This window comes from Cupriavidus sp. 21MJTG02-4 (assembly GCF_057798975.1).
Map to the genome: position 1 here is coordinate 285,319 of NZ_JBYOJP010000006.1, position 110,458 is coordinate 395,776.

The window sequence follows — 110,458 nt, forward strand, 5'->3', positions numbered from 1 at the left end:
CCGAGCTTGTTTGCGATTTGATGGTGCGGGGTGCAGGGAGAAAGACATGATTCGAGTCAAGTTCCTGGGGCCTTCTGCCTCCGACTGGGCGGCGGTGCTCGAGCGATGTCAACACGATTGCTACCATCTTCCTGGCTGGATGCGGGCCGCAGAATTTGGTGACAGTGGCAAGGCGCGTGCGATTTACGCGACCGACGGCGAGCAAGAACTTCTCGTGCCGATCATCCGCAGGCACGTGGACACAGAATGCTGGGACGCGGTATCGCCTTACGGATATGGCGGGCCAATCGTCAGCCACGGCGTTCCCCGCGGTTTCATCGACGCGGCATTGAGCGCCATTGTCGAGCGGCTGCGCGAGACCGGGTGCGTCTCATGGTTCATTCGATTACATCCGCTGCTGAATTCTGACTGGCAAAGCTCTGTCGGGGAGGTTGTGGAGCAAGGCATGACGGTGTCCGTCGACCTGACCAAGAGCGAGGCGCAGCACTGGAGCGAGACCCGTCGCAGTCATCGACAGAACATTGTCCAGGCGGTTGAGGCCGGCGTCACCGTTCGTATCGACCGGGATGTCGACGCGCTGCCGACCTTCGTCCGTCTCTACAACCAGACGATGCGCCGCCTGGACGCTGCACCGAGCTATTGTTTTGACGAGCGCTATTACGAGGTATTGGTGGCGGAGGCCGGTGCCAACCTGAGGCTCTTCCTGGCGGAGGAGGCGGGGGAGATCATCGGCGCCACCCTGTTCTCGGTGGCATGGGGAGCAGGCATCATGCAAGCCCATCTCTTCGGGATGGATCAGCACTATCTGCACCGCCATCCGTGCAAGGTCATTATCCAGGCGGCGCGCAACTGGGGGCGCGAGCGAGGCTTGAGGCGCCTTCACCTGGGCGGGGGCGTTGGAGGATCGCGCTCCGATTCGCTGTTCAACTTCAAGAAGGGCTTTTCTCCGGACACTCATGTTTTCCGCACCCAGCGCGTGATTGTCGATCCGCGACGATACGTGGCGCTTTGCGATGGCGATGCGTCGACCCTGGCCGATGTGAGCGGGTATTTCCCTGCATACCGACGGCATATCGCCACCGCGGCAGGCGGTGTCGCAGACGACCTCCGCGCGGCCGAAACTTGTTCCCCCCGCTAGTCAGGTAGCGGTTCCGCGAAGCCGTGCCTTATCGGTGAACCCGGAGTCGTCGTCGCCACATTCACGCAGCAGCCGGCGGAAATGGCCGAGCGTTCGCCAGGCCATCGCGGCGCCCTGGAAGCCGTCCGTGCGTACACGCCTGTACAGGATCTCGCCCCACGCCATGGGCAGGAAGGCCAGCGCCGTCAGCGGGCGATGCTGCAGGCGCCGGTAACCCCGAAACATTGCATAGAATCGCGAGGCATCGTCGAGCAGGGCTTCGTCGGGAGTCTGGGCCGCGGCGCGATGACGATGGATCCGGTTCACCGCACTAGGCACCAATTCAATCCGATGCCCCCGCGCATGGACCGCATGATCGACCAGCTCCACCGTGTCATAGCCACACGAGAGCTGTTCATTGAAGCGCCCCCGCTCGAACAGCCGTCGCGGGAACACCGCGCAATGGAGCAGCACCGACCGCGGCCGTTCGCCACATCGGTACTCAGGCGACGGATAGCCGAGGAATGAAGCCTTGCAGGGCCTGCAGCAGCGACCGTCCCGCATCTCCATGCCGGTCAGGATCAACGGCGCTACCGCTTCTCCAACCTGCGCGCGGTGGATATAGTCATCGGCGATCCGCTCCGCCATCTGCTGCAGGAAGGTCTCGCCCAGCAGCGTCGTGTCGTCGATGAACAGCACGTGCGAGCCGGTCGCGACGCGCACGAGCCGGTTGCGGTTTGCCGCAGGCGTGCGCCTTGGCCCTTCGAGATACGGGATCGCGGGATACTCCTCGCGCATCATCTGCCGCGTGTCGTAGTTGCTGCTGTCGTCAGACACCAGGATCTCGTGCGGCGGCATGGTCGATGCGAGGACCGAGCGCAAGGTTTGGCGCAGGCCGTCCGGATTGTCGCGCGTGCAGATGCACACGGAAAACGTGGGCAGGAAAGTGCTGGCAGGCATGGCTGACCCCTTCAATCCCCGGCTTGGCCCGGGGCGGCGCCGGCCCGCTTGTCTCGCGGGTCTCGGCGTCGGTGCTGGCGTTCAGAGCGTCGGGCTCGCGGCCTCGTAGACGGCCGCTTCGCTGTGGCGCGCGATCACGGGGCGCATGCTGCTGTCCCGCGTCACGCGCTCGTCGCCGCTCACCCATTCGAGCGTGGCGCCACGCTGCAAGGCGGCGTAGACCGCTTCGCCCTTGTTGCGAACCTTGAGGCGCTGGTAGAGCGTGCAGGCATGGCTCTTCACCGTGGCCACGGAGATGTTCAGCATGCGGCTGACGGTCTTGATCGGATAGCCGCGCGCCAGCAGCACCAGCACCTCGTACTGGCGCGGCGTGATCTTGAGCATCTCGGCTTCGTCGTAGCTCGGCTCGGCCTCGGCCAGCGGTTCTTCGGCCGGGCGCGCGCTGCCCGACAACGGCAGGCCGGGCTTGAGTCCGGTGAGGTCGCGCACGGCAACGCTGCTGCGCATGCCGCTGCGCGGCGCGCTGGCGCACGTGGCCAGTGAAAGCTGTTCGGGCAACGCCGTGGCCGGCAGCGGCGTGGCGGACGCCAGCGATTGCGCGACCGGCAGGGCCGGGCGCGATGCCGATGGCAGGGTACCGGTCTCGGCGCTGAACAGCAGGCCTTGCACGGCGGAAACCGCAAGCCGGATGGCGGCCTCGATGACCGCCAGCGATGCCGATTTGGGCAGGCACCCGCAGACACCGCGCGCGCTTTCGGCGTCGGGCATGTGCAGTGGCAACTGATCGGCGAGGATCAGGATGCGCTGGGGCGAAAGGAGTTCGCGAGCGACCTGCAGTTGCGCCCATCCGCTGCGGATGTCGGTGGGCATGCCGAAGACCAGCAGGTCTGCGTTGTGGGGCACATGGTCGTGTCTTCCGAGCTCGTCAGGCGCGAGCGCCGCAACGTGACCCGAATCCTGGATGTTCTCGAGCATCTGCAGCAGCCCGAGACGGAGCAAGGGATGCTCCTCGATCAGCAAGGCGTTCATTTGTTTCACTCCCCGTTACTCGGGAGGGAATGCGGGCGCTTTGCGTATGGGAGACATGGCGCGGCAAGCGGGCGCGCGCTGCGTTCCGCTGACTGCCTTGACCCCCGTGTTTCCATGTCCGGCCTGTTCCCTTTTCTGCTCGGAACTTGTCGGCGGCTGGAAGATGACCCGAACCCAAACCCGAAAATTACTCACTCCTAAATCGGCTTAAAACCATCTTATGGGGTGGTGGTATGGATTGCAAGCGGCGCTAATTGGCGCGGGGTGAAGGCGTAATGAAGCGAGCTTCATAATACCCGCCGAAAATCCCCCCAAATGGTGGGGCCATGTTGTGAGAGCGCCATGCCGGCGCCCGCGCGCAAGCGTATCAGATCTGAGACATCGCTTTGCCGGATGGTTACAGGCCTGCAACAGATTGGATTATTCGAAGGCCTGCCGTGCCTGATATATAACCCCTTCGGGGGGATAAAAGAAAATCAAGGGTTATTTAGTGACGCAATTATGAGACGACCCGAATTACCCGTGTTTACCCATCTCTGCGTCGTTTGGTGCGCATGCCTGCGCACGCGATCTAGTGCTTCTGGATGAGAGCGGACTGCCACCTCGGGATGAGGCCGGAGCAGCGTGCGGCGCAGCCGCTCCGTGGCCTTGCCACCAACCTGTCGCGCCAGGTCGGGCGGCCAGGCTGGGGCCGCCGGCGCGTCCTCAACGCGACCAGTAGCCGGGGCGCATGACCCAGCCGTGCGGGCCTTGCACCCAGCGGTCCGGCACGTAGCGTTGGCCGGGTCGTTGCGCCTGCCAGTAGCCGCCGCGCCAGTCGTAGTGTCCGCCGCGGGACACCCAGTGGCCTGGCACCCAGGCCTGGCCGGGGCGTGCCGGAGGGCGGGCTTCGTAGCGCGGCGCGGGCGGCGGATGGCCATAGGCGCGGAAGCCGTCATGGGCTTGCGCGGGGCTGAGCAGGCCGAAGGTGCCTCCGGCGGCGAGGACGGCTGCGGCGAGAAGGATCTGGCGTTTCATCGTGGTTCTCCTGGTATCGGGTGGACGGACCGGGCGGCAGGGATCAGTAGCGGTCGTGGTAGTAGTGGTAGCGGGGCGGCGGGCCGCCGCGCGGCGGTACCACGATGCAGGCGGAAAGCAGGGCTGCGGTGGTGGACAGCAGCACGGCCAGGCAGAGGGCGCGTTTCATGGGGGGCTCCGGATCGTTCGCGTTGAACACGGCTTCAATGTAGCGACGCGGCCCCGCGCCGGGTGCTTGCACTTGTAAGTCTGTCTCACATGACGCATGCGTGGCGCGGCGGCCAGGGCCGCTCGGTGGCATCGCCTGCAAAGCCTTGTGGCACAAGGTCCTGGCGCAAGCCTGCAGGCGCCGCCCGAGTGCCTGCCGTGTCGGGGCAAGGGGTAATGTGGCGTTACATCGGAAATAAATCTTGCAAAGGATTCGGCGTGCGCGGCCTCGCGGCATGGCCGGCGCGCTGCCCGGGCGGCAGCGCAGTCTTACGCAGAATCGGGTACGCCCGCGCGTTTGCGCTGCCATCCGGCACCGGGCCCGATCGGGCCGATGTCAGCGCGGTCATCGAGCGGGCGATGGCGCGCCGAGCGGAAAGCTGAAGCGCGCGATCGGATTCGGGAAGGCCGGCTACGCCGGTTGGGGAGCGGCGCCGGCCATGGACCGGGCGTAGCGCGCCGGGTCCAGGCGCATGGTGAGTGCCGCCACGAACGCCACGCAGCCAAGGTGGTACCACCACCCGGTCACGAAATCGCCGGTGTGCGAATGCAGGGCCGCGGTGATCCACGGCGCCAGCGAGGCCAGCAGGAAGCCGCCACCCTGCATCAGCGCGCTCAGCGCGCCAGCGCCGTCGGGGTCGGGCAGGTGGTCAAGGGCGACCACCAGGTACAGGGCGAAGCAACCGCCCAATCCCGCACCGCCGATGGCAGCCCAGGCATAGGGCGACCATTCGGGCCACAGCGCCAGGCCGGAAAATCCCACGGCCTGCATGGCCAGGGCCGCGGCCATCCACAAGCGGCGGTCCTGCCGGCTGGCGGCGAGCGTGGGCAGCAGCAGCGCGGCGGCGGCCTGGGCCACCGCCATCACGGCCACCAGGCTGCCGCTGCGCGCCACGCTCCAGCCATGCTGCTGGTAGAACGGCGCCAGCCACGCCACGAGCGAGGCATAGCCGCCGTTCATCGCGCCGAAGCAGGCCATCAGCATCCATGTGCGGCGGCGGCGCAGCAACTGGCTGGCCGGCCGGTGCGCGGCGCGGGCAGCGGATGCGGCTGCCCCTGGGGCCGGCAGGGCCCGCCAGGCCAGGACAAATGCCGCCACGGTGGGCAGCGCCCACCAGGCCAGGCCTTGCTGCCACGCGCCGGACAGGTCCGAGATCAGCGGGGCAAGCTGCGCGCCCAGCGCGCCACCGCCCATCAGCGCGGCCGAATACAAACCCATGACCGGGGCCACGCGCCGCGGGAATTCCTGCTTGATGATGCCCGGGAAGGCGGCCTGCACCACGGCCACGCCAAGCCCGCACAGGGCCGCGGTGGCCACCAGGATCGCGCCATCGGTCGCGAGCGCGCGCAGCGCCGATCCCAGGCACAGCATGGCCAGCGCGGCCAGCACCGCGCGGCGTGCGCCAAGCCGCTGGCGGATGGCCGGCGCGGCAAACGCCCCGGCACCCATCAGCAGCATGGGCAGCAGCGTCAGCCACGCCATGCCTTCGTAATCCAGCCCGGTGCCGGCGCGAATGGCCGCGGCCAGCGGCCCGACAGCCGTCAGGAACGGCCGCAGGTTCAGGCCGATCGCCACGACCGTGGCCAGGATCAGCCAGCGCGGCGGTGCGCGGTGCGAGACGTCGAACGACATGTCTTCAGGCGCGCGGCGCACGCGAGCCGTAGAGCTGCACGGCGGCGATGTCCACCGGCACCCGCTGCAACGGCAGCGGCGGCGGCACCAGGGGCAGGCGCAGCGCCTGGTAGGCGGCTTCGCTGGACAGGCCGTAGGGCGCGGCGTCGTTGTTGTCGAAGGCGTAATAGACCGCCTGCACGCCGGCCATGGTCATCGCGGCCAGGCACATCGGGCACGGATGTCCGCTGGCATAGACCACGCTGCCGCGCAGGTCGGGCCGGCCGAGCTTGCGGGCGGCGGCGCGCAGCGCTTCCATCTCGGCATGCGTGGTCGGGTCGTGGCTGTGGACGATGTCGTTGACGCCGGTCGCCACGACTTCGCCGTCGATCGCCAGCAGCGCGCCGAAGGGACGGCCGCCGCGGTTGCGGTTGATCAGCGCGAGGTCGACGGCCTCGCGCATGAGTTGTTCGTGGGTTGCCATAGCGTAGGTAAAGTAAGCGCCGGCTCACTGTACGTGCCGTCAACGCGGCCTGCGGGGAGGGGGCGCAAATGGGGGAGAGCCGCCAATCTACGCCGTGGCTTGGCAATTGGGAAATTAAATGATGAAATCCCCGGCAGTGGAAAACCCAATACCTGACTGCCGTGCATGACGCCCGCCTCGATCCCGCGCTGTTGCAGAGCTTTGTCGCCGTGGCCGAGAGCGGAAGCTTCACGCGCGCGGCGCAGCGCGTTCACCTGACCCAGTCGACCGTCAGCCAGCAGGTGCGCAGGCTGGAGGAGCAGCTGGGCTGCCCGCTGCTGGACCGGGGTGGCCGCTATGTCACGACCACGCCCGAAGGCGAGCGCCTGCTGGGCTACGCGCGACGCCTGCAGCAGCTGATGGCCGAAGCCGTGGAGCAGGTGCGACAGACGTCAGGCCAGGGCGAGATCCGGCTGGGGGTGCCGGAGGATTTCGCGGCGCAGCCGCTGACGGCGACGCTGGCGGGGTTTGCGGATACCTGGCCGGGGATCCGGCTGGAGGTCACCAGCGGTCTCAGCCACGATCTCTGGCAGCGCTTTCAGGACGGCGAACTGGACCTGGCACTGGTCAAGCAGCGCGTGGGCCATGCCGCCGGCATGGCTTGCTGGCCCGAGCCGCTGGCGTGGATCGACAGCCGCACGCGACCGGCCGTGGCGCGCGACCCGGTGCCGCTGGTGGCATTCCCGAGCGGCGGCCTCTACCGGGGCGAGATGACGCACGCGCTCGACGCCAGCGGGCGGCGCTGGCGCATCGGCTTCGTCAGCGCCAGCCTGGCCAGCATCAGCGCTGCCGTGGCCGACGGGCTGGGCATCAGCCTGCTGCCGCGCCGGCTCGCAGCGGCGCCGCATCGGCTGCTCGACGATCAGCCGTGGCTCGGCGCCGTGCCGGCCATCGAACTGACGCTGCACGCCCAGCCGGAGCCCTCCGCCGCCGCGCGCGACATGATGGAGCGGCTGGTCGCGCTGTGCGACCAGGCCATGGGCGCGAGCGCGGCGCCGCTCAGCTGAAGAACTCGCGGAAGTATCCGGTGCAGGTGCCGGTCTGGCGGAAGGTGTAAGGCAGTTCGACCATGGCGGCGGCGTCGAGCGAACCGAACGGGATGTCCGGCTCGTTGTCCGGGCGGGCGATGTCTTGTTCCTTGCTGTCAGGGTGCGGCGAAGTCATGTCAGGCTCACTGGTGGCGATGAGTTTGGCGGGGTTGCCGCCTGACCCACATCCTAGCGGGCTTGCCCTCGGCGATCAGCCTGCCGCAGTGCAACACACTGTTTCCGTGTTGCGTCCAATGCGCGGCAGCCATGGCAGCGGGGCGCGACGCCGGGGACAGACTATAGTGGCTTAGGGGTTCGGTCCTGCCCCATGTGTCGAATTCGCCGACCACGCCGACACGCCCATATGCCGACAGCCGGCCACCCTGCAGGAGCGCGCCATGCCATTGCCGCCGTGCTTTGCCGACCGACGTGAGGCCGGCCTGTACCTTGGGCGCCGCCTGGCCGAACTCGGTGTGGGCCAGCCGCGCGACGGCGTGCCCGCGCTGGTGCTGGCGCTGCCGCGCGGCGGCGTGCCGGTGGCGTTCGAGGCCGCGCGCGCCATCGGCGCGCGGCTGGACGTGCTGCTGGTGCGCAAGATCGGCGCGCCGGGCTATCCCGAACTGGCGCTCGGCGCCGTCGTGGAGGGCGATGCCGGACGGGATCCGCATACCGTCGTCAATGACGATCCGTGGGTGCGGCGCACGGTCGAAAGCGGGACCTTCGCCGCCGAACGGGGGCGACAGATCGACGAGATCGTGCGGCGCCAGCAGCGCTACCGTAACGGCGCGCCGCTGCCGCGCCTGGCGGGGCGCACGTTGATCGTGGTCGACGATGGCGTGGCGACCGGCGCCACCATGCGCGCCGCGCTCGAGGGCCTGCGCATGGCAGGCGCCGCGCAAGTGATCGCTGCCGTGCCGGTGGGGGCCGCGGAAGGGCTGGCCAGCCTGGAAGCCGCCGCCGACCAGGTGATCTGCCTGAACACGCCGGCCAACTTCGGTTCGGTGGGCGCGTTCTACCTCGACTTCACCCAGACCAGCGACGAAGAAGCCCTGGCGCTGCTGAGAGAGGCAGCCAACTGGCCGCCGCAGGGCCCGGCGCAGGGCCCGACATAGGCGCCGGGCCGGTCGTCAGGCGCGCGCCAGCCTGGCCTGCAGATGCGGGATCAGCCCGCCCGCACTCAGGATCTCGCGCAGGAATGCCGGCACCGGTTCGCAGGCGACGGTGGTGCCGTCGTCCATCTGCAGCACCGCGTTCTCCAGGTCGACCCGGGCCGGCGCGCCATCCGCCAGCCGGCTGGTGTCCGGGCAGACCAGTACCGGCAGGCCGAGATTGATGGCATTGCGGTAGAACAGGCCGCCAAACGATGGCGCCACCACGGCTTGCACGCCCAGCTGGCGCAGCGCCTGCGGCGCCTGCTCGCGCGACGAGCCGATGCCGAAGTTGGCGCCCGCTACCACCACGTCGCCGGCGCGTACCTGGCCGGGGAACTCCGGACGCAGGCTTTCGAGGCAATGCGAGGCCAGGACCTCCGGCGCGGCCTTCATCCATACCGCCGGGGCCATGGCGTCGGTATCGATGTCGTCGCCAAAGCGCCAGATGCGTCCGGCGCGCGCGGGGAGGGAAGGCTTCATGCGGAAAACGGGGTTCAGAGCAGGGTACGGGGATCGGTGATGCGCCCCGTCACGGCGCTGGCCGCCACCGTCAGCGGCGAGGCCAGCCAGACGGCGCTGCCGGCATCGCCCATGCGCCCGGAAAAATTGCGCGCGGTCGAGGCAATGGCGCGGCTGCCGGCGGGAAAGCGCGCGGCGCCATAGCCGGCACAGGCACCGCAGGCATTGGGCAGCAGTTCGGCGCCCGCTTCGGCCAGGATGGCGAGGATGCCCTCGCGTTCCGCCTGCTGCTGGTCGCGCACCGAGGCGGGCGCCACTTGCAGGCTGACGCCGGGCGCGACACGCCGGCCCCGCAGCACCTGCGCCGCCATGCGCAGGTCGTCCAGCTTGGCGCCGGTGCAGGCGCCAAGGTAGGCAATCTGCACGGCTTCGCCGGCCGCCTGCTCCACTGGCGCGCTGTTGGCCGGCGAATGGGGCGCGGCCACCTGCGGCACCAGGGCGCCGGCATCGAAGACATGGGTGGCCAACAGCGGCGCGCCGGCATCGGTGCGCCACCAGGCCAGGTCGATCCCGGCCAGCGTCGACGCCGGCACGCCCGCCGCCGACAGCCAATCCAGCGTGGTGGCGTCGGGCGCGACCAGGCCGGTCTGCGCGCCAAGCTCGGCGCTCATATTGGCCAGCGTCATGCGTTCCTGCATGGAAAGGGCCGCCACCGCGCTGCCGGCGTACTCGACGGCTTCATAGCGGCCGCCGCCCAAGCCCAGGCGCGCGCACAGGAACAGCATCATGTCCTTGGCGCAGACGCCAGGCGCCAGCGCGCCGTTCCATTGCAGCCGGATGGTCTGCGGCACGCGCAGCCAGATTTCGCCGGTGGCCAGCACGCCGGCCATCTCGGTGGCGCCCACGCCGAACATGTAGGCGCCGAACGCGCCGCCGGTCGGGCTGTGGCTGTCGCCGCCGACGATCAGCCGGCCGGGCAGCACATGGCCGTGCTCGGGCAGCACCACGTGGCAGATGCCCTCGCCGTCGATCAGGTGCGCGCCGCTGCGGCGTGTCCAGTCGCGGGTGAAGTGCAGGATCGCTTCGGCCGAGGGGTCGCCGGCCGGCACGAAATGGTCGGTCACGACCACGTAGCGCGAGGGGTCCCACACGGTGGCGCCCAGCGTCTCCAGCAGCGGCGCGACACGGCGCGGCCCGCTGGAATCGTGCGACATCGCCAGGTCGACCCGGCACATCGCCAGCGCACCCGGCTCGACATGCGCCTGCCCCGCCGCGCGTGCCACCAGCTTCTGGGCCAGCGTTGCCGGACGGGCGGGCGCCGAGGCTGCGGCCAGGTTCATTCCGAGGTGGCCCCCGAGTACTTCACCACGGCGGCCCAGCGCTTCACGTCCTGCTTCACGAACGCGGCGAACGATTCCGGCGTGGTGCCGAGCGGCTGCGCGCCGTCCGCTTCCAGGCGCTTGCGTACCGCCGGCGCCTCCAGGCCCTTGTGGGCCGCCTGGTAAAGGGCCTGGGTCACGTCTGCCGGCAACCCGGCCGGTCCGAACAGGCCGAACCAGGCGCTGGATTCAAAGCCCTTGACGGCGGCGCCGATCGGCGCGGCACCCGGGAACTGCGGCAGCGGCGCGGGGCTGGTCACGCCCAGTACCTTGAGCTTGCCCGCGCGCACGTGCGGCAGGACATTGAGCGTGCTCGCGAACATCAGGTCGCACTGCCCGGCGAGCAGGTCCGTGATGGCCGGCGCGGTGCCCTTGTACGGAATGTTCACGATGTACGTATGGGTCATCATCTTGAACATGTCGCCGGCCAGGTGCACCGACGAACCGACCGAGCCGATGGCGAAGTTCAGCTTGCCGGGCTGTGCGCGCGCCAGCTGGATCAGTTCGGGGACGTTGTTGGCGGGCAGCTTTGGATTCGCCACCAGCACGCTGGGCACCGTCGCCACCAGCGTGATCGGCGTGAAGTCCTGCAGCGGATCGAACGGCAGCTTCTTGTAGAGCGTCGCGTTGATGGTATGGCTGGTGAAGCTCATCAGCAGCGTGGACCCGTCGGGCGCGCTCTTGGCGACCAGGTCCGCGGCGATGTTGCCGCCCGCGCCGGGGCGGTTCTCGACCACCACCGGCTGGCCCAGTTGCTGCGACATTTCCTGCGCGATGCTGCGCGCCAGCGTGTCCGTGGTGCCGCCGGCCGGGGCCCCGACCAGGATGCGGATGGCCTTGCCGCCGGCGATCTGCGCATCCGCCGCCATCGGGACCGCGCACAGCGCCAGCACGCAGGCGCCTGCGGCGGCACGAAGCCGGGTGGCGAGTGAACGTCTGGGGATAGACGTGCGCGGACGGAACGACGGCATGACGGCTGCTCCTTGCGAAAAGTGACAAAGTGATCACGAATGCGCATTATCGCCCGGGACCGCACTCGCGTGGGGCGGTCCCGATGGCGTGGCAGGGCGTTGAGGTGCCTGCCGTGGCCTGGCGCGCGGTGTCAGTCGCGCAGGCCGGGGCGGGTTTCGTTTTCCACCCAGACGTTGGTGCTGTCCTCACCGGCCGGCGACAGTTCCATGCGGTACTCGTAGCGATCCGGCCGGTACTGGCCCAGCAGGAACTGGACCGGACGGCCATCGGCGTCCTTGACCACGCGGCGGACCGCCAGCAAGGCGCCGCCGACCGGCACCTCGAGCAGCGGGGCGACCACCACGTCGGCGAGCCGCGCCGACAGGACCTGGCTGGCGCGGCCAAGCCGCACGCCGCTGCTTTCGAGCAGGCGCAGCACCGGCTGCTCCTCGAGCGCCTTGCGCGTGAGCGGTCGGCCCAGTTCGGCGGGCAGGTAGACCGTGATATGCGAGAGCGGCCGGTTGCGGTAGTGCCGCACGCGAATGATCTTCACCACCGGATCGCCCGGCGAGAGGTCGAGCGCCTCGGCCACTTCCGGCGTGGCGTGGACCTCGTCTATCGAGATCACCTTCACCGCCGTCTTCTGGCCCATGTCGATGATGTTGTCGAGCAGGCTGGCGCTGCGCTCCTCGGTCGTCGAGACCGGCCTGACCGGATGCGGGTTGACGAAGGTGCCCAGCCCGCGGTGCCGGCGCACCAGTCCTTCCTGGACCAGCCGGTCGAACACCCGCCGCATGGTCACGCGCGACGCGTGGAACTGTTTGGCCAGGTCAATTTCGCCCGGCAGCGGTCCCTGGCCGAAGCGGCCTTCGACAATCTGCTGGCGCAGTACCACGTAAATCTGGTGATACAAGGGGACGACGGCTTCGCTCATGGTTTCGCTTGCGGAGACATGACAAGTCTGTAATGCCTCTAATGTACTGTAGATCAGACATAAGTCCTAGATGGACTATGCAATGAGTGCGTTTCGGCACCGTGGCGGCGGCGAATCTGTTGCAACGGTGCACCTGAGGCGCGAACGCCGCATTCCGGCGGCGTGCGGACGCACGCAATGTCTTGCCCGAGCCGCTGCCACAGGGCTTTGCGGCATGCGATCCCAAGGCGATTTCCGCAGAGTGCGACGCCCCGGAACGCCTGCCGGGCTGTGCATCGCCGGGCACCCTGTTTCAGTGCCGATACGCACCCAGGCGCACCGGCCATTCCCGAGTGGTTCTGGTAAGCCACTGAAAACAATAGGTTTCTGCCCCGGGTCGAAAAACCGCCTAGCAGGCAGGCGGGAGTCGGTGTCACATCGGTGTGACATGTCGCTTGCGATGCACTGCGGCGAAGGTGGGAGAGGATTGCCAATGGCCCCGGAAAGTTCCCCGGATCGGGCTGGCAAGCCCTTGTCCTGCAAGGGATTGTCCATTCGCGTTTAGGAGCTGGCACCGATTATGCGCAAGGGGAGTCTGGTTTGGCACTGTGCCGGACCGAACCTCCAGCCATCACTCGGGATGGGTGTTGCGCGGAGGCTGAGCCGCTGTGTGAAATTCTCCTGGGAGCTTCATATGAAAAAGACTTTACTGGCGTCGGCGATTGCCTTGGCATTCGGTTTTGGCAGTCAAGCGATGGCGAACCCGACAACGAATGCGGGCGATAGTGGCACAAGCAATGCACAGACCGCGACTGCCAACTCGACTCAGGGCGGCGGCGGTGCACAGGCGAATGAAAATTCACGTGCCTTGAACGTGAATGTCAGCGGCAACACCTCCACTTCCAACAGGACGTCGAACAGGACTTCAAACAGAACCGTCAACCGCGCCGATCAGGATATGAGCGGCTATGGCAATGCAGCCGCCGCCAACGGCAGCACGGCCCAGGCCAATTTCTCGAATTCATTCAACCATAGCAAGGCGCTGGCCATCAGCAAGCTGAACGGATACGTTTCCAATAACTCGTTCGCCGGAGTGGGTAACCAGGCCTGGAACACTGGCACTACCAGTGCTGGCGCGGGTGGAGCCGGCGGTGCTGGCACGGGCGGAGCCGCTACTGGCGGTACTGGTGGACACGGTACTGGCGGAAACGGCGGAAACGGTGGTAATGGCGGCAATGGCGGCAACGGCGGCTTGAATGGCAGTGCCACCGCCGGAAACGTGACAAATGGTAGCGCTACAGCGGGCACCGGTGGTACCGGCGGAGGCGCGGGCGGTTCGGGTGGTGGCGGTGGCAGTGCTACTTCGCATGGCGGTAACACGTTCAGCGCGGCGGGTAGCCGCGGTGGCAGCGGTGGTGAAGGCGAAAGCCGTGCCGGCGGTGCCCTGAGCGCGTCGCTCGGTGCCGGTGGCCGTGGCGGCAGCGCCTTGGGCGCGAGCGGCGGCTTTGGTGGTTTGGCAGGTTCGGCTGGCGGCAGCACGGCTGCGACCAGTGGCGCTGGTGCTGGCAGCTCCGCCGGCGCGGGTGCCGGCGGCGGAGCGGGCTCGCCCACTGCTAACGGTTCTGGCGGTACCGCAAGTGGCACTGGCGGCGCTGGTGGTGCCGGTACTTCGTCGGCAAGCGCAACCGGCGGCGGAGCCGGTGCAACGGGTGGTGCAGGCGGTGCAGGCGGCGCGGCAACGGCTAGCGGCACGGGCGGCGCTTCCACCAGCAATGCTGGTGCTGGCGGCGCGCAAGCGAGCATTGCCGGCAATGGTGGCGCAGGCGGTACGGCTACCAATGGCAGCGCTTCGAGCACGGCCTCCAACGGCAGCGGCGGCGCCGGTGCTGCTGGCGCTGCTGGCGCTGTTGGCGCGACCGGCGGTGTCGGCAATGGCGGCGCTGGTGCTGGCGGCACGGGCGGTACCGGCAACGGTGCGGTCGGTGGCGTCGGCGGTGCGGGCGGCTATATCTCCGTCAGTGCCGGTTCGTTCCAGATGCAAAACGTCATGACCAGCGTTGGCCAGACCGCTGCCGGCATCATGATCGCCGCGCAGAACAATGGCGCCGGATCGATGATTCAACATAGCGTCAACGTGCAGGCGAACATGAACGTCGGCAAGTGAGGCGCGCACGGCGCGGTCCGGCCAGTAGCAGTCATGGCCGGCCGGACGGTGCCGTCGCAAAGCTTCACGCGGCCGGGCGCGGCATCTCACGGGGCGCGGTTCGCCCCGGCGTGATGCCGTTCTCCTGGCCTGTCAGCCTGTGAGTATCGCCACGGGCCGCCGGATGGGGCGGAACGTGGCGAGCAACGAGGAGACGCACCATGCGACCGGTTCGCACCGCAGTCACCCTTCTGGGGACGGCATTCCTGGCTTGGCCCTTCGTGCAAGCCAAGGCGGATCCCATGGCGGACCCTGCGTCCGCGGCAGCGCAGGTCAGCGCGGCCAGCGAAATTGGCATCGGCACGCAAGCCGCTGCAAAGACCGACCTGAACACAGGGGCCCAGCGCAATCCGTTTGGCCCGAAGATCGTGGCCGTGGCAAGCGACAAGCTTGATGGCGTGCGTGGCGGCGCGGAACTGGTCGTCAACGACATGCGGCTGCACGGCACGGTGGCGGACAATACGACCAACAACTCGGTATCCGGCAACAATATCGTGACCGACGGCGCGTTCGCCAATGCGGCGGGCATACCGACGGCAATCCAGAACACCGGCAACAGCGTGCTGATCCAGAACGCGACCATCATCAACGTTCAGTTCAAGTGATGAAGATGCTTCGACGGGGGTGGCTGGGGGTTCTGTCGTTCGCGCTGGCTTTGGGGCACACCGCGCCGGCGCTCGCGGACCGGGTGGCAATCTACGGGCCCGTCGGCGAGTACTACAGCGTGCCGGTGACGAGCCTGCGCGAAGCCCGCTTCAAGACCACGGTCCGGCAGCAATACGACTTCAGCTGCGGCTCGGCCGCCGTGGCGACCCTGCTGACCTTCCAGTACGGCGAGCCCGTGACCGAGGAACTGGCCTTCGCCAACATGTACCTCAACGGCGACCAGGCAAAGATCCGCCATGAAGGATTTTCCCTGCTGGACATGAAGCGCTTCCTGGAGTCGCGCGGCTATCAGGCCGACGGCTATGAATTGCCCCTGTCCAAGCTGGAGGAGACGCAGATCCCCGCGATCGTGCTGATCTCCGAAGGGGGCTACCACCACTTCGTGGTGGTCAAGGGGGTCAGGGGAGACCGCGTGCTGATCGGCGATCCCGCGCGCGGCACGCGCTCCATTTCGCGCGAGCATTTCGAGAGCGTCTGGGAAGGCCAGCTGCTCTTCGTGATCCATAACCGTACCGATCGTGCGCGGTTCAATCTTGCGGCCGACTGGCGCGTTGCGCCAATGGGCCCCTATTGGATGGGAGTCAACCGGGACAGCTTGTTCTTCACCGTCATGCCTTCGCATGGCGCCAGCGATTTCTGAGGAACACATCATGCTCGAGACGTCCGCTTCATTTCCTGGCCTGGCCGGCAGCCGATGCGGCACGGCGGGGCAGGCCACCGTCCTGTTGCTGCTCGGGGCGGGCATGGCCTATGCTGGTTCCGTGCGCGCGGCCGATGCATCGCCGCCGGACCCGCTCGATGCCGGGGCGGTCCCGGCGCAGGCGGCGCTGGCGCGCGGCGACCGCGCCGATGACATGCCGCCGGACAGTCCTGTCGCCGCCGCGCGTGGCGACATGACCGGCTGGAAGCCGGTCGCGCAGGAACGGCTCGAAGACACGCGGGGCGGGTTCGATGCGGGCGGACTGCAGGTTTCGTTCGGTATCGAACGCGCGGTGTACATCAACGGTGCGCTGGTCGTGGCGACCAGTCTTAATATCCCGGATGTTGGGAGGATCACAACGGAACAGGCTTCTCGCCTGGCCTCGACCCTGGGGCCGTCGATCGTCAGTGCGACCCAGGGGGCTGCCCCCGGTCCGGCGACCGGCGTGTCGGTCGCGGCCGGCAGCAATGGCGGTGCAGGCAGCGCGGCCAGTGCGAGCGCGGCGGGCGGTGCCGGCGCGGCAGGCGCCAGCACTGCCTCGGCCGCCGGGGCAACCTCGGTCGCGACCGCTGCCGCCGGCGCGGGTGGCATGCCGGTGACGACGGTCAACACCGGAGCCGCCCAGGTTGTCACCAATGGCGCCCTGACCGTCATCCAGAATGGCCCGGGCAATCTTGCGAACGTCGGCGCGCTCGCGGGCTCGCCGGCAACGGTGATCCAGAACTCGCTGAACAACCAGAGCATACAGAGCGTCATGACAATCGACGCCGGCGTGAATACATTGCAGGCATTCCGATCACAGCTGGCCAACACAGCGCTGAACAGCGCGCTGATGCGGGCCGCGAGCATGAGGTAGTCGTAGCGAAGGCATCGCGCAGTGCAGGCAGCGGACTCCTGCCTAATCAGTCCGCCGTCCGGGGGAGGATAGACGTCATGAAGAAGCGGTCGATGCAGGGCATCCGCAACGCAGGATGCTCGACGTTGCTATTGGTCGGAGGGCTGGCACAGGCCCAGACCTTGCCGGATGCCGGCGCACCGCCCGCACCGGGCATCGAAGCCTTGCAGTACCAGTTGACCGAGCAACAGAGTCAGCTGGAGGCCATGAAGCGCGCGCTGGCCGAGCAGGAAGCGGTCATCAGGGAGCTTCGCAGTGTGATCGGCAACGATGTCCTCGCCAGGAAACGCGGGGGCGCGGGGCCGGGCGTGGCACCGGCGGACTATGCGACCAATGCCGCGGCCGCGGCCGCGGCCGCGAGTGCCACGCAGGGTGTGGCGCCCAATGTCGTCAACGCGCCCCAGCAGGTCACGGGCCAGCAGCAGGCCGTTGCGCCACCGCAGCAAGGTCAGCCCCAGCAGGGCGAATCGGCGGACCCGCAGACCATGGCCGGCGTCGAAGAGCCGGTGGGCCAGCCGCCCGAGCGCAACACGCGGCCGCCTGAAATTGCTCCGATCACGGACCAGCCCGGTGTGCTGACCGGCGAAGGGAAACTGGTCGTCGAGCCCGGGCTCCAGTACGGCTACTCGTCGAACAACCGCGTGGCCCTGGTCGGCTACACGGTCATTCCCGCCATCCTGATCGGCCTGGTCGACGTGCGCGAGGTCAAGACCACCACGTACCTCGCCTCGGTCGCCTTGCGCTACGGCATCACCAAGCGCCTGGAAATCGAGGCGAAGGTGCCCTATGTCCACGCCTCCGGGTCTACCGTCAGCCGCGAGATTTTCACGGGCACCGCGGTCGACAACGTCTTCAATTCCAGTGGCACCGGCCTTGGCGACGTGGAAGCGACCCTGCGCTACCAGCTCAACTACGGCAATGAAAAGATGCCGTACTTCATCGGCTGGCTGCGCTACAAGTCGGCCACCGGCAAGGACCCGTTCGAGGTCGTCACCGATTGCATCACGCGCTGCGTGGGCAACGCGACCGGCACGGGCCTGCCGCTCGGCCTGCCAACCGGCACGGGTTTCCAGGCGCTTCAGCCTGGCATCACGTGGCTGCTGCCGACCGATCCGGCGGTCTTCTTCGGCACCTTCAGCTACCTGCATAACTTCGCGCGCGACAACGTCAGCCGCACCGTGCTGAATGGCCAGAAGGAAGACCTCGGCAAGATCGCCCCGGGCGACATCTTCGAATTCAGCTTCGGCATGGGCCTCGCGCTCAACGAGAAAGCGTCGTTCTCGATCGGCTACGACCAGGCCATCATCTGGCCGACCAAGCAGAACGGGCAGACGGTGCCGGGCTCGGTGCGCGTGACGCAGGGCACGCTGCTGGTGGGCTACTCCTATCGCTTCAACAACCGCTACACGATCAACCTGTCGGTGGGCGCGGGCCTGACGCGCGACACGCCTGACCTGCAGGTCAATGTGCGTCTGCCGATCACATTCTGACGCGCGGTTCCGGCGTTTGTGACGCGCGCGGCCGATGCGCGCGTCACATCGCCAGGACACCGGACTGGTTGCCTTGCACTCGCTGCATGAAGGGCGTACAAAGAAACAACCCCCGTCCCACAGACGGTATCCCCACTCCCGGGACGGCCTGATTAAGGAGACAGACATGCGCAAACGCATCTTCTGGTTATTGCCCGATCTGGTCAGCGCCCGACGTACCATGGACGACCTCCTGCTGGCCCGCGTGGAAAACAGCCACATCCACTTCGTGGCGCGCGACGGGGCCGACATGACGGGCCTGCATGAAGCCAACCTGTTCCAGACTTCCGACATCATCCACGCCGCCGAAATGGGGCTGATGGTCGGCGGCGGCGTAGGCCTGGTGGCCGGCGTGGTGGTGGCCATGTTCCCGATCGCCAGCGATACCCCGCAGTGGGGGCTGGTCGGCGTGCTGGCGGTGCTCGGCGCGGTGTTCGGTGCCTGGGCCTCGAGCATGATCGGCAGCTCGGCGCCCAACAGCCGCTTGCGCGCGTTCGAGAAGGACATCGAGGCGGGCAAGATCCTGCTGATGGTCGACGTGCCGCGCAGCCGTGTCGAGGAAATCGAGATGCTGCTGCAGCAGGCCCATCCGGAAGCCGCGTTCGCCGGCCTGGATCCGGCCGTGCCGGCATTTCCCTGAGCCACGCGATGCCATCCTGAACCCGGTAGTTCGATCCCTCCAGGCGCGCCCGTGCGGCGCGCCCTGATGCGCGGTTGCGCCTTCGTTCCTGCCTCACACCCGCACCGGCGGCCGGTGCCGGTGTGAGGCCGCAGCAACACTCCCCCGTTCCCCCGTTTGCTCCGATACCCTGCTTGGGGTAATTTGCGAAGCGTTGCTCGCGCCTCGACGCCAGCGACAGTCGCGCTACAACTACAGACACGCCAACCAGGCGGAGGGGTCAAGACGATGAAGGCAACATGGATGGCGTGCGGCATGCTGGCCGCAACGTTGGGGTTTGCCGCGCCTGCGGCAATGGCGGAGCCGGGGGTCAGCAAGGCGGCGATCCGCATCGGACAATCGGCCGGCGTGACCGGGCCGGTGGCGGGTTCGGTCAGGGAACAGATCGAAGGCGCGCAGGTATACCTGCGCGCGGTCAATGCGAACGGCGGTGTCGCGGGGCGCCGCATCGAGCTGGTGACGCTGGACGACGGCTTCGACGCCAAGCGCACGCCGGACAACGTGCGCAAGCTGTTGCAGGACGAGAAGGTCTTCGCGCTCTTCATGGTGCGCGGCACGCCGCAGAACGAAAGCATCCTGCCGATCATCGCGACCGAAAAGGTGCCGCTGGTGGCGCCGCTGACAGGCGCGATCACGCTGCATCGCCCGGTCAACCGCTACGTCTTCAACGTGCGCGCCAAGTACCAGGATGAAGTCGGGCGCGCGATCAACCATCTCGCGACCTCGGGCATGACGCGCATCGGCATCGTCTATGCCAGCGACGGCTTCGGCAAGGACGTATACGAGGGCTTCAACATCGCGCTGCAGGCGCGCGGCGTCCAGCCGGCCGCATCCGCCAGCTTTGCCCGGCCGATGGGCGACATCACGCAGCAGGTGGCGACGGTGAACAAGGCCGATCCGCAGGCGGTGCTGGTGATCGGCTCGGGTTCGGAGGCCGCGCGCGTGATCCGCGACATGCGCAAGGCCGGCAGCCAGGCGCAGTTCGTCACGCTGTCGAACAACGCGGCTGACTCCTTCATCAAGGAACTCGGGCAGGATGCCCGCGGGCTCATCATCACGCAGGTCGTACCGGGCATGAACTCGAGCCAGATGTCACTGGCCAGCGAATACCGCAGCCTGGCGCGCCAGCAGAACGTGGACCCGACCAATGCCGGCATGGAGGGCTTCATGTCCGCGAAGGTGCTGGTGGAAGGCCTGCGCCGCGCGGGCCCCGACCTGACCCGCGAACGCCTGGTCGCGGCGCTGGAGAACCTGCGCGACTATGACCTTGGCGGCATTCTCATCAGCTACAGCCCGACCCGCCACACAGGCTCGTCCTTCGTCGAGATGTCGATTGTCTCGTCGACGGGCAAGCTGATCCGCTGAGTCATCGAAGGCAGGGCGTACCCGTTTCTGCGTGGTGCTTCGCCCTGCCTTGCAAGGCCCGCCGCACACACCCTGCCGGGCGGCAAACATCCCCAAAGCGTACCCAATTCTGCGTGCCTTCAACCCCGGCGGCGACGGTAGTGTTCGCGCAGGCAATCGACCATTGCCGCCGCCGCGGCGGAGTCGCCACGCTCGCGCAGCCGCACCAGGCAGATATCCCTGACCAGCGACGGCATCTGCAGCGGCCGTATCGCCAGCCCTTCGCGCTGGAACTGGAACAGCGCCAGCGACGGCACCACGCTGACGCCAAGCCCCGCCTGCACCAGCGCGGCAACCGTGGCCAGGTGCTCCACTTCCATCACGCTGCTGAGCTTGAGCGGATGCAGCGCGGCATCCAGGTGCTGGCGCACGCTGCTGGTCCGCGACAGGTGGATGAACGGCTGGCCCGCCAGCATCTGCGGCGTGATGCGGCGCTTGCGCGCCAGCGCATGCGTCGCGGGACAGACCAGGTGGAAGGTGTCGTGCACCAGCGGCTCGACGCTCAGGTCGTCGTCCTGGGCGGGCGCCGGGGCCAGCGCAAAGTCGGCGCGTCCGCGCCGGACCATATCGATGCAGCCGTCGGCCAGCTGGTCGAACAGCTCCAGCGCAATGCCCGGGTAGCGCTGGCGAAAGGCTGCCAGCAACGGCGGCAGGTCGCCACCGGCAATCGACGGCAGCGCCGCGATGCTGACGCGGCCCTTGCGGCGCTCGGCGTGGTCGCGCAGGTCTTCGAACGCGGTTTCGAAATCGGCCAGCAGGCGCCGCGCGGTTTCCTCGAAGCGCACGCCGTCGGCGCTCAGTTCGACATGCCGCGTGGTGCGCTCGAACAGGCGGCTGCCGGCCTGTTCTTCCAGGGTCTGGACGAGCGCGCTGAATGCCGATTGCGACAGGTGGCACGCACGCGCGGCGCGCGTGAAGTTGCGATGGGTGGCCAGCGCCACGAAGGCGCGCAGGTGCTTGACGGAGAGATTCATGGCGGTCCCGCCGGATTCATCCAGCGAGTCGATAGATTAATCCAAATAATCTGTTTTTTGGTTGATTGAAGCCGGCCTAGAATGAGCCGGAACAACGATGCAACCGTCCCAGACACCATGACCGCTCCCCTGCTGATCGGCTCCGGCGCCGGCTTCTCCGGCGACCGCACCGATGCCGCCCTGCCTGTCGTGCGCACGCTGATCGCCGCGGGCGCACCGGCCGCGCTGATCTTCGAGACGCTGGCCGAGCGCACCCTGGCGCTGGCGCAGCTCGCCCGCCGCAACGATCCCGCGGCCGGCTACGAGCCGCTGCTCGATGCCTTGCTGACGCCCGTGCTCGGTCTCTGCCTGGCAAACGGCATTCCCATCATCGGCAACTTCGGCGCGGCCAATCCGCGCGGCGCGGCGGCGCGCGTGCGCGAGCTGGCGCAGGCGCTCGGGCTGCCCGCACCCCGCGTGGCGGTGGTGGAGGGCGATGACCTGTCGCACGATGCCGGCCGCGCACTGCTGCGCGATATCGTCGGGCCGGCGTTTGCCGAGGCGCGCTTTGTCTGCGCCAATGCGTATATCGGCGCACGCGGCATTGCCGATGCGCTGCAGGCCGGCGCGCAAGTGGTGGTCTGCGGCCGCGTGGCTGACCCGGCGCTGGCGGTGGGCCCGGCCATGGCGCACTTCGGCTGGTCCTGGCAGGACTGGGACCGGCTCGCGGCGGCAACCATGGCGGGGCACCTGCTCGAGTGCGGTGCGCAGGTCACCGGCGGCTACTTCGCCGACCCCGGCAGGAAGGACGTGCCGGACGTCCACGCCGTGGGCTTCCCGATCGCGCAACTCGACGAAGCCGGTGGCATCGAGATCTTCAAGGCCGCCGGCACCGGCGGTTGCGTGGACCTGCGCACGGTCAAGGAGCAACTGCTGTACGAGGTGCACGACCCGGCTGCGTACCTGACGCCCGACGTGGTCGCGGATATCAGCGCGGTCACCGTCGCGCAGATCGGTCCGGATCGCGTCGCCGTGCGCGATGTGCGCGGCCATGCGCGGCCGGAGCAACTGAAGGCGAACCTGTTTTTCCACGGCGGCTGGATGGCGGAAGGCGAGATCTCCTACGCCGGCCCGAATGCCGCCGCGCGCGCGCGGCTGGCCGCCGATATCGTGCGCCGGCGCATGGCGCTGCTCGGGCACGACGTGCCCATCCGCTTCGACCTGATCGGCGTGCTCAGCGTACTCGCCGACGATGCCGGCCGCATGCTGGCGCAACCGGGCCCGCACGAAGCGGCCGCCGAGGACGTGCGCCTGCGCGCCGCGCTGGCGCACGAGGACATCGCGGTGGCGCAGGCCCTGCTGCGCGAAGTCAACGCGCTGTATACGTGCGGGCCCGCGGGCGGCGGCGGCGTGCGCACCGCGCAGCGCGCGCGGCTCAACGCCATGTCCTGCCTGGTCCCGCGCGATGCGGTGGCGCCCGGCCATACCTTCATCGATTGAGCGGAGTCCCGACATGACCGCCACTGCAACGCTCTACCAGTTCGCCCACGGCCGCACCGGCGACAAGGGCAACCGTTCCAACATCAGCGTGATTGCCTACGACGCGCGCGATTTCGATCACCTGGTCGAACACGTGACCGAGGACGCCGTGCGCGCGCTGTTCCGCGATCGCCAGCCCACCGCCGTCACGCGCTATCTGGTGCCGTCGCTGCAGGCGATGAACTTCGTGATCGACGGCGCGCTCGACGGCGGCGTCAACGATGCATTGAATCTCGACGCGCACGGCAAGGCGCTGTCGTTCCGCGTGCTGCAGTTGCAGATCCCGCTGCCGCCGCGGCTGGCCGCAGGCAGCTGAGCACACGCTTGTCCGCTTATACATCGAATAACACCCCTCAACAGGAGACATCCATGCCAGGTATCCACAGGATCCTTACCGCCGCCGTATTCGCACTGTCCGCGCTGCCCGCTGCACAGGCGCTCGCCGAGTACCCTGACAAGCCGATACGCTTTGTCGTGCCGTTTGCGGCCGGCAGCGCCACCGACCAGCTTGCGCGTGCGATCGGGCAGGCCGTCACGGTGGACAGCAAGGTCACCGTGGTGGTCGACAACAAGCCCGGCGCCAACGGCTTCATTGCCGCGAGCGATGTCGCCAAGGCCGGTCCTGACGGGTATACCGTCCTTATCACAACCAACACCACGCACGCTGCCAACGAGCACCTGTTCCGCAAGCTGCCGTATGACCCGGTCAAGGACTACGCGCCCATCACGGCGCTGGGGCGTGGCGGCCAGATCATGGTGGTGAACCCGCAGCTTCCGGTGAAGACCGTGGGCGAGTTCATCGCGCTGGCGAAGAAGCAGCCGGGCAAGCTCAGCTTTGGCAGCGGCAGTTCGTCGTCGCGCATCGCCGGCGAGCTGTTCCAGCAGATGGCGCATGTCGAGCTGCTGCACGTGCCTTACAAGAGCAACCCGTTGGCCGTGACCGACCTGCTCGGCAACCAGATCCAGATGATGATCACCGATACCGCCACCGGCCTGCCGCAAGTCAAGAGCGGCAAGCTGCGCGCGCTCGGCGTCTCGGGCAAGACGCGTTCGCCGCTGGCGCCCGATGTCCCGACCATCGACGAGGCGGGCGTCAAGGGCTATGAGATGAGCTACTGGTTCGCGGCGTACGCGCCGGCCGGCACGCCGCCCGCGGTGGTCAACAAGCTCAATGCGATGCTGGTGAAGGCCGCGCGCAGCGACACCGCCGCGAGCTTCTACCACGGCACCGGCACCGACGTGTTCACGAGCACGCCGGCGGAACTCGCGCGCTTCCAGCAGCAGGAGTCGGCCAAATGGGGCCGAATCATCAAGGCCGCGAATATCCAGCCTGAATAAGGGAAACGCGGTTTTCGCATGAAACGGGGCCGCTGGCCCCGTTTGCCTTACCTTTGTTTTACGCAGAAGTAGGTACGCTTTTGCATGGGAGCCAACCGCTAGCCCTTGTCGCGCCTTAAGATACGCGTTCAGCTGTCTGCACCGGAAAAATTTCCGCGCGCGCCCGGCTCATCCAGCCGCCAGCGTCCAGAACGCAAATCAAAAAAGGAACGTGACATGAAGCTGCCGAATGCCTTGCCCCATCGACTTGCCCGATCCCTTGTAGTGGGAGCGGCCCTGGTCGGCACGGCGTTGCCGCTGGCCCTGCCCGTTGCGCATGCCGCGCCGCCCGCGCAGGTCCGGACGCAGGCGCCGGGCTACTACCGCATGATGGTGGGCCAGTTCGAGGTGACGGCACTCTACGACGGCTACGTCGACCTGGACCCGAAGCTGTTCAAGTACACCAGCGCACGTGAAGTGCAGCGCCTGCTGGCGCGCGGTTTCGTCAGCGCGACGCCCGGCATGCAGACGGCCGTCAATGCGTATGTGGTGAATACGGGCAGTCATCTCGTGCTGGTCGATACCGGCGCCGCGCGCTGCTTCGGGCCGACGCTGGGCCAGATCGTCACCAACCTGCGCGCGGCGGGTTACGAGCCGGCGCAGGTCGACACCGTGCTTCTCACACACCTGCACGGCGACCATGCCTGCGGTCTTGTTTCCGGCGGGCAGGCAGTGTTTGCCAACGCCACGGTATACGTCGACAAGGCCGATGCCGACTACTGGCTGGGCGATGCCAACGCGGCCGCGGCGGGCAAGGATGGCCAGGCGTTGTTCGGCATGGCGCGCGATGCCGTGGCGCCATACCAGGCCGCCAACCGCTTGCGCACGTTTGATGCGGCCGCGGGTACGGCGCCGGTGCCGGGCGTGCGCACGGTGGCCGCCTACGGCCACACGCCGGGGCATGCGGGCTACCTGTTCACGTCGGGCAAGGAAAGCCTGCTGCTGTGGGGCGACATCGTCCACAACCACGCGGTGCAGTTCCGGCGGCCGTCCGTATCGCTCGAATTCGATGTCGACAGCCACGCCGCGGCCGTCACGCGCAGCCGGATCCTGGCCGATGCCGCCAAGGGCAGGCTGTGGGTCGGCGGCGCGCACTTGCCGTTCCCCGGCCTTGGCCACGTGCGCCGGGACACGGTCGGCTATGCGTGGGTGCCGGTGGAATTCGGACCGATCCGCGCGGACACGCTCGCGGCGCCGCGCAACTAGACGCAACCAAGCGCAACTAAGCGCAACTAAGCGCAACAGCCCGGCACATCGAGTCTTCGGCGCACGTCAGTCGAACTGGTAGGAGTACGTCATGTTGAGGCGCGGCGACCGGTGCGAGGCATTGGTGGGTTTGTCGCCGACGGGCTGGGCCACGGACAGGTCGAGCGTGTAGTACTTGCGGTCCGACAGCCGCACGCCCAGCGCGACCGATGACAGCTTGCGATGGGACAGCGAGGCGCTGTTGGAATACACGCGGGCCACGTCGACCCAGAGGTAGGGCTGCACCGTGCGCAGGTACGCCAGGTCGGGCACGAACAGATGGTTCAGCTCGGCCGCAGCGCCCCAGCCCTTGTCGCCCGCCATTTCGCCGGCAGGATAGCCCAGGCCGAAGAAGCGGCCGCCGAAGCTGATCTGCTCGCCCGATGCGAGCCGGTTGGCACTGTACTGGCCGGCTGCGGAGAGATTGCTGCCGAAGCCGAACGGCAGGTCATTCGATTGCGAGACGAGCAGGCGCGTACGCAGGAAATCGAGATCGTTCAGGTTGTTCAGGCGACGGGCACCGAGCGCGTCGAAGCCCTTGTACAGCCCGAGCAGCGCATTGCGTGTCTGCCCTTCGCGCCGCTGCACATAGTTCAGCTCGGCGGTGCCGACGCGCACATCGGTGCCCAGCGTGACCGCCGTGCCCGAGGCATGGGTATAGCGCTCGAACTGGTCCGTGCCGTAGAAGCCGCCCGTGAGCGTCAGCGCATGCGCATTCGACAGCAGCAGCGGATAGCTCAGCTGGCCGCCGATCCGCTTGGTGTCGTTGACATAGCGCGGATCGAAGCCGAGCGGCGCGAGCGTGGCGTTCTGCGGCACCCCGCGATAGTGCGAAGCGGTCAGCCGGGCCAGCATGCCCTCGGTGCCGATCGGCTGCGCATAGGAGGCGGCGTAGTACTCCTCGCTGTCGCGGCCCTTGGGGAACAGTGCCGAGACGGAGATCTGCTCGCCCAGCGGTGTCAGGCTGCTGGTGGTGGCGTTGGCAATCGCGCGGAATCCGGGCGACATGTAGTCGATGGCGGTGCCGAAGGTGAACGGCTTGCGCTTGACGTCGAGCACCATCTCGCAGGCGCCGTCGGTGGTCTGCGGCGGCTGTACGGTGGCCGCGACCTGCATGCCGGGCTGCTGCGACAGCACGTTCACATAGCGCTCGAAGGTGTCGCGGCGCAGCGGACGGTCCTGCGCGAGCTGGTCGGCGATGGCACGCAGGCGGTCCTCCGCCGGACCGGCCTGGCCCTTGACCGTGACCTTGGCAACGTAGCCTTCCACCACCGTGACCAGCACATTGCCGTTTTCGAAGTTCTGCGCCGGCACGAAGGCGAAGGACAGCGGATAGCCGCGCGCCTCGTACAACTTCGTCACCGCATTGGCGGCTTCCAGCAGCTGGCCGATCGTGATGTCATGGTTCGCCAGCGGCGCGAACTGCGCTGCGATCTCGTCGAACGGCAGCGTCCTGGCGCCCTCGATCTGGAAGTGCTTAGGCGTGATCCGCGCATTGAGCAGGTTCTGCATGGCCGCATCCGGACGCGCCACCTCGACCGTGACGCTGCTATCCGGACGGGCCGGTGCAATCTTGGGAAGGGTTGCCGCCGGATCGCCCTGGACCGGGCTGCGCGGATCGGCAAAGACAAGGCTGGAATGGAGCGCGCCGACGCCGACCAGCAGCGCGGCGACACGATGATGTGCACGCATGGCAAAACCCCTGTAAGCAATGCTTTGCGGCTATGGATGGGCGCACCACTGGCGCCAGGGTTGCCGCTACCCTGGCGCCTTTCCAGGCAAGCAGCCTGGAGCGGTGTGGTCGCCTTTCTGACCTGGTACTGCGGACTTCGGTACGTGCTTACTTGCGGCCGGACAGGCCGCCGAGCAGGCCGCCAACCAGGCCGGTGACCGGCGCGGTGACGCCCGTGGCCGGGCTCTTGGCGGCGCCTCCCGTCAGGCCCGAGACGAGACCGGTGACAGGTGCCAGCGGACTGGTGCTGCCGCTGCCCGTACCCGTGCCGGCGTTCGCGGGCGTCGCCACGCTGGCGACGGTATTGACCACGCCGCTCACGAGGCCACCGACAGGCGCCAGCGGCGAGCCCGCCGCGGCACCGCCGGTTGCTGCAGCCACGCCACCAGTCAGGCCACCAGCAAGACCCGTGACCGGCGCCAGCGGCGCAGCGCTGGTGCCGGTGCCGGCCGCGGTGATGGACCCGAGCACCGGGGCGAGGGCGCCGAGCGGGCTGCTGCCGCTACCCGCCGGACCATTCACCGCACCGCCCAGGGCGGCGACCGTGTTGCCGGCGCCCGTCACCGTGCTGCCCACGCCCGATACCAGCGGGGTGCGCGTCTGCGAAAGCGCGGTGCCGCCCGTGGCAAGCGCGCCGCCGGCCGTGGCGAGCAGGCCCGCGACCGGCGTGCCCAGCTGGGTGGTGGCGCCCAGCGTCTGCGTGGCGTTGGTCAGCTGCGAGGTGAGCGGCACGATGACGCGGCTCACGCCCGAGGTCAGCTGTTCCACGGGGCCGCTCGACAGCGCCGTGGCCAGGGAATTGCCGCCCTGGCCCACGGCCCCGCCTGCCTGCGTGACGCTGGCGCCCAGCGTCGTGGTCAGGGGCGCGAGCGGCGCCAGCGCGCCGGTGCCCAGTCCGCTTACCGCGCTACCGGTGCTGCTGACGGCATTGCCGAGATTGCTCACCACGCCACCGGTGCTGGCCACGGTGGTGCCCACCGGATTGGAAGCGTTGGGGATATTGCCCAGCCCGGATTGCAGGCCGGCGCCGAGCGCGCTGATCGCGTCACCGGCGGATTTCACCGCGTCGCCCAGACCGCTCTGCGTTGACGACGACAACAGCGGCAAGCCGGCACCGCCGAGCTGCGTGCCGAGATCGCTCACGGTGCCGCCGGCCCCAGTCACGATCGTGCTGGTCTTGCTGATGCCTTCGGAGGTCGGGGTCAAGGCAGCCGGCGTCTTGGTGCCGCTGTTGTCGCCGCCTGTATTTCCGTTGTTGTCACCGCTGTTGTCACCGCTGTTGCCGCCGATAGTGCCGCCGTCGCCACCGCCCGTGCCGGTCGTGCCGACCAGGCCCGAGCCATCGCCGCTGCCCCCCGTTCCGGCCTTGGTGCCGGCCGTGCCGCCGGTTCCCATGGAAGTCGATCCGCTCCCGCTGGCGCAGCCGCCGAGGGCCAGCAAGGTGGCAAGCAGTGCCGTCACTGCGATGTGTTGTGTGCGCATGATGTTTCCTTTGTCCCGTCGTTGAATCGCATCGCCGCGCCTCGCGTTGGTCTGCTGTTCGCTGCGGGCGTCGGTAGCGGGTATGGCGCAATGGGCGTGCCAATGTGCGCGATGGCGTACGGACAACGCCGGGCACGGCCGTGCCGGTGCGCGCATTGCCTTGCCGGGCCTGCGCTTGCGGCGATTCGCGCGGGGTCAGCCACGGTGCTTTCCCGGGCGTGCGGCGGTGTGCCGGCGCGTTACGCGTTACGTAACGTGTGTCGTGGGATCGGGAACAAGCGAGCTTCGAACGGGCCGTGTTGGAGGCGCCCCGTAACGGCGCGCGGCCGGCTTTGCGCTGCGGCTGATGTTCCGCCGCCGACGGAACACGTTACGTAGCACGTAACGCCGCGAGGGCCCCGCGAAACCCCACCCAGTGCCTCCGCGTGGCGACCCTGCCGCGCATCGAAACCCACGCCGCACAAGGCGCTGCGGGCGTTCGCGGCCGGCATGGCGAATCCCGCTGCCGAACCGCACCAGCGGCTGGCACGCACCTTGCCACTTCAGGGTCGATGCAGGGCGATCCAATCGCTGGCCACGCTGGCATGCGACGGCCAGGCGAACGCAGCAAGGCGCGCCGTGCCGATGGGGATAACACGATCAACGGGGGTCATCGCGATCACGGACGTGGCAACGACAACGGGAGCACAACAATGAAAAAGAACACTTCGGCACAACGCCGCATGACATGCCTGGCGGGGGCTTGCATGGTCGCGCTGACCCTGGCGAGCGGCTGCGCCTCGCACGGCGGCAGCGGCGCGGGTCTCGGGCCCCAGGGCGGGGGCGGGAACATCGTGCCGCCGCCCCAAACGCCTGCCTCGACCACTGACTCGACGCCCACCGCCAAGGCGGCCGCAGGCGCGGGCAACACCGTGGTGGCCGCGGGCAACGCCGTGAGCGAGATCGGCACGCACATCCAGAGCGCCCCGATTCCCCTGTTGCCGACCGACGCGCGCCAGGGCGCCGGCGGCGTCGTGGTCAATGCCGGCGAGACCGTCGGGGCGCTGGGCGCCGGCGTGCGCGATGGACTCGGGCAGATGGGCTCGGTCGCGAATCCGGCCGGCATCACCGTGGCCAGCACCGGCGATGTCGTGCAGAAGGCCGGCGACACGGTGACGAGTGCGGGCCAGCTGGTCAGCGGGCTCGGCACGGAACAGCTGTCCCCGCTTTCCCCCCTGGTCACGCCGGTCGGTGGCGTGGTGCAGAAGGCCGGCATGGCCGTGTCGCATGGCGGCGCCGGGCTCGGTGGGGTGCTTTCGACGGGGCCGGTTGCGCAGCTCACCGAGGGCACCAGCAAGCTGATCGTGCCCCTGACCACCCGGCTCACTGAAACCACCCAGGCGGTAGGCGCGGCAACCGGCGTCGGCGCTCCCGTGGATGGCCAGCTGTCCAAGGTGGGCTACAGCGTCGCCGGCGGCGGACTGCTGGCGAACAGCCGCACCCCCGTGGTGTCCGGACCGGGCGGTGTCGTCGCGGAAGCCGGCAAGACCGTGGGCGTTGCCGGCGTGCTGGTGCACGGTACCGGCGCCGAGGGCGCCAATCCGCTGGGCGCCCTGCTGAACCACCTGCCGCTCGCCGGTGTCGATGGCCGGCAGGGTGGCCCTGCCAGCTGCGAATGCAAGCCGAATGCGCCTCACCATGGCGGCAAGGCTGAAGCCAATCCGCTGGGCATCCTCGCACCCGTGCTGGCGCCGTTGACGGCCCTCGCTTCCGGTGGCACCAAGTATTCGACAGGGGAGATCAAAGCGCTGCCGGCGTCGCCGCTGCCAGGGCTCGGACTCGGCGGCGGGAACCGCTGAATGTCTTATCTCCCCTAGGGGCTTTCACGGTGCGCCGTCGCACACCACCCCGTCGCGGCGCATCTTTTTCTTCTGGCTGGCCGGCTGCTCCGCATTCGCCGCAAAGCCAGGCTGCAGGCCGGTCTTCCGCCTGCATCCAACGCTCTTTGACAATCCGGGAAAGCTCGATCGAGGGCTCTCGTTGCAGGAAAACGACTTACTCCCGAAGTAGGGGGGTGGTCATTCAAAGGTGGGGTATGGTTGATACATTTCCTGCCCTATAAGTGGAATGTAGTCAGCGTGAAACTGCAGGGGGCGCAGGCGCCAGAGAGCGCCGCGATATCGAACGGGAAGATGTGATGACGAAGCTTGAAATCACTTGGGGGTTGAAATCATGAAGAACGTGCTGACACGCTTTATCAAGGACGAACGTGGCGCAACGGCCATCGAATATGGCTTGATTGCGGGCCTGATCGCCATCGCGATTGCCGCGGGCGCAGGCTCCCTTGGCAACAATCTGGGCACTGCATTCACCAACCTGGCGGATAAGGTGGCTGTGTTCATGAGCAAGTAACCTGAGCGCGGGAGCCTGACTTGATCGCCGCGCTGTTCTGCGCGGCGACCCTCTGGACCGATCTGGCATATCGACGTGTTCCGAACGCCTTGCTGGCGACGGTGCTGGTGGCGCTTGGCCTGGCACTGCTGACCGGCAACGCGCCGGAACCGGCGATCCCTGCGCGCCTGCTCGGCGCGGGACTTGGTATCGCCGCCACGCTGCCGGTTTATGCGCTCGGGCGCATGGCGGCGGGCGATGTCAAGTTCCTCGCCGTGGCCGGGCTCTTCACGGGCCCGCACGGATTGGTCACGGTATGGGTCGTCGGCAACCTGTTGGGGCTGGCCCATGCGCTGCTCGCATATGCCATGGGTTCGCGCGCAGGCACGGCACCGCAATCCGGTCTCGAACGGCAATTCAGCAAGGCGCGAGGCATTCCGTACGCTGCGTATCTTGCCGTGGGCATGCTGGTATGGTTGGGTGCCGGGGTTTGACCAGCCCCTGCCCGCAGCAAGGCAAGCGCCGCCGGTCGGCGCCTACAAACAAGACCGGGTGAAGCATGCTTTTGCGGGGAAGCAGTTTCGGACGACGGCGCGGCAAAGGCATTGCGGCGCTGGAATTCGCCATCGTTGCGCCGGTGCTGATCGCGATCGTGATCGGCATCGTCTATTACGGCATGGTGCTGACGCTCCAGCAGTTGCTGACCCTGGCCGCGGAAGAGGGTGCGCGCGCGGCGCTGCGCTATCCGAGTGGTGCAGCAGGCAGCAACGCTGCCGCCATGCAGGCGCTGCGCGTCAATGCCGCGGGCACCACCGCCTTGGCCACCTTGCCCCCGTCCATTGCCGCGCTGATTCCGCAGGCCGGCGTGGCCCAGGCCGTTCCCTGCGCGTCGGCTTCCGGCAACGTTTGCGTGCGTGTCACGCTGAACTTGCCGACGACGCAAATCCTCCCCGCTGTCCCGATGGTGCCGGTGCCCGCGGCCTTGTCCGGCTCGGCAATGGTCCAGCTTTCCCCGGATACGTGACCGAATGCGAGGTTCAGAACCATCGAGCTTTCCCGTGCCACGCCGATTTCACGCACGCATGCCGTTCGCCAGACCATCAGCGGGAAGGAGTCAGTCATGACCAGTAAGCAGATCCGCATCGTTGCCGTCGTTCTCCTGGCCCTGGCGCTGCTGCTTGCCCTGCTCGCGTGGCAGGTGAACAGCCAGTCCGCGGTGCCGCCGAAACCGCAAGCCAGTATGGCCGTGCCCCATCCGGTGGTGGTGACGACGCGCGCCGTCGAGGCCGGCAAGCCCATGCCCGCCGACGCGCTCAAGGTCGAGATGCTGCCGATCGAACCCGCCGGCGCCTATACCGAGGTCGCGCGGGTGGCCGGCCAGATTCCGCTGGTCAACATCGGCGCGCACGTCCCGGTGCTCGACAGCCAGCTGCTCGCGGGGCTGGCCGCGCAGATTCCCGAAGGCGAACGCGCGATGGCGATCGCCGTGGACGAAGTGATCGGCGTTGGCCACCAGGTGCAGCCTGGCGATTACATCGACGTGTTCGTGGTCCTGCGCCGCGACAACCAGGAAATCGGCGCCAGCCAGGCGCGCCTGCTGCTGTCCAGGCTGCGCGTGCTGGCCTACGGCGGCGGTGCCGTCAACGAGCCGGCCAGGCAGCAGCCCGAGCAGATGATGACGCGCCGCGACGGCGCCAAGACCGCGGTGCTGTCGGTGCCGCTGGAACAGGTCAGCAAGCTGGCGATGGCGCAGCAGTCCGGGCGCCTGCTGATGGCCCTGCGCAATCCGCGCGACGAGACCGTCCCGAGCGACGGCATGTTCACCGAACCCGCACCGGCCCTGACCGTGCGCGCCGGCGTGCCCGCGGATGCGCCGAGCGCCGCCGCCGACAAGGCGGTGGCCGGCGTGATGCTGGCCGGCATGGCCGGCATGGCAGGCGGAGGCGCCCCGGCCGCGCGCATGCCGCCGGCACCAGGCGCCGCGCCGCCCAAGGCGCCTGCCGGCGCGGCGCCGGTGCAAGCCCGCTCGGAGCGGCAGCTCGCCGGCGTGGAAGTCATTCGCGCTGGCAAGCGCGAGATCGAATAGCGAATAGCGAACAGCGAGCCGTTCATGAACCCTCGAAACCGGACCGCCACCGTGCCCCAGGCCGCGCCGCTGCGCCAATCCATGATGAAGATCCTGTTTGCCTGCGCGCTTGCCATGGCCGTGCTGGCGACCACGACCCGGCTCGCGCCGGCGCAGGAAGCCGCGGGTGCGCCGCCGATGCTGCGCCTGATGGCCGGTGCGCAGAAGGAGATCCGGCCCGCGTTGCCGGTCGAGCGCATCGCGGTAGGCAATCCGGCGGTCGCCGACGCGCTGCTGCTCAAGCAGCGCAGCGGTCCGCCCAGCGTGCTGGTCGTGGCCAGGCAGCCGGGCGTCACCGAGGTGATGATCTGGTCCAAGGGGGCCGCGCCGGTCACCTACAACGTGCAGGTGGATGCCATTGCGTCCGATCCGGATGGCGCCAGCATCAGCTATTCGGCCGCGGGCGCGACCATTGCCGGCCAGTCGCCCGACGCCTATGCCGCGGCACGCGCCCAGACCGCGGCGCGCGCCGCGACCGGCAAGGCCGATGGCAAGGGCGGGCTGGTGGTGGACCGCTCGACCTTGCCGATCAGCGGCACGGTCCAGGTCGACGTGAAGGTGGTGGAAATCAGCAAGACCGTGCTCAAGGAAGCCGGCATCAATTTCTTCCGCAACAACTCGGGCTTTGCCTTCGGTACGTTCTCGCCGTCGACGCTGAACAAGTTCACCTTCACGCCCGGCACGGGCGGCGCCAGCGGGAGCTTCAGCGCCGAGATCGCATCGCCGATCAGCAATGCCTTCAACCTGGTCGCGGCGTCGCTGACGCACGGGTTCTTCGCCAATATCAGCCTGCTGGAGGCCAACGGTCTGGCACGCGTGCTGGCCGAGCCGAGCCTGGTGGCGCTGTCCGGCCAGAGCGCGAGCTTCCTGTCGGGCGGCGAGATCCCGATCCCGGTGCCGCAGGCGCTGGGCACCACCACCATCCAGTTCAAGCCGTTCGGCATCGGGCTGACCGTGTCGCCGACGGTCCTGTCGAGCCAGCGCATCGCGTTGAAGGTGGCGCCCGAGGCCAGCGACCTCGATCCGTCGCGCGGCATCTCCATCAACGGCACCATCGTGCCGGCCATCGTCACGCGGCGGGCCGACACCACCATCGAGCTGGGCGACGGCGAGAGCTTCGTGATCGGCGGGCTGGTCAGCCGCAACACCGTCAGCAATGTGAACAAGGTGCCGGTCCTGGGCGACCTGCCCGTGATCGGCCCGTTCTTCAAGAACCTGAATTTCCACCAGGAGGATCGGGAACTGATGATCGTGGTGACGCCGCGGCTGGTGAAGCCGCTCGCCAAGGCGGCGCCGGCCGTCGATGCGGTCGGCGCGGACGGGCGTACCAGCGCCGACCCGGCCGTCTGGGGCAAGTTCGTGGCGGGCGAGTATGTGGATCCGACGCTGCCGGGATTCTCGCGCTAGGCCGGCCACCCTCGTGCAACGCCATGTCTGACATGAAAGAGAGCGGATGATGGACCATTTTCTGCTGCACGCAACACAGGGCGATGTGCGCGACTGGCTCGGCGGGCTGCTGGGCGGCGCCGGCACGCTGATCACGGAAAGCCAGCCCGGCGAGACCTTTGTCGGCCGTGTCGGTGAACTGCGCCCGGGCCTGGTGTTCCTGCACTTTTGCCCGGAGCTGGCGGAGGCCTCGGCCAAGCTTGGCGAGCAGCTGACGCAGGTCTTCCCCGGCTTGCCGATGGTGGCGGTCGGCCGTGCCGACGAGCCCGGCATGATGCTGGCCGCGCTGCGCATGGGCGTCAGGGACTTCATCGACCTGCGCGACGCGCCGGCCGACGCGATGGCCGTGGTGCGGCGCCTGATGGTGTCGCGCGACCAGGTGCGGCCGGTCGAAAGCGCGCGCCAGGGCAAGATCATGGTGCTGCTCGGCGCGCGGGCGGGCGTGGGCGTGACCACGCTGGCCGTCAACCTGGCCGCCGCGGCCCGCCGCCAGCTGGGCTGCGGCATGCCCGACAAGCCCGACGCGCGCGCCGAAGTGCTGCTGCACGACCTGGGCCTGCCGGCGCGCGACGGCGCGCTCTACCTCAACCTGAGCCCGGGCTTCCACTTTGTCGAGGCCGTGCGCAACCGGCGCCGCTTCGACCAGGTGTTCGTGCAGACCGCGCTGTCGCGTCATGCCAATGGCGCGTGCGTCCTGCCCCTGCCGCCTTCGCTGGCCGAATTGCGCGACATCTCCTACGCCGACGCCACCGCGCTGCTGGACCGCCTGCGCGCGTACTTCGACCTGCAGATCGTCGACCTCGGCGGCTTCACCAATACCGAGTTCACGGCGCAACTCGTCAAGGCCGCGGACACCGTGGTGCTGGTCACCGAGCAGAGCGTCGGGGCGATCGTTTCCGCGGCCGAACTGGTGCAGGAACTCAAGACGCGCGAGGTCGAGCGCCAGGACCTGCACCTGGTCGTGTCGCGCTTCGACGCGCGCCTGGGCCTGGATGCCGACATGATCCGCCGCCGCGTGGACGTGCCTACGGTCGGCACCCTGCCCGAGCGCCGCGAAGCGCTGGTGCAGTCGGTCAATCGCGCGGCCGTGCTGGCCGATGATGTTCCCCAAGACCCGTACGTGCGAGCGCTGGTGGACCTGCTGTCCGACACCGGCTACCGCACGGTGCGGCTGACCGAGCCGGCGCTGCTGACCCGCGTGCGCAACAAGCTGCCCGTCGCGTTGCGCGCCATGCGCACCGCCCTGCCTGGAAAACTGACATGACGCAAGCGATTGAATTCTCCGACAGTGTGCCCGCACCGTTCCCGGTCTCGCAGGAGTTCCACAACATCAAGGAGGCGGCGCACGAGCACCTGCTCACCCGCATCGAAGAGCTTGGCGCGGAGTTCGGCCGCTGGTCGCGCACCGCCATCCAGCGCTTCGTCGACCTGGAACTGGAGAGCTTCACGCGGCTGCGGCGCATTCCGATCAACGAAGCGGAACTGCGCCAGATTGCCGAGGCGTTGACCAAGGAGCTGGCCGGCTTCGGCCCCATCGAAGACCTGCTCAACGACCCCGCGGTCGAGGACATCCTGGTCAACGGGCATATGGACGTGTACGTGTCCCGCCACGGCGTGCTCGAACGCATTCCGGTCCGGTTCGCCGACGGCGGCCACCTGCTGCGCATCGTACGGCGCATCCTGGCCCCGATCGGGCGGCGCCTGGACGAGTCCAATCCCATGGTCGATGCGCGCCTGCCCGACGGCGGGCGCATCAACGTGATCGTGCCGCCGCTGGCGCTGGAAGGCCCGGTGGTGTCGATCCGAAAATTCCGCAAGGACCCGCTCACGCCGGCGGACCTGCAGTCGCTGGGCACCATGAGCCCGGAGATCTCGGAGCTGCTGGAGGCGGCCGTCAAGGCCCGCTGCAATATCCTGGTGAGCGGCGGCACCAGCTCGGGCAAGACGTCGCTGCTGAACGCGCTGGCCACGTTCGTGCCGGACGGCGAGCGCGTGATCACGATCGAAGATACGGCCGAGCTGGCGCTCAACCATCCGCACGTGGTGCGCCTGGAAAGCCGGCCCGGCGGCTTCGAAGGCACCGGCGTGGTGACCATTCGCGACCTGCTGCGCAACAGCCTGCGCATGCGCCCGGACCGCATCATCGTCGGCGAAGTGCGCGGCGGCGAGGTGCTGGAAATGCTGCAGGCCATGAGCACCGGCCACGATGGCTCGATGGGCACCATCCACGCCAGCAGCCCGCGCGAATGCCTGTACCGCCTGGAGATGCTGGCCGGCTTTGCCGGCTTCCAGGGCAGCGAGCTGAGCCTGCGCCGGCAGATCGCCAACGCGATCGATTTCATCGTGCAGATCGGGCGGCTGTCCAATGGCAAGCGCCGCATCCTGTCGATCACGGAAGTGACCGGGCTGGGCGACAACATCGTCTCCACGCAGGAGCTTTACCGCCACGAACCATTCACGGGTCCGGACGGCACCGAGGTCGACCGCTGGCTTTCGCTCGGCCTGAACCCGCATTCGCCCAAGCTGGCCCGCATGCGCCCGCAGGGTGGCTTCATGCTGGACGACCGCTTCGATGTCTAGCGCCGCGCTGCTGCTCGTGGCCATCGCCCTGGTCATCACCGGGCTGGGGCTGTTGCTGCTGGCCAATGCCCAGGCGCGCGCGCGCAAGGAGCAGGCGGACGCGTTCCTGCGCGCGCAGACGGAGCAGGTCAGGCTGCGCTATGCGCCAGCCCAGGATTCGCAGCTTCAGCAAGCGCCGCGCGACCTGCGGCGACGCTGGCACGACGTGCTGCGCCGCGCCGACCTGGCGCCCACGCGGCGCAACTACCTGGCCGGCGGCGTGCCATGCGTGCTGCTGACGGTCGTGGGTCTCGCCGCGGGCGGGCTGGTCGGCGCCGTGGCCATGCTCACCGTTTGCGTGGCGGTCGTCGCGTTCGTGCTCTGGAACCGCGTGCGGCGCATCCGCCAGAAGCTGTTGCTGCAGTTGCCGGGCTTCCTCGATGGCGTGGTCCGGCTGATGGCCATCGGCAGCAGCGTGCCGGCGGCGTTCCAGAACTCCATCGCCAATACCGAGGCGCCGCTGCGCCAGTGCCTGGTCCAGGCCGTCCACCTGCAACGCGCCGGCAAGGAACTCGACCAGGCCGTGCTGCAGGTGGGCCGCACCTACCACGTCGAGGAGCTGGTGCTGGTGGCCTCGGTGCTGCGCCTATCGGTGCGCTACGGCGGACGGGCCGACGTGATGATGGAGCGTACCGCCGCCTTCATGCGCGACCGCGAGCAGGCCCAGCGCGAGCTGATGGCGCTGTCGGCCGAAACCCGGCTGTCGGCCTGGGTCCTGGGCTTGCTGCCGCTGGTGGTGGCGGGTTCGCTGTTCGTGCTGAACGCGGGCTACATCCTGATGATGTGGCGCGATCCCACGGGCAAGACCATGCTGCTGAGCGCGCTGGGCCTGGAGGTGGCCGGTGCGTTCATGCTGTACCGGCTGGCCAAGTCGATCTGAAGGAACGCCATGGACCGCGCCACCTTGATCTCCCTGAGCCTGCTCGCCGCCGCATGCGGCGTGGCGGCGCTGACCGTGCCGCTGCTGGGCGAGTGGCGCAGGCGCCGGCTGGCCGCGCGCACCCTGGACTCCGCGCTGGCGCGGCAGGGTGGGGCCACGAAGCCCGCGACGGGCGCGGCCGCCAGCGGCGAGGGTGCCATGCCGGGCGCCGCGCGGGCCGCGCCAGCGGGTGCGGTGCCCGTGCCAGGCGCGCAGGCCGGCGCCGCCGCGCAGCTGGGTGCGCGCCTGGGTGGGCGCCTTGACGAACACTGGCTCGATTCACGGCTGGGCCGCGCCGTGGTCTCGGCCGAGGACCAGCGCTTGCTCGAACAGTGCGGCTGGCATGGCCTGCGCGCGCGCGTGATATTCGGCATGCTGCGGCTCAACCTGCCGGCGCTGCTTGCCGTCGGCGCCGTGGCCTGGCATGCCAGGCACGGCGTGCTGGCGTGCGCGGCCTGGGGCTTCGCCACCTTTGCGGTGTCGTACCTGGCGCCCAAGCACTACCTGAGGCGCCGCGCCGACGCGCGGTCGCGCAGCGTCGAAGACGAACTGCCGGTGCTGATCGACATGCTGCGGCTGCTGCAGGGCGTGGGGCTTTCCATCGACCAGAGCCTGCAGATCATCGTGTCCGAGTTCGGCGCCATGCTGCGCGTGCTGGGGCCGGAACTGGCGTTATCCAACCAGCAATTCGCCTCGGGCCGCGCGCGCGAGCAGACGCTACTGCGCATCGGAAGACTGTTCGACAGCGAAAACCTGAAGGGACTGATCACGCTGCTCACGCAGGTGGACCGTCACGGCGGCGCGGTGCAGGAGCCGCTGCGCCTGTTCGGCCAGCGCATGCAGGAAGCGCGCAAGTCGCGCATGAAGGAAGAGATCGGCAGGCTGACGGTGAAGATGACCAGCGTGATGGTGGTCAGCATGCTGCCGGTGTTGCTCATCATCACCGCGGGCCCGGGCTTTCTCGGGGTGATCCGCATGCTGGCACACATGGGGGGAACGAAATGATGCGAGCAGGCCTGCGCATATTGGGAAGGGCCGCGCCGGTGTGCGCGGCCGCCATGCTGGCAGCGTGCGCGACCGCCGACAACGGCACGGCGATGATGAACCAGCAGGCCGAGGCCCAGGTCGAGCTGGCCAAGCTGCGCGACAAGACCGCGCGTGCCGAATACAGCGACCAGGCCGTCTACCTCGGCCTGATCCGCAAGATGCAGCAGGAAGGGCTCTACTTTGCCTCGCTCGCGCATATCGAGGTCTACCGGCAGCGCTTCGGCAACGGCCCGGAGATGCTCTCCATGCGCGCCGATGCGCTGCGCGAGACCGGGCAGGATGCCGCGGCGGTCGATGCCTACCGGCAACTGGCCAGCACCGCGCAAGGCGCGCAGGTCGCGCATGCCCGCCACGGCCTGGGCCTGATTGCCGCGCGCCAGGGCGACTTTGCCCGCGCGGTCCTGGAACTGCGCGAAGCGGCCGCGCTCGACCCGGTCAATCCGCAGATCGCCGGCGACCTGGGCTTTGCGCTGATGCGGGTGGGCGCGCTGCAGGAAGCGCGGGTGCCGGTCATGCAGTCGCTTGAACTCGATGCGCGCAATCCGCGCGCCATCAGCAATGCCGCGGTCTGGCTGATGGCCGACGGCAAGCGCAGCCAGGCGACGGCCATCATGCAGCGCGCAGCGCTGCCCGAAGCCACGCGCAGCGCCATCCGCAAGGAAGCCGATCGCGTGGCGCGCGCGGCTGCCGCGCGCGACCGTAATCCGCAACGGCCGGCACCCACGCGATCGCCGGTGGCCAATGCCAACGCGACCACCACCACCGTGGTGTCGATTGCCCGGCCCATCACCGTTGCCACCCAGGAAGGAGCCACCCCATGACATTCCGCACATGCCTGGCGGCGCTGGCCGCGGGGGCGGCCCTGCAGGCACTGCCCGCGGCCGCGCAGGACGCGCCGCAACCCCCGCAACCACCGCAGTCCGGAGTTCCCGGTCTGTCCGGTCCTTCCGCTGGCCGCCCGGTAGCCGGGGAAGTGGGCGCGGGCACCCGCGCCATCCTGGCGATCCAGCGGGAGGGCACGCAGGCCGGCGCGCTGGTGCCCATGACGGGCGAGCAGGCGGCGCTGGGCTACCAGCGCTATCTCGACAGCTTCCGCTTCGCCTTGCCGGAGTTCTACACCGGGCAGGCCGATGCCACCACGGTGCGGGCCGGATCGGCCGGACAGCCCATCGGCCGATGACGTCGGGCCGGAGACGACCTTCCGCGCGCGAACGCGGCGCGGTCAGCACCGTGGCGGTGATCCTTACCGTCACGCTGGTGTTCGCCGCGCTGGTGTCGATCGATGTCGGGCATGTGTTCTTCCGCCAGCGCCAGTTGCAGAACATGGTCGACCTGGCCGCGCTCTCCGGCGCGCAACAGCTCAAGCTCGCGACCGACGCCGCCGCGCAGGGCGCGGGCGTACTCAGTACCGTGCAGAACATCGGCAGCCAGAATGGCTATCCGTCCGGCATTGCCATGGGTTGTGCCAACGCCGGGGCGGGCGGCGCGGACGCCATGACGGCCTGCCTCGGCGTGTGGGACCCGGCGTACACCAGCGGCGCCGATACGGCACGGCATTTCAACGCGGCCTATGATGCGACGAAGCTCTCGCCCAATGCCGTGCGCGTGCAAGCCACGCAAACCGTGCCGATCCTGTTCGTGTTCCCCGGCGGCAAGTCGCGCCAGCTGCGTGCCGAAGCCATTGCCAGCGGCAGTCCGCCGGTGGCGGCTTTTTCGCTGGGCAGCGGGCTGCTGGCGTTCAACTCTGCCAACAGCCTGCTGGGTCTGCTGCTGGGCAACTCGGTCAACTTCTCGGCGGCCGACTGGCAGGGCCTGCTCAATACCAGTGTGACGCTGGACCAGCTGCGGCTCAAGCTCGGCGTGGGCACGGTGGCCGAGCTCCTGAATACGCGGCTCACCTTGCAGCAGTTCGATGCGCTGGTACTTGGCGCGGCGGGCAAGGATGCGCTGCTGACCACGGCCCTCGGCAGCCCGCCCACCCAGCTCGGGCTCAGCGGGGCATCGGCCAACATGACGCTCGCGCAGCTGATCGACCTCGGGGTGCTGGCACCTGCGGCATCGTCGGCGGCGGAGGTCGGGATGAACGTGGCGAACCTGCTGCTGGCCGGGGCGCAACTCGCCAATGGCAATTCCGCGCTGACGGTGCCCGTCACGGGTGCGCTGCCGGCGGGTCTTGGCGGCCTGAGCGTAAAGCTGCGCGTGATCCAGCCGCCGGTGATGGCCGTCGGTCCGGCGCGCAAAGTCAGCGACAGCCCGGCGACCTGGCAGACCACTGCGCATACGTCGCAGGTGGGGCTGGCACTGGGCGCGAGCGTCAACACGGGCATCGTCAATCTCAACGTGCCGCTCTATGTCGAAGCGGCCCGGGCGGACGCGGCGCTCACCAGCCTGCAGTGCGCGGCGGCGCCGGCGGACCGGCGCGCCACGCTGCATGTCACGCCTTCGCTGGTGAATGCCTGCCTTGCCAATGCAGCGGGAACGGGGTGCGCGGGCGGGGCCGTCAAAATTGGTACGGTAAGTCTGGTCCTGTTTCCGTTACTTGACGTCTGGGCCTATGACAACCCGCAGCAGGCCGCCGGCGCCGGTACGGACGTCACGCTGGCGCCGGGCGGGCATGCGCAAATTGGCAGTGGCGACCCCGTCGGCGGCGTGCTGCAGAATTTGATGAAATTGCAGCTCGAGGCGAGGCTGCTCGGCTCGCCGTATTTGGGCGTCGACCTGAGCATCGTGACGCCAGTCCTGGCGCTGCTCGGCACTGCCGTGGACAGCGTCCTGGTTCCCTTGTTGAGCGCTTTGGGCCTACAACTCGGCACCGCCGACCTCTGGCTGCACAACATCGATTGCAACAATGCCGAACTGGTGTACTGAACCATGACCGCGACCCATCGCCAGATCCTGATGGCAGGAATCCAATGAATAGTGACCGCTGGGCCTACGAAAACCTCGAAGTCTACGTCTGGGAAGGCAAGTACGAGATTGCCGACCGCGTGACGCGCTTCCTGTCGCCGCTGGGCGTGGACGTGATCCGCGCCGGGGCGCTCGAAGCCATGCCGACCGCGGCGCGCACCAAGCCGTGCGTGGCGGTGATCAGCGTCTCGGTGATCGGCGCGGCGCGCTTTACCGCACTCGACTGGGAAGCCGCGCATGGCATGCCGGTGATCTGGGTCGCGGTGCCGGGCCGCGAGGCCGACCCCGGGCGCTTCCCGCCCGAGTATGCGCACATCCTGGCCGACGACTTTACCGGCGCAGACCTGCGCAACCAGATCGGCAGGCTGCTGCCGCAATTGATGGCCGCGGTAGACGCGGAGGCGCCACACGCCGACCTGGTGGCCGGCTCGCCGGCCATGCAGCAACTGCTGTCGCATGTCGACACCTTTGCCGACTTCAGCAGCAACGTGTTGCTGTACGGCGAGACCGGGGCCGGCAAGGAGCGCATCGCGCAGCTCTTCCATGAGCGCAACCAGACCTACGGCAAGGGCCCGTTCGTGCCGGTGAACTGCGGCGCCATTCCGGACGGGCTGTTCGAGTCGCAGTTCTTCGGCCATGCCAAGGGCGCGTTCACCGGCGCATCGTTCGCGCACCGGGGCTTTTTCGAGCAGGCCAATGGCGGCACGCTGTTCCTCGACGAGATCGGCGACCTGCCGCTGTTCCAGCAGGTCAAGCTGCTGCGCGTGCTGGAAGAGAACGTGGTGACCCGGCTCGGTTCGACCATGAACGTGAAGCTCGATTTCCGGCTGGTGGCGGCGACCAACAAGGACTTGCGCGATGCCGTGCGGCAGGGCCGGTTTCGCGCCGACCTGTTTTTCCGCCTGGCGGTGATCGAGATGCGGATCCCCAGCCTGGAGGAGCGCGGCATGGCCGACAAGGTGGCGCTGCTGACGTCCTTCCTGCGCCACATGATGGGGGCTGCCGCCTTCGACACCTTGCCGCCGATGCCGGACTGGCTCAAGGGCGCGGTGGGCACCGCGTTCTTCGCCGGCAACGTGCGCGAGCTGCGCAACCTGGCCGAGCGCGTGGGCATTGCCGTGCGCCAGGCGGGCGACTGGGACCCGGACCGCATCCGCCCGTTCTTCACCATGCTGCACCCCGGCGCCTTCGATGGCAGCGACCGCCAGGCCGACTGGCGCGCCGACGGGGAGGAACGCCGCCGCATCCTGGCCGCACTCGACGCCAATGGCTGGCGCCGCCAGGACACCGCCGCCAGCCTGGGCATCAGCCGCAAGGTGCTGTGGGAAAAGATGCGCAAGTACCAGATTGCCGACAGCGAGGCCGAGCCGGCCTGAGCGCCTGGCGATGCCCTAGTGTCCTGTTTCAGAAATTCGTTGAATAAGTCAGCCGATAAGTCGCGCGATGCGTCGTCGCCAATGCTCGCAAGGCTTCAGCCTTGCTGCGCTTGGCTCCTAGCCTCGCACGCCTTCTCGGCAGACTTATTTCTTCAACGAATTTCTGACTCAGGACACTAGTTCAGGTTGGTGACGTAGTTCGCAAGGTTGCGGATATCGTCGTCGCTCAGGTTGCGCGAGACGCTGGTCATGTTGCCCGCGTCGTTGGTGCGCTTCTTGGCGCGAAAGTCTTCGAGCTGCTTCACGATATACGCGTACTGCTGCCCGGCCACGCGCGGGATCTCGTTCTGGCCGGCGAACCCGCCAAGGTGGCACATGGTGCACAGCACTTCCTCGGATTTCTTGCGGCCGGCCTCCACGCGCGCGGCGTCCACCTTGTAGGTGGAGGGCATCGGCTTCTGCGCGGCGAAGTAGTCGGCCAGGTCCTGCATGTCCTGGCGCGAGAGCGGCGCGGCCATCGGGGACATGACCGGGTCATTGCGGCGGCCTTCCTTGAAGTCGCGCAACTGCAGGGTGAGGTAGCGTGCGGTCTGGCCGGCCAGCACCGGGTAGGCCGGATTGGTCGAGTTGCCTTGCGGCCCGTGGCACGCCACGCATACCTGCGCCTTGGCCTGTCCGGCGGCGGTGTCCGCGCGGGTCAAGCCACTCATGCCGCTGGCGCACAGCAGCAAGCCAAGCGCGAGCAGCCGCCCCGAGGGGCGGCTGTGGCGCGGTGGGATCCGGTCCGTCATGTACGTTGCTGGCGTCTCACTGCACGGCAAAGACAAAGATGCTGTTCCCCCGCTTGAAATCGAGCTGCGTGTTGCCGCCCGCGGCCACGGCGATGTACTGCTTGCCGCCGACCATGTAGGACACCGCCGGTGCATTGACGCCCGCGCCGCACTGGAACTCCCACAGCTTCTTGCCGGTGGCGGCATCAAAGGCGCGGAACAGGCCATTGCCTTCGCCGTTGAACACCAGGCCGCCCGCGGTGGCCAGCACGCCGCCGATCAGCGGCTGCTCGGTCTTGAAGTCCCACTTCACCTTGCCCGTGTCGATATTGACGGCTGACAGCTTGCCCCACTGCTGCTCGCTCGGGATCGTCTTGAAGGCGCCGCCAAGCCACAGCTTGCCGCCCGGGTACGGCGCGTCTTCCACCTGGTACGTCATCGGCTGGTGCAGGTTGGCCGCATAGGCCAGGCGCAGTTTCGGGTTGAACGCCATCGGCGACCATTCCACGCCGCCGTTGGCGCCGGGCAGCATGCGCGCGCCGGCAGCCGTCGGCAGCGTCCACATGTTCTCTTGCGGCACCATGGCGTCGGAGAAGCGGATCAGGCGTCCGTCGCGGCGGTCATGCACATAGACGTGCCCGGTCTTGCCGCCATGGATCACGCCGGGAATCATGGCACCCTTCTCGTCGCGCACGTCGACCAGGATCGGCGGGCTGACCGCGTCGAGGTCCCAGACGTCATGGGCGATATATTGCGAGTGCCACTTGTAGGCGCCGGTGTTCAGGTCGACGGCGACGAGCGAATCGGTGTAGAGGTTGTCGCCGGGGCGGATCGCGCCGTACAGGTCAGGCGACGGGTTGCCCACCACGAAGATCACGAGCTTGTTGGCGCGGTCCACTGCGGGCGCCATCCACACGCCGCCGCCGAGGGTCTTGTAGAAGTCGCCGCCCTTGTCGGCCAGCATCTTCTTCTCGGCGTCGATATTGCGCTTCATGTCGCGGCCGGTGGCATCCTTGGTGGCCCAGACGCCTTCATGGCCCTTGTCGGGAATCGTGTAGAAGGTCCACAGCAGCTTGCCGTCGTTGGCGCCGAACGCCTTGACGAAGCCGCGGATGCCGTACTCGCCGCCATTCGTGCCGATCAGGATCTTGTCGTCGACCACCACCGGCGCCATGGTTTCCGAGTAGCCCAGTTCAGGATCGGCGATCTGCGTTTCCCACAGCAGCTTGCCGGTCTTCGCGTCCAGCGCCACCAGCTTGGAGTCGAGCGTGCCCATGTAGAGGCGGTCGCCGCTGATCGCCACGCCGCGGTTGTTGGGGCCGCAGCAGAACGTCGTGACCGGTCCCATCTTGTGCTTGTAGTGCCAGAACTCCTTGCCGGTCACCGCGTCGACGGCGTAGACGTGGTTATACGACGTGGTCAGGAACATCACGCCGTTGACGACGATGGGTGCGGTTTCCATCGACTCCATCACGGCCGTCTGGAACACGAACGCGGGCCGCAGCTTGGCGACATTCTTGGTGTTGATCTGGCTGCCGGCGTAGTAGCGCGTCTGGCCATACGAGCCGTTCGAGTGCAGCCAGTCGTTGCTGTTGGTCAGCGCGCCATCGAGCTGTGCCTGGCTGACCGGACGCAGCGCGGCGGACATTGGCGACCCCGCGGTGGTCGCGCCGCCTTGTATCTCCTCGGCGCCATAGGCGGCGCAGGCAAGGGTCATGAACAGCAGGGGAATGGCATGCCGGGAGAGGCGACGGACAGAGAGCATGGGACGCTCCTTTTTTCGATTCTTGTAGCCCCGAAGCCCCTGTCCCGCGGGCCGGCGTGCGGCGCCGGCAACGACATCGGCGCGGCGTAAAGCTGGCTCGTCCGCGCAAGAAGTGGTCCGAGGTGAGGGGAGTATAGGCAAGAATGTGCACAAGACAACCAATACGCGCGGGCTTATGCGGTGCTGGCGCCAGGCATGCAATCAGCCCTGCATTGCAGCATCCACGCCGCGCTTGAATTTGTGCTTTGCGCACACCAAACTTTTAGCGGTAGCCGCACCGGTCACAGCCGGAAGGAGTCGCAGATGAACCGCGCAGTGCAGAGAGTTTCCAGGTTGGGGCTGTGCCTGCTCGGGGCACTGTGCCTGCAGGCGCCTGTCCGGGCCCAGGATGACGTCAGCCTGAATGCCCGCCTGCTGGCGTCGGCCCGCGCCGGCGACGAGGCCGGCGTGCGCGGCGCGCTGCAGCAAGGCGCCGCGGTCGACTCGCGCAACCGGATCGGCGACACCGCGCTGATCACCGCGGCCAAGCGCGGGCTGACCGGCATGGCGCGCACGCTGGTCGATCACGGCGCCAATGTCAGCCAGCCCAACCTGCAGGGTGTCACGCCGCTGATGGCGGCGGCGTTCGGCGGCTACCAGGACATCACCGCGATGCTGCTGGAACGCCATGCCGACCTTAACGCGGCGGACCGCATCAGCAAGACCGCCATGGTCTACGCCGCCGGGCAGGGCCAGGCTGGCGTGGTGAAGCAGTTGCTCGACGCAGGCGTGGATGTCAACGCCCGCTACCAGCATGGACTCACGGCGCTGATGTGGGCGGCCGGCTATGACAAGGGCGAGGTCGTGCAGCTGCTGCTGTCGCGCGGTGCCGATGCGGCGCTGCAAGACGACCGCGGCCTGACCGCACGCGCCATTGCCGAGCAGGCCGGCGCGAAGGCCGCGGCGGGCGTCATGGCCGCGCGTCAGTAGCGGCCGGGGCAGGATGGCGCCTCAGTGGCGCCTCAGTGGTGCCTCAAGGGGCGTCGATCGAGCCGATGCTTTTCGGATACGTCACGACGCCCCACGCGAGCGGCAGGCCGTCGATCTGCTGCACCGGCTGGTAGGTGCGCGCGTCGAACACCTGCACGGCATTGGAGCGCCCGCACGCGACCAGCAGGCGGGCGTCGTCGGGCGTGAAGCTGAAATGCCAGCAGCGCTTGCCTACGGCAATATCGGCCAGCGGCGCATAGCTTTGTCCATCGAACACCTGCAGCGTGTCCGCGCGCGAGGCGGCAACGAACACGCGGGCGCCGCTGCGATCGAATGTGACGCCATAGGGCCCGGTGCGCGTTGGCACGGTACGCAGCACGCGGTAGTCGTCGGCGGCCAGCACCACGAATGCGTTGGCCGATTCCAGCGTCACCACATAGCGGCTGCCGTCCGGGCTCGCACGGATGCCGCGCGGACGCGAGCCGGCGGGCATGGAGAGGCGTTGCTGCTGCTGGCCACACGCCTTGTCATAGATGGTGACCGTATCGTCGCCCTCATTGGTGACCAGCATCAGCCGCCCGTCGCGCGAGAACTCGATGCCCTCGGTCTCCAGGCCACTGCGGATGGTGCGCGCCACGCGCCAGGTCCGCAGGTCGACCACGGCGATCTCTGCCGGCAAGGGCTTGTCGTTGTCCTTCTTGCCCGCGTCCGTGGGCGGCGTGGGTGCGCCCGGCTTTCCCGGTGGCCCGGCGCGCTCGCCGGGCTCGAACGTGACGAAGGCCTGGTCGCCGGCGATACGCACGAACTCCGGGTTCTGGCCGATCGGCACACGCCTCACCTCCTTGCCGGCCGCCACGTCGATCACGGACATATCGCCGGTTTCCTTGTTGGCCGTCAGCAGGTATTTGCCGTCCGGGGTCAGTCCCAGCCCGCGCGGCCCTCTGCCCGCGATGGCCGGGCCCGGCAGCCGCTCCATGCGGTCGAGGTCGATCACGGCGATGCCGGCCCCTTCGGTCGAGACAAAGGCCAGCGCCGCGCGGGCCTGGCCCGTCCCGGCCAGCGCGGCGGCAAGCCCCAGCAGCGCGGCGGCACACCGGAATGTCGAAGGCGAGGTCATGACGGCTCCTTGGTGGGAAATGGGTGATATCGGGGCGTGACGGCGCGGTTCATCGTCCGTCCCACTCGTAGCGCACGCCGACCAGGAACAGCCGCGGCGCACCGGGCGCGATAAAGCGCTCCACCGGCACCGTGGCGCCCGGCTGCAGCAGCGCTCCGCCCGGGAACAGGTTGTAGCCGGCCTGGCCATAGGTGGCGTAGCGCCGGTCGAACACATTGTCGATACGGCCGTAGACCTGCCAGCGCGGCAGGAACTGCCAGCTCGCGCGCAGGTTCAGCAGCAGGTAGCCGCCGGTATCGGACAGGCCCGGGTACCGCGCGCTCAGCGCGCCATCTTCGTTGCCGGCCACCGGCCGCGACGACGACACCAGCAGGTCGCCGCCCACGCTGAGTGCCGCGGTGGCGCGCCAGTCGGCGCCGAGCTTGAAACTATGCAGCGGGATGCCCGCCATGCGCGTGCCGGGCTGCACCGCCACGGGCGCCGCAAATGGCGTCTGCAGCGTTCCTTGTGCCTGGTAGGTGGCCGGCGTATAGCTGTAGCCCGCGCGCAGCGTCAGGCGGCCGAGGCGCTGGCGCACGCCCACTTCCACGCCCTGGTTGCGCGTCTTGGGAAAGTTGGAGAAGTACCCCAGCGGGCTGACCGGGGAACGCTGGAACACGATGTCGTCGCGATTGTCGCTGCGGTACAGCGCCAGCGTGATCTCGCTGGCATCGGCAGGCTGCCAGCGCCCGCCGAACTCCAGCGTGCGCGTGACCACCTGTCGCAGGAACGGGTCGGCCTGCAGCCCCGTGGGCAACTGGCAGGCGTTGGCGGGATCGGCGCAACCGAGCTCGATGGCCGTCGGCATGCGCGTGCCCTGCGAGGCCGAACCGAACAGCACCAGCCGGTCGAGCAGGCGGTGCGTCACGCCCAGGGAAGGGTTGAGACGCGAATAGGTGAAACGCTCATCGGACTGCGTGGGGAGGCTGAGCAGCGTATGGCGGCGGCCCTGGTTCCAGCGCGCGGCCAGCGTCAGGAAGGTGCCTTCCAGCAAGCGCATGGTGTCGGTGGCAAACAGGCCCACGGTGCTGTCGCGTCCGTCCAGCGCGGCCTGCGTCAGTACCGGCGCGCCGGCATCGGCAACCGTATTGCGGGCATCGTCGAAGCTGCCCTGCTGCGTGGTCTGCGTGTAGCGCGAACGGTTCAGGTCGAGCGCGGCGCCGAGCGCGAAGCGGTGCGTGTCGCCGTCATGCGACCATTGCATCGACGCGCCGTAGCTGGTCTCGCGCACCGTGGCGCTGTTGAGCACGGCATTGGCTGGCGCATCGTCGGCCTCGCATGCCGCGCTGCCAGCCTGGCCCTGGCAGCCGAGCGCGGTGTCGAGGTAATCGTCGCTGATATCGCCGCTGTTGGCGCGGGTGCGGGTCTGCCGCAGGTAGAGCGTCAGCTGCAGCTGGTCCTGCGCGTTGAACTGGTGGGCGCCGTTGAGGGCCACCTGCAGCGAACGCGAGCGCGTCACGTCGGGCGCGGTGTAGATCGCGCGGCGGTCGGCGGCATAGAGGCTGTCCGGCGTCAGGCCATTGCCGCGCAGCCGGCTGTCGCTGCCCAGCACGCTCACGTTCCATTGCGTGCCGCTGGTGGAGCGGCCCAGCTTGAGGAACACGTTGCCCAGGTCGCTGTCCGAGCGGTCGCGCCAGCCGTCCTCGCGCCAGCCCGTGCCGGCAACGTAGGCGTGCCAGCCATCGCCGAGCCGCTGGCCCGCGCTGACATCGAGGCGCGCACGGCCGTAGCTGCCCACGCTCAGGTCGGCCTCCACGCCCGGGTGGGTTTCGCCGGACTTGGTCTGCAGGGCCAGCGCGCCGCCCAGCGTATTGAGCCCGTAGAGCGGATTGCTGCCCGGCACCAGCGTAATGGTGCCGAGCGCGGCTTCCGGGATCGCGGCCCAGTGGATGACATCGCCCAGCGCCGCGTTCTGGCGCACGCCGTCCAGGTACAGCGACAGCCCCTGCGCGGACCCGAGCGTGGGGGACAGCCGGTAGCCGCGATAGAGGATGTCCTGCGCGAACGGATTGCCCTGCCCGTCGTTGACCACTACGCCGGTCATGGTTTCGGCCAGGAAGGCCGACAGGTTCGGGGCCTTGACGCGTTCCAGGTCGCCGTCGGTCGCGGTCTGCGCATTGCCGGCAAAGGCCTGCCGCTCGATCGTGAAGCCGGGCAGCGGGGTCGGCGCGACGACCGTGACTTCGCGCAGGTTGTGGACCTGGTCGGCTGCTGTTTCGTTCGTCTCTTGCTGCGCTGCCACAGGCCATGACACGGGCAGTGCCAGGGCGCCCAGGCAGGGCACGAGCCGGAGCGGACGAGTGCGGCAACGGCTGCGGGCCATGGGCTCCCTGTCGCGCTGCGTCGCGCGGGCAAATTGCTGCGGGCTGGACGTAAGTGACTGCGAGTGGCGCAAATGCTACCTAATCTAGTTCAGCGGGCAGGGACTGCCAAGTTGCGCGGCAGTGGGCCCGCTGTTTTTTGCCTAGAGTTTTCAGGTGGGCCCGGGCTTGCGCGGGCCGCGTCGCACGTCCCGTCTCGCGAACCAGGAGGAACCGCCCATGCCGATCACCGAAACCGATGTCGATCCCGGCCGCCGCCGGCTGCTTGGCGCCGCCGCCCTCGCCATGCTCGGCCTGGGCGCCTGCGCGCAACGCAGCGTTGGCAGCGGTGGCGGGCAGCCGGCCAGGATCGGCGTGATCGGTTCGGGACGGATAGGCGGGACCATCGGCGGCCTGTGGGTGAAATCGGGCCACCCGGTGTTGTTCTCCTCGCGCCATCCCGAGTCGCTGAAGGCGCTGGTCGATGCGCTGGGCCCGCTGGCGCGCGCGGGCACGGTGGCCGACGCCATTGCGTTCTCGGACGTGCTGTTCCTGGCGACGCCTTACAAGGCGCTGCCGGAACTCGGCCAGGAGAACCCCGGCGCCTGGCGGGGCAAGATCGTTCTGGACGCGACCAATGCCATCGTCCCCAGGGACGGCGCCATTGCCGACGAGGCGCAGCGCAACGGCATTGGCATCACCACGGGCAAGTACCTCGCGGGTGCACGCGTGGTGCGCGCGTTCAACTTCATGGGCGCGGCCAACTTCGCCAGGGAACACCATCGCGAGGGCGAACGCATCGCCGTGCCGATTGCCGGCGATGACCCGGCCGCGCTGCGCGTGGCGGAGCAGCTCGTGCGCGATGCGGGGTTTGAACCGGTGGTAATAGGGCCGCTGGCCACCGCGGACAGGTTCGCGCCCGGCGGGCCGCTGTTCCGCCAGATTGGCAGCGTGGAGGAGATGCGCAGGAAGATGGGCGCGCAGTAGGCAACAGAGCCGCGTGCGGCGACAGGCTCAGGGCCGGCGGCGTTCCATCGCCACCATCGACGGCGTGAAGCCGAGCTGGCCGAAGAATGCCGCCTCGGACGAGCGCGCGGCGCGCAGGACCCAGATGATGTCGGGATCGTTGCCCATTACCTGGCGCACCAGCGCCCGGCCGATGCCCTGGCGGCGATGACTCGGTGCGACCACGACCATGGACAGGAAGCCATCGGAGACGTCATCGCAAAGCGCGCGCGCGAAGCCGACGATTTCACCCTTGTCGACGGCCACGGCCACATGCTGCGAATTGGCGACCAGGCGGGCGAAGCGTTCGGCGCTGCCTACGCGGTTGTTCCAGCCGTTGGCGATCAGTAGCTGCCTGGCGGCTTCGACTTCTCCAGGCAACAGATTACGGATTTCCATCGGCGGCTCCCCTAGCAAACGCATGTACGGCCCATCGCAGCCCCCTGCCAGGGGCGCCGCGAGTCGAGTACGGCACGGGAAGCCCGGCCGCGCAATTGGCGGAGTGTAGCGAGCGGGGGCAGACACGTCAATTTGCCACCGCACGCACGCGGTGGCCGCGCCGCTGGCGCTGCCGCGCGGTATGATGGCTGGCATGAACGCCCCCATCTTCTCTTCTGCCCACCCGGCCGATCAGTTGGCTGAGTTCTCCGACGCCGACGCGGCGCTGGCCCGGATCCGCGAGATCTACAACGCTTCGGTGAGCGCGGTGCGCGCGCGCTTCGACGCGTTCGCCAACGGCAAGCCGCTGCCTTCCGCGGCCCACGCGTGCTACCCGTACCTGGGCATCTCCGTGAACATCGAAACCATGGTGACCGACAGCCGGCCGTCATGGGGCACGGTGGCCTATCCCGGGGTCTATGGCACCACGGTGACGCGGCCGGACCTGCTCGCCGATTACTACCGCGACCAGATCGAACGGCTGATGCGCTACCACCGCGTGCCCGTGGTGGTGGGTCTGAGCCGTCGGCCGATTCCGCTGCCGTTCGTGATCGAAGCTTCCACCACCGACATCAGCTACACCCAGGCGCGCGAACTCGAGGTGTCGTTCGTGCTGCCGGAGCTGAGCCGCATCGACGATTCCATTGCCAACGGCACGTTCGAGCCGGTGCCCGGCGAAGCGTGGCCGTTGTCGCTGTTCCCGGCCGAGCGCGTGGACCTGGCCTTGCAGCGCCTGTACCACTACACCGGCACCGCGCCCCAGCATTTCCAGCGCTTCGTGCTGTTCACCAACTACCAGCGCTACGTCGACGAATTCATCGCGCTCGGCCGCTCGCTGATGGCCAGCAGCGATGGCGGCGGCTACGCGCGCTTTGTCGAGCCCGGCGACGTGGTGCAGGAACTTGGCGGTGCCGAGCCCGGCGACGACGCCCACCCGCGCGCGCTGCCGCAGATGCCTGCCTACCATCTCGTGCGCGACGACAAGCTCGGCGTGACGCTGGTCAACATCGGCGTGGGCCCGTCCAATGCCAAGACCATGACGGACCACCTGGCCGTGCTGCGTCCGCACTGCTGGATGATGGTGGGCCATTGCGGGGGCCTGCGGCGCTCGCAGCAGCTTGGCGATTACGTGCTCGCCCACGCCTATGTGCGTGACGACCACGTGCTCGACCATGACCTGCCGCCGTGGGTGCCGGTGCCGCCGATCGCGGAGATCCAGGTGGCGCTGCAGGAAGCGGTGGCGCGCATTACCGGGCTGTCGGGCGGCGAGATGAAGACGCGCATGCGCACGGGTACGGTGGTGTCCACCGACGACCGCAACTGGGAGCTGAAATCGAAGGCGCTGTATGCGCGCTTCAACCAGTCGCGCGCGATCGCCATCGACATGGAAAGCGCGACTGTGGCGGCCAACGGCTTCCGCTTGCGCGTGCCCTATGGCACCTTGCTGTGCGTGTCGGATAAGCCGTTGCACGGCGAGCTCAAGCTGCGCGGCATGGCCAATGCGTTCTATCGCCAGCGGGTCAGCCAGCATATGACCATCGGCCTGGAGGCGGTGCGCATTTTGCGCGAGAACGGCGTTGAACAGCTGCATTCGCGCAAGTTGCGGAGCTTCGACGAGCCGGCGTTCCGCTGAATCAACGGTCGGCAAACAAAAAAAGGCCAGCGCCCGAAGCGCTGGCCTTTTTCCTTGGGGCAATGCCCGGATCAGAACCGGTAACCCACGCCCATGCTGAACAGCCACGGATCCAGGTTGACCTTGGAGATATTGACGCCGCCGGCTTTCACGTTGCTGGCCAGCCAGACCTTCTTGACGTCGGCATTCAGGAACCAGTTCTTGGTCAGCTTGTAGTCCATGCCGATCTGCAGGGCCGGCGCCACGCTCCAGTTGTCCAGCTGCAGCGTATTGTTGGCGATGTCCGTGCCCCAGATGCGCGTGAAATTCAGGCCCGCGCCCACGTACGGACGGAAGGTGCCGTCCGGCAGGAAGTGGTACTGCACCAGCAGCGTGGGCGGCAGGTGCTTGAAGGTGCCGATCTTGTTGCCATTCAGGTAGACGTCCTGCTTTTGCGGCACGGTCAGCACCAGTTCAGCGGCGATGTTGCGCGTGAAGAAGTAGGTGACGTCGAGTTCGGGAATCCACTTGTTGTTGACCGTGATCGCATCCGACGGTACGCCCAGCGCCGGAATGGCATCCGACTTGTCGGCCATGTCCAGGTAGGTGGCGCGCAGGCGAACCATCCAGTTGCCCTGGGTTTCGCCATCGGCGGCGAAGGCGGGCGCGGAAACGGCGCCGAACATGGCAAGTGCGGCGATGGCGGTGCTGGTGGTGCGAGCGACCCGGGTCCGGAGAGAGATCTTGTTCATGGCTTTTTGCTTTGGTCTGGTAAGAAATCGGGAACCAGTTTGGCCGAGCGGCCCGGACAGGACATTGACCGAAGACAAGGGAGACCCTATCCGAAGTAGGGTCGTAGCGATGGCGCCACAGCGCGCCCTGTGCACCGCAAGCGCGGCCCCCGCGGCAATGCACGGCTTCTAAATACATGCGGATTTATTCGTGGCGCGGCCGCAGGGCTCGCCTTAACCTTTGCGTCATGGCCGCAGTCGCGGCCGGTTCCAGGCATGTCGTGGGCGTCCGCAAGGACGTCTTTCCGGGTGTGTCCCGTGGGGGCGGGGCACACCGGTTTTCTTTGCCTGTCCTGCGCAGGCCTCTCGCTGCCGCACCTCCTTTCCGATCTATTCCCGGCCGATCGCCACGATCGACACCGCGTCGCGGATCGTCGCAGCGCGTCGCATTCGGGAATGTCCTCTGAGCCAAAGGGATGGGCCTTCTGTCCCGCCACGTTGTCATCCATCGCGCCATGCGCGCCGGCGGCCGGCGCAGCCTCGGCCAAAGGATGAGCCCTTGTCGGTTATGTACGCCGGCGCTCAATCGTCTGGCCGGTACTGCGACGCAGCCATTGCGCCTAGTCTGGTAGCGCGGGAAAAAGCGAACGACAAACGGGGGGAAGAATCATGACGGCAAGGACCTGGCTTGGCGGGCTCGTGTGCGCGGCGGCGACATGCCTCGTCGCGGCGTGCGGGGGCGGAGGCGGAAGCTCGGGCAGCACCACGCCCACGGCGACGCCCGCTGTCAGCTATACGGCAAAACTCAACGTGACCTCGGCCGAGGTCGGCGTCGGCCGCACGCTGACCATCAGCGCGGTGGCCGTCGACAACAGCGGCAACGACGTGACCTCGTCCACCAGCTTTGCCTGGGCCTCGGCCGACAACGCCGTGGCCTCGGTCGTAGGCAGCACGGCTACGGTCGGCGGCGCGGTGGTGACCGGCGTCAATCCCGGTACGACTACCGTGCAGGTGGTGGCCACGGTCAAGGCCGCCGACAACTCCACCGTGCAACTGCCGGCGCAGTCGGCGACCATCACCGTGGTGCCGGCCTCGGCCACGACCTATAGCCTGTCGGTCCCGAATACCTCGTTGTCGATGACCGATGGGCAGACGCTGCCGGTCAAGGTATCGCTGGTCGACAACAACGGCAACGACGTGTCGGCGAATGCGAGCGGCTGGAACTGGACCAGCAGCGGCACGGCGGTACAGGTCACGCCGGCGCTGAACAGTGCAACGCTGAAGGCCAGCAACAGTTCCACCACCGCTGCCGCCACGGCCAACGTGTCGGTGTCGGTGACGGCGCCGGATGGCCGCCCGCTCGGTGGCGTGATTTTCGTCACGGTGCAGAAGAATGGCACGGCGACGTACCGCGTGGTCACAACGCAGAACGGCGACCCGGTCAATGCGCTGCAGGTGCTCAGCAGCTATCCGGCCAGCTTCAGCGCCCGCGTGCTGCGCAACGACGACCAGGATGTGACCGCGGACTTCGACGGGACCTGGACCTATGTGCCGACATCGTCGAGCCTGTCGGCCGCGGAAGCCGCGGGTACGCATGACGTGACGGTCAGCACCAGCGTGGCCAAGGGCGCCGGTCCGGTGCAGGGCACGCTCACGGTCACGGCGGTCAGCACCAAACTGGCGGCGAAGCCGACGGCCAGCCTCAACGTCGTGGAGAACCCCGAGTGGGCGCTGATGCCTGACGTCCAGCAACCGCTGACGCTGACGATGATCGGCATCCCCATCCCGGTCACCGTGGGCCTGAAGAACTTCGGCAATGACCAGCCTTCGACGGCCTGCACGGGCTGGACCTGGGTGGCCAACGGACCGGTCACGCTGTCGCCGGGCATCGGTGACAACCAGCGCAGCGTGTCACCCACGGCCACCGGCGACTTCACGCTGACCGTCAGCTGCACCAACGTTGCGGACGGCAAGCTCATGACGGTGAAGCTGGTCGGTACCGTCAAGTAGCCCTCAATGCGGGCATGTTGTCCCGCGGTCCCGAACGCCCTCCGCAGGAGGGCGTTCTGCATTGCCGGCCCGGCTATTCGATGCGCAGGGCGGTCGAGCGTACCCGTTTCTGCGTGCTCGCGAGGCCGTCATCGCGGCGCCTTTCCGATGGCATCGCGCGTGCGCTTTTGCGTGCTTGGGGAACGGAAGATCGAGCGAAGTTGCCCTGCGCGGCGTGCCAAGCGTACCCGTTTCTGCGTGCATGGGCGCAAGCGATCCATCGCCTCGACAGGCATGCGATATGGGCCCCTTGGGGCATGTCACGAAAGGCGGGAGAGCGGTCGCGCAGGCGGCAAAAGGGCGCGAGCGTACCCGTTTCTGCGTAGCGATCCAAAGGTGAGAAAACGAGCGCCGGAGCGCCCGAATCAGCGCTTGCGTACCAGCTGAATGACTTGTTCGGCGGGTTTGTCCGGCATGCCCGGGGGGCTCGCGGTATTGGAGGCGCAGGTGTTGCAGCCGCCGTCGTCGCAGCCGCTGGCGCAGCCGGCCGCGGCTTGCGGGGCCAGCCGGCGCACCAGCCGTGCGCGCCAGCCAGTGGCCGCCGCGCCGCCGAGGCGCGCGGCCAGTCCGGCCTTCAGGCGTTCGCGCGTGCGCGGCGCGTAGCGGGCCGCCACCGACACCGCGCATGCCAGCACGATCAGCGGGACCAGCAGGGATTCGACGGCGTGGTAGAGGCTCATGGCGTCAGCTGAACAGCAGGGCGACGCGGTAGGTGATGAGCGCGGCCAGGTAGCCCAGGCCGGCCAGGTAGGCGGCCGATGCCGCCATCACCTTCCACGAGTTGGTCTCGCGGCGGATCACCGCCAGCGTGGAGATGCACTGCGGCGCGAACACGTACCAGGCCAGCAGGGCGAGCGCGGTGGCCAGCGACCACTGCTGCGCGATCATCGGGGCCAGCTGCGCCGTCACGGCGTCATCGCTGCCGGACAGCGCGTAGACCGTTGCCAGCGCGCCCACGGCCACCTCGCGCGCCGCCAGGCCCGGCACCAGCGCAATGCAGATCTGCCAGTTGAAGCCCACCGGCGCGAACACATGCTCCAGCGCCTTGCCGATCATGCCCGCGAAGCTGTAGTCGATGGCCGGGCCCGTGGCGCCCGCCGGCGGAGCCGGGAACGTGGCCAGGAACCACAGCAGCACGGTCAGCGCCAGGATCACCTTGCCGACGCGCGCCAGGAAGATACGGGCACGCTCCCACAGCCCCAGAGCCACGTCGCGCGGGTTGGGAATGCGGTACGACGGCAGTTCCATCAGCAGCGGATGGTCGGTGCGGTCGCGGCGGAAATACTTGAGCGCGTAGGCCACTGCCAGCGCGCTGACGATGCCCGCCACGTACAGCGCGAACAGCACCAGCCCCTGCAGGTTGAACAGCCCCATCACCGTGCGTTGCGGGATGAATGCCCCGATCAGCAGCGCATAGACGGGCAAGCGCGCCGAGCAGGTCATCAGCGGCGCCACCAGGATGGTGGTGAGCCGGTCGCGCGGGTCCTGGATGGTCCGCGTGGCCATGATGCCGGGGATCGCGCAGGCGAAGCTCGACAACAGCGGAATGAAGGAGCGGCCTGACAGCCCGGCGCCCATCATCAGCCGGTCCAGCAGAAACGCCGCGCGTGGCAGGTAGCCGGATTCCTCCAGCGTCAGGATGAACAGGAACAGGATCAGGATCTGCGGCAGGAACACAATCACACTGCCCAGGCCAGCGATCAGGCCGTCCACCAGCAGGCTCTTCAGCATGCCGTCGGGCAATTGTGCGCCTATCATCTCGCCGATCCAGTGCACCCCGCCTTCGAGGCCGTCCATCAACGGCGCGGCCCACGAGAACACGGCCTGGAACATCAGGAACAGCAGCACGGCCAATAGCAGCAGGCCCAGCACCGGATGCAGCACGATGCGGTCAAGCTGGTCGTCCAGCGCGGCGGTGCGCGCGGGCATCGACACCGCGGCTTGCAGTAGCCGGTTGACCTCGGCATGCACGTCGAGGTCATCGGCCGGCGGCAGCGCCGGCGGCGCGGGCGGCAGCGTGCCATCGAGCACGCCGAGCAGCGCCGCGGCGCCTTCGCGCTTGATCGCCACGGTCTCCACCACCGGTACGCCGAGCGCGGCCGCGAGCTTGTCGCGGTCGATATGGATGCCGCGGCGCGCCGCCGCATCACTCATATTGAGCACCACCACCATGGGCAGGCCCAGCCGGCGCAGCTCCAGCACGAAACGCAGGTGCAGGCGCAGGTTGGTGGCGTCGACCACCGAGACCAGCAGGTCGGGCTTCGGCTCGCCGGGGCGCTTGCCCATGCAGATGTCGCGCGTGATGGCCTCGTCGAGGCTGGCCGCGTGCAGGCTGTACGCGCCCGGCAGGTCCAGGATGCGGATCTGCCTGCCGGCCGGCGAGACGAAGAAGCCTTCCTTGCGTTCGACCGTCACGCCGGCATAGTTCGCCACCTTCTGGCGGCTGCCGGTCAAGCGATTGAACAACGCGGTCTTGCCGCAGTTGGGATTGCCCACCAGCGCAATTCGCAATGCAGAAGGCAAGGCGGAAGAAGAGGGAGCTGCAGACATAGTCGGGAAGAACTCAGGCAGAGCGTTGCGCCGCCTTGGTATCGGGCTGGCCGGCGGCCTCGCTGGCCGGAGCAATGCGGGTAACGGTGGCGCTGACGACTTCGACGCCGATGCGTGCGGCCTCGGAACGGCGCAGCGCGAAGCGCGTGAATCCGACCTGCGCCACGAGCGGGTCCATGCCGAAAGGGCCGAAGGCGATCACTTGCACCACTTCGCCAGGGACAAAGCCAAGTTCGCGCAAGCGGCGCGCCACCGGGTCCCCGGGCGTGGCGTCGACCACCGATTGCACTACGGCGGGCGTGCGCCGTGGAAGTTCAGACAACTGCATCATGCTTCCAGTCCGAAGGCGCGGACTGCCGCCGCGCGGACGGCGCTATCCCGCCAGGGTACGTAAATGAAAATCGTTTTCATTGTATCTCAATTGGAGCATCGTGTCGGCGCAAGGCGCGACAGGCAAGGCGAGTGGATAGCACAGAATGCCGCGCCGAGGCAAAGGGTGGGGCTGAAATCGACACAACGGGCGGCTTCCGCGCGGCACGGGGCGGGGGAATGGGGCGACCGAGAAATCACAGGGCCCTGGCCTCATGTTTCGAACGGCGGGAGGCGGCTTCGATTACTACATTTGTGTTATTGGTGGGACAAAGTCCGGCATGTAAGCTGCAATCACGCTGAACACCCCGTTCCACGCGTACTTCACAGCCACCTGTCCCTGGACCGGTGGCTTTTTCTTTGTGGGTTCGGCAGCCGCTCAGGCCTGCGCGGCCGTGGCCGTGCGCACCATCGCCACGAAATGATCCCGGGCCGGGTGGTCCGGCGCAGCCTTCCACGCGCAGTAGACCTCGGACGGCACCCCCGCCGCATCCGCGAGCGGCCGGAACGACGCCCCGGCCATGCCGGATCTTGCCAGGGCGGCGGGGACGACAGCCACGCCCATCCCCTGCGACACCAGCGACACCACCGACAGCCAGTGGCGTACCTCGTGCCGGATCTGCGGATAGAAGCCGCGCGCCGCGCACATCTCGAAGATCCGGCTGTAATAGTCGGGCGAAGCCTTGCGCGAGAACAGCACGAACGGCTCTGCGCGCAGGTCGGCCAGTGCCACGTCGGCCTGTGCCGCCAGCGTGTGGTCCTGCGGCAGGCAGCAGACGAAAGGCTCGCGGTGGACCAGCACCGCGCTCAACTCGTCCGGCAGGCGCCCCGTATGGACGAAGCCGGCGTCGAGTTCGTTGTGCAGCAGGGCGTCGATCTGTTCCTGCGAGTTGAGCTCGGTCAGCGCCACCTGGATGCCCGGAAAGCTCGCCTGGAAGTCGCGCAGGTACTGCGGCAGGCCCCGGTACAGCATCGACCCGACAAAGCCCACGCGCAGCCGCCCGACCGCGCCGGCCTCGATGTCGCGCGCCAGCACGCGTGCCGCCTCGGCCTGCGCCAGCAGCGCGTTGGCCGATTCGCGGAAGGCCCGCCCGGCCGCCGTCAGCCGCACGCCCCGGCTGTCGCGCTCGAACAGTTTTGCGCCGACCGAAGCCTCCAGCTGCTGGATATTGAGCGACAGCGGCGGCTGCGAGATGGACAGGCGCTTTGCGGCGCGGCCGAAGTGCAGTTCCTCGGCCAGGACCAGGAAGTAGCGCAGGTGTCGGAATTCCATGGCGATATAAAAAACATATTGATCGAGCCAATTTTAGAATTAGACGCGAATCCATGGGAATCCAATAATGGGTGCACACAGGTCCGCGCGCCGGCAAGCCAGCCGGGCGGAAGGCGGGCCAGGCCAATCCCAGGAGACCTTCATGACCAGTGCCGTGCGTCATGCCGCACCCCAAGCCCAGGCCCGATCGGTGGCCCCGCAGGCCGAACACCCGGTACCCGACCGCCAGGGCGGCAGTCTCTATACCGCCGACCCGGAACTGCGCGCGCTGCTGCCGCTGTACCTGCCGGCGGACCTGCTGAACGTGCTGCAGCCCCACCTGGAGCGCATGGGCGAACTGGCCGGTGGCGTGCTGGACGAGCTGGCCATGCTCGCCGACCAGAACCCGCCCACGCTGACCCACCGCACCCGCAGCGGCATCGACCAGCAACGGGTACACAAGCATCCCGCTTACGTCGAACTGGAGCGCGTGGCGTTTTCCGAGTTCGGCCTGGCCGCGGTGTCGCATCGCGCGGGTGTGTTCGGCTGGGACAAGCCGATGCCGCCGGCGGCCAAGTACGCGCTCACATATATGCTGGTGCAGGCCGAGTTCGGCCTCTGCTGCCCGCTGTCGATGACCGATTCGCTCACGCGCACGCTGCGCAAGTTCGGCGATCCGGCGCTGGTCGAGCGCTTCCTGCCCAACCTGACCACGCAGGTGTTTGAAGACCTGTTCCAGGGCGCGATGTTCATGACCGAGCAGGGCGCCGGCTCCGACGTGGCCGCCACCGCCACGCGCGCCGTGCGCGACCCGCAGGCCGAAGGCGGCTGGCGCCTGAGCGGCGACAAGTGGTTCTGCTCCAACCCCGACGCCGGGCTGGCCATGGTGCTGGCGCGCGTCGAGGACGAGGCCGGCAACGCCGTGCCCGGCCACAAGGGCGTGTCGCTGTTCCTGCTGCCGCGCAAGCTGGCCGATGGCAGCGACAACCGCTACCGCATCATCCGCCTCAAGGACAAGCTCGGCACGCGCTCGATGGCCAGCGGCGAGATCCGCCTGGAAGGCGCCAGCGCCTGGCTGGTGGGCGAACTCGGCCGCGGCTTCGTGCAGATGGCCGACATGATCAACAACTCGCGCCTGTCCAACGGCGTGCGCGCCGCCGGCCTGATGCGCCGCGCGCTGACCGAGGGCCTGTTTATCGCCCGCGAGCGCAAGGCCTTCGGCAAGCGCCTGGAAGACATGCCGCTGATGCGCCGCCAGCTGCTCAAGCTGACGCTGCCGACCGAGCAGGCGCGCACCATGGTGTTCCAGACCGCCGAAGCGCTGCGCCGCGCCGATGCCGGCGAAGCGGACGCTTACCCGCTCATGCGCATCCTGACGCCGCTGATCAAGTTCCGCGCCTGCCGCGACGCCCGCAAGGTCACGGGCGATGCCATGGAGATCCGCGGCGGCTGCGGCTATATCGAGGAATGGAGCGACCCGCGCCTGGTGCGCGACGCCCATCTCGGCTCGATCTGGGAAGGCACCAGCAATATCGTCGCGCTGGACGTCCTGCGCGCCATCCGTCGCGAAGGCTCCTTGCCGGCGCTGCGTGCGCACCTGGGCGGCCTGCTGGCCGACACGCCGCTGCATGCCACCGCCCGCGCCACCTTTGAATCCGCCATCGAGCGCGCCGCCGCCTTTGCCGCGAGCGCGGCCGAAGCCGGCGCCGAGGGCGACCTGCTGGCTCGCCAGGCCGCCTCGGGCCTGTATCACGTGACCACGGCGGTAGCGATGGCCTGGGAAGCCGGCCAGATCGGTTCAGTGCGCCGCATGCGGCTGGCGCAACTGGTGCTGCGCCACCGCGTGCTGCCGCAGGACCCGCTGACCGCGCAGGCCGAGCCGGAATGGCTGGCCGAAACCGTCGCGCCGCCGGCCGATGGCGCCGTGCGCGCCGCCGGCGCGGTGGACCAGGTCAACGTGTTCTGACCTCTTCCTGCATCTGAAAATTTTCTAGCCCCCGACGGCACCGCAAAGCGGTGCCGTCCACCGCATCGGCCGACATCCCCCGGGGCCATGCGAGACGACTCATACCAGGAGACAAGCCATGCAACTCTGGCACCGTATCGCGGCCATCGCCGCCTGCACGCTCTGCGTCAGCGCCACCCCCGCCTTCGCGCAGAAGGACTACCCCTCCAAGCCGATCATGATGGTCGTGACCTACCCGCCGGGCGGTCCCACCGATGCCATGGCGCGCACGCTCGCCGCGGCCCTCAAGACCAGCCTCGGCCAGACCGTGGTGGTCGAGAACCGCGCGGGCGCCGGCGGCAATATCGGCGCCGAAGCCGTGGCGCGCGCCGAGCCGGACGGCTACACGCTGATGTTCGGCACCTCGGCGCCGCTTGCCATCAACGTGAGCCTCTATCGCAAGATCAACTACGACCCGGTCAAGAGTTTCGCGCCCGTGATCCAGATCGGCCAGCTGCCGAACGTGCTGGTGGTCAACCCGAGCGTGCCGGCCAAGAACGTCAGCGAGCTGATTGCCTATGGCAAGGCGCATCCGGGCAAGCTCAGCTATGCGTCGTCGGGCAACGGCGCGTCGTCGCACCTGGCCGGCGTGCTGTTCAACAACCTGGCCGGCACCGACTTCCAGCACGTGCCATACAAGGGCACCGGCCCCGCGCTCAATGACCTGCTGGGCGGTCAGGTCAGCATGACCTTCACCGACGTGCTGACCGCGCTGCCGTTCATCAAGAGCGGCAAGGTGCGCGCGCTGGGCGTGACCACCAAGGCGCGCTCGCAGGCGCTGCCCGACGTGCCGACGGTCGCCGAGCAGGGCGTGGCCGGTTTCGACGTATCCGTGTTCTTCGGCGTCGTCGTTCCGGCCGGCACGCCCGCGCCGGTCATCGCCAGGCTGAACCACGCCTTCGCCGAGGCGCTGCAGAAGCCCGAGGTACGCAAGACGCTGCTGGCGCAAGGCCTGGAGTTCGCACCGTCCACCACGCCCGAGCAACTCGGCAGCTTCGTCAAGTCCGAGGTCAGCAAGTGGCACACGGTCGTGCAGAAGTCCGGCGCGCAACTCGACTGACCGGGAGCGATGTCATGACGCAATCCAAGACGGGCGCGCTGGCCGGCATCCGCGTGGTCGACCTGTCGCGCATCCTGGGCGGTCCGTACTGTGGACAGATCCTCGGTGACCACGGCGCCGATGTGCTGAAGATCGAACCGCCGCAGGGCGACGACACGCGTACCTGGGGTCCCCCGTTCAAGGACGGCGTGGCGTCGTACTACTTCGGCCTGAACCGCAACAAGCGCGTGATGAAGCTCGATCTTACGGCCGACACGGACCGCAGCGTGCTGCTTGCGCTGCTCGAAGACGCCGACGTGCTGGTCGAGAACTTCAAGACCGGCACCATGGAGAAATGGGGGCTTGGCTTTGACACGTTGTCGGCGCGCTTCCCGCGGCTCGTGCATTGCCGGGTCTCGGGCTTTGGCGCCGATGGTCCGCTCGGGGGGCTCCCCGGCTATGACGCCGCGGTGCAGGCCATGGCTGGCCTCATGAGCATCAACGGCGAGGCGGATGGCGATGCCTTGCGCGTCGGGCTGCCTGTGGTCGACATGGTGACGGGCATGAACGCGGCGCTCGGCGTGCTGCTGGCGCTGCAGGAACGCGAGCGCAGCGGGCGCGGGCAGTTCGTCGAAGCGGCGCTGTATGACTCCGGCCTGTCGCTGCTGCATCCCCATGCGGCGAACTGGTTCATGAATGGCAAGACGCCGGTGCGGACGGGAAATGCCCACCCGAATATTTATCCGTATGACACGGTTGCTACGGGCACGGATCCGATCTTCCTTGCAGTTGGCAATGACCGGCAGTTCCGCATTCTGTGCGAGTTCCTGCAAGTGCCTGCGTTGGCGGATGACGAGCGCTATGCCACGGCCGGTGCGCGTTCTGTGAATCGTGTCGCCCTGAAGGCCGAGCTGGAAGCGCAGATGCGCGAGAGGGACGGCAAGGTGCTGGCCGATACCCTCGTAGCTGCCGGCGTGCCGTGCGCGCCGGTGCTGTCGGTGCCGGATGCCTTGCAGCATCCCCATACCGTGCATCGCGAGATGGTGGTCGAAATGGAGGGCGGCTATCGCGGCTTGGGCGCGCCCGTGAAGCTGAGCCGGACACCCGCGACGTATCGGTTCACGCCGCTGACGGAAGGGGATCGGTTCCTGCCGAAGGAAGATTGAATCGGACTCGGGTGCCATCCAGGTCCACGACCGCGTGGACCTGGATGGCACCCCCGATTCAATCGAAGCGCCCGCTCACTGCATCTGGATATTGCCGCGCTTCACCACCGCGCGCCATTTGACCAGGTCCGCTGACAGTACCGATGCCACCCGCTCAGGCGTGCCTCCGAGCGGGCTGGCTCCCATTTCCGTAAAGACCTTCACTGTCTCTGGATCGGCGACCACGTTGTTGATCGCGACATTCATCCTGCGGATGATGTCGTTCGGCGTTCCCTTCGGCGCCAGGACCGCGAACCAGGTGGACGACTGCAGCGAAGGAAAGCCAAGCTCGGCCGTGGTCGGCACGTCCGGCAGCGCGGGCGAGCGCCGGGTCGACATGATGGCCAGCGCCCTGACCTTGTTGGCCTTGACCTGGCCGACGATGCCCGGCACCAGCTGGAACATGGCCTGGATGTCATTGGCCAGCAGGTTCGTGGTGGCGGTCCCCGGCGCGCTGTAGGGAACGTGCGTCATCTCCGCCCCGGTCTCGCGATCGAACAACTCGCCGGCCAGGTGCATCGAACTCCCGTTGCCGGAGCTGCCATAGTTCAGTTCTCCCTTGTGTGACTTGGCATAGGCGATGAAGTCCTGCAGCGACTTCACCGGCAGGCTGCTGTTCACCACCAGGATATTGGGGACATCCGCAATCAGGGCCACGGGATCGAAGCTGGTTTGCGGGTTGAACGGAAGATTCCGGTACAAGCTGGGATTGACCGCGAGCGTGCCGGCCCACGAGAGCAGGAACGTGTATCCGTTCGGTGCCGCCGCAGCTGCCGCGCCGGCACCGATATTGCCGTTGGCGCCGCCGCGGTTGTCCACGATCACCGCCGCGTTCAGCTCCTTCTTGAGGCGCTGCGCAAGCACGCGCGCAATCGTGTCCCCGGTGCCGCTGCCACCGGGCGCGGGAACGATCAGCATGATGGGTTTGGAAGGCTCCGGCCAGGTGTCGGCGATGCCGGCCTGGCTGGCACAGAGTACGGCCGCGACAACGCCAATCTTGATGAAGTGCGCAAGCATTTCTGTCTCCTTTGAACGATCTGGCGATACAGGCGACGATGCGTCGCGGGTCTTATGCAAGCTGCATTTCTGCAAGCTGCGCGGCGTCCAGTACCGCCTGGATCGATGCATCGGGCGTTTGCACCGGCAGCACGCAGCCCGGGCCGAGGATGAGCTTGCGGCCACCTGTCTGGGCACAGGCGTCCCGCACTTCGTGGGCAATGGCGCCGGGGCCCCCGTGCAGCAGCGTATGGTGTTCATTGAGTCCGCCGACCAGCACGCCGGGGAAATGCCGCCGGGCGCGCCGCAGGTCAGGGTCCGTCAACCGGTCATGCCAGTTGAACAACTCGACGGGGTAGTCCGACAGCAGCGGGAACATGATGTCGTCGCCATGAGCATGCAGCATGTTCGCGCGGCACTGGCCGCGAATCGCATGGAAGACCTCCAGGTCGTACTTTTTCCCGAATCGCTCGTACTCGGCGGTCGTCAGCAGGCGGTGCGATGCCAGTTGGGTCGCAAAGAAGATGCCGTGCGCGCCGGCGCGCATGGCTTCGAGGCAGAAGTCGATGGTGACGTCCGTGATGACGCGCAGCGCCGCATCGACGGCTTCCGGATGGCATCGGATGTCGGTAAACAATCGTTCGGTCGCAAGCTTGCGCGCCGTGGTGAGCGGGCTGAACACGGTCTGCAGGATGGGAACAGAGCCGCCGAGATGCCGCGCTGTCTGCGCGAGTGCGAAGTTCTGTTGGCCATAAGCCCCGAGTCGCGGATCGATCCGGCGAATCCGCTCCCAGTCATCGGTCCGCCTGACGACAGGCTCGGCCACAATGCGCGCGCCGTTCGCGGCGCCTGCATAGGCAGTCTTCGCGCCCCAGTCTTCCACGCCATACGTACCGGGCGGCATGAACTTCAGCAGGTCGAACTGCCATCTCTGTTGCCACGCCAGCGTCAGGCGTGTCAGCTTGCCCGCATCCATGTCATCCACGGGAAAATGGCGCCACAGTGCGACCGGCACCCGGTCGGCAGTTTCACCGCGCAAGGTGGCTTCAAGGCGACGCCAGGGGGTCATCGTGTTCATGTCCCGCCTCCTTATGCAGCCGCCGTCTCGACGACGGGCAGCACGTGATTGATGCCGGTGGACATCTCCGAGGTCGCGACGCCGTAGATGTGCACGGAAATGGCGGTGCGCGCCTGGGCGTTGCCGACACGGTGGATCAGGTGCAGGCCGGCCGTACCGCTGCTGCCTTCGCCGACCTTGCGGCAGGCACTGCCGGCGGGCACTGCGGCCGCGCCCTGGGGGGCGTACTCGAAGTACTCCTCCAGCAGTTCGCCTTCGACGACGGAAAGCGCGCACCACGTGTGATGCGCATGGACCGGGCTGTGCTGCCCCTGCATCCAGACCAGCGCCACGATGGTGTAGCGGTCCGCCGCGTCGCTGTGCAGGACGTGGCGCACATAGCCGTCGCTGCCGGGCACGCACATCGCCCGGGGCAAGCAGTTTCTGTCGGGGAACGCGTCGCGGATCATCCGCTGGATGACGCGCGGATCAAAACATGCTTCGGAAGCAAGCAGTGAGTCGATGCCGCTGGCAAGGCTGGCAATTCGCGATGAGGACGCTTCGATGATTCTCGTCATGGATGTCTTCCCGTATTTGCGTTTCTCAAAGGCTCGAACAGAATGGTGAGTGCCCGAACTTTGGCGAACTTTCGCGTAATTGCGCGGTACTGACAAACGAGTTGTTCCAACAGCAGGGTTTGAGAAATGCAAAAGCTGATGCATTGCAGCATCATGGATCTGAGGCTGCTGGTCGCCGTGGCGGACGCGGGAAACATGTCGAAGGGCGGCGCGCTTTGCTTCCTGGCGCCGTCGAGCGCGAGCCTGCGCATCAAGCATCTGGAGCAGGTCGTCGGAACGCGGCTGTTCCGGCGCGAAGCGCGCGGCGTCTCGCTGACCCGGGCGGGCCAGATCATGGTCGACCACTGCCGGCGCTGCCTGACGGAAATCGAGCAGATGCAGGCGAGCCTCACGCCGTTCTCGGAAGACGTGCATGCGCAGCTGGTGCTCTACGCGAACAGCAGCGCCATCGCATCGTTCCTGCCGGGCGACCTGCAGGGCTTCCTGCAGTCGCATCCGAAGGCCCGCATCACGCTGGAAGAGCACCTTAGCCGCGACATACTGGTCGCGGTCGTGGAAGGGCGCGCGGATATCGGCATCCTGACCCAGGACGAACCCCATCCCGACCTTGTCTACTACCCGTACCACGAAGACGAAATCGTCCTGCTCATGGCAGATTCCCAGCCGTGGAGGAAGAAGGCGCCGGTAGCGTTCCTCGACTGCCTGGCCTTTCCCTTTGTCAGCCAGCAGAACGGCTCCGCCATTCATTCCTTCTTGCTCGGCAAGGCGAGCGAGCAGGGCCGGCGCGTCGATGTGAGGATTCAGGTAGCCGGCTTCGCCGCGGTGGCATCGATGGTGCGGTCCGGCGTGGGCGTGGCGATCGTCCCGCGTTCAGCGCTGGCGGCGATCAATATGGACGGCTTGCGTGTCGTGGCACTCAGCGATGCGTGGGCCAGGCGAACGCTCAGCCTGTGTGTGCGGCGGGACGTGCCGGGATCGAGAAACTACGTGACCGACCTGGTGGAAGTGCTGCGGCAAAGCGGCGCGTAGATCGCCGGCTACGCCGGCGAAACCACAGCGCTTGCCAGGTACGGAGGCATCAGAACAACGTATATCCCCCGTCAATCACAAACGTATCCCCGGTGTGGTACGCCGACGCCGCGCTCATCAGGTACACCGCGATACCCGCGAAGTCGGAGCCCTCGCCCCAGCGCCGCATCGGCACGCGTTTGCCGACCATTTCCTGGAACGTCGCATTGGCCTGCGCATTGCTGGTCATTTCAGTCTTGATCCATCCCGGCAGCACGGAATGCGCCCGGATGCCATGCCGCGCGTATTCCACCGAAAGCCCGCGCATCATGGAAATCAGCCCGCCCTTGGTCGCCGCGTAGTGCTCGTTGCGCGCCGCGCCCTCGATGGCCGCGACGGAGGCCGTGCCAACCAGCACGCCCCCATTCCCCTGGGCGAGCAACTGCCGGGCCGCTGCGCGCAGCGTAAAAAACGCGCCGTCAAGGTTGACCCGCAGGACCCGATGCCAGTCCTCCGTACCCATTTCTTCGAAGCGTGTACCACGCGCTGAAACGCCAGCATTGGCGAAACAGCCGTCGAGGCGACCGAGCGCGGCCAGCGTGCCATCCATGGCCGCAGCGACGGAAGATTCATTGCTGACATCGCAGATCGCCGTATGGACCTTGCGCCCATATTGCGCCAACCGCTCGGCCGCGGCAGCATTCTTCTGCGCGTTGGTCCCCCAGATCGCGACATCGGCACCCGCCTGGGCCAGTCCCTCGGCCATGCCGAGGCCGATGCCGCCATTGCCGCCGGTGACGAGCGCCACCTTGCCGGTAAGGTCAAATGGGGTGAAAGCCATGATCTGTCTCCTTTGAGGATAAAGCGCCCGCTCTTGGCGGCGGGCGGATCAGATCATGCTAAGAGGCGACGTTGCGGGCAGACATCGTCGGATGCGACGAAACCCGCCTGTAGCCCCGGAGGAGGCTTAACCCGGGATCATCCCCGGCAGCACATAGGCCTGCACCACCGTGATGATGCCGATGATCACCGCGAACAGCAGGCTGTGCTTGACCGTGAAGCGGAACAGTTCCGACTCCTTGCCCACCAGCCCGGTCGCCGCGCACGCCACCGCGATCGATTGCGGCGAGATCATCTTGGCCGTCACGCCACCCGTGGTGTTGGCGGCGACCAGCAGCGTGTCCGACACGCCGATCTGGTGCGCCGTGGTGTTCTGCAGCGAGCAGAACAACGCGTTCGACGACGTGTCCGAGCCCGTCAGGAACACGCCGAGCCAGCCCAGGAACGGCGAGAAGAACGGGAACGCTGCGCCGGTCCCCGCGAGCAGCAGCGCCAGCGTCGACGACATGCCCGAGTAGTTGGCCACGAACGCAAATGCCAGCACCAGGCCGATCGACAGGATCGGGCGACCCAGTTCCACCACCGTTTCACCGAAGGTCGACACCAGTTCGCGCGGTTTCATGCGCAGCAGCACGGCCGAGATCAGCGCGGTCAGCAGGATGGCGGTGCCCACGGCCGACAGCAGGTCGAGCTTGAGCACGGCTTCATACGGCTTGGGCGATGCCACGATCGGCGCGGCCTTGACGACCAGCTGGTCCAGCCCCGGCACCTTGAACTTGAGCACCGTGCCGGCCAGCGCGCCGTTGCCGGCGAACAGCGCCTTGAACGGCTGCAGGCTCCACACCGTGACGATGGCCGTCAGGATGCCGAACGGCGCCCACGCGCGGATCGTCTGCGCGGCGGTGTACGGGGACTTGCGGTTGCCGCCGTTCGGCACGCCGTTGCTGAAGCCGCCGCCACCAAACGCCGACATCGCCATGGTGCCGCCGCCGACATTGCCGCCTGCGCGCTGCGAAGCGCTGCGCGGCTTCCACACCTTCAGGAACGCCGCCAGCGACACCAGGCTCACCAGCGCCGAGGTGATGTCCGGAAGCTCGGGCCCGATATGGTTCGACGTGAAGTACTGCGTCACGGCAAAGCTGGCACCGGTCACCAGCGCGGCCGGCCAGGTTTCGCGCACGCCCTTGGCGCCGTCCATCATGAACACCAGCCAGAACGGCACCATCAGCGACAGCAGCGGAAGCTGGCGGCCCGCCATCGCGCCGATGTGCATCGCGTCGATGCCCGTCACCTGCCCGGCCACGATGATGGGAATGCCCATGGCACCAAAGGCCACCGGCGCGGTATTGGCGATCAGGCAGAGGCCCGCCGCATAGAGCGGATTGAAGCCCAGGCCCACCAGCAGCGCGGCGGTGATGGCCACAGGTGCGCCGAAGCCGGCCGCGCCTTCCAGGAACGCGCCGAAGGCAAAGCCGATCAGCAGCATCTGCAGCCGCTGGTCGTCGGTGATCGACAGCACGGACGCGCGGATCACGTCGAACTGCCCGGTCTTGACCACGATCTTGTACAGGAACACCGCGGTCACGATGATCCACGCAATCGGCCACAGGCCGTAGGCAAAGCCGAAGCCAGCGGCGGCCAGCGCCTGCTGCGCCGGCATGCCATAGGCGAAGATCGCCACGCCCAGCGAAAGCAGCAGCGTCACCGCCGCGGCTACATGGCCTTTCAGGCGAAACAACGCCAGGGCCCCGAAAAAGAACAGGATGGGAATGGCCGCCGCCAGGGCGGACAGCCAGAGGCTGCCCAGCGGTGTATAGATTTGGGTCCAGGGTTGCATGCTCGGTCTCCTGCTTGATTGGTGTTTCGGTCGATCTTTGTTGTTCGGCGCCTCGCCGACCCGCCTGTTGCGACGGTGTGCTCCCGCTCCCGCTTGCGGGAGAGGATTGGGGTGAGGGTTGGGGTGAGGGCCGGTACGTCTACGGAGTGAGAGCAGTGGCGATTGGAGGCGCTTGCCCTCACCCCCGGCCCCTCTCCCGCAAGCGGGAGAGGGAGGAACCAGCCGGTCTCCTACTCCGGCTGCCCCTTGTCTTTCAGCAGATCCGACAGACTCCGCGCCGCAGGCGTCAGTGGCGTCCGATGCTGCGTCCATCCCATCTGCTTCGCCGGCGTCAGCGCACGCAAGCGCGTAGCGGCCCACCGGAACATGCGATAAGCCTTCGGATGCGAGAACGCCCCGCTCCAGAAGCGCCAGATCAGGTGCTCGCCGCGGCTGAACTTCGCGCCCTGTCCACGCAGCGGATGCGCGACCTGTTCGTGCGGGTCTCGATTGGCTTCCGTGCGCAGGCGCACCAGCAGTTGCGGAATCGGAATGCGCACCGGGCAGACCTCGCCGCACGCGCCGCACAGGCTCGATGCCGTGGGCAGGTCCGCAGTCGCCTCCAGCCCCAGCAGGTGCGGCGAGATGATCTTGCCGATCGGCCCCGGATACGTCGTGCCATACGCATGGCCGCCAATGCGCGTATAGACCGGGCAATGGTTCATGCACGCGCCACAACGAATGCACTGCAGCGTCGAGCGCAGCTGCTCGTCGGCATAGGCCTGCGTGCGCCCGTTGTCGAGCAGCACCAGGTGCACCTCGCGCGGGCCATCGCGCTCCCCTTCGCGGCGCGGGCCGGAGATCAGGTTGAAGTAGGTCGTGATGGCCTGCCCCGTAGCCGAACGCGTCAGCAGGCTCGACAGCGGCACGATATGTTCGAGCCGCGCCACCACCTTCTCCATGCCCATGATGGCGATATGCACGTCCGGCACCGTGGTCGACAGGCGCCCGTTGCCCTCGTTTTCGACCAGCCACAGCGTGCCCGTATCCGCCGCCGCGAAGTTCACGCCAGAGAGGCCGATATCCGCCTCGACAAACGCCTGGCGCAAGGCGCGTCGGCCGGTCTGGATCAGCGCGTCGACATCCTCCGTATAAGGCGTGTCGGGGATGTGCTGCTCGAACAGCGTGGCGATATCGCCCTTGGTCTTGTGGATCGCCGGCATGACGATGTGGGACGGCTTTTCGCCGGCCAGCTGGACGATGTACTCGCCCATGTCCGACTCGATGCAGTCCACGCCGCGCTCGGCCAGGTAGTGGTTCAGCTCGATTTCCTCGCTGGCCATCGACTTGCCCTTGATCACGCGCCTGGCCTGCTTCGCTTGGGCAATGCGATGGATGATCGCGTTGGCCTCGTCGGCGGTCTCGGCCCAGTGCACCTGCACGCCGGCGGCGGTCAGCTTGCTTTCAAGCTGCACCAGCAGGTCGGGCAGGTTGGCCAGCGCGTGCTGGCGGATCGCCTCGCCCAGGTCGCGCAGGTGTTCCAGCTCATCGGCATCCGGGAACTGCGCCAGGCGCTTGCCTTGCAAAAAATCCATCGCGCCGCGAAAGCTCTTGCGCAGCTTGGGGTCGTCCAGCGCCTCGCGGGCGCGCGCCTTGAAGTCCTGTGACGGGACGAAGTGCAGCGTGCTTTCGCTCATGCCTGGCTCCCTGCGTCGATGTCATCGACGATGACGACCCACATCCGGCGCGGACCATGCGCGCCATAGGCCAGGGTTTGCTGGATATCGGACGTCTTGGACGGGCCGGACACCATGACGAGGTTCGTGGGCATGCCATCGCGCCAGCGTTCGGTGCGCGCGGCCGTGTGCAGGTCGGCATGCAGCGTGGAGGCATGCACCAGCGCCACATGCAGCGGCGGCACCAGCGACACCGTGCGCGGCGAGCCCGCATCGGGCGCCAGGATCAGCGTGCCGGTGGCGGCAATGCCGGAGCGCGCGACCGTGAAGCCGGCATCGACGGTGTCGAACAGCTCGGCTTTCCATTGCTCGATCGGGCGGTCATAGCCGATGGCTTCCACCTGCGGCGGCAAGGCGTGCTTCAGCGCTGCGCCGGCCGGCTGCGACGGGTCCAGCAGCAGGCGCCGCACACCGGCCTGCGCGAGCCTGTCCGCGAGCAGCGCGGGCCAGGCCGAAGCGGTCGCGCGCCAGACCTCGGCGTGCGAGGCCTCCAGTGCGGCCTGCATCGATGCAACGCGAGCCTCGAATCCATCTGCAATGGGTGCGCATCCGGCGTAGTGCGCGTCGATGCGGCCATCGATCTCCGTCGTGGTCGTGGCACTGGTTGCCGGCGCGGCGGCACGCAGCCGGCCCAGCATGCGTTCGCGTGCGGTGAGTGCGGTCATGCTGCCCCTCCGGTGCGGCGCCACAGGAAGCTGGCCAGGTGCTCGACCTCCAGCGGCGCGCCGTCATGCGCGGCGGTGTGGCCAATATTGAGCAGGCAGCCGCAATCGGCGGACACCAGCCGGTTGCAGCCCGTGGCGCAGGCGGAGGCGACCTTGTCGCGCACCATCGCGCCGGAGATATCCGGATGCTTGAGCGAGAACGTGCCGCCAAAGCCGCAGCACTCGGATTCGCGTTCATGTTCCACGCGCGTCACGCCGGGCAAGGCATCGACCACTGCCACGCCATGGGCGCGCGTACCCATTTCTCGACGGGCGCCGCACGAGGTATGCAGCACGATTCGCTCGGCCTGGCCGCCCGGCAGCGCGTGGCTGAAGTCGACCTTGAGCACGTGCAGCAGGAATTCGGTGAGTTCGTAGATGCGCTCGGCCAGCGCGCGGGCCTTGGGCCCGGCGATGGGGTCATCGGCAAACAGCTGCGGCCAGTGGTGCCGCATCATGCCGGCGCAGGAGCCGGATGGGACGATGACCGGCCACGGCTCGCCGAACAGGTCCAGCTGCGCGCGCGCGACGTCGCGGGCCTGGTCGGGATTGCCGCTGCTGTAGGCCGGTTGCCCGCAGCAGCTCTGCGCGCGCGGAAAATGCACGGTCAGCCCTTCGCGTTCCAGCAGCCGCACGGCATCGAGGCCGGCCTGTGGCACGAACAGGTCGACCAGGCAGGTCGCAAACAGGTAGACCTGCGTGGGGGCAGCGGTGGGGTATTGCCTGTCCTTCATGTCTCGCTCCATACGCGCTGGCATCGCACGTTCGGGGGCATAATTCCCGCTTCCGCGCTACAGTACAAATTGGTTGGACCACTTTGCGCCGGGATCACATCGGCCAGCGCGGGCGGTCGGGCAACGTCAGGAAGGGAAAGAGAGATGGCAACCGGGACGCATGGAGGCGGGCGCGGACGCGTCGAAGCGGTAATGCGGCGCATGGAGACGGCATTGCTCGACGGCAGCTGGCCCGCGGGCGCACGGCTGCCGGCCGAGCGCGTACTGGCCGAGCAATACGACGTGGCGCGCAACACCGTACGTGAAGCCATCCAGCGCCTGGCCGCGCGCGGGCTGCTGCAAAGCCGGCGCGGCGCGGGCGTCTACGTGACCGACCAGCTGCGCTCAGGCATCGCCTCGCCGTGGGGCCAGCTCGTGGCCGACCATCCGGCGCTGCGCGACGACATCCTGGAATTCCGCCGCGTGCTCGAAGGCGCCACCGCCTACTTCGCCGCGCTGCGCGGCGACGATGAAGACCGCGAACGCATCCGCGGCCTGATGGCGGAACTTGAACGCGCTCGCCTGGTGGACGACAAGCAGGCCGAGGCCGAGGCCGACACGCGCCTGCACGACGCCATTGCGCAGGCGTCGCACAACACCATGTTCCTGCACCTGCATACCAGCGTCATCAGCATGCTGCGCGAGCACATCACCATCAGCGGCACCGGCCTGCGCGAAGAGGGCGAGGCCATGTCCGCGCTGCTGCTGCTGCAGCACCGCACGGTGTGCGATGCCATCTGCGCGCGCCGCCCGGAAGAGGCGCGCACGGCGATGCAGACGCATATCGATTTTGTGCGGACGTGGGTGGAAAACGGAGGCGGGGCGGACAAGAGCGTGGACTAGTTTTAGTTCTGCCGCCGGGTGCGGGACCGCACGTCCCGGCCACGCCTCACACCAGCCCGGCGAGGGTCAGCTCGCGCTTCAGGTAGGCATAGAAGATCGGCCCCGCAATGACGCCCGGAATGCCGTACAGCGTTTCCATCAGCAGCATCACGATCAGCAACTCCCACGCGGCCGCCTGGATGCGCGCGCCGATGATGCGCGCGTTCAGGAAATACTCGAGCTTGTGGATCACCACCAGGAAGAACAGCGACGCCACCGCGATCGGCAGCGATACCGACAGCGACGCCACCACGATGGCCGTGTTCGAAATCAGGTTGCCCAGCACCGGCAGCAGCCCGGCCACGAAGGTAATGACCACCAGCGTCTTCGACAACGGCAGGTGCACATCGAACAAATGCAGCACCACCAGCAGGTAGGTGGCTGTCAGCAACGTATTGATGATCGAGATCTGGATCTGCGCGAAGATGAACTGCGCAAACGCCTGCTGCAGCGCCCGCGCGCGCGCGACCAGCGCCGTCGCCAGCGGCCGGCGGTTGGGTCGCGACACCGCGCGGTAGAGCGCCACCATGGCGCCGATGACCATGCCGATGATGATATGCAGCAGCGTGCGCAGGACCTCGGCCCCAAGCTTCTGCGCCATCTGCGCGTGTTCGCGCAGCCAGTGGATCATGGTGTTGGCGAGCTCCTCGACGGTGCTCGGCAGGGCGCCGCTCACCCAGTCGGGCAACTGGCCGCGCGACTGGTCAATGATGTCGGCAATGTGGTTCAGCAAGGTGTCCAGCGTGCCCTCGCCGCTGACGAAGCGCACCAGGGCCCAGACCCCGAGCGAAAGCGCCAGCAGGATCACGATGGACAGGATCGCCACCGCCAGCGCGTCGTGCCGCTGGTTCAGGCGCTTCAGGCGCGGGGCCAGCACGTCGACCAGCGAGTACAGCAGCAGGCCGGAAAGCAGGGCCGCGACCAGGTTGGCCTGCAGCACCGTCCACAGCGCCAGGGCGGTGAGCAGGTAAGAGGCGCCGACCACGGTGAACCAGGCTGCGGGGAGCAGGCGCGGGGTGGAAGGCGGGGGTTGATGATCCATCTGACTCTCCGGCGTAGGGGCTGCCCCGGCGGCATCTGGACGTGCCGGATGCACGATGCTGTCGACGGCAGCGCTGGAGGTCGATTTTCAGGGCTGGATTGAGACTAGGCAAGCACCTCGAAGCCCGTCACCTGGCGGACGATCATGCAAGTCACTGGAAAGGCGCGCGCCTGCCCCACGTTTTATCGCTTGATGGCACGGAAGCCGATCTCCTAGCATAGAGTCGCCAGCCATTCGACGCGCAAGGCGGAGTACCTGACATGACGGTTACGCATCAAGGGACGGCCGCGAAGACTCAGGAGGTGAAGGCTATGTCTTCCACAAGAATTGAGATGTACGACCACGACGGCGATGGAGTCCTGACCATTCGGGACGATGGCGCCGAATTTTCAGGGGCCACGCTCGACCTTTCGAATCTGTTCGGCGAAGACGTGGTGGCGGAGCTTGACAAGCACCAGTTGCTCGAATGGTGCGAGACGGTCGCGGCCCATCTCCGTAGTCAGGGCGTGACGCCAAGTACAGCCGCGCCAGACAGGTGTGCTGGAAAAACCAGTCAGAGCCGGACGAAGAAGGAACCCGGCGTCGAGGAACTCTTGCAGTCGACGCCTCCGGCATAGGGTTGCAGGCCGCCGCGCCCATCTGAACGCGGGAGGCCGGCGAAACATTGATACCCGGTGAATGAAGGTTTCCGGTCTTGGTGTGCGAGCCCCAGCGACATCGCGCGGGCTCGCACAGGAAGAATCCTGTCCCACTGTTTCGCGGATACTCACTCCTCCTGGAACGCCTCCTCCCGCTTCGCCATCATGTTGTGATGTATTTGGCTTTGGCTTTGGCTTTGGCTTTGGCTTTGGCTTGGGGTTATCTCCAAGAATTTCCATGGCATGTGCGGGGCTCGGCAAATGCATCATGTCGTGATGTATTCATGTAATCCAATGTCTGGTTCTTGCTGGCTGCGCTTGCGATCTGGTTCAGGCCGGTCCGGCGCCTTCGTCGGGCCGCGGTCGAAGATGTCGCCAATGACCGGTAAAATCCGAAAAAAACAATGGGTTGCAGCCTGGAGACGGTCAATGGTTCGCTTGCTGATGTTGTTGTTGGGGGTGGATTACCTGCGCTCGCGCTGGAAAGCACTGGCATGGGCCGGTGCCGTCAGCATGGTGGTTGGCACCGTGCTGTTCATCGATGCCCTCGACGGCAAACTGGATTTCCCGATCGCGCCGTTTGCCTGGCTGCTGCTGCTCGAAGGCCTGGCCACGCTGGCGGTGGCGTCGACGGGGATGGGCGGCCAGCGCACGCTGCGCTACGTGAAGGGCACGGCATTCAGCGTCGCCGCCGTTCTCGTGCTGGCCGGCCATCAGCATGGCCACATGATCCTGTCGCTGATCTTCGGCGTGCTGTTCCTGGCCGATGGCCTGCTACAGGTGGTGTCCGCGCGCGTGGTGCGTTTTCGCACCTGGCGGATCGCCATGGCGGGCGGCATGGCCGAGATCGCGCTGGGGATCTTCTTTATCCAGCCGTACCCGACGCATTACGTGGGCACCGTGCCGTACTGCCTGGGACTCGGCCTGATCTTCGGTGGCTGGAACATGCTGTTGCTCGGGTCGCGCGTGCGGCGGCTGGCAGGCAACCCGGGCGTCACTGACCATGCGGAATCCGCCACCGCTGCACCGGACGCCGGCGCGCGCCGGCTGACTACCTGGGATGGCCCGCCCGCGAACGGCGAGCGTGCGCTGACCGTGCATGTCTGGACGCCGGTCGGCACCGCAAAGTCCGAGGCGCGCCGGCAACCGATCATCGATCGCTATATCGCGGCGGTGGATCGCGATGGCGTGATCTCCACCGGCCACGCCGCGATGGAATCGCCCGAGGGCATCTACATCAGCCTTTATCCCGCGGTCGAGATCGACCGCTCGCCCGACGATTTCGCGAGGCTGCTGCGCGCCACGCGCGAGAACGACGTGCCCGGCATGTTCCAGCCGGACTATCCGACCGAGTCGCAGGCATGGTGTCCCTCGACCGTGCAGGTCCGCATCCGCAACTACGATGCGCGCCGCCTGCGCGCGTTCTGGGATGCGTACCGTCAGAACACCACCTACAACCTCACGCATCGCAACTGTTCGAGCACGGTGGCGCGCGCCCTCGATGCCGCGCTGGAGGGCGCCGCAACGCGCGTCTGGGCGCGGCTCACTGGCTGGTGGCCACTATTTCGCCTGCTGCTGACACCGGAGCTGTGGGTGGCCGCACACCTGCGCAAGCGCGCCGCAACGATGGCATGGACGCCGGGGCTGACGCTCGACTATGCGCGGGCAATGAGCATGCTGGCGGACCCCAGGCCGTTCGCATGGGCGTCGGTGTTCCGTGGCAGAGGCCGGCACAGGGCTTCGCAGGAATCGGCGCGGGAGTCGCGCTAGCGAGCCGCGAGCGCGACCATGGCCTCGGATGTCCGCAACGCTCAAAGGCGATTCACAGTGAGTCACTGGCTACCGCGCTGGTCGCTCGCAACGATGCGCGTGGCGGAGCAACGCTACATTCTTGGAGATCGAGGGGAATTCCGGCATGGATGACATGATTACAGGACACGTCTTTATTGCCACGAGTCTTGACGGTTTTATCGCCCGGCCCGACGGGGATACCTGGCCGACTGACGGGTGCGTCCTTCTCACGGCAGGCAAGCCGTTCCCCTTGCACGCTTACTTCAAGCCCAGCGTGAACGGCAGCAGTAGCGCATTCACGAGCAGCAAGCCATAGGCGACCGTCATGGCTGCCGGGATGTTCGATCGCGGCCCGCCCTGTGCGCGCGCGGCACGGCGCGTCCACAGGAATCCCGCGCCCATGCCCAGGATGGCGAGCCCGGAAAACAGGCTCTCCATGGCCATCGCCGCCGGATTGCGTTTCCCCTGGCTGCTGTCGGTGTCTTGCGCGACGGCGGGGACAGCCGGCGGTTCGATGGCGGCGGCGGTCAGCTGCGTCGGCTGCGTCGGCTGCGTCATCTTCGTCGGGTCGGCCGGTTCTGGTCTGGCTTGCATGACAGGTGGCTCAGGCGGTGTCGCTTCCGCTTGCGCGGGCTGTGCCGGCGCAGCGTTCGCCGGCTCCTGAACAACGGGGTCTGGCGTCGCCGCAATCGCGGGGGGCGGGACGGCTGGCCGGACCGGCGCATGGCGCATGGCCTCCCGGTCCCGCCAGAATTTGGCAAACAGGCTTTCCAGGCAGCGTGCCGATTCGCAGGCATCACGCCGCACGCGCCATGCCGCAATGTCCGCGTCCTGGATGGTGCCCTTGTGCAGCATCCTCTGCTGCTCGGCGTAGAGGCGCTCGTAGCGCGCCGAGAGCGCGGAGGACTGGCAGATCAGGTGCCCCTGATGTGTGGGGGGAGGTCGTGAGTCGTCGTCGGCCAGCTTGCATCGCAGTCCCGCGCCATACGGGTCTTCGCAGTGAATCGAAGATCCCCCGCCCCGCGACTTGCATGCGATGTCGGAGGCCCATGCACCGGTGACAGCACCAAGGCTCATGGCGAAGCCGACGACCACGATCGTGGCCCGGCGCACGATGACCCTCTTCATTCTGATTCCCCTTCGAAACGGCCCGAGGTTCCAAGCTAGTCGATAGTCGGCGGGGTACCCAAGTTCGCGCTGAAGCGCGGGTGCGGTAGCGCACTTGGTACGGCGTCGGCGGGGAAAAATGCTTGCTGTCCTGCTCATGCGGGCAGAGCGTCGTGTCGGGCCGCGCAATCTCCACTTGGCAGCAAATGCAAACTCGGCGGTGCGCAATGCAAATCAGGCCGGCTGCGAAGACCCTATATTGGCCAGGAGCGAACCCACGGACGCGGATCGCCAACCATCCCGACGGAGGAAGACATTGACAGTGAGCGTTCTAAGAAGCATACAGACCGCCGCCTATGCACTGAGCGGCCAACACGCGGCCGCAAGAGCGAGGCATCTCGCGCGCGACATCCGTGCATTCATCAGCGAGGCCGGGGCGACTTCGAATGACGTGGACGGGGATGATCGGGTGAAAGCGAAAATCTGGCAGAGGACGCGTCGTTGCTCCGAGAAGGAGCTGCTGTTTCTCTATGCCGTGGACAAGGAGGTAGCGATGCTCTGCGAAAGCGTCGCGCGACAGCACCTCCAGATGGACATGCTATAGCCGCGCGCAGCCGCATTTCCGGGACTGATCAGCGACCGGGCCTGCCATCTCGTGCTACGATCCGCGCAAATGAAAAAGCCCATCTACTACACCTGCCAGAACCAGTCCTGCGGAGCCCGCTGGGAGTCCACCGAAGTGGTCGTCGCCAACGAGGGCCAGGGCCCACTGTTCCGCTGCCCGATCTGCGGCGCGCGCAATGCGCTGGCCGCCCGCGAAGAGAACGGCGTGACCGTCTATCGTCAACGTCGCACGACGGGCTCCTGACTGCCTGCTTGCCAGCGTCGAATCCCGATGGGATCGGCGCTCGGATATGGAAACAATTGCACCCGTTGCGAGGCAAAACTTGCAGGTGCGCCTTCGTGCTGCCTCCACGTCTCTTATGCCCACGCGCGCGATGCCCGGCCGCTCAGGCCGGATCGCCCAGGCTCACATCGCCTCGGCATGGATTTTGCGAACCACCGGGTACATCCGAGTGAAACGCATGTGCTATGCATAGCGAGGAGGTTCTCATGAACATAGTCTGGCTTGTTGGAGCGGTAGTGATCATCCTCGCCATCCTGAGCTTCTTTGGATTGCGATAGGGTCTTTTGGCCGGTGGCGGAGGCCTTCGAACGGCCTCCGCCCTTTATTTGGCATCGTTGTAGACCGTCGCCCGCGATACACCAAGATGTTGGGCGATGGTGTCCATGGATCGCCGCAGGTCCAGATAGCCCTCTTCCCTGAGCTTCTGCATGAGTGCCTTGCGTTGCTCGGTGCGCAGCGCTTGCGGTGTCGTGGCCAGGTTGACCGCGAACTTGTCGATGCGCTCGCGGATCGCCTCGGCGCTGGCCGGGTCCAGCGATTCCCTGGCCGCCTCGCCCTTCGTACCGGAAAACTGTTCAAGCAAGCTGGCGATGCCACGAAACATCGTCACGTCGACGTTCAGGCAAAGGGCGGCAAAGTAATGGCCCGCCGAATCCTTGATGCCGATGGATGTGCTCTTGGCGCGCCTGCCGTCCGAAAACTGGTTGGCGTAGTTCGCCAGGACCTGCGGATAGTTGTCATCGGCAATCCGGGCCAGACCAAGTTCCGTGGCGGGATCCCCCACATTGCGGCCGGACAGGTTGTTATGGATCGCAAGAATCGCGTGCCGCGGAGAACGCAGGTCGTGAACCACGACTTCGGTGAACGGCGCCAGCGTTTCTCCCAGTCCCGCAGCAATCTGCTTTACCTGTTCCAGTATCGCTTGCTGCTCGACCGTGAACTTCTGTTTGGCCATATCTATACATTTCATCCATTTTTGCACGCATTGTATCGGTTATAGGCGATGCGAAGGACGGGCGCTTGGTCCTGCCCCTGTCGTCTGCTATACCTCCAATGGTCGTCATGCCGGAGGTGACCATGCCGCTCATTTTCCGACCCGCACGTGCTGACGAACTGGCACGCGCCGAAGAACTGGTCACCCGCAGCATCAACGACCTGACCGTGCGCCACGGGTTCGGGCCGATCGCCACGACGCGGTCTCCGGAGTTCCAGGCGTTCTGCCTTCGCGACGACCCGCGCGGTGTGTGGGTGGCCGAGGAAGCGGACGAGATGGTCGGCTTTGCGCTGAGCTGGGTCTGCGGTCGGCTCTGGTTCCTGGCGGAACTGTTCGTCGCGCCCGGCCAGCAGGGACGGGGCATCGGCAATGCATTGCTGGAGCGCACCCTGGAGCAGGCTAGCCAGGCCGGTGCGACGGAAAGAAGCCTCATTACGTTCGCCTTCAATGTCGTGTCCCAGGCGCTGTATGTGCGGTACGGCTTGCTTCCGCGCGTGCCGATTCATTTGTGCAGCGCGGAGCGGGATGCCATGGCGCGCCATGCGCAAGGACCGGTGCTTCGCGCGACGCCGATCCAGGCCACCGCCCTCGATCTGGAAACGCTGCGGCAGATCGACATCGCGGTCCTGGGCGTTTCACGGGAAAAGCACCACCGGTACCTGCTTGACGTTCCCCAGATGGAAGGTGTCTTCTTCGAGGATGGAGGCGATCGCGTCGGCTATGCCTACGTTGCCGCCACGGGCCACATCGGCCCCATGGCCGTCATGCACGCGCCTGCGATGCCCGGCGCATTCCGTACCGCGCTGGCGATGGCCATCGCGGGAGATGCCAGGCAGATCTCCGTATTCGTTCCGGGGACGAGCGATGCCCTGGCGATTGCGACCGGCCTGGGGATGCGATTCGCGCTGCCAATGGTGCTGATGGCTACGCACGACTGCGGCGACTGGACCCGTTATGTCCCGCGCAATCCGGGCTTCATGTGAGGCCACACGGCCTGCGCCGGGGCAGGCCTGCGCGGCGCGGCACGGTTCAGAAAATGTCTTCCACGTGGTCCTGTTGCGAGCGAATATCTTCCGGACTGAGAACGATATAGCCGAGGGACCTCAGTAGCTGCACGGCTTCCAGTTCGGCATCGAGATACACCGGCCGTTCAGGCCGTCGCAAGCGCGGCACGGCCAGTTGCGGGAAGGTCGGATGGGCGTTCGACGCGACATGGCTCTCGAGGCGCCTGGCCGTATGGACGCGGTAGTGCTCCAGGTCGCTTTTCCAGCAGACGTCCGCGGCGGCATTGAACCTGGCGGTGCAAAGGCGCAATCGCTTCAGCGCGGTCAGCCAGCGCACGAAGGCGTCGCGATCCGATGGCTCGTAACCCTTCAGCAAGACGTCGATATGGTCCAGCACCGTGTCTCCTGCGGCGGCCTGATCGTCTTCCAGCAGGGAGAGCTCGAGCGCCGCGCGCTGGTACCCGTCCTGGTCGTAGAGTGCGCATTCGCTGGCCAGCACGCCTTCATGCAGCAGCTCGCACAGCAGGGCCCATGTCCTTGGATTCTTGTCGAGCCTGCCTTCGAGCGTGGGATCGAGCTGGCCAAGAATTTCGGGGATGGGGCGATCCGCATTCGACTGGATGGCCTGGACAAAGGCCGCCGCGTTCTCCGATGGCCTGTCACCGCGTGCAAGCCGCTGCGCGGACGCGTCCTTGAGTTCGCGGATTTCCGCCGCGGTATCAACCGCTTGCTTCCATGCATAGGTTTCGAGGTTCGCCGACAGCTTGCGCGCCGGCCTGGCCAGTTGCCCGGCCAGCGTCTGGACCACGCTTACGCATAGCTTGCAGCGGCACTCCAGGCGGCCCGCGTGCAGAAAGCCGGCATACAGCCGTTCCTGGTGTCCGCAGTGCGCGCATTCGACAGAGAATCCGCCCTGCCGCGCCGGGCGCTGCATGGCGAGCAGGCCGTCGACCTGATACTGCGCCTGTCCGTCGCAGCAGGGACAAATCCATTGCAGCTTGTGCGCGCCGTCGCGCGGAGCCACCGCGCGGTCGAACTGGCGCTCGATGGCACTGCGCGGAATGCCCTGCGATCGTCCTAGCACGTCCGCGGAGTAGCGCCAATAGCAGTAGGAGTGCGCGGCGGCGGCCGCCTCCGGGCTCAGGCGCAGCAGCGCTGGCAACAGGCCGGCGCTGCGCCGGATGTCGTCCGCGTGCACATCGACCAGCGCTGCCCCGCCTGGCAACACAGCTTCCAGGGCGGCGCGGCTTTGCGCCAGGAATTCCGGCACGTGAACCCGCCGGATAAGGTCCTCGTTCTCGAGCCAGAAGAGGTGCCCGGGGAGGGTCTCCAGCGCCTCGACGCCGGCCCTGACTTCCGATATGCCCGGACAGGCAAGAAATGTAAAAGGCCTACTGAACAGGAAATTATCAGCCATGTATTTGACAGCGGTGTAAGCCGCCCACGAGCCTTCAATCACCCCGCTTGGGACCGATTCACCCCTAAACCTTGGCAAAGACGATCTCGGCGGACAACGCTCGTTTCGTGGCGCGGTCCGCTGTTGGGGACTTTCCCCTTCTTGTTTTTTGTGGGTATTTTGAATCTCGCACAGATTTGCACCTGTTGCAGAAACAGCATAGGCGATGCCGACGTATCTTTGCAAATCGGGGACGCCGGCCACGGTGCTGCGCGTAGCATCAGTGCGCCGTAGTTCGGAGTTGAAAAGCACAACGCTGCTGTGCCCCGAACGGATGATGTCGCGGCGCTACCTCTGCGCCAGGTTCTCCGAATCTCGCCGAGCCATGCCATCTCCGACCTCGGGGTTGGGTTCACCATCCCGGGTCGCAATCAATGCCTTCGGCGCCAGCGGAATCAGCGGCAGGATCAGCGCATACACCACGGTGGTTGCCATCACGCAGTAGGTGAATCCGTGCGTGGCGTCGCTGTTGTAGATCCATGAGCCCAGCAGATCGCCGGCGCGCGCCGAGAGCGCGAGAACGCCGTCCACCAGCATCATCAGCGTGCCTTGCAGGCCCGGCGGACAGGACCGGATCGCGAGATCGAAATACGCTGCGGTGGCGATGCCGCCCATCAGCCCAATTGGCGCCGCCAGGACAAGGGCGAGATCTGCCGAGTGGATGAATGCCAGCGGAATCATCTGCGGCACCGCGATGATCGTTCCCCACCACAGCAGCTTGCCCAGCGATACGCGCTTGCACAGGAAGCCATAGAGCAGAAAGGTTGGAACGAACGCGGCGGCGAAGATGCCGTTGTAGTAGGAATAGATCGAATCCGAGGCATGCAGCGTATTGGACAGGTGAAACTGCAGCGGGGTGGCGGAGCCGGGCGCAAAGTTCCACAGAAAGCAGATAAGCACCGCCGGATAGACCGCCTTATGACCGGCCAGTCGCCGGACATTGCCAACGAAATCCGTACTTCTGGCCAGCGGCTTGTCGTAGAGATGCCCGAACACGGACGCGGGTTTCCATCGTGCCAACACCGCTATCAGCAGGTTGAACGCCGCGACCAGGAAGAAGGCGTCCTTCGGGGCAAGATGATCGGACACATAGCCCGAAGCAAAGGCTCCCGCTACAACCGGCACGGAGCCGATCACGTTCCAGAGCGCGCTCAGGCGTCCCGACATCAGCTTCTCCTGGCCCACCAGGGCGATCAGCCCCTGATAGGCCGCGGCGACAAAGCGGGACGACGTCATAGCCAGCAGCATCCCGATGAGCAGCCCCGCGTATGAGAAGCCCGAGAACGCCATCCAGAGGCATGCCGCCGCGGTGGCCGGCGCGAACATCAGGAAGAAGCCGCGATCGCGCAGTCCCATCGGGTTCCATTGGTCGCGCGCCAGGCCAAAGGCGAAGGCAAGGTAGACGGGAATGCCGGTCAGCAGCCGGAATACCGAGATCTGCGTCGCCGTCGCGTGCAATGCGTTCTTGAGTATGTATGTCGTCTGTATGTCCACCAGCGCGCCGGCCGGCGTGGCCAGGTAGATGAACAGGGTCATCCAGCCGAAATACAGCAGGGTTTGGTTGCTGCCTTCAGAACCATTACGATCTTTACGACCGGCGTCTGCCTGCATGTTGCGGCTCCGGTTGCCGCCTGGGTAATGAGCCCGCAAGCCAGTCTCGCGCGGCTCGATCAGACAACGATAAAAGAATAGGCGGTGCACACGTTAGCGCTGGGCAAGAGACCGAACTTCCACCCTCGGCGAGGCGTTCTCGCCATATGGCGGCAATTCATGCCAGCCCGGGCGCTCGGATGTCCGTAGAGTGCGATGGCGTGCCGTCTTGAGATCGGACTAGCCAAGCCACGACAGCGCGTCGGCGAGCGACAGCACCGTGGTGCGCGAATCGAACGCCGTCGAAAACAGATGATCGTGCACGACCGGGTCGGGGTCGTAGCAGCAGTCCTTGACCGTAAGCAGGCGGAAGTCCGCATCGCTCGCGAAAGCCACCGACGACAGCACCACGCCGGTCGACGCAATCCCCGCCATGAGCAAGGTATCGATACCCTGGGCGGACAACCGCAACTGCAGGTCGGTGCCAAAGAACACGCTGGCACGATGTGCGATGATGACCGGTTCCGTGGCCTGCCGTCCGAGCTCCGGCGAGACCTGGTCGTCGACGAAAAGACCGAGCCGCTTGATCCCTTGCCCGTTCCGGTTCATCGGACTGATTTCCGGGTATCCCGGACTGAAGTGGATCTTCGCGAAATAGATGCTGACGCCGCTGGCCCGCGCGGCGTCGCACAGTTTGCGCGTATTGGCCAGCAGCGCGGGGGCGACCGATGGGAACAGCGCGAGGATGTCGGTCTGATAGTGCATGACCAGCAGAGCCGTTTTTGCGGGAACGATTGGCGACATGGGGCTTCGCGATGAAGGGGCGACGATCGACTCTATCACGCAGGCGCCGACCCACCCGGGCTAATGCAGGTGCCCAACTTATGTCCAGCGGAGCTTCACCTGCTCTGCCCTGGAAAAGTGTGCTTGGCAGGCCGCCGGCTACTGAGCCGCGCAGCAGCCGAAGGCGATGATGCGATATCGCTGGCAATGTCGGGCCACGGACAGTTTCGGGGCTCGTTCAATCATTGTCGGAGAGCCTGCAGACGGCCGCGCTCCACGCGGCAGGCAGCGGGGCAGACTCTGAAGCGAATACCCGTACGAAATTCTTCGCACGCTACGATCAATATTCGTCCGCTAGGACAAGTAAACGCGTTTCTTTGCCTACTTTCTTGTCGCTCGGACAAGAAAGTAGGTCGCCGGCTACGCCGGCGAAACAGCGGCATCTGCCAAGAGCGACGACTCGATCATAACCACGGAACGCCGCCCGGCTACGCCGGCGAAACAGCGACGCTTGCCAAGAGCGCCGCCCCGCAACTCGCCGAAGAACCATTTTTTTCCGCATGACCCCTGATTGCCCCTGCCTGCCCCGTCCGATTGGCGGCCCGGCGCCATTAGGCTGTCCGATTTCCCACGTAGAATCTGCCTCCGCCGCCATGTATCGGTGCAATGTCTTAACATTTCGGATGCACGTCGATCTTCTTACCCTTTACCTCCTGGCGATCGGGACGCTGCTCGCCAGTGCCGGCATGACGCTCTGGGAGCATCGCGCCAATCCCCGGCGCAGCAGGTCGTTGCGGATTCTGGCGGCAGGGTTTGCAACGCTCGCGCTGGGCTGCGCCGCCGTGCTGTGCCGGCGCGAATTGCCGGGCGCGCTGGGCGCGGCCCTCAGCAATCTCATCATCCTCAGTGGCTATCTGCTGGTTCTGGGCGGCGTGGCATCGTTGCGCGGCCGGCGGTATCGTGCCGCGCCGGCTGGCCTGCTCGTCCTGATGGCGCTGGTCTGGGCGGTTGCGGGATCGCGCTGGCAGGACGTCGTGTGGAACTACGTCTGTGCATTGCCGATCGCGCTCGTCAGCGCCATGACCGCCTGGGAGATGCTGCGCTGCGAGGCGATGAGGCGGCTGCCTGCGCGGATGATCGTCGTGGCGGTGGCCGGCGTCCATGCCGTGCTCTATGCCGGCCGCGCGTTCGCGCTGCCCTGGCTGGTCGTCGAGTACGGGCCGGCGATCCAGGCGATCGCGAGCAAGGCCACGGTCTACGAGGGCGTCCTGTACTCGGTGATCCTGCCGATGGCGCTGCTCAAGCTGATCCGCGAGGAAGCGCACGGCCAGCTCCTGCGTGAATCGCAAACCGACTACCTGACCCGTCTCGGCAATCGCCGGTGGTTCTTTGAAGAGGGCGCGCGCGTCATCGATGCCGGGGCAGGGCGCGGCGCGGTGTCCGTGCTTGCGTTCGACCTTGACCAGTTCAAGGCCATCAACGATCTCTATGGCCACCAGACTGGTGACAAGGTGCTGAAGTCCTTCGCCGAAACCGCGCGAACCGTAGTCGGACCCGACGCGATCCTGGCCCGGATCGGCGGCGAGGAATTCGCCGCGCTGCTGTCCGGCGACGATGCCCGCCGCGCCAGGACACTGGGCGAGGCCGTCGCCAGGCGCTTTGCCGAGGCGACGACCCGCCACGCCGACAATCCTGGCGTGGCGGCAACGGTCAGCATCGGCCTGGCGCAGTTCGAAGGCGAAGTGCCGGCGCTGGTCGACGGGCTCGCCGCGGCGGACCGGGCCTTGTATCGCGCGAAATCGCTGGGCGGCAACCGGCTCGAACTCGCGTAAGGCCAGAGGCGTCGCGCCCGCCGTCAGCGGCTCATGGAGCCCTCATGGAGCCCTCAGGGAGTCCTGCAGGCTGAGCAGGTTCTGTGGCGCCACGCGAATCAGTCCGCCGCGCGGGCTGTCGATATCCGCGATCAGCGCGAGCGAAAGCGCTACCGTCAGCGGCATGATCAGCAGCAGCCCGATCCGCGCGCGTGCGGTCCGCGCGCCGTAGCCCTGCATCACGCTGCTGAACACGGCGATGGCGATCATCAGTCCCCACGCCGCCACCGGAATGCGGTTTCGCCACGCGGCTTCCGCGTACCCCTGCGCGTTGATGACGTCGTTCATGCCGCCGACGGCCAGCGCGGTGATCGGGGTCGGCGTTTTCCGCGCGGCGTCGCGCACGACCTTCCACATCTCGTCCTCAAGCTGCGCCGTGGCGGTGCCGATCGCCTCCAGGCCCTGCCCGTCGTGAGCGCGGTAGTAGCGAATGCGCTGCTCCAGATAGCGGGCCAGCAGCGTCCGGGCCTTGTCGCCGCCTTCCGCGTCCATCAGGTCGGCCCGCAGGTATTCGGTGCCGATCGCGTTGGCCTCTTCTTCTTCCAGGTTTTTGCGCTGGTCGTAACGTCCCACCGCCATCGACAGGGTAAAGCCGATCAGCAGGGCCAGCAGCGTCAGCGTGGCGCCCTGGACGATGGTGAAGTCCTCGCGGTGATCGTCGGCGATCGGCCGGATGCGGCGCAGCACCAGCGACCCGACAGCCGTGGCCGAGGCAAGCAGGACCAGCAACAGGACAAAGAGGACGGCCGGATGTCGCAAGAGCTGGCTCATAAGCATCCACAAGGAGACGTGCAAGCGGATGGCGCCGGCCCCGCTGAGCGCGATGCCTCATGATCGGCGCATGCCAGGGGACGCAGGAACGGATCGACGCCCGCTACGGGTAAGCCATTCTATGGACAGTCGCCGCGGCTGATGCGATGCGTCGAAAAGTTTCAGCCGGCAGAAGAAACCGCTTAAGTCGTCGACGCCAGCCCGGGCGCCACCGTAAGGAAGGCCGCAGCCATGCACGGTGCGATGGGCTGGCGATGCGAGGCGCCAGGCAGAGAGGACTACAGGCCCGCCCGGGCGGCTTCGATGGCGGCGATGTCGATCTTGCGCATGGTCATCATCGCGTCGAAGGCGCGCTTGGCTGCGGCGCGGTCCGGGTCGGTATAGGCCGCGGTGAGCGCGCGCGGGGTGATCTGCCAGGACAGTCCCCAGCGGTCCTTGCACCAGCCGCAGTCGCTTTCCTGGCCGCCATTGCTGACGATGGCATTCCACAGGCGGTCGGTTTCGGCCTGGTCGTCCGTGGCGATCTGGAACGAGAAGGCTTCGGAGTGCTTGAAGTGCGGACCGCCGTTCAGGCCGATGCAGGGAATGCCGGCCACGGTGAATTCGACGGTCAGGACATCGCCCGCCCTGCCATCGGGATAGTCGCCCGGCGCGCGATGCACGGCGTGGACCGCGCTGTCAGGAAAGGTCTTGGCGTAGAAGTTGGCGGCTTCAAGGGCGCCGCCGTCAAACCAAAGACAGACCGTGTTCTTGCTGATCATTCCGAGTCTCCTTGAAAGGTCGAACAAAGGCATGTGTCGCCAATCACGGGCCTGCCGGATGTGACGGATGCCGGGGTGCGGTGCCTCCACTGTCTCACACTCTTGTGGCGCGGAGATGCCGGAACTTTTCACCCAGTGAAAATTCCACGCGTTTGATTGACGCCATTTCCGGCCGCTTCCTACCATGGGCGCCAGAGTTTCCGTCGATGAAACCTCTTCCAGCGCACATCGCGCCCAGGAGACAGCCGATGACTGCATTTCCGCGTCAGCCCATGCTGGCGGCCCTGCCGCTTCTCTGCGCCATGCTTGCCGCGCCGGCAAGCGCCGCCGAACCGTTCCCGACCAGGCCGATCCGGCTCGTGGTGCCGTTCACGCCGGGCGGTACCACCGACATCCTCGCGCGGCTGGTGGCGCAGAAGTCGGGCGAGGTGCTGGGGCAACCGGTCGTTGTCGACAACCGGCCCGGTGCCGGCGGCAATATTGGCGCCGAAGCCGTCGCGCGCAGCACGCCGGATGGCTATACGCTGCTGATGGGAACGCTGGGCACGCAGGTCACCAACCAGTTCATCTACGCGCGCATGCCCTATGACAGCGCGCACGATTTCACGCCCGTGACCCTGGTGGCCAATTCTCCGAACGTGCTGCTCGTGAACAGCACGCTGCAGGCCGGCTCCGTGAGCGAGCTGGTTGCGCTCGCGAAGAAGGAGCCGGGAAAGATCAACTACGCGTCGACCAGCACCGGCGGTTCGCCCCATCTCTCCGGCGAGCTGCTGAATGCGATGGCCGGCATCACCATGCAGCACGTGCCCTACAAAGGCGCGGCGCCCGCGATGACGGACCTGCTCGCGGGACAGGTCAACCTGATGTTCGACAACCTGCCCTCCGCGCTCGCGCAAATCCAGGCGGGCAAGGTGAAGGCGCTTGCCGTGACCAGCGTGAAGCGGGCATCGGTGCTGCCTGCCGTGCCGACCGTGCGCGAATCGGGACTGCCCGGCTACGAGGTGAACTCGTGGTTCGGCTTGCTGGCACCGGCCGGCACGCCGCCGGAGCGCGTGCGCCAGCTCCAGCAGGCCGTCGACAAGGTGCTGGCGATGCCCGACGTGCGCAAGCGCATCGAGCAGCTCGGCGCGGAGCCGGGCGGCGAAGGCTCCGCCGCGTTCGCCGCGCAGCTGAAGGCCGATACCGAGAAGTGGTCGCGCGTCATCAAGACCGCCGGCATCAAGGCGCAATGATGGGCGCATCCGCATTGCATTCCCCTCGGCAACTCCAACCCTTGACGTCATGACCCAGAAGACAACGCTTCGCATCGGTTCCGGATCGGGCTGGTGGGGCGACCGCGTGGAACCCGCGGAGCGCTCCGCGCGGCTTGGCAAGCTCGACTACCTCTGCTTCGAGACCATGGCCGAGGCGACCGTATCGGCCGCGCAGGTGCGCAAGCGGCGCGATCCGTCGTTCGGCGGCTACGACAGCTATCTCGACGAACGCATGCGCGCCGTGCTGCCCCATTGCATCGCGAACGGCACGTGCATCATCAGCAACCAGGGCTGGATCAATCCGCTCGGTGCTGCACGGCGCGTGGCCGAGCTGTGCCGGGAACTCGGGCTGCCGGACGTGAAGATCGCCGCCGTGACCACGACCGATCTCACCGGCAGCATCTGCGAACTCGATCTCGCCTTGCTGGAAAGCGGCGAGCACGTGTCGACGCTGCGTGAAACGCTGATCAGCGCGGAACCCTACGAGGGCGTCGGCCCTATCGTCGAAGCGCTGCGTGCGGGCGCCCAGATCGTGATCACGGGCCGCGTCGCCGATCCGTCGCTGTTCCTGGCGCCGATGATCCACGAATTCGGCTGGCAGGCCGACGATGTCGCGCGCCTGGCGCGCGGCAGCGCCATCGGCCACCTGCTCGAATGCGGGGCGCAGGTGACGGGCGGCTACTTTGGCGACCCGGGCTACAAGGACGTGCCCGAGCCGTGGAACCTGGCGTTCCCGATCGCCGAGGTGGAATCCGACGGCAGCGCCGTGATCTCGAAAGTGCCGGACAGCGGCGGCCGCATCGACCTGCAGACCGTCAAGGAGCAGATGTTCTATGAAGTCCACGATCCGCGCCGCTATATCACGCCGGATGTAATCGTCGACTTCTCGACCGCCGTGCTGGAGCAGGTGGGCCCGGACCGCGTGCGCATCAGCGGCGTGAGTGGACTGCCGCGCACCGATACGCTCAAGGTCTCGCTGGGCTGCACGGAAGGCCATATCGGCGAAGACATGTTCTTCTATGCCGGCCCGGGCTGCCTGGAAAAGGCGAAGCTGGCAAAGCGCATCCTGGAGCAACGCTTCGCCATGGCGGCCTTGCAGGCCGACGAACTGCGCATCGATTTCCTGGGCGTCAATGCCGTGCATGGTGCGGCGTCCCCCGAGCCCGCCTGCGAGCCCAACGAGATCGCGGTGCGCGTGGCGGCTCGCACGCGCACGCGTGAAGAAGCGGCCAAGGTCGGCCGCGAGATCGACAGCATGGCCGTGTGCGGACTGGCCTCGACCGGCAAGCGCGTGCCCCACCAGGACCGCACGCGCGGGATCATCGGCGTGTGGTCGGCACTGGTGCCGCGCGCGCTGGTCCGGTCGCAGGTCCAGTTCCTCTGATGGTCCAAACCGAACCGGGAGACGTCATCATGCGCGTACCGCTGCGCCGCCTCGCCCACAGCCGTTCCGGCGACAAGGGCAATACTTCGAACACGGCCGTCATTGCCTATGCGCCGGAGTTCTATCCGCATATCAAGCAGCAGCTCACGGCGGACGCCTTCAAGGCGCACTACGGCACGCTGATCACCGGACCGGTCACGCGCTACGACGTGGACGGCCTGCAGGTGCTCAATTTCGTCGCCGAAGGGGCGCTGGGCGGCGGCGTATCGCGCAGCCTGGCCATCGACAACTACGGCAAGGCGCTCGCCAGTGCCGTGCTGCGCTTCGAGGTGGAGATTCCGGACACGCTGGCATCGCTGCTGCGCGGTCCACGCTGAGCGCCAGCGGACACCACGACGCGCGTCCACGCGCCGGTGATGCGGCGCGCTTCCTGCCGGAGCTGGCGCGCCATGGCGGCTTCGCGGCTACGGATGCGGCCGCTCAGCGCCGCCACGCTGAGCGCGCCGATGGGCCGCCCTTCGTAGTCGAGGATCGGCACGGCGATGCCGCCCATGCCGTCCACCACCCAATCCAGGAACAGCACATAGCCGCGCGCGCGTGCCGCGTCGGCCTCGGCGGCGATCGATGGCGCGTCGAGCCGGGGATAGCTTTCGAGCTTGCGCGCGGTCTGCTGCAGGCGCCGCGCGCGCTCGGCCGGCGGCAGCCACGCCAGCACCGCCAGGCTGCCTGCGCCGACACCGAGCGGGCGGCGCGTGCCGACCGTCACGTAGTTCGCATGAACTGGGAAGGTGCCGGTGACGAGATCCGAACAGACCGCCTCGCCCCGGCTGGCCTCGGTCAGCACCGCGGTGTCTTCGAACGTCTCCTGCAGCCGCTGCAAGGCCGGATGCGCCAGCTGGCGCAGGTCGACACGGCGCTGCCCGACGTCGGCCAGCTGGAATACCTCGGGGCCGATGCCATAGCGCCGCTTGTCATCGCGCGTGGCGAAGCCCTCCTGCACCAGCATGTCGAGCAGGCGCGACGTGGTGGCGGGGTCGAGGCCGGTGGCGCGCGCCACGTCGCTCATGCGGCGCACTTCGGGGTCGGATAGCGCGCGCAGCACCGCAAGCGCGCGCTGCACGGGGGAGGGGCGCGACGTCATGGCGCGGCGCCTAGCCGAGGGTCCGGTCAGCCATGCCTGGACGCCCCAAGCGTGTCGCGCTTGATCTTCTTCGCGAGCGACCACTTGTGGACTTCGGTCGGGCCGTCGTAGATCCGGAACGCGCGCAGTTCGCGGAACGCCTGTTCGACGATGGTGTCGCGCGACACGCCGTTGCCGCCCAGGATCTGCACGCAGCGGTCCGCGACGCGGAACAGGGCTTCGGACACGGCCACCTTGGCCATCGAGCTTTCAGTGGTGCCAGCCGATCCCGTGTCGAGCACGCCGGCGCACCAGTCGATCATCAGCGCCGCCTGCTGCAGGTCGATCAGGTTTTCGGCCAGCATGAAGCCAACGCCCTCATGGTCGATCAGCAGCTTGCCGAAGGCCTTGCGCGTGGTGGCGTAGGCCCGCGCGATCTCGTCCGCGCGCGCGACCGTACCGAACCAGCGCATGCAATGCGACAGCCGCGCCGGCGACAACCGTACCTGCGCATAGCGGAAGCCTTCGTTGGCTTCGCCCAGCACCTGGTCCGCCGGCACGCGCAGGTTGTCGATCACCACCAGCGCATGGCCGCCCGGCATCGAGCTGTCGATGGTGTCGATCACGCGCTCGGTGCGGATGGCGGAGTGGGGCAGGTCGACCAGGAACATGGTGGCCTGCGCGCGCTCGCCGTCGCCGGTCCGCGCCATCACGATGCCGACTTTCGCGCCCTCGGCGCCGGTGATGAACTTCTTGCGGCCGTTGATGACCCAGTCGTCGCCGTCGCGAACGGCGGTGGTGCTCAGCATCGACGGGTCCGACCCCGCGCCGCCGTCTTCGGCGGGCTCGGTCATGAAGAACGCGGAGCGCGCGTCGCCGCGCACGAGCGGCTCAAGAAAGCTTGCCTTTTGCGCGGCGGATGCCACCTTGCCGAGCAGGAACATATTGCCCTCGTCGGGCGCCATGGTATTGACGGCGACGGGTCCGAGCGGCGACAGGCCCGAGCGCTTGAGCACGGCGGCGGTTTCGCGCTGGTCCAGGTGGCTGCCATCGGCAAGGATGTGCGGCGTCATGACGCCTGCTGCGCGCGCCTTCGCGCGCAGCTCCTCGACCAGTTCGGCGGTGGGGCCGTGCGCGGTGCAGCGCGGATCTTGTTCGTACGGGGCCACGACATCGCGCACGAAGCGCTCGACGCGGTCAGCGATCTGCTCGCTGCGTTCGGTAGGACAGGGGGTGAACATGGTTGCGTTTCCCTCAGAGGGTATTGACCAGGTGGCCGCCGTCGACGGCCAGCACGGCGCCCGTCATATAGCGCGAGGCATCGGAGGCGAGCAGCAGCAGCGGCCCGTCGAGATCTTCGAGCTGTCCCAGGCGGCGCTGCGGAATGCGTTGGATCAGCGCCTTGCCGGCATCGGTCTGCCAGAAGTCGCGGTTGAGTTCGGTGTCGATGTAGCCGGGGGCGATGGCGTTCACGCGAATGCCGTGGCGCGCCCATTCCAGCGCGAGGGTCTTGGTCAGTTGCACGACGCCGGCCTTGGATACGGCATAGGACACCACGCCGCCCGCCTGCCGCAGCCCGAGGATCGACGCCACGTTGATGACGCTGCCGCCACCGCGTGCGCGCATGCCGGGGGCCAGGGCCTGCGCCAGGAAGAACATGCCCTTGAGATTGGTGTCCATCACGCTATCCCAGTCTGCCTCGGCATGCGTGAGGGCAGGTCCCTCGCGAACCAGGCCGGCGTTGTTGACGAGGATGTCGATGGGCCCGGCGTTTTCCACCAGCGCCGCGCGCGATGCGGCACTCGTCACATCCAGCGCCATGCATTGCGCGCGTCCGTACTGTTCCAACTGCTTCGCGACCGATTGCAGCGCGTCGATGCGCCGTGCGGCCAGCACCACTTCCGCGCCATGTGCGGCGAGCCGCTGCGCAAAGTGCGCCCCCAGCCCGCTGGATGCCCCGGTAACCAGCACCCGCTTGCCGGCAAGGCCGAGCAACGTCTCTCCCATCAAGGTCTCCGTTTGTTTGCATGACAGGACCGGATTGTAGGATGATTTCATCCTATGTCAACGGCTTCGGACATTGATGCCCGGCCAATCCATTAGAATCGCGCCCGTGCCAAGAACGACCTTTTTCTCTCCTGATATGTCCAGCGAAACGCTCGTTGCGTCCGGCCCGGCGGGCCGCAGCGCTTCCGACACTGTGTTCTTCGGCATCGTGAATGGCCTGGAGTTGGGGGGCTTTGCGCCTGGCCAGCGGCTGGTGGAAACCGATCTGGTGGCGAATTTCGGCGTGGGCCGCAATTCGGTGCGCGAGGCGCTGCAGCGGTTGGCGGCCGAAGGCATCGTCGACCTCCCGCGCCATCGCGGCGCCATCATCCGACGATTGAGCCTGCAGGAAACTCTGGACGTGCTGGATGTCGCGGAACGCATGACTGGTTTGCTCGCGCGCGCGGCCACGCGTGGCTGTGGGAATCGCCAACAGGTGCAGGCGTTGCGGGCTTCGGTACAGGGGCTGGTCGCGGCGGAAAAGGCTCATGACGTGGAGGCCTTTTCCGGTAGCCGGCGGCTCTTTTACCGCACGCTGCTGGAGATGGGCGACAACCGTGAATTGCGGCGACTCTTTCCAACCATCCACATGCCGATCGTGCACGCGCAGCACCGGCTCGCTTCGTTGCCACGGATGCGGCTGGATGACTATCGGCGTATTGCAACGGCAGTCCTTTCGGGCGACCCTGACGCGGCAGAGGCGGCCGGGGCGGCGCATGTGCAGAACGTGAGGGGAGCGATTTTGGGGAGGGAAACGGGTGGGGTTTGACGGGGTGTGTTCGTGCTTGGCGGACGCCGCTGTTTCGCAGGCGTAGCCTGCGAGTCACTTTTTGTCCGAGCGACAAAAAGTAACCAAAAAACGCGTTGACTTGCCCTAACGGGCGAATATTGATCGTAGCGTGCGAAGAATTTCGTACGGGTATTCGCTTCAGAGTCTGCCCCGCTGCCTGCCGCGTGGAGCGCGTCCGTGTGCAGGCTCTCCAACAATGATTGAACCAGCCCCGAACCTGTCCGTGGCTCGACACTGCCCGCGATATCGCATCATCGCCTTCGGCTGCTGCGCGGCTCAGTAGTCGGTTGGTCGGGGGCATCAACGGCGCTGGTGCCGGTGCTTCTCGGCTACGCCGGCGAGAAACGTCAGCGCCCGCCAAACAGAACCATTTACCTTCGATGAGTTATGGGCAACACCCATGCCCTCCAGCATACTGACCCCGCATTCATAAAAGCGGCCACGTGCACGCGCTTGGGCAAGCGCAAGAAACAAGCGCCGCAATTTCAGCCATCCGACGGCAGCCGGTACGAAGGCAGTGTGAACCGCGCCGCCGTGCGTTTCTGCGGGGAGGTGGGATATGTTTGCCGGATTCCAGGCATTGCCGGGCACCATCGTGCCATTCCAGTACGACATGCTCCTGGTGGGACTGTCTTTCCTGATCTCGGTGTGCGGCGCCTACGTCGGGCTGCGATGGTCGCGCCGCATGCGCGGGCGTGACGGGCGCGTCGATATCGACCGCCTGTTATGCGCCGCGGCCAGTATCGGCGGCGGCGCCGTATGGTCGATGCACTTTATCGGCATGGTTGCCTACCACACGCCAACCCATCGCGAATTCGACATGTTGCTGACCCTGCTGTCGCTGCTGGCGGTGATGCTGCCGGTCGGCGCAGGCCTTGTCATCGCCTCGCGCCCACAAGGCAACCGCACCGGCAATGCCATCAAGGGCGGCGTGCTGACCGGCCTCGGGGTCGTTGCCATGCACTACACCGGCATGGCGGCGATCCACTCGAATACGCTGTTCGACTGGAATCCCTTCATCGTCGGACTGTCCGTCCTGATCGCGGTCGTGGTCTCTGTGATCGGCCTGTGGCTGGCGACCACGGTAAAGAGCGGCCCGCTGCAATTCGGCGCCGCCATCGTGATCGGCCTCGCGGTTTGCGGCATGCACTATACGGGCATGTCGGCCGGCACCATGATCTGCACCAGCCCAACCTACTCGCCGGATCTCTTCGCGATCGAGGGCGGCAATGTCGGCTACGCTGTCTTCGCGATGACACTGGTCATGCTGATGGTGACCCTGCTGATCGAAGCCAGCCGCAGCGGCCGCATCGCGCGCGCGGCGGAGGCAAGGACACGCTGAACGCGCACGCTATGCTGCGGTGAAGGCCAGCGCCAACGCGTGCTCGCGCACGTCCGCTGGCCAAGCCGCGATCAGCTCCCCGACGCGCGCACGGTCATCCGCGAACAAGGCGCGCGTCGCTTCCTCAAAGCCCGGCAGGTCGCCGGCAATGGCCGTCATGAAGTGATACGCGCGCTCCTGCGCAACGCGGCGATGGTCGCGCTGCGCGTTGGCGCGCCGCGCCTCTTCCACCAGCTTGCGCAACGCCACCGAAGCACCGCCAGGCTGCTGCGCGAGCCAGTCCCAGTGGCGCGGCAGCAACGTGACCTCGCGCGCAACCACGCCAAGCTTCGGACGACCCCGGCCGCGAGGTTCGTTCTGCGCGGCTTCATCGTCGGCGTCTTCAACGCCAGTCGCCTCCGTGCCCACCGACGCGAAGCGCGCGACCACCTCTTCATCGGTGCCGCGCAGGTCGATATCGATGGAGCGTCCCGTCGCATTGTCGAACACCAGGACGGGCCCCGCCCCCCGAGCGGTCGCACGCCTGACCGCAAGCGCGACGGCGCCAAGCGGACCGGAGGCGATGCGACGATGTCCGTCGAAGGCGATATGGGACGAAAGCAGAGCGGCTGGGTGCATGGAGGGCTGCCGTAGGGGTGAAGGCGCCCAATTTATACCCGGATAAAATCATTGTCAATAATATCCGGGTAAAAATATCGCCACTTGCGCCCCCGGCCGCCTGACTACACGAGCGTGACGTCCGTAGCCCCCGACGCCACTTCGATCACCTGCACGCTGGCCGTGGCCGGTTGTGCGGGCGCCGTGGTGCCCTGGAGCGGCTTCATCACATGGAAGGCGCAACTGAGCTTCGCAGGGGTGAGCGTCACCAGCGCATAGCCTTCGGCGTTGGTCTCGACGTGCCGCAGCCACGGGTTGAAGGCGCGCAGCGTGGCATTGAGGGTGTTCACCACCGCGCCGCCCGCGTTGGTGTAGATCAGGTCGTGCAGCACCGCGAAGGCCTGGTCGTTGTCGACCAGCGCGCGCAGCCGGCTCAGCAGCGTGTTGCTCGACACCCCGGCCGTGACGAGGTCGACCATGACCGGAGCCGGGCTCGCGGCATCGTAGTCGTCCATCACCTGTCCGGCGAAGAACGCATGGATATCGCCGCTCAGCGTGACCACGTTGCGCACGCCGTGGGTCTTCAGGAACGCCATCAGGTTCTTGCGTTCGGCGTTGTAGCCGTCCCACTGGTCGGCATTGAGGAAGAGGCGGTCAAGCAGTTCGATCGGCGGCAGGCGCTTGTCGATGAATGGCTTGATGGTCGAGTCGAAGGTGGCGCTGCTGATGCCCACACGCGACGCCACGTTGCGCAACGCGGTGTACGCCAGTCCCGCCAGCGTGCCCGCTGCCCTGGCGCCGCGCAGGTCGCTGGCCAGCGCGGCGATCGCGTCGGCCACCACAGGGGCCAGCAAGCTGTTGAGTTGCGCGAGTTCCTTTGCGATCAGGTCGGCGAGCGCTTGCGGGATGTCCACCTGCATGCGCAGCATGGCCAGTTCGTTGCCCCACAGCTTCCACGTGGTGTTGGCGCCGCCGACGTGGTCCTGCCACCAGGCGCGCTGGGTGTCGCCCAGCATGCTCACCGGCGTCAGCGCATTGCCCGCGGCCGCGATCTTGTCGGCCTCGGCGGCGGCCAGCTTGTCGGCTCGCACAAACTGCCGGCTGCCGATGGCGCCCCCGGTCGACGCCTCCGGAATGATGTGGTCGGCACGGTAGAGGCGTTCGTCGGTCATCAACAGCGTGGCCAGGTTGCCGAACGTGAACGACCGGTAGATCTGGATGTTCTGGAACGAAGGATTGTTCAGGTCGATCGTGACATCGGCCGGCAGGAACTCGAACCACGCCTGGTTGGCGCTGCGCCGCCGTGCGGTGCGCGGTGTCGCGTCGTCGGTGGCGCTGTAGGTCTGGCGATCCTGCCAGCAGTTGTCGGAGAACTCGTGGTCGTCCCAGATGGCGATCACCGGGAAGGCTGCGTGCAGCGCCTGCAAACGCGTGTCGCTGCGATAGTTGCGGTACAGGTAGCGATAATCGGCGAGCGTGGTGGCATACACCGAGCCGTCCGGCAGCGCGGTGCCGTTCGGCAGTTGCAGGACGCCATGCCGGTCCTCGACGTTGCCGTTGCGCGAACCGCCGGGCACGGCCTCGTAGATGTAGTCGCCCACGTGGACGACGAAGTCCAGGTCCTGCTGGGCAAGCTCTTCCATGCCGGCCCAGTGGTTGACGTTCCAGTCCTGGCAGCAGATGAAGGCAAAGCGCAGTTGCGACAGCGGCGTGCCGGCGGGCGCGGCGGTGCGCGTGCGGCCGACCGTGCTGGCGCGGTCGCCGAGCAGGAAGCGGTAGTAGTACTGCGTCGACGGCGAGAGACCAGTGACCTTGTTGCGCAAGGTGTAGTCCCAGTCGGGCAGCGCGGGAAGCAGCTGATTGACGAGCAGCGTGCCGAAGTCCTGCTGCGCCGACACCTGGAGCCGCACCTGCACCGGACGCTGGCCGTTGCTGCCGTCCACGCGCGTCCAGACCACCACGCTGTCAGGCTTCGGGTCGCCCGAAGCGACGCCGTGCAGGAAGTTGAAGTTCTCGGGATTTCCCATGTCGGAGGGCTGTGGCTCCGAATCGCCGCCGCCGCCGCATGCGGCGAGTCCGCCCGCGGCTACGGAAACGGTCATGAAACTTCCCCACTTGAGGAACTGGCGGCGGTCCATGGCGCTTCTCCTTATGCTAATCCCGCATGGGTGGCATCTGGATACTAGGTATCGAACCGCACGGTCGCTGTCGGTGTCGGGCCGACATCGCTATAGGAGAAGGATGACGCCGGAACGGGGATGTCAGGATTGGCTCGCTTTGGCGCGCCACTACCGCAGCAATATCCTCGCATTCCGGACAGGCAGCCGGTTGCTTGCAAATCCGAACGACTATAGTAGCCATACCGGCACACGCCATCGCTCCGGGGAGCCCGCGTCCATGGCCTTTGTCCACACGGTTGGCCAGCACCGCCACGTCTTCGCCGACCTGCGTACCTTGCTGGCCAAAGCCAGCCCTGCCCGGTCCGGCGACTGCCTGGCCGGCATTGCCGCCGCGAGCGAGGAAGAGCGCATGGCGGCGCGCATGGCACTGGCCGCCGTGCCGCTGTCGCACTTCTTGTCCGAAGCGCTGGTCCCGTATGAGGTCGACGAGGTGACCCGCCTGATCCTCGACAGCCACGATGCCGGCGCCTTCGGCGAGATCGCCTCCCTCACGGTTGGCGACTTCCGCAACTGGCTGTTGCTGCACGAGACCGACAGCGCCACGCTCGCACGCGTGGCGCGCGGCATCACGCCGGAAATGGCCGCGGCGGTCAGCAAGCTCATGCGCAACCAGGACCTGGTCGCGGTCGCGCGCAAGTGCCGCGTGGTCACGCGCTTTCGCAGCACCGTCGGCTTGCCGGGCCGCCTGTCCGTGCGGCTGCAGCCCAACCATCCGACCGACGATCCCAAGGGCATTGCGGCGTCGATCATCGACGGGCTGATGTATGGCTGCGGCGATGCAACCATCGGCGTCAATCCGGCTTCGGACAACCTGGGCGCGATCGTATCCCTGCTGCGCATGATCGACGACCTGCGCTGCCGCTTTGATATCCCCACGCAGTCCTGCGTGCTCACGCATGTCACTCACACCCTGCGCGCCATGGAGCAGGGCGCGCCGGTGGACCTGGTGTTCCAGTCGGTGGCGGGCAGCGAGCACGCCAACGCCGCGTTCGGCATCAGCCTGTCGCTGCTGGCCGAGGCGCATGACGCCGCGCAGTCGCTGGCGCGCGGCACGGTGGGCAACAACGTGATGTACTTCGAGACCGGGCAGGGCAGCGCGCTGTCGGCCAACGCGCACCATGGCGTGGACCAGCAGACCATGGAAGCGCGCGCCTATGCGGTGGCGCGGCGATTCTCGCCGCTGCTGGTCAATACGGTGGTGGGCTTCATCGGCCCCGAGTACCTGTATGACGGCAAGCAGATCATCCGTGCCGGGCTCGAAGACCATTTCTGCGGCAAGCTGCTGGGCGTGCCGATGGGCTGCGACGTCTGCTACACCAACCATGCCGAGGCCGACCAGGACGACATGGACACGCTGCTGACGCTGTTCGGCGTGGCGGGCATCAACTTCATCATGGGCGTGCCGGGGGCCGACGACATCATGCTGAACTACCAGAGCACGTCGTTCCACGACGCACTGTACTTGCGCGAGGTACTGGGCCTGCGGCCCGCGCCGGAGTTCGAGGCCTGGCTGCAGCGCATGGGCATCGCCGATGGCAGCGGACGCCTGCTGGAGCCGGCCGATCGGCAGCCGCTGCTTGAACTGGCGCATTCGCTGTAGCCGACGCCATGACCCAACCACCGACCACTGTCACGCAACCCAACCCCTGGCAGCAATTGCGCCAGTTCACGCGCGCGCGCATTGCGCTCGGGCGCGCCGGGCACAGCCAGACCACCGATACCGTGCTGGCGTTCGGTCTGGCGCATGCGCAGGCACGCGATGCGGTGCACTTGCCGCTGGACCGTGCGGCCGTCGAAGCCGCGCTCGCGCAGGCCGGGTTTGCCAGCGTGCCGGTCCACAGCGCCGCGCCGGACCGCGCGCATTACCTGCGCCGCCCCGACCTGGGCCGCAGGCTCGATGAGGCCAGCCGCGCGCGGCTCGCCAAGGCGCATGCCGATCCGGTGCCGGATGTGGTCTTCGTGATTGCCGATGGCCTGTCCGCGCTGGCTGCACAGGGTCACGCGGTGCCGCTGCTGCGTGCCGTGCGCGAACGGCTGCCGCAGGCGTGGACCGTGGCGCCGGTCGTGATCGCCGAGCAAGCGCGCGTGGCGCTGGGCGATGAAGTGGGCGAGCTGACCGGCGCGCGCCAGGTCGTGATGCTGATCGGCGAACGCCCGGGGCTCAGTTCGCCCGACAGCCTGGGCCTCTACCTGACCTATGCGCCGCGCGTCGGCCGCACGGACGCGGAGCGCAACTGCATCTCCAACGTGCGCCCGGAAGGCTTGTCCTATGCGCAGGCGGCCGAGCGGCTGGTATTCCTGCTGCGCGGCGCGGCCGCGCTAGGTTGTTCCGGCGTGGCGCTCAAGGATGACAGCGCACCGGCGCTGCCGGGCGACGCTGGCGCAACGTCATGACACGGAGACCGATATGCAAGCCGATATCAACCTGCAGGCCTGGCTGGAATCGCATGCCGCCAATGGCGTGACGATGATCGCCGCCTATGTCAGCGCGGCCCGCGAGGCGGATCTGCAGTACGACATCCGGCTGCGCAGCAGCGGGCAGGGCAACTCGTCGGCCGTTGCGCAGAGTGGCACGGTGCACGTGCAGCGGAACCAGCCCAGCCAGGTGTCCTCCATGGCGGTCACGCCGGTGCCGGGCGGCAAGTGTGAAGTGGGGCTGACGCTGCGGGACGGGAACACGGTGGTGGCACGGTACACGCTTGACTGCAGCGCAAAGTAAAACGGCCGGCGCAGGGCCGGCCGTTGTCCGTCGCGAGGATCGCAGCTACATCATGCGCCGCGAGAAATGCCCCGGTTCGGCATCCGACATCAGGTTCGAGAACTGGTCCATGCTCATGTGCACCAGTTCCTGGTGGTCACCCGCCTCGAAATAGACGTCGGGGTGTTTCATCAGGCTGTCGTCGACATAGGTCTGCATGCCATACGCCATGGCCACGGGCGGGATCGCGCCGAGGTCGCAGTCCTTGAAGACCTCGCGAATTTCGTCTTCATGCGCCAGCACCAGCTTGCGGCCGGTCTGCTCGCACAGCGCAGCCATGTGCAGGTGATGGTTCGACGGGATCACGGCGGCGACATAGCCATTCTCGTCTTCCAGCAGCAAAGTCTTGGCCAGGCGGTCTCCGGGTACGTGCGCAGCCTCGGCAGTGGCCATGCTGCTGAGGGTGTAGGGATGGTGGACGATGTCGTACTGCGTATTCTTGCTGCTCATGCAGCTCGCCAGCGTGCTTGCCAGGGCCATGATTGCTCCTCTGGATGCGAAGGCCGGTCGCTCCCGGGCAACCGGCGGGGACAAGGGTTTTCCTTGTGTACCTACTATAGACGGTGAGGTCAGCCCTGGCGTGGCGCGGCGCTATCGTGCAGCCGCGGCCACACGGCCTGGAGTTCGGCTTTCAGGAAGGTCAGCAGGCAGCGCGTGGCCAGCGTCTGGTACCGGTTGGGCATGGTCAGCATATAGAGCTTGCTGCCGAACACGCTGATGCGATAGCCGTCCAGCAGCGAGGTGAGCGCGCCGCTGGCCAGTTCGTCGCCAATGGCGTAGATCGGGAACAGCCCGATGCCCAGCCCGGCCATTACGCCTTCCTTCAGGAACGCGAAGTTGTCGGAACTGAGCGTGGGCTCCAGCACGACCTGCTCGCGCGCGGCGCCGCCATGCGGAGGCGTACCCGATACCTTCAGCTTCTGGCCCACCGGCGACGCGCACACCACCGCATGCCCGCCCAGTTCCGCCAATACCTTCGGCGCCGGATGTGCCGCCAGGTAGGCCGGTGCGCCGCAGACCACCCAGTCGACTTCGCCGATCTCTGTCGCCACCACCGAATCGGGCGGCGTGGAGATGATGCGCAAGGCCACGTCGACGTCTTCCGACACCAGGTTATGCACGCGGTTGTCGAACACCACGTCGAGCAGGATGTCGGGATAGCGCTGCTTGAACTGCACCAGCAGCGGCGACAGCATGGTGTGGCCGAGGCCGGTCGGCACCGACAGGCGCACATGGCCCTGCATGCTCTTGCCCATATTGCTGATGAGCGCATTGGCCGCCGCGACCTCGCCCAGGATATTGCGGCCGTGCTCATAGAGCCCGGCGCCCACGGGCGTGGGTTCTACGTGGCGCGTGGTCCGCCGCAGCAACTGGACGCCCAGTTCTTCTTCCAGCGCCTTCAGGTGGTAGCTGACATTGGCCCGCGTCATCTTGAGCTTGCGCGCGGCGGCGCTGAGGTTGCCGGCATCGACGATGTCGACGAACAGGCGCAGGGCGTTGAGATCCATGGATGGGGGAAGAAGGCGGTTCGGAGTGCGGGCTGCCGGCGGCAGCATCCGCACCCGTAGTGTGCCACGCGCAGCCGGCGACACCTGCCGCCGGCACGGCGTTCAGTGCTCGTGATGGAGGTACCTGGCCTGGCGCGGCAGGCGCAGGCTGACCAGGAAGGCAACCACCATCATGGCGGTGACATACCAGTAGAACGCGGTCTCGTGACCGACGGACTTGAGTCCCAGCGCCACGTATTCGGCCGTGCCGCCAAACGCCGCGTTGGCAATCGCATAGGCCAGGCCGACGCCAAGCGCCCGCACTTCGGCCGGGAACATTTCCGCCTTCACGATGCCGCTGATCGACGTATAGAAGCTGACGATGGCCAGTGCCACGGCAATCAGCACGAACGCCAGTTCCGGGCTCGACACGGTGCGCAGCGCAGTCAGGATCGGCACCGTGGCCAGCGCGCCCAGCGCGCCGAACAACAGCATGTTGCTGCGGCGGCCGATGCGGTCGGACAACGCGCCGAACACGGGCTGCATGCACATGTACAGGAACAGGCAGCCGGTCATCACATAGCTGGCCGTCTTGATCGACATGCCGGCCGTGTTGACCAGGTACTTCTGCATATACGTGGTGAAGGTGTAGAAGATCAGCGAGCCGCCGGCGGTATAGCCCAGCACGGTGAAGAAGGCGGCCTTGTGGTTGCGGAAGATCTCCGCGACGCTGCCGGCTTCCTTGCTGCCGCGCGTGGCCGCGGACGAGGTCTCGTGCAGCGTGCGGCGCAGGAACAGCGCCACCACCGCGGTGATCGCGCCGACCACGAACGGAATGCGCCAGCCCCAGGCCTTGAGTTCCGCGTCATCGAGCAGCTGCTGCAGGATCACCACCACCAGCACCGCCAGCAACTGGCCGCCGATCAGCGTGACGTACTGGAACGACGAGAAGAACCCGCGCCGTCCGCGCAGCGCCACCTCGCTCATATAAGTGGCCGTGGTGCCGTACTCGCCGCCAACCGACAAGCCCTGGATCAGGCGTGCGAGCAGCAGCAGCGCCGGCGCCCAGTTGCCGATGCTGGCATAAGTCGGCAGGCCGGCAATCAGCAGCGAGCCGAAGCACATCATCAGCACCGAGATCAGCATGGAGTTCTTGCGCCCATGCCGGTCGGCAATGGTGCCGAACAGCCAGCCGCCGATCGGCCGCATCAGGAAGCCGGCCGCGAACACGCCCGCGGTGTTCAGCAGCTGCGCGGTGGGATCGGCCTTGGGAAAGAACGATGGCGCGAAGTAAATCGCGCAGAACGCGTAGACGTAGAAGTCGAACCATTCGACGAGGTTGCCTGACGAGGCGGCAACGATGGCGAACACGCGTTTGCGCACCTCTTCGGGCGTAGGCGCGGCGGCCTGGTTGGAGTCGGCTGTGAGATCGGTCATTTTTTGTCTTGGCAATCAGGGAGCGGCGATGCACGGGGGGCGCGGGCCGCGATCAGCAGGGCCGCAGGCTGGCTCGCGCCATTGGAACGCCGCCAGGTTCCGGAGTGGGGCGGCGAGGGGAGGATGGGCGTCTGCCCGTGCTGGCTGGCGTGAATCCACGCACACTGCGGCGCGTTGATGGATGACAGCCTACCGCGATCAGGGACCGCTGCACACCCCGGCATGGTGCAGCAGTCTATTGCGCTGCAACATTTGTTACGTGGCGACGGGGCTGGCGGCGGATTGTCCCGTACCTTGGACACACTGTCTCGCTGGTGCGTCTCTGCCCCAACATGCCGGACCGCTTGAAACACGCGTGACGGTGGACAATGATGAGCCTGAGCGTCCCCACTTCCATGCCGATGTCCCCTTCCTTGCGCAGATGGCTGTGCCTGATGCTGCTCGTGGCGAGCGAGCCATCGTGGGCCCAGGACCTGGTCGAATGCAGGCGCATCGACAAGGAGCAACTGGCGTCCGCCAGCACCGAGACGCTGCTGTTCCTGCGCTGCCGCGCGCGCCGCATTGCCTACGAGGCCCCGCGGCTCAAAGGCGTGTCGCAGCGCGCCAGGGACGACGTCATGTTCGCGTGCCTGGACCAGGCCGATGCGGTCGAGCATCAGTTGCGCGTGCGGCATGGCTATACGCGCGAGTCCCTGGCGCGCGAACACTGCGAATAGCAGCCGGGAAGGCTGCCGCCACTCAGCGGATAAAGTTCCCGAGCCCCTCGTGGTCGTAGTACTCCAGCCACACCCGGTCGCTGGCAAAAGCCGCGCGCGAGATCGTGCCCGGGGTCGCGTTCTCGTTGTGGAGCGTGAAGGTGAAGACATCGCCGTCCCAGTGCGTCAGCGGCAACACCAGCGGCCTGGCACCGAGCGTCATCACCAGCGCGCCGCCTTGCTCGGCGACCTGCAGCGGCCCGTAGTAGTCGTTGCGATAGGTGCCGGTATAGGCCGACAGCGCGCGCGCCGGCAAGGGGTTGGCTGGCGGCGGCTGTCCCACCAGCTGGCCCTCGGGCCGCAACAGCGGTGCCAGGCCATTGCCGAAGATCTCGCCCCAGTCGCGGCGGAAGGCGCCGTACTGGACCAGGTCCAGGAACTGCGCGTTGAGCGTTTCCGGGATGCCGATCGGGTACCCGTTGGTCAGCGTGACGATGGCCAGCTTCAGCGCCGGCAGCGCGGTGAAGCTGGTCGCCGCACCGACCGCAAAGGCGCCCGAATGGCTGTAGGAGGTCAGGCCCAGCTCCGTCGTGCCGATGTTGAAGCCGTAGCCGTAGTAGCCCGCCGGGCGGCCATTGGCGGGCGGCGTGCTTTGCATCTGCTGGTCCAGCGCGGGCGCCAGGGCCGCGGCATCGACGATGTTCTGGCCGGCATAGTTGCCTTTGGCCAGCAGCATGGCGAGCCATTTCGCCATGTCGTTGACCGAGGAACTGACCCCGCCCGCGGGCGATTGCGCATCCGGCATGGTGCCCATGCCTTGCACCCAGCTGTCGTTGACTTTCACGTGGCCCAGCGCCCGGTTGTCGCGCGCGGCAAAGTCGGCATAGCGCGAACTGGTGCGGGTCATGCCCAGCGGCTGGTAGATGGCCTGTTCCGACAGCGTGGCCCAGTCGACGCCGGCCGCGGTCGCCACCGCTTCGGCCGCGGCGGTCATGCCGAAGTTGGTGTACGCGTAGACCGCGCGCAGCGGGTTCAGCGGCAAAAAGCGCAGGCGCGTGAGCACCTCGCGGCGATCGTAGCCCATGTCTTCGAGCCGGTCGCCGGCATGGTCGGGCAGCCCGGATCGATGCGCATAGAAATCGCCAACGGTGACGGCTTGCGTGGTGTCGGCCTCCGACAGCGCGAACCAGGGCAATTGCTGGATGACGGGCGTGTCCCAGCGGATGCTGCCGCGCCCGACCTGCCGCGCCACCACGGTGGCGCCGATCGGCTTGGACACCGAGGCCAGCTGGAACACGGTATCGGCGTCGACCGGCGCGGGGTCGCTCACCAGCCGGCGGCCGAAGCCCCTGGCGTAGACGGTCTGGTTGCCGCGCACCACGGCGACGGCCATGCCGGGCACCCCGGAACTGGCCATCAGGTTGGCGGCCAGCGTATCGACCTGGGCGATGGCCTGGGTGATCTGCGCTTCGGGCACCGGGCCGGGCTGCGGCGGCGGGTCGGTGTCGTCATGGCCGCCACAGGCGGGCAGGGCGGGCGCGAGCAGGCCGCTCAGCGCGGCTCCCAGGAAACGGCGACGGTCTTGTTGTTCGGCCACGGCGGCTCTCCTGGCGGGCAGGCGCTGCATGCGCCGGCAGATAGGAAGTACTGTAGGCGATGGGGCGTTGGCGGTGAGTGCGGTGCGCCGCATCAACGCGTCGGGGCAGGGAGGGAACTGGACTGCGGCGCCGGGCCGCAGACGCGCATCGGTGCGACAGCGCACTTACGGCTTCGCGCGCCGCTGCTCGCGGACGGTTCGCGGAATGGCGCTGCGCGGTACCCCGCTCATTCTTTGCGGTGGCGCGGCACCAGTCCCGCCGCCGCGACCGCGCGAGCCGCCAGCAGCGGCTTCGCATCCCTCACGGCATCCTGCGTGGCCCGCTGCAGCACGAATTCGCGAAAGCGCTGCGCGGCCGTGCGTGACGTGATTTCGCCATTCCAGACGGCCACCACCGGCTCGACGCGGGCATCCAGTTCGAAACGCAGCACCCGCGCCACCTTGGCCGATGTCAGTTGCGCCGCGATGCGCTCCGGAAATACCGACAGGTAGTGCCCGGTCTGCATCAGGCTCGCCGTGGCCGCGACATCGCTGGTGCGGATGCCGCGTGAAGGCGCGGGTGCGCCAAGCGCGTGAAAGGCCATCTGCAGCAAATGAAGCATGCGCGAGCCCGTGGCGGGGATGCACCATTGCTGCCCGGACAAGGCCTGCGCCGTGAGCTTGCGGCGCGCCAGCAGCGGGTGGTCCGGGCTGGCGACGACGACCACCTTCTGCGCCGGCACCACAGGCGTGCTGCGCAGCGCGGGCTGCGACAGGCGCGGATCGCCGTACGCGAACAGCAGGTCCAGCGAGCCGTGCAGCAATTGCTCGGCCAGTTCGCCGATGCCGCCTTCGATCACGCTGATCTCCACGCGCGGGTTGTCGCGGTAGAAGTCGCTCATGGCCTGCGCCAGGAACGGTTGCACCGACATGGTCCGGAACGCCAGCCGCAGTTCGCCCTGATTGCCCGCGCGCACCGCCTGCATGGACTCCGCCAGGCGTTCGAGCTGCGCCAGCAGCACCTGCGCATGGGCCGCCATTTCGCGTCCCGGCTCCGTCAGTTCAAGCCCTCGGCGCCCGCGCGCGAACAGTGCCATGCCGACGATGTCCTCGATCTCCGCGAGCGTTTTCGACACGGCAGCCGGACTGACATGGAAGCGCGTGGCAACTGCCGCCGCTGTCTGCATCTCGCCCAATGCCACGATGACGCGCAGGTGGCGCAGCTTCAGGCGGCCAAGCGGGAAACTGGCGGATTCGAGCGGATCGGCGGAAGGCATGGACGGCATATCGCGGCTTGATTGGAAGTTAACCATTTACTCAACTTGGCGACATTTTAATTCGCTTTTTGTGCAAGTCGAGTTGCCCTATAGTCGGCCGGGTCCGAAACGTTCAAGACGAGGCACCCAGACCTCGGAAGGAGACCGATGACCCGTACAACCCGATTTTCCGCCGTGCTTCGTGGTGCTTTCGCCGGCACGGCCCTGGTGGCGATGACGTATGCCGGTGCTGCCGCCGGCGCAGCGTGGCCCGACCGGCCCTTGCGCCTGGTGGTGCCGTTCCCGGCCGGTGGTTCCTACGACATCGTCGGCCGCACGCTGGCACGCAAGCTCGAAACGCGCCTCGGCCAGCCCGTGGTGGTGGAGAACATCGCGGGCGGCGCCACGGTGCCGGGCGCGCTGTCCGTGCTCAAGGAAAAGGCCGACGGCAATACGCTGCTGCTCGCGAGCGACGGCACGCTCAATATCAATCCGCACACGATCAAGGGCTTGCGCTACCGCCCGGACAGCGATTTCACGCCGGTCACCGTCCTGACTACGGTGCCGCACTGGATCATCACGCGCACGGACCGCAAGGAGACGAACCTGGCCGAGCTGACGACGTATATCCGCCAGCATCCGGGCAAGGTGTCGATCA

The 110,458-nt window shown here is 67.3% G+C and carries 103 protein-coding genes and 1 pseudogene (1 of these 104 cut by a window edge); 54 read left to right on the top strand and 50 right to left on the bottom strand.

Going from position 1 to position 110,458, the window contains the following annotated elements:
• Window positions 1-46 precede the first annotated feature (46 nt).
• Complete coding sequence (locus tag AC3FKH_RS15000) at window positions 47-1,138, top strand: GNAT family N-acetyltransferase (protein ID WP_488676669.1); 1,092 nt, start codon at window positions 47-49, stop codon at window positions 1,136-1,138.
• On the opposite strand, the gene AC3FKH_RS15005 is transcribed toward AC3FKH_RS15000, so the two are convergent.
• The 6 genes from AC3FKH_RS15005 to AC3FKH_RS15030 form a co-directional block, all read right to left on the bottom strand.
• On the bottom strand, window positions 1,139-2,077 hold the full coding sequence (locus AC3FKH_RS15005) for a glycosyltransferase family 2 protein (protein ID WP_488676670.1): 939 nt from the start codon (window positions 2,075-2,077) through the stop codon (window positions 1,139-1,141).
• Between the two features lie 81 nt (window positions 2,078-2,158).
• Window positions 2,159-3,106, bottom strand: coding sequence for a response regulator transcription factor (locus AC3FKH_RS15010; protein ID WP_488676671.1), 948 nt, complete (start codon window positions 3,104-3,106; stop codon window positions 2,159-2,161).
• A gap of 705 nt (window positions 3,107-3,811) precedes the next feature.
• Window positions 3,812-4,123 carry a hypothetical protein gene (locus tag AC3FKH_RS15015; protein ID WP_483712778.1) on the bottom strand — a complete coding sequence of 104 codons (312 nt, stop codon included), beginning with the start codon at window positions 4,121-4,123 and terminating at the stop codon, window positions 3,812-3,814.
• A gap of 43 nt (window positions 4,124-4,166) precedes the next feature.
• Window positions 4,167-4,292: a hypothetical protein gene (locus AC3FKH_RS15020; protein WP_041680323.1), complete on the bottom strand. Its 126-nt coding sequence runs from the start codon at window positions 4,290-4,292 to the stop codon at window positions 4,167-4,169.
• Window positions 4,293-4,742: 450 nt separating this feature from the next.
• Window positions 4,743-5,963, bottom strand: coding sequence for a cyanate transporter (locus tag AC3FKH_RS15025; protein WP_488676672.1), 1,221 nt, complete (start codon window positions 5,961-5,963; stop codon window positions 4,743-4,745).
• A 4-nt stretch (window positions 5,964-5,967) separates the two neighbouring features.
• Window positions 5,968-6,426 (bottom strand): nucleoside deaminase, encoded by a 459-nt coding sequence (locus tag AC3FKH_RS15030; RefSeq protein WP_488676673.1) that lies wholly within the window; start codon window positions 6,424-6,426, stop codon window positions 5,968-5,970.
• 161 nt (window positions 6,427-6,587) lie between these two features.
• On the opposite strand from AC3FKH_RS15030, the gene AC3FKH_RS15035 reads away from it, so the two are divergent.
• Entirely contained in the window at window positions 6,588-7,472 is an 885-nt protein-coding gene (locus AC3FKH_RS15035; protein WP_488676674.1) for a LysR family transcriptional regulator, read from the top strand.
• Here AC3FKH_RS15035 and AC3FKH_RS15040 read toward each other — a convergent pair.
• Complete coding sequence (locus AC3FKH_RS15040; RefSeq protein ID WP_488676675.1) at window positions 7,465-7,629, bottom strand: hypothetical protein; 165 nt, start codon at window positions 7,627-7,629, stop codon at window positions 7,465-7,467. The two genes, AC3FKH_RS15035 and AC3FKH_RS15040, sit on opposite strands and share 8 nt — an antisense overlap.
• Window positions 7,630-7,891: 262 nt before the next feature.
• On the opposite strand from AC3FKH_RS15040, the gene AC3FKH_RS15045 reads away from it, so the two are divergent.
• A complete protein-coding gene (locus AC3FKH_RS15045) occupies window positions 7,892-8,605 on the top strand; it encodes a phosphoribosyltransferase (RefSeq protein ID WP_483712773.1) in 714 nt (237 codons plus the stop codon).
• A 15-nt stretch (window positions 8,606-8,620) separates the two neighbouring features.
• Here the strand turns inward: AC3FKH_RS15045 and AC3FKH_RS15050 are convergent, their stop codons facing one another.
• The 4 genes from AC3FKH_RS15050 to AC3FKH_RS15065 all read right to left on the bottom strand — a co-directional run bounded on the left by AC3FKH_RS15050 (window position 8,621) and on the right by AC3FKH_RS15065 (window position 12,367).
• The gene (locus AC3FKH_RS15050) at window positions 8,621-9,124 is read right to left on the bottom strand and encodes a LeuD/DmdB family oxidoreductase small subunit (protein ID WP_488676676.1); all 504 of its coding nucleotides are present in this window, start codon (window positions 9,122-9,124) and stop codon (window positions 8,621-8,623) included.
• 14 nt (window positions 9,125-9,138) lie between these two features.
• On the bottom strand, window positions 9,139-10,443 hold the full coding sequence (locus AC3FKH_RS15055) for a 3-isopropylmalate dehydratase large subunit (protein ID WP_488676677.1): 1,305 nt from the start codon (window positions 10,441-10,443) through the stop codon (window positions 9,139-9,141).
• The gene (locus AC3FKH_RS15060) at window positions 10,440-11,453 is read right to left on the bottom strand and encodes a tripartite tricarboxylate transporter substrate binding protein (RefSeq protein ID WP_488676678.1); all 1,014 of its coding nucleotides are present in this window, start codon (window positions 11,451-11,453) and stop codon (window positions 10,440-10,442) included. Before AC3FKH_RS15060 ends, AC3FKH_RS15055 begins: the two co-directional genes overlap by 4 nt.
• A gap of 131 nt (window positions 11,454-11,584) precedes the next feature.
• A complete protein-coding gene (locus AC3FKH_RS15065) occupies window positions 11,585-12,367 on the bottom strand; it encodes a GntR family transcriptional regulator (protein ID WP_483712766.1) in 783 nt (260 codons plus the stop codon).
• 673 nt (window positions 12,368-13,040) lie between these two features.
• Between AC3FKH_RS15065 and AC3FKH_RS15070 the strand changes: the two genes are divergently transcribed.
• The 7 genes from AC3FKH_RS15070 to AC3FKH_RS15100 all read left to right on the top strand — a co-directional run bounded on the left by AC3FKH_RS15070 (window position 13,041) and on the right by AC3FKH_RS15100 (window position 20,383).
• The gene (locus tag AC3FKH_RS15070; RefSeq protein ID WP_488676797.1) at window positions 13,041-14,510 is read left to right on the top strand and encodes a hypothetical protein; all 1,470 of its coding nucleotides are present in this window, start codon (window positions 13,041-13,043) and stop codon (window positions 14,508-14,510) included.
• A 200-nt stretch (window positions 14,511-14,710) separates the two neighbouring features.
• Complete coding sequence (locus AC3FKH_RS15075; protein ID WP_488676679.1) at window positions 14,711-15,154, top strand: hypothetical protein; 444 nt, start codon at window positions 14,711-14,713, stop codon at window positions 15,152-15,154.
• A complete protein-coding gene (locus AC3FKH_RS15080) occupies window positions 15,154-15,855 on the top strand; it encodes a C39 family peptidase (RefSeq protein ID WP_488676680.1) in 702 nt (233 codons plus the stop codon). The genes AC3FKH_RS15075 and AC3FKH_RS15080 overlap by 1 nt, the downstream gene beginning before the upstream one ends.
• Before the next feature lie 10 nt (window positions 15,856-15,865).
• Window positions 15,866-16,771: a flagellin gene (locus AC3FKH_RS15085; RefSeq protein WP_488676681.1), complete on the top strand. Its 906-nt coding sequence runs from the start codon at window positions 15,866-15,868 to the stop codon at window positions 16,769-16,771.
• A gap of 77 nt (window positions 16,772-16,848) precedes the next feature.
• Window positions 16,849-18,300: an acetate kinase gene (locus AC3FKH_RS15090; protein WP_488676682.1), complete on the top strand. Its 1,452-nt coding sequence runs from the start codon at window positions 16,849-16,851 to the stop codon at window positions 18,298-18,300.
• Window positions 18,301-18,466: 166 nt separating this feature from the next.
• Complete coding sequence (locus tag AC3FKH_RS15095; RefSeq protein WP_488676683.1) at window positions 18,467-18,979, top strand: DUF1269 domain-containing protein; 513 nt, start codon at window positions 18,467-18,469, stop codon at window positions 18,977-18,979.
• 267 nt (window positions 18,980-19,246) lie between these two features.
• A complete protein-coding gene (locus AC3FKH_RS15100; RefSeq protein ID WP_488676684.1) occupies window positions 19,247-20,383 on the top strand; it encodes an ABC transporter substrate-binding protein in 1,137 nt (378 codons plus the stop codon).
• 119 nt (window positions 20,384-20,502) lie between these two features.
• Here AC3FKH_RS15100 and AC3FKH_RS15105 read toward each other — a convergent pair whose 3' ends face one another.
• A complete protein-coding gene (locus tag AC3FKH_RS15105) occupies window positions 20,503-21,396 on the bottom strand; it encodes a LysR family transcriptional regulator (protein WP_488676685.1) in 894 nt (297 codons plus the stop codon).
• A 117-nt stretch (window positions 21,397-21,513) separates the two neighbouring features.
• Between AC3FKH_RS15105 and AC3FKH_RS15110 the strand changes: the two genes are divergently transcribed.
• The 4 genes from AC3FKH_RS15110 to AC3FKH_RS15125 all read left to right on the top strand — a co-directional run bounded on the left by AC3FKH_RS15110 (window position 21,514) and on the right by AC3FKH_RS15125 (window position 25,497).
• Complete coding sequence (locus AC3FKH_RS15110) at window positions 21,514-22,875, top strand: acyclic terpene utilization AtuA family protein (RefSeq protein ID WP_488676686.1); 1,362 nt, start codon at window positions 21,514-21,516, stop codon at window positions 22,873-22,875.
• Window positions 22,876-22,888: 13 nt separating this feature from the next.
• A complete protein-coding gene (locus AC3FKH_RS15115) occupies window positions 22,889-23,230 on the top strand; it encodes an AtuA-related protein (protein ID WP_483712750.1) in 342 nt (113 codons plus the stop codon).
• A gap of 53 nt (window positions 23,231-23,283) precedes the next feature.
• Window positions 23,284-24,252, top strand: coding sequence for a Bug family tripartite tricarboxylate transporter substrate binding protein (locus AC3FKH_RS15120; protein WP_488676687.1), 969 nt, complete (start codon window positions 23,284-23,286; stop codon window positions 24,250-24,252).
• Window positions 24,253-24,468: 216 nt separating this feature from the next.
• Complete coding sequence (locus AC3FKH_RS15125) at window positions 24,469-25,497, top strand: MBL fold metallo-hydrolase (RefSeq protein WP_488676688.1); 1,029 nt, start codon at window positions 24,469-24,471, stop codon at window positions 25,495-25,497.
• A 66-nt stretch (window positions 25,498-25,563) separates the two neighbouring features.
• Here the strand turns inward: AC3FKH_RS15125 and AC3FKH_RS15130 are convergent, their stop codons facing one another.
• Window positions 25,564-27,228: a ShlB/FhaC/HecB family hemolysin secretion/activation protein gene (locus tag AC3FKH_RS15130; protein WP_488676689.1), complete on the bottom strand. Its 1,665-nt coding sequence runs from the start codon at window positions 27,226-27,228 to the stop codon at window positions 25,564-25,566.
• Window positions 27,229-27,376: 148 nt separating this feature from the next.
• Window positions 27,377-28,750 carry a collagen-like triple helix repeat-containing protein gene (locus tag AC3FKH_RS15135; protein WP_488676690.1) on the bottom strand — a complete coding sequence of 458 codons (1,374 nt, stop codon included), beginning with the start codon at window positions 28,748-28,750 and terminating at the stop codon, window positions 27,377-27,379.
• A 692-nt stretch (window positions 28,751-29,442) separates the two neighbouring features.
• On the opposite strand from AC3FKH_RS15135, the gene AC3FKH_RS15140 reads away from it, so the two are divergent.
• The 14 genes from AC3FKH_RS15140 (at window position 29,443) to AC3FKH_RS15205 (ending at window position 43,559) form a co-directional block, all read left to right on the top strand.
• Complete coding sequence (locus AC3FKH_RS15140; protein ID WP_488676691.1) at window positions 29,443-30,588, top strand: collagen-like triple helix repeat-containing protein; 1,146 nt, start codon at window positions 29,443-29,445, stop codon at window positions 30,586-30,588.
• 373 nt (window positions 30,589-30,961) lie between these two features.
• A complete protein-coding gene (locus tag AC3FKH_RS15145) occupies window positions 30,962-31,141 on the top strand; it encodes a Flp family type IVb pilin (protein ID WP_488676692.1) in 180 nt (59 codons plus the stop codon).
• Window positions 31,142-31,161: 20 nt separating this feature from the next.
• Window positions 31,162-31,614: a prepilin peptidase gene (locus tag AC3FKH_RS15150; protein WP_488676693.1), complete on the top strand. Its 453-nt coding sequence runs from the start codon at window positions 31,162-31,164 to the stop codon at window positions 31,612-31,614.
• A gap of 65 nt (window positions 31,615-31,679) precedes the next feature.
• Entirely contained in the window at window positions 31,680-32,144 is a 465-nt protein-coding gene (locus AC3FKH_RS15155) for a TadE family protein (RefSeq protein WP_488676694.1), read from the top strand.
• A 96-nt stretch (window positions 32,145-32,240) separates the two neighbouring features.
• Window positions 32,241-33,206 carry a Flp pilus assembly protein CpaB gene (gene cpaB / locus AC3FKH_RS15160; protein ID WP_488676695.1) on the top strand — a complete coding sequence of 322 codons (966 nt, stop codon included), beginning with the start codon at window positions 32,241-32,243 and terminating at the stop codon, window positions 33,204-33,206.
• A gap of 84 nt (window positions 33,207-33,290) precedes the next feature.
• Complete coding sequence (locus tag AC3FKH_RS15165; RefSeq protein WP_488676798.1) at window positions 33,291-34,652, top strand: type II and III secretion system protein family protein; 1,362 nt, start codon at window positions 33,291-33,293, stop codon at window positions 34,650-34,652.
• A gap of 49 nt (window positions 34,653-34,701) precedes the next feature.
• Entirely contained in the window at window positions 34,702-35,955 is a 1,254-nt protein-coding gene (locus AC3FKH_RS15170; protein ID WP_488676799.1) for a pilus assembly protein, read from the top strand.
• Window positions 35,952-37,271, top strand: coding sequence for a TadA family conjugal transfer-associated ATPase (locus AC3FKH_RS15175; protein ID WP_488676696.1), 1,320 nt, complete (start codon window positions 35,952-35,954; stop codon window positions 37,269-37,271). The genes AC3FKH_RS15170 and AC3FKH_RS15175 overlap by 4 nt, the downstream gene beginning before the upstream one ends.
• Window positions 37,264-38,190 carry a type II secretion system F family protein gene (locus AC3FKH_RS15180; RefSeq protein ID WP_488676697.1) on the top strand — a complete coding sequence of 309 codons (927 nt, stop codon included), beginning with the start codon at window positions 37,264-37,266 and terminating at the stop codon, window positions 38,188-38,190. The genes AC3FKH_RS15175 and AC3FKH_RS15180 overlap by 8 nt, the downstream gene beginning before the upstream one ends.
• A gap of 9 nt (window positions 38,191-38,199) precedes the next feature.
• The gene (locus AC3FKH_RS15185) at window positions 38,200-39,234 is read left to right on the top strand and encodes a type II secretion system F family protein (RefSeq protein ID WP_488676698.1); all 1,035 of its coding nucleotides are present in this window, start codon (window positions 38,200-38,202) and stop codon (window positions 39,232-39,234) included.
• Entirely contained in the window at window positions 39,231-40,097 is an 867-nt protein-coding gene (locus AC3FKH_RS15190) for a tetratricopeptide repeat protein (protein ID WP_488676699.1), read from the top strand. Before AC3FKH_RS15185 ends, AC3FKH_RS15190 begins: the two co-directional genes overlap by 4 nt.
• Window positions 40,094-40,456, top strand: coding sequence for a DUF3613 domain-containing protein (locus AC3FKH_RS15195; protein ID WP_488676700.1), 363 nt, complete (start codon window positions 40,094-40,096; stop codon window positions 40,454-40,456). The genes AC3FKH_RS15190 and AC3FKH_RS15195 overlap by 4 nt, the downstream gene beginning before the upstream one ends.
• Complete coding sequence (locus AC3FKH_RS15200) at window positions 40,453-42,144, top strand: TadG family pilus assembly protein (protein ID WP_488676701.1); 1,692 nt, start codon at window positions 40,453-40,455, stop codon at window positions 42,142-42,144. The genes AC3FKH_RS15195 and AC3FKH_RS15200 overlap by 4 nt, the downstream gene beginning before the upstream one ends.
• 44 nt (window positions 42,145-42,188) lie before the next feature.
• Complete coding sequence (locus tag AC3FKH_RS15205) at window positions 42,189-43,559, top strand: sigma 54-interacting transcriptional regulator (protein WP_488676702.1); 1,371 nt, start codon at window positions 42,189-42,191, stop codon at window positions 43,557-43,559.
• Window positions 43,560-43,735: 176 nt separating this feature from the next.
• Here AC3FKH_RS15205 and AC3FKH_RS15210 read toward each other — a convergent pair whose 3' ends face one another.
• Together AC3FKH_RS15210 and AC3FKH_RS15215 are read right to left on the bottom strand one after the other, a co-directional pair.
• On the bottom strand, window positions 43,736-44,350 hold the full coding sequence (locus AC3FKH_RS15210) for a c-type cytochrome (RefSeq protein WP_488676703.1): 615 nt from the start codon (window positions 44,348-44,350) through the stop codon (window positions 43,736-43,738).
• A 16-nt stretch (window positions 44,351-44,366) separates the two neighbouring features.
• A complete protein-coding gene (locus AC3FKH_RS15215; protein WP_488676800.1) occupies window positions 44,367-46,046 on the bottom strand; it encodes a pyrroloquinoline quinone-dependent dehydrogenase in 1,680 nt (559 codons plus the stop codon).
• A 351-nt stretch (window positions 46,047-46,397) separates the two neighbouring features.
• Here AC3FKH_RS15215 and AC3FKH_RS15220 point away from each other — a divergent pair, with 351 nt between their 5' ends.
• Window positions 46,398-47,063, top strand: a complete 666-nt coding sequence (locus AC3FKH_RS15220) for an ankyrin repeat domain-containing protein (protein WP_488676704.1) — start codon at window positions 46,398-46,400, stop codon at window positions 47,061-47,063.
• 43 nt (window positions 47,064-47,106) lie between these two features.
• Here AC3FKH_RS15220 and AC3FKH_RS15225 read toward each other — a convergent pair whose 3' ends face one another.
• Both AC3FKH_RS15225 and AC3FKH_RS15230 read right to left on the bottom strand, forming a co-directional pair.
• Entirely contained in the window at window positions 47,107-48,180 is a 1,074-nt protein-coding gene (locus AC3FKH_RS15225) for a YVTN family beta-propeller repeat protein (protein WP_488676705.1), read from the bottom strand.
• Window positions 48,181-48,229: 49 nt separating this feature from the next.
• Complete coding sequence (locus AC3FKH_RS15230) at window positions 48,230-50,461, bottom strand: TonB-dependent receptor (RefSeq protein WP_488676706.1); 2,232 nt, start codon at window positions 50,459-50,461, stop codon at window positions 48,230-48,232.
• Window positions 50,462-50,759: 298 nt separating this feature from the next.
• Between AC3FKH_RS15230 and AC3FKH_RS15235 the strand changes: the two genes are divergently transcribed.
• Window positions 50,760-51,506: an NADPH-dependent F420 reductase gene (locus AC3FKH_RS15235; RefSeq protein ID WP_488676707.1), complete on the top strand. Its 747-nt coding sequence runs from the start codon at window positions 50,760-50,762 to the stop codon at window positions 51,504-51,506.
• Window positions 51,507-51,533: 27 nt separating this feature from the next.
• Here the strand turns inward: AC3FKH_RS15235 and AC3FKH_RS15240 are convergent, their stop codons facing one another.
• Window positions 51,534-51,923, bottom strand: coding sequence for a GNAT family N-acetyltransferase (locus tag AC3FKH_RS15240; RefSeq protein WP_483712739.1), 390 nt, complete (start codon window positions 51,921-51,923; stop codon window positions 51,534-51,536).
• A 184-nt stretch (window positions 51,924-52,107) separates the two neighbouring features.
• On the opposite strand from AC3FKH_RS15240, the gene AC3FKH_RS15245 reads away from it, so the two are divergent.
• Window positions 52,108-53,595 (top strand): AMP nucleosidase, encoded by a 1,488-nt coding sequence (locus tag AC3FKH_RS15245; protein WP_488676801.1) that lies wholly within the window; start codon window positions 52,108-52,110, stop codon window positions 53,593-53,595.
• Window positions 53,596-53,666: 71 nt separating this feature from the next.
• Here AC3FKH_RS15245 and AC3FKH_RS15250 read toward each other — a convergent pair whose 3' ends face one another.
• Complete coding sequence (locus AC3FKH_RS15250) at window positions 53,667-54,326, bottom strand: OmpW/AlkL family protein (protein ID WP_488676708.1); 660 nt, start codon at window positions 54,324-54,326, stop codon at window positions 53,667-53,669.
• Window positions 54,327-54,974: 648 nt separating this feature from the next.
• Between AC3FKH_RS15250 and AC3FKH_RS15255 the strand changes: the two genes are divergently transcribed.
• On the top strand, window positions 54,975-56,315 hold the full coding sequence (locus AC3FKH_RS15255) for a hypothetical protein (RefSeq protein WP_488676709.1): 1,341 nt from the start codon (window positions 54,975-54,977) through the stop codon (window positions 56,313-56,315).
• Window positions 56,316-56,719: 404 nt separating this feature from the next.
• On the opposite strand, the gene AC3FKH_RS15260 is transcribed toward AC3FKH_RS15255, so the two are convergent.
• The 4 genes from AC3FKH_RS15260 to AC3FKH_RS15275 all read right to left on the bottom strand — a co-directional run bounded on the left by AC3FKH_RS15260 (window position 56,720) and on the right by AC3FKH_RS15275 (window position 60,546).
• Window positions 56,720-57,034, bottom strand: coding sequence for a DUF6587 family protein (locus tag AC3FKH_RS15260; protein ID WP_488676710.1), 315 nt, complete (start codon window positions 57,032-57,034; stop codon window positions 56,720-56,722).
• Window positions 57,035-57,038: 4 nt separating this feature from the next.
• The gene (gene feoB, locus AC3FKH_RS15265) at window positions 57,039-58,904 is read right to left on the bottom strand and encodes a ferrous iron transport protein B (protein WP_488676711.1); all 1,866 of its coding nucleotides are present in this window, start codon (window positions 58,902-58,904) and stop codon (window positions 57,039-57,041) included.
• Window positions 58,905-58,917: 13 nt separating this feature from the next.
• Complete coding sequence (locus tag AC3FKH_RS15270; RefSeq protein WP_488676802.1) at window positions 58,918-59,232, bottom strand: FeoA family protein; 315 nt, start codon at window positions 59,230-59,232, stop codon at window positions 58,918-58,920.
• Between the two features lie 420 nt (window positions 59,233-59,652).
• The gene (locus AC3FKH_RS15275; protein ID WP_488676712.1) at window positions 59,653-60,546 is read right to left on the bottom strand and encodes a LysR family transcriptional regulator; all 894 of its coding nucleotides are present in this window, start codon (window positions 60,544-60,546) and stop codon (window positions 59,653-59,655) included.
• A 142-nt stretch (window positions 60,547-60,688) separates the two neighbouring features.
• Between AC3FKH_RS15275 and AC3FKH_RS15280 the strand changes: the two genes are divergently transcribed.
• The 3 genes from AC3FKH_RS15280 (at window position 60,689) to AC3FKH_RS15290 (ending at window position 64,735) form a co-directional block, all read left to right on the top strand.
• Window positions 60,689-62,491, top strand: a complete 1,803-nt coding sequence (locus AC3FKH_RS15280) for an acyl-CoA dehydrogenase family protein (RefSeq protein ID WP_488676713.1) — start codon at window positions 60,689-60,691, stop codon at window positions 62,489-62,491.
• Window positions 62,492-62,609: 118 nt separating this feature from the next.
• Complete coding sequence (locus AC3FKH_RS15285) at window positions 62,610-63,590, top strand: Bug family tripartite tricarboxylate transporter substrate binding protein (protein WP_488676714.1); 981 nt, start codon at window positions 62,610-62,612, stop codon at window positions 63,588-63,590.
• 14 nt (window positions 63,591-63,604) lie between these two features.
• Window positions 63,605-64,735, top strand: coding sequence for a CaiB/BaiF CoA transferase family protein (locus AC3FKH_RS15290; RefSeq protein WP_488676715.1), 1,131 nt, complete (start codon window positions 63,605-63,607; stop codon window positions 64,733-64,735).
• Window positions 64,736-64,810: 75 nt separating this feature from the next.
• Here AC3FKH_RS15290 and AC3FKH_RS15295 read toward each other — a convergent pair whose 3' ends face one another.
• Genes AC3FKH_RS15295 through AC3FKH_RS15305 form a run of 3 tightly spaced genes read right to left on the bottom strand, consistent with a single transcriptional unit; the run spans window position 64,811 to window position 67,549 of the window.
• Window positions 64,811-65,791 carry a Bug family tripartite tricarboxylate transporter substrate binding protein gene (locus AC3FKH_RS15295; RefSeq protein WP_488676716.1) on the bottom strand — a complete coding sequence of 327 codons (981 nt, stop codon included), beginning with the start codon at window positions 65,789-65,791 and terminating at the stop codon, window positions 64,811-64,813.
• 52 nt (window positions 65,792-65,843) lie between these two features.
• Window positions 65,844-66,848, bottom strand: coding sequence for a uroporphyrinogen decarboxylase family protein (locus AC3FKH_RS15300; protein WP_488676717.1), 1,005 nt, complete (start codon window positions 66,846-66,848; stop codon window positions 65,844-65,846).
• Between the two features lie 11 nt (window positions 66,849-66,859).
• Window positions 66,860-67,549 (bottom strand): cysteine dioxygenase family protein, encoded by a 690-nt coding sequence (locus AC3FKH_RS15305; RefSeq protein WP_488676718.1) that lies wholly within the window; start codon window positions 67,547-67,549, stop codon window positions 66,860-66,862.
• A gap of 9 nt (window positions 67,550-67,558) precedes the next feature.
• On the opposite strand from AC3FKH_RS15305, the gene AC3FKH_RS15310 reads away from it, so the two are divergent.
• Window positions 67,559-68,434 (top strand): LysR family transcriptional regulator, encoded by an 876-nt coding sequence (locus AC3FKH_RS15310; protein ID WP_488676719.1) that lies wholly within the window; start codon window positions 67,559-67,561, stop codon window positions 68,432-68,434.
• 49 nt (window positions 68,435-68,483) lie between these two features.
• Here the strand turns inward: AC3FKH_RS15310 and AC3FKH_RS15315 are convergent, their stop codons facing one another.
• The 5 genes from AC3FKH_RS15315 to AC3FKH_RS15335 form a co-directional block, all read right to left on the bottom strand.
• Window positions 68,484-69,254 (bottom strand): SDR family NAD(P)-dependent oxidoreductase, encoded by a 771-nt coding sequence (locus AC3FKH_RS15315; RefSeq protein ID WP_488676720.1) that lies wholly within the window; start codon window positions 69,252-69,254, stop codon window positions 68,484-68,486.
• 126 nt (window positions 69,255-69,380) lie between these two features.
• On the bottom strand, window positions 69,381-71,090 hold the full coding sequence (locus tag AC3FKH_RS15320; protein WP_488676721.1) for a lactate permease LctP family transporter: 1,710 nt from the start codon (window positions 71,088-71,090) through the stop codon (window positions 69,381-69,383).
• A gap of 230 nt (window positions 71,091-71,320) precedes the next feature.
• Window positions 71,321-72,766 (bottom strand): LutB/LldF family L-lactate oxidation iron-sulfur protein, encoded by a 1,446-nt coding sequence (locus AC3FKH_RS15325; RefSeq protein WP_488676722.1) that lies wholly within the window; start codon window positions 72,764-72,766, stop codon window positions 71,321-71,323.
• Window positions 72,763-73,470, bottom strand: a complete 708-nt coding sequence (locus AC3FKH_RS15330) for a LutC/YkgG family protein (protein ID WP_488676723.1) — start codon at window positions 73,468-73,470, stop codon at window positions 72,763-72,765. Before AC3FKH_RS15330 ends, AC3FKH_RS15325 begins: the two co-directional genes overlap by 4 nt.
• Window positions 73,467-74,243: a (Fe-S)-binding protein gene (locus AC3FKH_RS15335; RefSeq protein WP_488676724.1), complete on the bottom strand. Its 777-nt coding sequence runs from the start codon at window positions 74,241-74,243 to the stop codon at window positions 73,467-73,469. The genes AC3FKH_RS15330 and AC3FKH_RS15335 overlap by 4 nt, the downstream gene beginning before the upstream one ends.
• A 144-nt stretch (window positions 74,244-74,387) precedes the next feature.
• On the opposite strand from AC3FKH_RS15335, the gene AC3FKH_RS15340 reads away from it, so the two are divergent.
• On the top strand, window positions 74,388-75,125 hold the full coding sequence (locus tag AC3FKH_RS15340; RefSeq protein WP_488676725.1) for a FadR/GntR family transcriptional regulator: 738 nt from the start codon (window positions 74,388-74,390) through the stop codon (window positions 75,123-75,125).
• A 46-nt stretch (window positions 75,126-75,171) separates the two neighbouring features.
• Here AC3FKH_RS15340 and AC3FKH_RS15345 read toward each other — a convergent pair whose 3' ends face one another.
• Window positions 75,172-76,206: an AI-2E family transporter gene (locus tag AC3FKH_RS15345; RefSeq protein ID WP_488676726.1), complete on the bottom strand. Its 1,035-nt coding sequence runs from the start codon at window positions 76,204-76,206 to the stop codon at window positions 75,172-75,174.
• 260 nt (window positions 76,207-76,466) lie between these two features.
• Between AC3FKH_RS15345 and AC3FKH_RS15350 the strand changes: the two genes are divergently transcribed.
• The 3 genes and pseudogenes from AC3FKH_RS15350 to AC3FKH_RS15360 all read left to right on the top strand — a co-directional run.
• On the top strand, window positions 76,467-76,823 hold the full coding sequence (locus AC3FKH_RS15350) for a hypothetical protein (RefSeq protein WP_483712712.1): 357 nt from the start codon (window positions 76,467-76,469) through the stop codon (window positions 76,821-76,823).
• 450 nt (window positions 76,824-77,273) lie between these two features.
• Complete coding sequence (locus AC3FKH_RS15355) at window positions 77,274-78,614, top strand: HdeD family acid-resistance protein (protein ID WP_488676727.1); 1,341 nt, start codon at window positions 77,274-77,276, stop codon at window positions 78,612-78,614.
• Window positions 78,615-78,768: 154 nt separating this feature from the next.
• Window positions 78,769-78,834, top strand: a pseudogene (locus AC3FKH_RS15360) (dihydrofolate reductase family protein); the annotation flags it as partial.
• A gap of 59 nt (window positions 78,835-78,893) precedes the next feature.
• On the opposite strand, the gene AC3FKH_RS15365 reads toward AC3FKH_RS15360, so the two are convergent.
• Entirely contained in the window at window positions 78,894-79,763 is an 870-nt protein-coding gene (locus AC3FKH_RS15365; protein ID WP_488676728.1) for a GntR family transcriptional regulator, read from the bottom strand.
• 118 nt (window positions 79,764-79,881) lie between these two features.
• Here AC3FKH_RS15365 and AC3FKH_RS15370 point away from each other — a divergent pair, with 118 nt between their 5' ends.
• On the top strand, window positions 79,882-80,346 hold the full coding sequence (locus AC3FKH_RS15370) for a hypothetical protein (RefSeq protein ID WP_488676729.1): 465 nt from the start codon (window positions 79,882-79,884) through the stop codon (window positions 80,344-80,346).
• 69 nt (window positions 80,347-80,415) lie between these two features.
• Window positions 80,416-80,610 (top strand): hypothetical protein, encoded by a 195-nt coding sequence (locus AC3FKH_RS15375; protein WP_483712709.1) that lies wholly within the window; start codon window positions 80,416-80,418, stop codon window positions 80,608-80,610.
• A 361-nt stretch (window positions 80,611-80,971) separates the two neighbouring features.
• On the opposite strand, the gene AC3FKH_RS15380 is transcribed toward AC3FKH_RS15375, so the two are convergent.
• Window positions 80,972-81,604, bottom strand: a complete 633-nt coding sequence (locus AC3FKH_RS15380) for a helix-turn-helix transcriptional regulator (RefSeq protein WP_488676803.1) — start codon at window positions 81,602-81,604, stop codon at window positions 80,972-80,974.
• Between the two features lie 122 nt (window positions 81,605-81,726).
• Here AC3FKH_RS15380 and AC3FKH_RS15385 point away from each other — a divergent pair, with 122 nt between their 5' ends.
• The gene (locus AC3FKH_RS15385) at window positions 81,727-82,626 is read left to right on the top strand and encodes a GNAT family N-acetyltransferase (protein ID WP_488676730.1); all 900 of its coding nucleotides are present in this window, start codon (window positions 81,727-81,729) and stop codon (window positions 82,624-82,626) included.
• 46 nt (window positions 82,627-82,672) lie between these two features.
• Here AC3FKH_RS15385 and AC3FKH_RS15390 read toward each other — a convergent pair whose 3' ends face one another.
• The 3 genes from AC3FKH_RS15390 to AC3FKH_RS15400 form a co-directional block, all read right to left on the bottom strand.
• On the bottom strand, window positions 82,673-84,064 hold the full coding sequence (locus AC3FKH_RS15390) for a hypothetical protein (RefSeq protein WP_488676804.1): 1,392 nt from the start codon (window positions 84,062-84,064) through the stop codon (window positions 82,673-82,675).
• Window positions 84,065-84,391: 327 nt separating this feature from the next.
• Entirely contained in the window at window positions 84,392-85,714 is a 1,323-nt protein-coding gene (locus tag AC3FKH_RS15395; protein WP_488676731.1) for an MFS transporter, read from the bottom strand.
• Window positions 85,715-85,933: 219 nt separating this feature from the next.
• Window positions 85,934-86,497, bottom strand: coding sequence for a cysteine hydrolase family protein (locus AC3FKH_RS15400; protein ID WP_488676732.1), 564 nt, complete (start codon window positions 86,495-86,497; stop codon window positions 85,934-85,936).
• Between the two features lie 662 nt (window positions 86,498-87,159).
• Between AC3FKH_RS15400 and AC3FKH_RS15405 the strand changes: the two genes are divergently transcribed.
• Complete coding sequence (locus AC3FKH_RS15405; RefSeq protein ID WP_488676805.1) at window positions 87,160-88,308, top strand: GGDEF domain-containing protein; 1,149 nt, start codon at window positions 87,160-87,162, stop codon at window positions 88,306-88,308.
• A gap of 42 nt (window positions 88,309-88,350) precedes the next feature.
• Here AC3FKH_RS15405 and AC3FKH_RS15410 read toward each other — a convergent pair whose 3' ends face one another.
• Both AC3FKH_RS15410 and AC3FKH_RS15415 read right to left on the bottom strand, forming a co-directional pair.
• Complete coding sequence (locus tag AC3FKH_RS15410) at window positions 88,351-89,118, bottom strand: bestrophin-like domain (RefSeq protein WP_488676733.1); 768 nt, start codon at window positions 89,116-89,118, stop codon at window positions 88,351-88,353.
• A 278-nt stretch (window positions 89,119-89,396) separates the two neighbouring features.
• Window positions 89,397-89,879 carry a VOC family protein gene (locus AC3FKH_RS15415; protein ID WP_488676734.1) on the bottom strand — a complete coding sequence of 161 codons (483 nt, stop codon included), beginning with the start codon at window positions 89,877-89,879 and terminating at the stop codon, window positions 89,397-89,399.
• A 248-nt stretch (window positions 89,880-90,127) separates the two neighbouring features.
• Between AC3FKH_RS15415 and AC3FKH_RS15420 the strand changes: the two genes are divergently transcribed.
• The 3 genes from AC3FKH_RS15420 to AC3FKH_RS15430 are packed head-to-tail and all read left to right on the top strand — an operon-like array spanning window position 90,128 to window position 92,893.
• On the top strand, window positions 90,128-91,111 hold the full coding sequence (locus AC3FKH_RS15420) for a Bug family tripartite tricarboxylate transporter substrate binding protein (RefSeq protein WP_488676735.1): 984 nt from the start codon (window positions 90,128-90,130) through the stop codon (window positions 91,109-91,111).
• A gap of 49 nt (window positions 91,112-91,160) precedes the next feature.
• The gene (locus AC3FKH_RS15425; RefSeq protein ID WP_488676736.1) at window positions 91,161-92,516 is read left to right on the top strand and encodes an acyclic terpene utilization AtuA family protein; all 1,356 of its coding nucleotides are present in this window, start codon (window positions 91,161-91,163) and stop codon (window positions 92,514-92,516) included.
• A 29-nt stretch (window positions 92,517-92,545) separates the two neighbouring features.
• Complete coding sequence (locus tag AC3FKH_RS15430; protein ID WP_488676737.1) at window positions 92,546-92,893, top strand: AtuA-related protein; 348 nt, start codon at window positions 92,546-92,548, stop codon at window positions 92,891-92,893.
• On the opposite strand, the gene AC3FKH_RS15435 is transcribed toward AC3FKH_RS15430, so the two are convergent.
• From AC3FKH_RS15435 to AC3FKH_RS15445, 3 genes are read right to left on the bottom strand one after another with little or no spacing between them, the layout of a single operon-like run.
• Window positions 92,806-93,657: an IclR family transcriptional regulator gene (locus AC3FKH_RS15435; protein WP_488676738.1), complete on the bottom strand. Its 852-nt coding sequence runs from the start codon at window positions 93,655-93,657 to the stop codon at window positions 92,806-92,808. The genes AC3FKH_RS15430 and AC3FKH_RS15435 overlap by 88 nt on opposite strands.
• Window positions 93,658-93,683: 26 nt before the next feature.
• Window positions 93,684-94,877 carry an acyl-CoA dehydrogenase family protein gene (locus tag AC3FKH_RS15440; protein WP_488676739.1) on the bottom strand — a complete coding sequence of 398 codons (1,194 nt, stop codon included), beginning with the start codon at window positions 94,875-94,877 and terminating at the stop codon, window positions 93,684-93,686.
• Between the two features lie 13 nt (window positions 94,878-94,890).
• A complete protein-coding gene (locus tag AC3FKH_RS15445) occupies window positions 94,891-95,643 on the bottom strand; it encodes an SDR family NAD(P)-dependent oxidoreductase (RefSeq protein WP_488676740.1) in 753 nt (250 codons plus the stop codon).
• A 136-nt stretch (window positions 95,644-95,779) separates the two neighbouring features.
• Here AC3FKH_RS15445 and AC3FKH_RS15450 point away from each other — a divergent pair, with 136 nt between their 5' ends.
• Together AC3FKH_RS15450 and AC3FKH_RS15455 are read left to right on the top strand one after the other, a co-directional pair.
• Window positions 95,780-96,451 (top strand): GntR family transcriptional regulator, encoded by a 672-nt coding sequence (locus AC3FKH_RS15450; RefSeq protein WP_488676806.1) that lies wholly within the window; start codon window positions 95,780-95,782, stop codon window positions 96,449-96,451.
• A gap of 580 nt (window positions 96,452-97,031) precedes the next feature.
• Window positions 97,032-97,814: an MHYT domain-containing protein gene (locus AC3FKH_RS15455; protein WP_488676741.1), complete on the top strand. Its 783-nt coding sequence runs from the start codon at window positions 97,032-97,034 to the stop codon at window positions 97,812-97,814.
• 9 nt (window positions 97,815-97,823) lie between these two features.
• Here the strand turns inward: AC3FKH_RS15455 and AC3FKH_RS15460 are convergent, their stop codons facing one another.
• A complete protein-coding gene (locus AC3FKH_RS15460) occupies window positions 97,824-98,432 on the bottom strand; it encodes a DUF2239 family protein (RefSeq protein ID WP_488676742.1) in 609 nt (202 codons plus the stop codon).
• A 104-nt stretch (window positions 98,433-98,536) separates the two neighbouring features.
• Window positions 98,537-100,549, bottom strand: a complete 2,013-nt coding sequence (locus AC3FKH_RS15465) for an alkaline phosphatase D family protein (RefSeq protein WP_488676743.1) — start codon at window positions 100,547-100,549, stop codon at window positions 98,537-98,539.
• Between the two features lie 259 nt (window positions 100,550-100,808).
• Here AC3FKH_RS15465 and AC3FKH_RS15470 point away from each other — a divergent pair, with 259 nt between their 5' ends.
• Genes AC3FKH_RS15470 through csgH form a run of 3 tightly spaced genes read left to right on the top strand, consistent with a single transcriptional unit; the run spans window position 100,809 to window position 103,310 of the window.
• On the top strand, window positions 100,809-102,191 hold the full coding sequence (locus tag AC3FKH_RS15470) for an ethanolamine ammonia-lyase subunit EutB (protein WP_488676744.1): 1,383 nt from the start codon (window positions 100,809-100,811) through the stop codon (window positions 102,189-102,191).
• Between the two features lie 8 nt (window positions 102,192-102,199).
• Complete coding sequence (gene eutC, locus AC3FKH_RS15475; protein ID WP_488676745.1) at window positions 102,200-102,985, top strand: ethanolamine ammonia-lyase subunit EutC; 786 nt, start codon at window positions 102,200-102,202, stop codon at window positions 102,983-102,985.
• A gap of 13 nt (window positions 102,986-102,998) precedes the next feature.
• Window positions 102,999-103,310: a curli-like amyloid fiber formation chaperone CsgH gene (gene csgH, locus AC3FKH_RS15480; RefSeq protein WP_488676746.1), complete on the top strand. Its 312-nt coding sequence runs from the start codon at window positions 102,999-103,001 to the stop codon at window positions 103,308-103,310.
• A gap of 45 nt (window positions 103,311-103,355) precedes the next feature.
• Here the strand turns inward: csgH and AC3FKH_RS15485 are convergent, their stop codons facing one another.
• The 3 genes from AC3FKH_RS15485 to AC3FKH_RS15495 form a co-directional block, all read right to left on the bottom strand.
• Entirely contained in the window at window positions 103,356-103,829 is a 474-nt protein-coding gene (locus AC3FKH_RS15485) for an aminoacyl-tRNA deacylase (protein WP_483712679.1), read from the bottom strand.
• Window positions 103,830-103,918: 89 nt separating this feature from the next.
• Window positions 103,919-104,857: a LysR family transcriptional regulator gene (locus AC3FKH_RS15490; RefSeq protein ID WP_488676747.1), complete on the bottom strand. Its 939-nt coding sequence runs from the start codon at window positions 104,855-104,857 to the stop codon at window positions 103,919-103,921.
• Window positions 104,858-104,959: 102 nt separating this feature from the next.
• Window positions 104,960-106,273, bottom strand: a complete 1,314-nt coding sequence (locus AC3FKH_RS15495) for an MFS family transporter (protein WP_488676748.1) — start codon at window positions 106,271-106,273, stop codon at window positions 104,960-104,962.
• A gap of 434 nt (window positions 106,274-106,707) precedes the next feature.
• Between AC3FKH_RS15495 and AC3FKH_RS15500 the strand changes: the two genes are divergently transcribed.
• Window positions 106,708-106,989 carry a hypothetical protein gene (locus tag AC3FKH_RS15500; RefSeq protein WP_488676807.1) on the top strand — a complete coding sequence of 94 codons (282 nt, stop codon included), beginning with the start codon at window positions 106,708-106,710 and terminating at the stop codon, window positions 106,987-106,989.
• A 22-nt stretch (window positions 106,990-107,011) separates the two neighbouring features.
• Here the strand turns inward: AC3FKH_RS15500 and AC3FKH_RS15505 are convergent, their stop codons facing one another.
• The gene (locus AC3FKH_RS15505) at window positions 107,012-108,565 is read right to left on the bottom strand and encodes a serine hydrolase (RefSeq protein ID WP_488676749.1); all 1,554 of its coding nucleotides are present in this window, start codon (window positions 108,563-108,565) and stop codon (window positions 107,012-107,014) included.
• A gap of 227 nt (window positions 108,566-108,792) precedes the next feature.
• On the bottom strand, window positions 108,793-109,821 hold the full coding sequence (locus AC3FKH_RS15510; RefSeq protein ID WP_488676750.1) for a LysR family transcriptional regulator: 1,029 nt from the start codon (window positions 109,819-109,821) through the stop codon (window positions 108,793-108,795).
• A 147-nt stretch (window positions 109,822-109,968) separates the two neighbouring features.
• Between AC3FKH_RS15510 and AC3FKH_RS15515 the strand changes: the two genes are divergently transcribed.
• Window positions 109,969-110,458, top strand: the 5' portion of a protein-coding gene (locus AC3FKH_RS15515; RefSeq protein WP_488676751.1) for a Bug family tripartite tricarboxylate transporter substrate binding protein. 506 nt of this gene lie beyond the right edge of the window; only the first 490 of its 996 coding nucleotides appear in the window; the start codon lies at window positions 109,969-109,971; the stop codon falls past the right edge of the window.

Excerpts from the sequence above, each read along its gene's own strand:
- AC3FKH_RS15000 (WP_488676669.1), top strand. The coding sequence starts at position 47 with ATGATTCGAGTCAAGTTCCTGGGGCCTTCTGCCTCCGACTGGGCGGCG.
- AC3FKH_RS15005 (WP_488676670.1), bottom strand. The coding sequence starts at position 2,077 with ATGCCTGCCAGCACTTTCCTGCCCACGTTTTCCGTGTGCATCTGCACG.
- AC3FKH_RS15010 (WP_488676671.1), bottom strand. The coding sequence starts at position 3,106 with ATGAACGCCTTGCTGATCGAGGAGCATCCCTTGCTCCGTCTCGGGCTG.
- AC3FKH_RS15015 (WP_483712778.1), bottom strand. The coding sequence starts at position 4,123 with ATGAAACGCCAGATCCTTCTCGCCGCAGCCGTCCTCGCCGCCGGAGGC.
- AC3FKH_RS15020 (WP_041680323.1), bottom strand. The coding sequence starts at position 4,292 with ATGAAACGCGCCCTCTGCCTGGCCGTGCTGCTGTCCACCACCGCAGCC.
- AC3FKH_RS15025 (WP_488676672.1), bottom strand. The coding sequence starts at position 5,963 with ATGTCGTTCGACGTCTCGCACCGCGCACCGCCGCGCTGGCTGATCCTG.
- AC3FKH_RS15030 (WP_488676673.1), bottom strand. The coding sequence starts at position 6,426 with ATGGCAACCCACGAACAACTCATGCGCGAGGCCGTCGACCTCGCGCTG.
- AC3FKH_RS15040 (WP_488676675.1), bottom strand. The coding sequence starts at position 7,629 with ATGACTTCGCCGCACCCTGACAGCAAGGAACAAGACATCGCCCGCCCG.
- AC3FKH_RS15045 (WP_483712773.1), top strand. The coding sequence starts at position 7,892 with ATGCCATTGCCGCCGTGCTTTGCCGACCGACGTGAGGCCGGCCTGTAC.
- AC3FKH_RS15050 (WP_488676676.1), bottom strand. The coding sequence starts at position 9,124 with ATGAAGCCTTCCCTCCCCGCGCGCGCCGGACGCATCTGGCGCTTTGGC.
- AC3FKH_RS15055 (WP_488676677.1), bottom strand. The coding sequence starts at position 10,443 with ATGAACCTGGCCGCAGCCTCGGCGCCCGCCCGTCCGGCAACGCTGGCC.
- AC3FKH_RS15060 (WP_488676678.1), bottom strand. The coding sequence starts at position 11,453 with ATGCCGTCGTTCCGTCCGCGCACGTCTATCCCCAGACGTTCACTCGCC.
- AC3FKH_RS15065 (WP_483712766.1), bottom strand. The coding sequence starts at position 12,367 with ATGAGCGAAGCCGTCGTCCCCTTGTATCACCAGATTTACGTGGTACTG.
- AC3FKH_RS15070 (WP_488676797.1), top strand. The coding sequence starts at position 13,041 with ATGAAAAAGACTTTACTGGCGTCGGCGATTGCCTTGGCATTCGGTTTT.
- AC3FKH_RS15075 (WP_488676679.1), top strand. The coding sequence starts at position 14,711 with ATGCGACCGGTTCGCACCGCAGTCACCCTTCTGGGGACGGCATTCCTG.
- AC3FKH_RS15080 (WP_488676680.1), top strand. The coding sequence starts at position 15,154 with ATGAAGATGCTTCGACGGGGGTGGCTGGGGGTTCTGTCGTTCGCGCTG.
- AC3FKH_RS15085 (WP_488676681.1), top strand. The coding sequence starts at position 15,866 with ATGCTCGAGACGTCCGCTTCATTTCCTGGCCTGGCCGGCAGCCGATGC.
- AC3FKH_RS15090 (WP_488676682.1), top strand. The coding sequence starts at position 16,849 with ATGAAGAAGCGGTCGATGCAGGGCATCCGCAACGCAGGATGCTCGACG.
- AC3FKH_RS15095 (WP_488676683.1), top strand. The coding sequence starts at position 18,467 with ATGCGCAAACGCATCTTCTGGTTATTGCCCGATCTGGTCAGCGCCCGA.
- AC3FKH_RS15100 (WP_488676684.1), top strand. The coding sequence starts at position 19,247 with ATGAAGGCAACATGGATGGCGTGCGGCATGCTGGCCGCAACGTTGGGG.
- AC3FKH_RS15105 (WP_488676685.1), bottom strand. The coding sequence starts at position 21,396 with ATGAATCTCTCCGTCAAGCACCTGCGCGCCTTCGTGGCGCTGGCCACC.
- AC3FKH_RS15110 (WP_488676686.1), top strand. The coding sequence starts at position 21,514 with ATGACCGCTCCCCTGCTGATCGGCTCCGGCGCCGGCTTCTCCGGCGAC.
- AC3FKH_RS15115 (WP_483712750.1), top strand. The coding sequence starts at position 22,889 with ATGACCGCCACTGCAACGCTCTACCAGTTCGCCCACGGCCGCACCGGC.
- AC3FKH_RS15120 (WP_488676687.1), top strand. The coding sequence starts at position 23,284 with ATGCCAGGTATCCACAGGATCCTTACCGCCGCCGTATTCGCACTGTCC.
- AC3FKH_RS15125 (WP_488676688.1), top strand. The coding sequence starts at position 24,469 with ATGAAGCTGCCGAATGCCTTGCCCCATCGACTTGCCCGATCCCTTGTA.
- AC3FKH_RS15130 (WP_488676689.1), bottom strand. The coding sequence starts at position 27,228 with ATGCGTGCACATCATCGTGTCGCCGCGCTGCTGGTCGGCGTCGGCGCG.
- AC3FKH_RS15135 (WP_488676690.1), bottom strand. The coding sequence starts at position 28,750 with ATGCGCACACAACACATCGCAGTGACGGCACTGCTTGCCACCTTGCTG.
- AC3FKH_RS15140 (WP_488676691.1), top strand. The coding sequence starts at position 29,443 with ATGAAAAAGAACACTTCGGCACAACGCCGCATGACATGCCTGGCGGGG.
- AC3FKH_RS15145 (WP_488676692.1), top strand. The coding sequence starts at position 30,962 with ATGAAGAACGTGCTGACACGCTTTATCAAGGACGAACGTGGCGCAACG.
- AC3FKH_RS15155 (WP_488676694.1), top strand. The coding sequence starts at position 31,680 with ATGCTTTTGCGGGGAAGCAGTTTCGGACGACGGCGCGGCAAAGGCATT.
- cpaB (WP_488676695.1), top strand. The coding sequence starts at position 32,241 with ATGACCAGTAAGCAGATCCGCATCGTTGCCGTCGTTCTCCTGGCCCTG.
- AC3FKH_RS15165 (WP_488676798.1), top strand. The coding sequence starts at position 33,291 with ATGAAGATCCTGTTTGCCTGCGCGCTTGCCATGGCCGTGCTGGCGACC.
- AC3FKH_RS15170 (WP_488676799.1), top strand. The coding sequence starts at position 34,702 with ATGGACCATTTTCTGCTGCACGCAACACAGGGCGATGTGCGCGACTGG.
- AC3FKH_RS15175 (WP_488676696.1), top strand. The coding sequence starts at position 35,952 with ATGACGCAAGCGATTGAATTCTCCGACAGTGTGCCCGCACCGTTCCCG.
- AC3FKH_RS15180 (WP_488676697.1), top strand. The coding sequence starts at position 37,264 with ATGTCTAGCGCCGCGCTGCTGCTCGTGGCCATCGCCCTGGTCATCACC.
- AC3FKH_RS15185 (WP_488676698.1), top strand. The coding sequence starts at position 38,200 with ATGGACCGCGCCACCTTGATCTCCCTGAGCCTGCTCGCCGCCGCATGC.
- AC3FKH_RS15190 (WP_488676699.1), top strand. The coding sequence starts at position 39,231 with ATGATGCGAGCAGGCCTGCGCATATTGGGAAGGGCCGCGCCGGTGTGC.
- AC3FKH_RS15195 (WP_488676700.1), top strand. The coding sequence starts at position 40,094 with ATGACATTCCGCACATGCCTGGCGGCGCTGGCCGCGGGGGCGGCCCTG.
- AC3FKH_RS15200 (WP_488676701.1), top strand. The coding sequence starts at position 40,453 with ATGACGTCGGGCCGGAGACGACCTTCCGCGCGCGAACGCGGCGCGGTC.
- AC3FKH_RS15205 (WP_488676702.1), top strand. The coding sequence starts at position 42,189 with ATGAATAGTGACCGCTGGGCCTACGAAAACCTCGAAGTCTACGTCTGG.
- AC3FKH_RS15210 (WP_488676703.1), bottom strand. The coding sequence starts at position 44,350 with ATGACGGACCGGATCCCACCGCGCCACAGCCGCCCCTCGGGGCGGCTG.
- AC3FKH_RS15215 (WP_488676800.1), bottom strand. The coding sequence starts at position 46,046 with ATGACCCTTGCCTGCGCCGCCTATGGCGCCGAGGAGATACAAGGCGGC.
- AC3FKH_RS15220 (WP_488676704.1), top strand. The coding sequence starts at position 46,398 with ATGAACCGCGCAGTGCAGAGAGTTTCCAGGTTGGGGCTGTGCCTGCTC.
- AC3FKH_RS15225 (WP_488676705.1), bottom strand. The coding sequence starts at position 48,180 with ATGACCTCGCCTTCGACATTCCGGTGTGCCGCCGCGCTGCTGGGGCTT.
- AC3FKH_RS15235 (WP_488676707.1), top strand. The coding sequence starts at position 50,760 with ATGCCGATCACCGAAACCGATGTCGATCCCGGCCGCCGCCGGCTGCTT.
- AC3FKH_RS15240 (WP_483712739.1), bottom strand. The coding sequence starts at position 51,923 with ATGGAAATCCGTAATCTGTTGCCTGGAGAAGTCGAAGCCGCCAGGCAG.
- AC3FKH_RS15245 (WP_488676801.1), top strand. The coding sequence starts at position 52,108 with ATGGCTGGCATGAACGCCCCCATCTTCTCTTCTGCCCACCCGGCCGAT.
- AC3FKH_RS15250 (WP_488676708.1), bottom strand. The coding sequence starts at position 54,326 with ATGAACAAGATCTCTCTCCGGACCCGGGTCGCTCGCACCACCAGCACC.
- AC3FKH_RS15255 (WP_488676709.1), top strand. The coding sequence starts at position 54,975 with ATGACGGCAAGGACCTGGCTTGGCGGGCTCGTGTGCGCGGCGGCGACA.
- AC3FKH_RS15260 (WP_488676710.1), bottom strand. The coding sequence starts at position 57,034 with ATGAGCCTCTACCACGCCGTCGAATCCCTGCTGGTCCCGCTGATCGTG.
- feoB (WP_488676711.1), bottom strand. The coding sequence starts at position 58,904 with ATGTCTGCAGCTCCCTCTTCTTCCGCCTTGCCTTCTGCATTGCGAATT.
- AC3FKH_RS15270 (WP_488676802.1), bottom strand. The coding sequence starts at position 59,232 with ATGCAGTTGTCTGAACTTCCACGGCGCACGCCCGCCGTAGTGCAATCG.
- AC3FKH_RS15275 (WP_488676712.1), bottom strand. The coding sequence starts at position 60,546 with ATGGAATTCCGACACCTGCGCTACTTCCTGGTCCTGGCCGAGGAACTG.
- AC3FKH_RS15280 (WP_488676713.1), top strand. The coding sequence starts at position 60,689 with ATGACCAGTGCCGTGCGTCATGCCGCACCCCAAGCCCAGGCCCGATCG.
- AC3FKH_RS15285 (WP_488676714.1), top strand. The coding sequence starts at position 62,610 with ATGCAACTCTGGCACCGTATCGCGGCCATCGCCGCCTGCACGCTCTGC.
- AC3FKH_RS15290 (WP_488676715.1), top strand. The coding sequence starts at position 63,605 with ATGACGCAATCCAAGACGGGCGCGCTGGCCGGCATCCGCGTGGTCGAC.
- AC3FKH_RS15295 (WP_488676716.1), bottom strand. The coding sequence starts at position 65,791 with ATGCTTGCGCACTTCATCAAGATTGGCGTTGTCGCGGCCGTACTCTGT.
- AC3FKH_RS15300 (WP_488676717.1), bottom strand. The coding sequence starts at position 66,848 with ATGAACACGATGACCCCCTGGCGTCGCCTTGAAGCCACCTTGCGCGGT.
- AC3FKH_RS15305 (WP_488676718.1), bottom strand. The coding sequence starts at position 67,549 with ATGCATCAGCTTTTGCATTTCTCAAACCCTGCTGTTGGAACAACTCGT.
- AC3FKH_RS15310 (WP_488676719.1), top strand. The coding sequence starts at position 67,559 with ATGGATCTGAGGCTGCTGGTCGCCGTGGCGGACGCGGGAAACATGTCG.
- AC3FKH_RS15315 (WP_488676720.1), bottom strand. The coding sequence starts at position 69,254 with ATGGCTTTCACCCCATTTGACCTTACCGGCAAGGTGGCGCTCGTCACC.
- AC3FKH_RS15320 (WP_488676721.1), bottom strand. The coding sequence starts at position 71,090 with ATGCAACCCTGGACCCAAATCTATACACCGCTGGGCAGCCTCTGGCTG.
- AC3FKH_RS15325 (WP_488676722.1), bottom strand. The coding sequence starts at position 72,766 with ATGAGCGAAAGCACGCTGCACTTCGTCCCGTCACAGGACTTCAAGGCG.
- AC3FKH_RS15330 (WP_488676723.1), bottom strand. The coding sequence starts at position 73,470 with ATGACCGCACTCACCGCACGCGAACGCATGCTGGGCCGGCTGCGTGCC.
- AC3FKH_RS15335 (WP_488676724.1), bottom strand. The coding sequence starts at position 74,243 with ATGAAGGACAGGCAATACCCCACCGCTGCCCCCACGCAGGTCTACCTG.
- AC3FKH_RS15340 (WP_488676725.1), top strand. The coding sequence starts at position 74,388 with ATGGCAACCGGGACGCATGGAGGCGGGCGCGGACGCGTCGAAGCGGTA.
- AC3FKH_RS15345 (WP_488676726.1), bottom strand. The coding sequence starts at position 76,206 with ATGGATCATCAACCCCCGCCTTCCACCCCGCGCCTGCTCCCCGCAGCC.
- AC3FKH_RS15350 (WP_483712712.1), top strand. The coding sequence starts at position 76,467 with ATGACGGTTACGCATCAAGGGACGGCCGCGAAGACTCAGGAGGTGAAG.
- AC3FKH_RS15355 (WP_488676727.1), top strand. The coding sequence starts at position 77,274 with ATGGTTCGCTTGCTGATGTTGTTGTTGGGGGTGGATTACCTGCGCTCG.
- AC3FKH_RS15365 (WP_488676728.1), bottom strand. The coding sequence starts at position 79,763 with ATGAAGAGGGTCATCGTGCGCCGGGCCACGATCGTGGTCGTCGGCTTC.
- AC3FKH_RS15370 (WP_488676729.1), top strand. The coding sequence starts at position 79,882 with ATGCTTGCTGTCCTGCTCATGCGGGCAGAGCGTCGTGTCGGGCCGCGC.
- AC3FKH_RS15375 (WP_483712709.1), top strand. The coding sequence starts at position 80,416 with ATGAAAAAGCCCATCTACTACACCTGCCAGAACCAGTCCTGCGGAGCC.
- AC3FKH_RS15380 (WP_488676803.1), bottom strand. The coding sequence starts at position 81,604 with ATGGCCAAACAGAAGTTCACGGTCGAGCAGCAAGCGATACTGGAACAG.
- AC3FKH_RS15385 (WP_488676730.1), top strand. The coding sequence starts at position 81,727 with ATGCCGCTCATTTTCCGACCCGCACGTGCTGACGAACTGGCACGCGCC.
- AC3FKH_RS15390 (WP_488676804.1), bottom strand. The coding sequence starts at position 84,064 with ATGGCTGATAATTTCCTGTTCAGTAGGCCTTTTACATTTCTTGCCTGT.
- AC3FKH_RS15395 (WP_488676731.1), bottom strand. The coding sequence starts at position 85,714 with ATGCAGGCAGACGCCGGTCGTAAAGATCGTAATGGTTCTGAAGGCAGC.
- AC3FKH_RS15400 (WP_488676732.1), bottom strand. The coding sequence starts at position 86,497 with ATGTCGCCAATCGTTCCCGCAAAAACGGCTCTGCTGGTCATGCACTAT.
- AC3FKH_RS15405 (WP_488676805.1), top strand. The coding sequence starts at position 87,160 with ATGCACGTCGATCTTCTTACCCTTTACCTCCTGGCGATCGGGACGCTG.
- AC3FKH_RS15410 (WP_488676733.1), bottom strand. The coding sequence starts at position 89,118 with ATGAGCCAGCTCTTGCGACATCCGGCCGTCCTCTTTGTCCTGTTGCTG.
- AC3FKH_RS15415 (WP_488676734.1), bottom strand. The coding sequence starts at position 89,879 with ATGATCAGCAAGAACACGGTCTGTCTTTGGTTTGACGGCGGCGCCCTT.
- AC3FKH_RS15420 (WP_488676735.1), top strand. The coding sequence starts at position 90,128 with ATGACTGCATTTCCGCGTCAGCCCATGCTGGCGGCCCTGCCGCTTCTC.
- AC3FKH_RS15425 (WP_488676736.1), top strand. The coding sequence starts at position 91,161 with ATGACCCAGAAGACAACGCTTCGCATCGGTTCCGGATCGGGCTGGTGG.
- AC3FKH_RS15430 (WP_488676737.1), top strand. The coding sequence starts at position 92,546 with ATGCGCGTACCGCTGCGCCGCCTCGCCCACAGCCGTTCCGGCGACAAG.
- AC3FKH_RS15435 (WP_488676738.1), bottom strand. The coding sequence starts at position 93,657 with ATGACGTCGCGCCCCTCCCCCGTGCAGCGCGCGCTTGCGGTGCTGCGC.
- AC3FKH_RS15440 (WP_488676739.1), bottom strand. The coding sequence starts at position 94,877 with ATGTTCACCCCCTGTCCTACCGAACGCAGCGAGCAGATCGCTGACCGC.
- AC3FKH_RS15445 (WP_488676740.1), bottom strand. The coding sequence starts at position 95,643 with ATGGGAGAGACGTTGCTCGGCCTTGCCGGCAAGCGGGTGCTGGTTACC.
- AC3FKH_RS15450 (WP_488676806.1), top strand. The coding sequence starts at position 95,780 with ATGTCCAGCGAAACGCTCGTTGCGTCCGGCCCGGCGGGCCGCAGCGCT.
- AC3FKH_RS15455 (WP_488676741.1), top strand. The coding sequence starts at position 97,032 with ATGTTTGCCGGATTCCAGGCATTGCCGGGCACCATCGTGCCATTCCAG.
- AC3FKH_RS15460 (WP_488676742.1), bottom strand. The coding sequence starts at position 98,432 with ATGCACCCAGCCGCTCTGCTTTCGTCCCATATCGCCTTCGACGGACAT.
- AC3FKH_RS15465 (WP_488676743.1), bottom strand. The coding sequence starts at position 100,549 with ATGGACCGCCGCCAGTTCCTCAAGTGGGGAAGTTTCATGACCGTTTCC.
- AC3FKH_RS15470 (WP_488676744.1), top strand. The coding sequence starts at position 100,809 with ATGGCCTTTGTCCACACGGTTGGCCAGCACCGCCACGTCTTCGCCGAC.
- eutC (WP_488676745.1), top strand. The coding sequence starts at position 102,200 with ATGACCCAACCACCGACCACTGTCACGCAACCCAACCCCTGGCAGCAA.
- csgH (WP_488676746.1), top strand. The coding sequence starts at position 102,999 with ATGCAAGCCGATATCAACCTGCAGGCCTGGCTGGAATCGCATGCCGCC.
- AC3FKH_RS15485 (WP_483712679.1), bottom strand. The coding sequence starts at position 103,829 with ATGGCCCTGGCAAGCACGCTGGCGAGCTGCATGAGCAGCAAGAATACG.
- AC3FKH_RS15490 (WP_488676747.1), bottom strand. The coding sequence starts at position 104,857 with ATGGATCTCAACGCCCTGCGCCTGTTCGTCGACATCGTCGATGCCGGC.
- AC3FKH_RS15495 (WP_488676748.1), bottom strand. The coding sequence starts at position 106,273 with ATGACCGATCTCACAGCCGACTCCAACCAGGCCGCCGCGCCTACGCCC.
- AC3FKH_RS15500 (WP_488676807.1), top strand. The coding sequence starts at position 106,708 with ATGCTGCTCGTGGCGAGCGAGCCATCGTGGGCCCAGGACCTGGTCGAA.
- AC3FKH_RS15510 (WP_488676750.1), bottom strand. The coding sequence starts at position 109,821 with ATGCCTTCCGCCGATCCGCTCGAATCCGCCAGTTTCCCGCTTGGCCGC.